We start from the raw sequence: 86,775 nt of genomic DNA on the forward strand, positions 1-86,775 counted from the left end.
CCCATTAATCGTCACTTCTGGAAGAATGCTGGATGTAGTACCCTGAGGCTCTCCGAAATAGAGATTCTTTCCTGTGATATTAGCAACGATTGTACCTGCATTGTACTCCTTCTCAAGAGGCTTCTCATATGAAATACTCTTAAGCGTGAATTTAACAGGTGCTCCAAGATGTGCCCCTGCCGCACTCTTCATTGCTCCACCGTCAGCACTCTCAATCGCTCCTACCGAAAGGCCGAACTCAGTAAACTTGTTATAGTCGTGATAGCTCTTATTCTTCAGCTTGACTATGAGCTTGTTGCCCTGCTTGATCAGCTGATCGTCCTTTGTCAGGTAAACTCTTTCGCTACCATCATATGACATCAAATATACATGTGACGCACCGCCCTCAGGGATGGTGAAATCGTCACTGCTGAGATTTGCCTCAATAGTATGAGCATCTTTCCAATTTGCATATCCATTGATGGATACCTCAAACTCAGGGGCGTTCTTATCCTTGAACAGGATTACATTGTTATATACTCCTACAGAATGCATGTCGAATGTAACTTTTTCGCCATCCTGCTTGCTTGGTACTTCGTGAAGCGTACCATTTTTATCAATGTAATACACCTTGCTTACAGTCTTACCCGCCGGAATTTTCGTTGTTACCTTGAAATCACCGGCAGCAATCTTAGAAAGCTCGTTTCTGTAGAGATTGATCGTATCAATGTCTACAACCTGATAATCCTTACCTTTGAGTTCAGGGATCTCTTTGTTGAGAATTCTGTCACGAAGGATATAGTTGCCTTTCATAAAATTCGTGCCTGTAATGCTTGTGTTGCCGGAAGTACTTGTAATAGTAGTGTCCTTGTTATGCGCATCACTCTTATCCTTGAGGAAAATATAGCTTACTGCGCTGCAAGAGAAATGCATGTATGCTGCCTTACCTCTCCCGTCTTCCGAGTGATCCTTGACAGTCAACGGGAACGGATCGAGTGTAAAATCATCGCTTACTGCAGTAACCGTATAATTCATATCCTCGATTAGTTTAGCATTAGCATATCCAAACTTGATAGGAACTTCCACTACATCAGTGTCGCTGGTAAATCTTATCTTGGTATTTCCAAAGTCGAAATCGTCGCTATCGTCCTTTTCATAAAATACCGGCAGGCTTACATCGACCCTCTTCGCATTCTCGGGGTCCGCCTCAGGAGTGCTTCTTTTGGTCATCAGGAAGGCATCGATTATCTGGCTTCCCTTACCCGCATAATATCTATCATTGATAGCCTTAGAACCGGTCGCATTCATGACTAGATATATATTGATTCCCTTGCCGTTAGGATTGTATGTGGTGTAATTTGCATCCTCTGCATAGAAGATATAATGATGACCCTTGAACAGCTCCACATCGGGCAGAACACCGTTCTTAGATGTCACCACACCTTGAAATTCCTGCAATGTGGCATCCCAATATCTGAATTTGATAGGTTCGGTTATAGGTTTTTTTGTGTCCTTATCTTGGACAGGCATGCCCTTCATCACTACCTTTTCGGTAGAATAAAGGAGATCACTATCCTTCTCTGTATACGCAGCAGCAGCTTTCGGCAAAGCAAATGCGCCGACGATTATAACAGCGAGGATTGTCGCCAAGACGGCTGAAGCCTTCCCGGATTTATAAATCCATCCCATTTGTTCCTCCTTGAAATAAATTTAACAATAGTAATAATACCCCTACATTTTTAGAGTACTGGGATATAATATCAAGGAAGTTCCTGCCGCACAGTAACTATATAAATATTTTATATGAGTATTTTAATATAATTTAATTCTATACGATGAAGCTTTACCCTGATGCATATAATTCCGTATCTATACGTTACTAATGGTTGCGGATGGTTATTTTCCACGAACGATCAGCTTGTCTGTCGAGAGACAAGATCTCAAGCTCGTGTTCATCACAATAGTCAGGAAGCGTGTTAAGGGCTTCCGGGCATGTAAAGCTTATGTCTATAACCTGTCCCGGTTCTGCATCCTTGAGTGCATCCTTTAAGGTGATCAGTGGAATCGGGCAATCCTGCCCTTTTACATCTCTTACAATCTTTTCCATGTTATTCTCCTCCTGTATGAAATTACATTTTCTTACCGCTTCTATCCGCATAAAAGATGTATGCAGCAAGCCATATTCCCATGGCTATGAAAATCAGTGCTATCCAAGCCTTGATTGAAAACTGTGCGGTTTTCACCAACCCGTTCCCAACTATACATCCGCCTGCAACAAGCGCACCGAAGGCCATCATTGAACTACCTATAACAGTCTTAATAATTTGCCTCTTGCCGGGCAATATCACATGAAATTCCCTGTCTTCCAGAGAAGTCAACAGAGATCCTACAACTATTCCAAGCACTAACATACTACCCAGACCAAAACTTTGGTCATAGATGTTTCATCCCCCGACAATCTGTTTAGGCTTTAATATCGCATAAGGATATGACAGTATCGGAGAAGTTATGGCAAAGCCTCCAATTCTGCCGAAGTGTTCACTCACAGGAAACGTTATCCCGAGCACAATTCCGGAAAATATAAACCAGATGTCTTTATTATGAACACCTGTGCCATAGCGTTTTTTCCTTTTCTTCTTGTTATGTCTCCACAGTGCTATATAGACGGGAATTATAACAAGTCCCGACAGAACGAGCCTGATGCGAGCATCAGCTATCAATTCTTTATCAAAAACTTCATATGTCTGGATAAACTTGCCTGCAAAGAAACGGCCTCTGCCGGCGGAAAAGAAATAGCCTACCAGCACAAATGTAGCCAGTGAAATTAGCCCTATGATTCTACCATCACCCGACTTGACAAGCGACATCGTGAGACAACCGCTGGACATAACAGCTCCGAATCCGAACATCATGCTGCCAACAGGTAAAGCTACCAGCGAAAAGCACGAAACATATCCATCCGCAACTAATCCGGTGAGCACAAATATGTTGTACAATATCGACTCCGTAAAAATCGTGGCAAATAAAAGCAGCAGATTATAATTTCTGCCCTCAAGATATATATCCCTTATAGTGCCCATGTAGCAGATTCTGCTCTTCTTGAGCACGAAGCCAAACGCTATTCCGATAAGCAATCCTAATATTAGCGCCATTATACCCCCATTTCCAACATAACCGGTGCGTCCATCAGAAAACATTCATCTCTACACCGTGTATGAAAATTTATTCATTGGCTATCACCTGTTTACTTAGAAATAAATTTTGTGTATATTGTAACATAATGCGATGAGCTTTTAAGCCAACTATGGTTTGCTTGCTTGCATCTATAGGTATTTCCTATATTTGCGCGCGTGTCATTCGGATTATCAATAGTACGGCTACGCATTTTTCTTCCGACCTCTGTGCCTGCATATGCAAAATCAACTGTTTATCTAATTGTAAAAAAATAAAAAGGACTGTATATTTATAATGAAATTGCTAAAACAAAGCAAAGAGAGCAATATATTTAATAAACTTACGGGAAAACGTAAGGAGGGACGTCGCACCGGCAAATCGTCATTTCCCATCCTATTGTGTGTTATGATTGCAATTGCGAGCACTCTTATCCAGTACTCTATACTTTCTACGGTGGGAGGTGTCGATAATAGTAGAGGCTTCAGTTTTCACAGGAGCACATCCTCTACCAATGCTAAAACTACCCCAAAGGGTCAAACTTCTAATAAGTCCGCAAAGAATAAATCCGAGGCATCAACAGAGACAGAGAGTGACCCTTCGGCAGCAGTTGCCAAAAGTCAGCAGAATGATAAGAATAGTAAAGCTGCAAAAGAAGAAGCCAAAAAGAATTCGGATAAGTCCGGCAAAACCTGGGTTCCTCCGGTTTATAAATACGTCACTCACCCTGCTGTAACACGCACTACCACGGTGTATTCATGCAAGGGTGGTACATACAGCTCAATGGAAGCGCTGCGCGATGCACAGAAAAGATATATCCGAAGCAATCACTTGCCCGGATGAGACGGCACGTTTTCAAACATTCAGGAGAGTGTTAAGACAGAAGTAGTGAAACCCGCTTGGACAGAGCAAGTATTAATAAAAGAAGGCTACTGGAAATAGCTAATTGACTGTACCGACCTTCAATTGTTAGACTGAGAATCTGACGATTGAAGGTCGGTACAGTTGCTTTAACTGGCGTTTTTTCGTCTTTTTTCTTTGTTTATATTATGTATATTATGTTAATTTCACATAATATCCTTACTGTCCAGAACTATCGTAAACGGACCGTCATTGAGCAAGCCTACCTTCATATCGGCACCGAACTCACCACGCTCAACTACTTGTACACGAGATTTGCACTTATCAATTATGTATTCGTATAACTGCTCTGCCTTGTCCGGTGCACCCGCTTCGATAAAGGACGGACGATTCCCCTTCTTGCAATTCGCATATAGGGTGAACTGCGATATGAGGAGCAGCTCGCCGCCTACGTCTGCCAACGAGAGGTTAGTCTTGCCGTTTTCATCCTCAAATATCCTGAGCTTGATCATTTTGTCGAGCATCCTATCGGCAATCACCTCGTCGTCACAATTGGAAACACCGATGAGCACCATGTAGCCCTTGCTGATCATCCCGATTGTATTTCCATCCACAGTTACCTCTGCGTGCTTGACCCTCTGAATAACAAATTTCATATCCTCTCCTCAATATCGTCTGTATGTCTGTATATTTGCAGGTCTGTAGGTTTGTACATCTGTGCGACCTCTTGTGCATCCATACTCTTGGCAGTTTCATCACTCATACGAAATATTCTGAATACACTTATCCACCATCGCCAAAGCTTGCTGCAGGTTCTATACAAAGCCTACTGCGGGTTTTTATCATTTCTTGATTTTTCTCGCATATTTGCATAGAATTATAGCATTATATTGAAAACTTCGACACAACATTTGGAGGTCATTATGAATCCTTTAAAAAATACAATCGCAATTAACAAAGTTTACAGAGGTTTCCGCAAATATCTTAAGAATGTGCCTGCAATTAGAGCCGCTCAATCTCGCGGCGACCACGCCGAGGCGCAGCGCATCATCAGGAAGGGTGAGGATTATTTCTGTGACCACACCGGCGCTTCACTGGGAATCAAGGTTGACGTTATCAATCCCGAGAACATCCCGAACAAAGGGCCTTACCTTGTAGTCGCTAACCATCAGAGCTATGCTGACATCTATGCTCTAATCGACGCATTTCGCTCGACGCAGATTGGATTTATCGCAAAATCCGAGACAAAAAAGCTCAAACCTCTCGCCGATGTCATACGTGGAACCGAGTCTGTATTTATTGACCGAGGCAATCCACGTGCTGCAATACAAACGCTCAAAGAAACTACTGAGCTGTTCAAAAACGGATATACGCTTGCGATTTTCCCGGAGGGTACGAGAAGCCATAGCAACGATATGGGGTACTTCAAACCGGGCAGCTTTAAATTTGCACAGAAAGCCAAGGTTCCAATCGTGCCGGTTTCGATTATCGATTCTTATAAAATCTTTGAGGAGCATAACACCTTCAACGCCGGAACAATCAAGGTGGTGATACATCCTACCGTTCATTTCGAGGCAATGAGCCGCGAGGAACAAAATGCTGCACACGAGCAGATTGAGGATCTGATCAGGACGGGAATTGCGAAGTACAGATAATAAATATCAAAAGAGCGGGAGGTGCGTACGAAAGTCCGTATCTCCCGCTCAGTTAAGAGGCAATTAATTATTCCCAATGTCCGTTCCTGACCAACACACTCGCAGCGTACACAGTTCTTTCGACAACGGTTCTGGTTATCACATGCGGAACCCCATATTTATGCTTATGAGCAAGGCTTCGGCCTGTGCGTCGCCCAGGAACCATCACTTGAAAAGGACTGCTTTTATTGCGAGAGGAACTTCTCTTGAGCCTGATTTTCTGTCAGGATTTTTCTTATCATGATGTTGTGGCTCAAAAATACTTTTGTCTCTCTCGTCTAGTTTTTTCTCTTTCTCAGAGCATTTACATACACAAATGCTACTGCCGCCATTACAAGCAAGAGCAATGAACCGAGTCCGGTTTCATCACCGGTCTTAACGGTCTTAACGGTCTTAACAGACTTAACACGTGTACCTGCCTTATTAGCAACCTTATCCTTTGCCGATTGTGGAGCCGTTCCGTTATTTGAAATACTTGCTGCAGCTATCATAAACTCCGACTCGCTTGATCCATTATCAAAGTTAACTTTGAGCTTGTGTCTTCCCGGCTTCAGTTTGCTCAGGAATTCTGCTTTGAGGCTAATTCTTACACTTCCTGCAGTCGCGGTGTAATCCTTCTTATCTACCGCTACACCGTCAACTTCAATACCCTTGAAGTGATTGAAGGTGTTCTTGTCGTTAGACTTGGCTTTAATAACGAACAGCATATCTCCGCTTCCCGCCTTCCATACCGGAGTAACGTCACCCAGTATATGATAATCAGAAGGTATCTCTTCTATATTATCGCCGTTCGGTTTCTTGCCATCAATTCTCACAAGATGGATATAGTCAAGTGTCAGTCTTCCGTTCAGATCCTCGACATCATAGCCTTCCCGCACAGGCTGATACACACCATTGCGGTCCTTTTTCATCGTGAACTCGATTTTATCTCTCATCTTGTAGGTGTCATTCTTATCAAGTACAAGCTCATACTTAACTCCACCCTCTACAACCAAATCGAGTCCTTCCCCTTTGCTTGGAGACTTCTTTATCTTGCCGTTATCCTTGCGAATAAGCTTAAATGGAAGTTCTCCCTTTGGCGCATACCCTTCGTTGGATAGAAGAAGTCCTACGGTACACGATGTATTCTCAATTGGCTTGGAGTCCTCGCCATTTTTCAACTTATGAAACACCAGCTTCGAAATAGGCTTCTCCGGAGCATCAAAGCCTTCGTCATAATCGTAGTAAAGCGGATAATCGTTCTGGTACCTGCCGTAGACTCCCATCAGATGCTTGCTTTTGTATGCACCGGTAAGTTCATAATCATTATAGAAAGGATTATTACGTGGCACATCCATGCCGATTTTGTATTGACGTTCAGCCTTGAGCTTGACACCGGATATCTTGCCGTCTTTTACATACAGCTTCTGTGTCCATTCAAACTCCGTCATATCAAACACGTCAATCTGAACTCCGTCAGGAAGAGGCTTACCATCCTCAGTCTCGACCTTGATATCCTTAACATTAACGACTTCTCCTTTGTTCACCTTCTCCTTAGGCCCAGGTGCCGGCTCGGATCCATTTCCTCCTGAACCTGAGTTATCGTCGTGACTGTTAAGCTTTTGAAGCCTAATAACTGAAATCGGTTTGTCCTCTTTCATAGTCTTTGTATGTCTGTCATACCATACGGCTCCCTTTCCTTCCGAAGGAATCGCCATAGGAATAGTATCGAGATTGGGATCAGCATCGATCAGCTTATAATCATTGAATTTTGGTTCATTCCACGAGATGCCGAGTCTATACTCCTTGCCGGTACGCATCGCTATCTTGATCTTGCCGTCTTTTACCTTATATTCCCGCTGGAGGCTAATCTCCGGATCATCGAGATCAAACAGGAATCCATCTTCTATAGGCTTGCCGTCTGTATCGACAACAGCAATAGTTGCTGCAGCCATCTCCGATGTAGATACTCGTTCCAATTTGTGATTTTTTGCAGCTTTTGCCCGAGCACCGACTGCTGTCCCTTTGCCATCTGCAATACCGTTGTTTTTAACAACATGTGCTGCAGCAGCCTTTTTTGTCGTAGCTGCTTCATCCCGATTTCCCGAATCGTCTGCCATAACCTGATATGGTAACATAGTCATTATTATGGCAAAGGATAGGAAAATACCGGATAACTTTGAAATAAGTGTGTGTTTTTTCATGTTATTCTTTCCTTAATCATCATGTAGGTAGTAACGATTGATGCATACAACGCTCATCTCAAGCTGTTCCCCAATCCAGCCCTTGGAATGCGACCAATGCATCGTGCTAATTGTATAATATCGTGCATATTCAAAGGATTGTATTTTTGAATACCTTTCTGTCTGTTATAAATTTAATTTATCGCACGATATATTGACAATTCCTTAATTTATCACCTTGCTTTTACCAACTCGTTTTGTCCTATAACCCCAACTACGCAAGTTTACGCATTTTGGTCTACCCGGCACTAATGTATTCATCATATATTTCTTTATCTACATGCTTCCGTATCTTCCGGCGAACTCCTTTGGAGCGTGCTTTTATCTCTTCACGAGTTTTATCATCTAACTCGATAACTTTTGTGCCACTCTTTTTGACGGTATTTATCTGCCTTTGGATGCGCTTATCTGCCTGCTTTCTGGCATAGATGGTAGCATTAGCGGATGCTTCATCCATAATCTTTTGATCCTTTGCAGATAGCGTATTATAGAAATCCTCATTCATAATAAGTGAAATCATGTGAGGTAGATGATTAGTTTCAACAATATATTTCTGTTGCTCGTAAAGCTTATTGGAGACGATGACCTCATAAGGATTCTCCTGTGCATCAATGGTATGCTGCTGAAGCCCGATATACACCTCGGCGAAACTCATAGGCAGCGGATTAGCACCTATAGATTCCCAGAAGTTCAGATGATAGCTATTTTCCATAGTGCGGATTTTCTGTCCCTTGAAGTCATCTATACTCTGAACCTTCCTGTTTGTGCTCATGACGCGGAACCCTTGGTCTGCTATGCCCAGGAAGTGATATCCACCCTTACTGTAAGTCGTATTTAGGAGCCTTCTGAACCTTGCTTTGTCTAAAATCGCTCTGTAATCATCCATAGAATCATAAATTTCCGGTAAATCGAACACCGCCAGATCAGGCATAAATGTCACCTGCGGGCCGGTATTCTGCACGATGAAAGGTATATCTCCATCTCGGCAGCTTTCGAGAAGATCTCTGTCTCCGCCGAGCGTTGAATTGGGATAAACTTGAATTTTTATACGGCCGTCGCTCAGTCTGTATACTTCAGAAGCAAATTTATCAGCATAAAGCTGGGTAACAGTATCCTCCGGACTTGCTGTAGCGAGTGGTAATGCATAACGCTGCTCCCCGCCGTCTTCTACGGCTTTGACAGCTTTTTTTGCTTTTGACTTGCTGTACCCGGAGTTGCCTGAACTGATAGAACAGCTTGAGAGGAAAAGCAAATGTATTGTTATGAGGATTAAGGTGATGGTCAGCATTTTTTTGTTTTTCATTCCGCATCTTCCTCGTATAATATTTCTTACCGACACATTTTCTTATGAAAAAGTGTCCTACAATAACTCGTTCAACCTTGGATATCCTATAGCAGCGCCAGCGAAAGCGCCGGGATAAATGTTATCAGCACAAGAGCCACGAGAAAATATCCAATCATAGGAAGAGCTTTTTTCGCGATATCCATGACTGAAACATCTGTTATGGAGGCGGCTACAAATAGATTGACTCCGATAGGAGGAGTGATAAAGCCTATGGCCAGGTTCACCACCATGATGACTCCGAATTGGATAGGATTCACGCCTATGTTCGTAGCTATAGGGAGCAGGATAGGTGTCAGGATCAGGATTGCCGGCGTTGTATCCATGACCATTCCTACGATGAGCAGGAATGCGTTTATAATGAACAGGATTATAATCTTGCTGTGAAAATTTGAGCTGATAAGCTCGCTGACTGTCTGAGGCACCTGCATCAGTGTTAGTACTCTCGAGAAAGCCGTAGAAGCGGCTAGGATGAAGAGTATCGGGGTGAAGGTACGAATGGCTTCCTTAAATATTTCTCCGAGATCCTTCAGATGAATACTCTTATATACCAGCAGGCTGATAATAAGGGCATAGAACACGGAGATGACGGCAGCCTCGGTAGGTGAAGCGACTCCCGAATATATACATCCCAGGATAATAACCGGACTCAGAATAGCGAAAAAGCTATCCTTAAGTACGGTTACGAGGCTTCTGTCATGTAGCTTTTGTACTTCCGTCTGAATCCTGAGCTTATCCTCACCATGCTTCCGGCAATAATAAAATGCATAGACCATCAGGAGGATGCCGATGAGCAGACCGGGTATGATACCGGCAATAAAAAGGTCACTGACTGATGCCCCGGATGCCATGCCGTACATGATAAAGGGAATACTTGGAGGGATAATAACTCCCAGGCCGCCTGCGACTGCCACGATGGCTGTCGTGAATTTGAGGTCGTAGCCAAGCTCTGTGAGGATAGGGATGGTCATACTACCTACAGCAGCTACCGTCGCCGGCGCAGAGCCTGAAATGGCTCCGTAGAACAGACAGGTAACAATGACTGCGCAAGGCATTCCGGCCGTGCGATTCCCGAGAAAGTAGGCGAAGACGTCAAAGAGCTTCTTGGAGATTCCACCCTTAGCCATGATGATTCCTGACAGGACGAACATAGGCACCGCCAAAAGAGGAAAGGAATCAAGCCCACCGAACATGGCACGCACCATATATTTCGCACCGACTGTAAATGACGGATCCGCCAGTGAGGGCAGTACTGATGTGATACCGAGAGCGATCCCCACCGGTATGGCGATGATGAGCAGTAGAACGAAGATGATGAAGAGGATACCTATCGACATTTATACTTCACCTCCCCGTTAGTGGAATCAAGGTGTTCTGCATTCGCCTCGATAACAGCATCTGTGCCGGAGCGCTCAGGATGTATAGGATCATAGACATTCTTGCCAATGGCAATTTTGAATTCGATAATCCAGCGCTGCACAATACGAAATGCCACAAAGATGAATGATACAAATGGTGCCGCTTGTATATAGTACATGGGGATTGAGCAGGCAGGAGATACCTGACCGCTCTCCACGGCAGACATCATGTATGAGAACGCAATAGGAATCATATATATGAAGAAAATTAACTCAAAGGTATGGTTCACAATCTTGAAGATTGCGTTGCCGCGTCTGGGAAAGATAGAAACGAACTGTTCAATCTTGATGGATAAACACTTCTTGCTGCAATAGCTGACGCTAAGAAATCCGCTCCATATGAACATGTAGCGGGTTAATTCCTCAGACCAGGATAACGACATACCGAAAACATATCGAGAGACTACTTGTATGCCCATGATCATTGTCATCCCTATGAGAAGTGCGATTAACAGCGATTCCTCCAAGCTTTCGTCGAGAAAATGAATCACTTTCTTCATAGCATTCTCCTTCCGATCAAAACGTTTACAGGATATGTAAATAAAAAGGGAAAGGCTGGGTTCTATAAGAACCCAACCTTAAGCACATTGTATAGCATTTATAACGCGTTGTGCAATAGTGTAAGTACGGTGCTGAGGTCGTTTACACCCATCTGTCCGGGAGCAGATGCCTTTTTCGCTGCTCCGAAGGTGAGCGCTGAGCCGAATACTTCACCGCAAAGTCTCGATATTACACCGGTTCCTGCCATCGACATGGTGATGATAGGGCGATCTGCGTATTCTCTATACATCTCCTCTGTAGCAGCGAGAAGTGTGAGAACATCTTTCTTGCTTGTCGGCATCACCGCAATCTTCGGAATATCTGCGTCCAAATCCTGCATTTTGCGGAGTCGTGAAACGATATCATCCTTATCCGGAGTCTTGTCGAAATCATGATTTGAAGCAACTACCCTGACCCCTGCCTTATGGGCACCGGTGATAATTTTCTTTACGATATCGTCTCCGGTGAACACCTCTACATCCACGAGATCGACGTAATCGGTCTCTGCAGCCTTGATGTTAAGCTCTGCGTAAGCATCCGCCTCAATAGCCTTTTCTCCCCCTTCTTTGGAGGTACGGAATGTCATGAGCAAGGGTAGGTCTCCGAGGGCTGCTCTCAGTTCCTTGAGCGTATCTTCAACCTTACCGAAATCGAACACGCTCTCGAACCAATCGACACGCCATTCGACCACATCTACAGGAAGGTTATCAAGACTCTTGGCCTCGGCGATGATATCTTCTTTTGTAATGCCGACAATAGGTACACAAATCTTCGGTATGCCGGAGCCGATTTCTACATTTCTTACTTTCACTGTCTTCATGTCTATACGTATAATCCAATCATCGAGGATGGTGATTGGATTTTTTTCCTTTCTCCCGGATTCTTCCGGGCATTCAATTACATCTCTGATATATTCCTATCAGGCACTGTGGCTCTGCATCTATATCACTACAGCTTTAACCGGTATGAAGAGCCTCAGACCACACCATTATTCCTGATTAACTTCCACCATCTTCGAATATCGCATGTTTACGAAGAGTCCGAGCAGTACCCCTACTGCCGTGAGTATTATGTTCATCATCATTACACCGGATGGGCTCATCTTTGCTGCGGCTGTCAGTAAAGTATAATTGCAGAGAGAAGACGCTATCATAACGAGTGCTGTAACAGTTCCCTTAATCTTAGGGAAGATCATGTTGCAAACGGATGTTGCGATCTGAAGCAGACCGCCGGCACCTGCCCAGCCGATAAGGAATGCCCCTACGGTGCAGAGAGTCTGGGATTTTACAAGGTATACCGCAATCATCGTCACCAGACAGATCACCGGATAAACGAAGATAAAACGAACGTCTCTAACCTTTTTAGTTAGAAGTGCAGTAACAATGAGTGCGAGGAAGGTTCCAAGCGAATAATATGTCTGCATCTTAGATGGATCTGCCCAACCTACAACGTCTTTGGCGAAGTTCTGTGCGCAGTTCAGCCATAGCTGAAATGTACCGGTAGTCGTAAATCCGATGAGAATCATTGCGATGGATTCAATTGAGAAGTGAGTGGCTTTAATGTTTTGCATAAGCCCTTCCTTCTTCTCTTTCTTAGCATCTGCATCAGGAAGAGGCAAGAAGAATATTAGTGCTGCAAGCACAATATAGCTGAGTCCTGCAACATAGAAAAGTGTGTTGTATGACTTCATACCGGCCGCCGTTGTAGTAACGGTTATTCCTAAAATAAATGGAATCAGCATCTGCGAGATAGATATGAAGAATTTGATTCCCATAGTAGCAACGCCCGGAGCCTTTGAGAATATTTCACTAACACCGGGATATATGCCTGTATCGAGGAATGAGTTGGCTATACCCCCGACAATAGCACAGATGTAGGCTATCTGATAACCTCCGTGTGAGCTTGCATTGAATGCTGCTGCCAGACCGATAAGATAGATAGCGTATGAAAGTCCACCGATGACGCAAGATACGCGTCTGCCCAGCTTATCGGATAACGGGCCTGCAAATGGCAGGGCTATAAGCCGCCCGAGTCCAAGTGCAGCCGAAATAGCTGTGATGGCCATAGCCTCGACTCCCCAGCTCGCAGCAAGTGCATCTTTGATAAGAGCCTGTCCCAAGATGGCAGCTCCTATACCGTGTAAAAAGTAGTTCAAGTACATGACTAATGCACTTGGCAAATATTTCTTGTTCATTTAAGTTCTCCTCACCACAAAGTGTAACTAAATAATTCTGTTCTTTTAATTTCATCACATTTCGTCACAAACGTAGAAACATAGCCTGCCTTTAGCTGTTAAATGTTTAACTAATATTTGTAAATAGTCTATCAATATTTTGAACTGCACTCCAATGCTAATTGATGGCACAATTAATGCACAAAAGGTATCAATGATATATAATCACTATAACACAATGACGTTAATCGAAAACAAATGCATCGGACAGAAGGTTATCGAGGTGTGGCTATGACATTGAATCAATTGCGCTATTTTTTGGCAGTAGCTGAGCATGAAAATTACAGAAGGGCGGCTGAGAAGCTTTATATTTCCCAGCCTTCACTCTCGCGCTCAATATCATCGCTCGAGGCCGAGCTGGGAGTTCTGTTGTTTGATAAGAGCGGCAGAGGAATAGAGCTCACTAAGGAAGGCAGACTGTTCCTCATACATGCAGAGAGAATTATTCGCGAATGTGACGTGGCCCTGAACCGCATGCAGGAAATCGCCAAGGGTGGCGGGCAGGTCGATATAGGTTACGTATATCCGTTGGCCAATCATTATATTCCCCATCTCGTTCGCTCCTTTCTTAAACAGGAAGAAAATGAAGGTATTTCCTTCAACTTTTACCAAGGACATACCCCTGCTATTATCGCTAAGCTAAAGATGGGAGAGCTTGATGTAGGCTTCGGTGGTCACATACCTGACGATGAGGATCTGGATTTTTATCCAATTATAAAGGAAGAGCTGGTTATTATTACACCTAAAGGTCATCCGCTCGACTCTCAAGATTCCATATCCATCAATGAATTAAACAACTACCCTCTCATCAGCTATGAACGTGGTGCATGGATGGGAAAGTATATGGTGCGCCTGTGCGCGAAGCTATCGCTTTCGCCGGATGTTGCATTCGAATGTCCTGATGAACACTCTATTCATGCCCTGGTTTCCGAGGGCTTCGGCATTGCATTGGTACCTAACATCGATGAGCTCGATGAAGGAAAAATTACTCTCCATAGAGTGAAGGATCTTGAGCTCTACCATCACACTTATATGATATGCATGAAGAATCATTTCTTAATGCCGGCCGCCAAACACTTCAAGGAATATGTCGAGGCCGGCTGCATCAAAGAAAAAGAGGAAGAATAATCTCTGAACCTGTAAGATGAAAGTGGACACGAAAAAGGAATAATCTCTATCCTTTTTCTTTTGATAAACATATATCAATTAATAGCTTGTACGTATCAGTTGTCGCACTAAATTGTAATTTTATTTAACAATCTTCTCATATAAAATAAATTTGTCACAAACATGAACCAGCCTATGAAAAATTCTATGGACAAAGAGAGGATTATTATGAAAAAGAAGTATCCGCACATTTTTGAGCCTATTACCGTCAAACGCACTACTATCAAGAATAGAATTGCTATGACCCCTATGGGTAGCAACTATGGAGAAGCAAGCGGAGAGATGAGCAATCGTCACATGAACTACTACAAGCTTCGCGCGAAGGGCGGCACAGGTCTTATCATCGTGGAAAACGCTAACGTGCAGTATCCTGTCGGTTCCAACGGAACCAGTCAGCTGCGAATTGACCACGACAGATTCATGCCTAGATTATATCAATTGGTCGAGAGTCTGCATAAGGAGGGCTCTACAGTTGCTATTCAGATCAACCACGCCGGAGCATCTGCGTCCTCTGCGAGAACAGGTGTACCTACAGTTTCATCTTCTAATATACCTACCAAAGACGGTGGTGAGACCCCGCGTCCGATGACTAAAGAAGAAATCCGGGAAACAGTAAAGAAGTACGGAGAGGCTGCCAAGCGAGCTCAAGCCATTGGTTTTGATGCTGTTGAGATTCACTGCGGCCATTCATATCTGATGTCTCAGTTTATCTCCCCTTATTACAATAAGAGAGATGATGAATTCGGCGGCTCGGTTGAGAATCGTATGAGATTTCCAAGAATGGTACTGGAGGAGGTTCGCAAACAGGTTGGCCCTTGGTTCCCTATCATCGTCAGGGTCTCCGCGGAGGAGCGAGTTCCCGGAGGAAACGAATTGAAGGATACTATCGAGTATCTTCAGTATCTGGATGAATTCGTAGATGTGTATGACGTGTCGGCAGCTCTCAACCCATCATTGCATTATCAGATTGATTCCAATTTCCTTCCTGACGGCTGGAAGCGTTATATGGCAAGAGCGGTTAAGGATGCATACAAGAAGCCTGTCATCAATGCCGGTAACTACAGGGATCCCGCTGTTGTCGAAGAGGTGCTTGCGAGCGGAGATGTGGATATCGTTGGCATCGGCCGCGGCCTCATCGCTGACCCTGAATGGGTGAAGAAGGTAGAGCACGATGAAACAGATATTCTTCGCAAATGTATCAGCTGTAATGTCGGTTGTGCAGGCAATCGTATCGGTATCAACCGTCCTATTCGCTGCACGGTGAATCCGGCAGTTCCTGAAGGTGATATATATAAACGATTGAGAGTGAACAAAAATTGCAATGTAGTCGTAATTGGTGGCGGTACAGCCGGTCTGGAAGCAGCATGTACTGCTGCAGAGGTAGGCTGCAATGTATTTCTGTTTGAGAAATCCGACAAGCTCGGCGGTCTCTCCGAGTTTATCTCTGATCTTCCCGGCAAAACGAGAATGAAGGACTTCCCAAGATATCTGAGGACTAGAGCTGAGAGATTGCCTAATCTATACACTTTCCTAAACACAGAAGCCAGCATAGAGGAGATTAATAAATTCCATCCGGATATCGTTGTAAATGCCACCGGTTCACATCCGGTAGTGCCACCGATTCCGGGACTGCGTGAAAACAGGGCGGCCGGAAATTTAGACGATATCTTCATCATGATCAATAATGTGAATGCCGGAAAATATCCTGAAGAGTTCTGCAGAGGTAAGAAGGTTCTTGTTATGGGAGGTGGAGCTGTAGGTCTCGATATTATAGAGTATTTCGCACCGCTTGGCGCAGACTGCACTATCGTCGATATGCTTCCTACTATTGGCGCTGTCGCTGATCCTATCACCAAGTGCTCGATTAAAGAGACCTTCGAGGTAAATCACGTAAAGCAATATGTAAACACCGCTATTCAGGAGGTAAAGGAGCATTCCATAGTGGTTAAGACACCTGAAGGCAATGTGGAGGAGCTTGAGTTTGACCTCGGCTTCAGTGCCCTTGGCTTAGCCGCATACAATCCTATTCTCGATGAGCTTCACAAGGAATATGATGATACCGACGTTGATGTTTATAATATCGGAGATTCGGTCCGTGCACGTCATATCATGGAAGGAACCATGGATGGGCGTGCCATCCTGAACGTGCTTGATAAGAGAGGTCTTCTGGATCTCAGTGAGATTGAACTTGCATAAAGAATCAGCATACATATATACAACAATTACCGTTAATAGTTAAGCCCTGCGGGGCAAGAAAGAGGTGCAGAAATGCCAAATATTACAGGTCATACAGAGCTGGTCGGTCTAATGGCTTATCCAATCCGTCATACACAGTCGCCGGTAACACACAATCTGGCATATGATAAGAATGGCGATGACGTTATTCAGCTCGCTTTTGAAGTAGATAACGATACACTTGAGCCGGCGGTAGAGAGTATTCGCGCTCTTAAAATGCTCGGCTCCAATATATCGATGCCCAACAAGACAGTTGTTCACAAGTATCTCGACGACGTTGATGAAGCAGCCGGACTGTGCGGTGCTATCAACACAGTTGTAAATACTCGCGATGAGAACGGCAATGTCACAGGAAAACTCAAGGGTTATAATACCGACGGCATGGGCTACTGGCAGGCAATCAAGGAAGAAGGAATTGATTTCAAAGGAATGAGGATGGTTCTCGTCGGCACAGGAGGCGCTGCTACAGCTATCGCGGTTCGTGGCGCCCTCGATGGCATCAAGGAATTACATGTCTTCAACATCAGAGATAAGTTCTATGAGAGAGGTGAGGAGATCGTAGAGCTGATCAACAAGGAAACGAAGTGCAAGGCATACATGTACGACCTCGCTGATAAAGGTAAGCTTAAGACAGAGATGCAGGCAGCAGATATTTTCTGTGATGCTACAGGCGTAGGAATGCACCCTCTTGAGGAACTGTCTAACATTCCGGATGGTTCATTCTTTAAAGAGGATCTCATCGTAACAGATACAGTTTATGCTCCACGCGAGACAGTCATGATGAAGCAGGCTAAAGAGTCCGGGGTGAAGAGAGTCTACAACGGTATGGGAATGATGCTCTTCCAAGCGCTGATTGCAATTAAGTTATATACCGGTAAGGATACAGATGTAGCCTATATGAAGGAGCAGCTGGGCATCTAGTATACTGTGAGCAGGCTGTGCAGACATTGTCCTGTACGAGACCGTTTTCAAGTTTTGTTCAAACTCACGAAAGCGAGCGGGGGGATTTTTCTGTAAATTAGCCTTCCGCGGTAGATAGTGAATGTAGCACTCCATTTGTAAGGAATATGCCTTTAGGACAAAAAGGGACAATTTACTTAAGCATGTCAAGAGAAGCCTTGTGAGCCGGCTTCTCTTGTTGCTTAATATCTCGATATGCCGGTGGCAACTTCTAGTCCCTTTATCCATTCGCCTGATCCTTCTCATGCACAATAATATCACCAGGAGAACATTCCAAGTAGTTACACATTTTATCAAGTGTCGTAAACCGAATTGCCCTTGCACGATTGTTTTTTAGTATTGAAATATTAGCTGGCGTTATATCTATTGCTTCTGACAGCTCGCGAATTGTCACATTGCGACTTGCCAGAACACTGTCTAAATTAATTTTTATTGACATTCTTTCTCTCTTCACAGCCTATACTGTTAACTTGTTATCTTCCTGTAATTCAATATAATTTACCAGAAGTTTTCCTACTGACATAAATGCAAAAGCACATAGGAGGAATACTATCATTAAAACTGATACTCTTACATTAAATACCTCAAATAATCTATCGCCTTTATTTGATAAAGCTCCGTGAATCAGTTCACACAAGAACTCAATCAGGAAGATATTGGCAATTAATCTGCAAGTTCTTGCTTCTTTTAATGTTATGCCATCCTTTATGTTTGGAAACATCCATAGTTTAACCAATACAACAACTATCCCCACTGTAATTACAATTCCGTACAGATATTCCAGAAACACTGCATAGTTAAGAAGTCCAGCTGTAAATATATCAACACTGCCTAGAGAAACTGCCAGAACTGTAGCTAATGTAAATCCTGTTAATATTATTCTTATAGTTTTGTATATTATATTATCTCTGTTCATTTTGGTGCTCCTTTCTTCTTGCGAATTTTACACGGTAAAATATCGAAATGCTTTTCCTCATACCATTACTTTATCTAAATATTACTTCAAAGCATATCGAAAAACAATATGTTTTGATTGTTAAATTGTTTTTTATTAATACATATTTGTAAAGCTTTACTTTTATCAGCTTACTTTGATAATCACGACACCCTCTTGTTCCCATTTTAGGCAAAGCGGAGAACGTCTTGCGGGTTATTTCTTCGCACTTATTATCCACATCCGATTACAAAAAAAGCAACCCTCATCATGCGGCTGCTCTTTTATCTTAATATTATGATGTTGGGATCAAAAGCATATTATCTGAGAAATCGCCTCCATATATTGTTCTTGGCGGTCGCTGATATTACACCATGGTACCGTAAGTTGTGATGTTACCCTTTTGACCCTTACATCATCTGCTTATTATTTAATATTCTTATTAACCTAACTCCTTAAACCAGTGTCATCTGCTCGCTATCTGCCTTCGCTTTCTTAAGCATAGGCTTCTTGGCCGCGTCTTCATCGAGAACCTTTGCGAAGGATACTATCTCATCGCCATCCTCGACCTTCATTATCTTGACACCCTGGGTTGTCCTTCCGGACTTAGATATCTCGTTAGCCCTGATTCTGATGATTACACCGTTTGAGTTGATGAGCATGATCTCATCATCATCGCTTACAAGCGTCGCCCCTACCAGCTCACCGGTCTTAGCAAACTTGGTCTTGTCATAAGTCGCAACACCCTTGCCGCCTCTAGTCTGAACTCTATATTCATCCAGATTCGTTCTCTTACCAAACCCTTTCTTGGTCATTACGAGCAGCTCGCGCTCTCCGGTACTGTCGAGCTCCATAGATACGACCTCGTCGCCGTCATCCAGGCTGATAGCTCTAACTCCGCCTGCACTTCTACCCATGCTTCTAACGTCGTCCTCAGGAAATGTAATAGATTTACCCTTCTTGGTAATAACGTATACACTCTCATCTCCACTTGACTGACTTACGGCTATCAGCTTGTCGTCGTCCTTAAGCGTAATAGCTATGAGACCTGTCTTGCGGTTGGTATCGAACTGAGACATTGGTGTCTTCTTGATAGTTCCGTTCTTGGTAACCATGATCAGATAATTATCATCTGCAAATTCCTTGACCGGTATAACCGCCGTTACCCGCTCTCCCTGGTCCAGGTTGAGGAAGTTGATAACCGGTGTACCCTTGGCAGTTCTGGATGCTTCAGGAATCTCATAAGCCTTTATCTTGTAGACCTTACCTAGGTCGGTGAAAAACATCAGGTAGTCGTGGGTCGAGGTGATGATGAGATCCTTTACAAAATCGGTGTCTCTGGTTGTCAGTCCCACGATACCCTTTCCGCCGCGGCGCTGTGCCTTGTACGTATTTTCAGGAACTCTCTTGATGTATCCGAGGTGTGTCAGTGTAACTGCTACATCCTCTTCATCGATAAGGTATTCCTCGTCTATTCCACCGTCGTCAGCGACAATCTTGGTTCTTCTGCCATCACCGTATTTATGCTTAATCTCGAGAAGCTCATCCTTTATTACCCCCATAAGCTTATGCTCATCAGCGAGGATTGACTTATAGTAAGCAATCTTTTCCATGAGCTCGTTGTGCTCGTTCTCAATCTTCTCGCGTTCCAACCCCTGCAGTCTGGCAAGTCTCATATCGAGGATAGCCTGCGCCTGAACCTCGCTTAGTCCAAACCTCACCATCAGCTTTTCCTTGGCATCGTTGTAGCTTGAACGAATTACCTTAATTACCTCGTCTATGTTATCCAAGGCGATAAGCAGACCCTCTAAAATATGTGCTCTTGCCTCTGCTTTAGCCAGATCGAACTTAGTTCTCCTTGTGATTACTATCCTCTGGTGTTTGAGGTACTCATCTATAATCTCAACCAGCTTGAGAATCTTAGGCTCCCCATTGACAAGGGCAAGCATAATCATGCTGTATGTCGCCTGCAGCTGCGTGTGTTTGTACAGCCTGTTGAGAATTACGTTAGGATTTACATCCTTCTTAAGCTCGATGACGATTCTCATGCCTTCACGGTTGGATTCGTCGCGTATTGCCGAGACACCTTCAACCTTTTTGTTTCTAACCAGGTCTGCCATGGACTCGATGAGTCTGGCCTTGTTGACCTGAAAAGGAATCTCAGTGATGACAATTCTCATCTTGCCGCGAGCTGTTTCCTCTATTTCACTCTTAGATCTGACCGTGATCTTTCCTGTTCCGGTCTCATAAGCCTCCTTGGCAGCCTCTCTTCCGAGAATCATGGCTCCGGTAGGAAAATCCGGTGCTTTAATAATCTTTATTAGCTCATCGTTAGTGCAATTCTCGTCGTCTATTCTCTTAATACAAGCGTCGATAGTGTCACTCAGGTTATGAGGCGGAACGGATGTCGCCATACCTACGGCAATACCGTTAGATCCATTTATCAGAAGGTTAGGCACTCTCGAAGGAAGTACAACCGGTTCCTTCTCCTCCCCGTCAAAGTTGTCCATGAAATCAACCGTATCCTTGTCGATATCACGAACCATCTGCAGTGAGAATGGGCTCATTCTCGCCTCTGTATAACGCATAGCAGCTGCGCCGTCTCCATCGACGGAACCGAAGTTGCCGTGTCCGTCAACCAATGGATACCTAGTTGAGAAATCCTGCGCCATCTTTACCATGGCGTCGTAGATTGAGCTGTCACCGTGCGGGTGATATTTACCCATTACCTCTCCGACAATACGTGCCGACTTCTTATGCGGCTTGTCAGGAGTAGTACCCAGGATACTCATTCCATATAGAATTCTTCTGTGCACAGGCTTGAGTCCGTCACGAACATCCGGGAGTGCACGACCGACGATAACGCTCATCGCGTAGTCGATATAAGAATTCTTCATCTCATCATATATTTCATGAGTGATGATTTTGCTATCTTCTAAAAGCGTACTCATTATCTCTCCTTAATGTCCATTAAATATCTAATGTAGCGTATCTTGCATTATCTTCAATGAACTTCTTTCTTGGTGGAACCTTATCTCCCATCAGCGTTGTAAATATCTCATCTGCTGCAGTTGCATCCTCAATCTTAATCTGTACGAGTGTTCTGTGGTTGTAGTCCATAGTAGTCTCCCACAGCTGATTAAAGTCCATCTCACCAAGACCTTTATATCTCTGAATCTCTATCTTAGTGCTCTTATTATGTGCCTTGAGTTCAGCCAGTAGCTTGTCCTGCTCAGCATCTGAATAAGTGTAATGAATCTCCTTCCCCTGCTTTACTCTGAATAGCGGTGGCTGCGCAGCATAAACATACCCCTTCTCGATCAGAGGAGTCATAAACCTATAGAAGAATGTCAGAAGAAGCGTTCTGATATGAGCGCCATCGACGTCGGCATCTGTCATGATGATAATCTTGTGATATCTGAGCTTGTCAATATCGAAGTTGCTGCCGACTCCGCATCCGAATGCAGTTATCATGTTCTTAATCTCGTCCGAGTTCAAAATTCTGTCTGCTCTCGCCTTCTCAACATTGATAATCTTACCTCTCAGCGGAAGTACTGCCTGGCGCTTACGATCTCTTCCTGACTTAGCGCTGCCGCCGGCGGAATCTCCCTCTACAAGGAAAATCTCGGAAAGTGCAGGATCCTTTTCCGAGCAGTCTGCAAGCTTCCCGGGAAGAGATGTTGTCTCGAGTACCGATGTCTTACGAGTAATCTCTCTGGCCTTTCTTGCAGCCTCTCTGGCACGTGCTGCTTTAAGACATTTATCGAGTATCAGCTTGGCTTCCTTAGGGTTTTCATCGAGGTAGAACGACAAATTCTCGTTCATGTTGCTCTCTACAAAACCTCTTACCTCGCTGTTGCCGAGCTTAGCCTTGGTCTGCCCTTCAAACTGTGGATTTGTAAGCTTAACGCTGACGATTGCTGTCAGACCCTCTCTTACATCCTCACCCTGCAGAGAATCATCGTTTTCCTTGAGAATCTTGCTTCTTCTAGCGTAATCGTTGACAGTTCTGGTAAGAGCTGCTCTAAATCCCATCAGATGGAAACCGCCCTCGATTGTATTTATGTTATTAGCATAAGAAAGTGTCAGCTCGCTGTACCTATCTGTGTACTGCATAGCGACTTCCACCTCGTATCCGTCCTTCTCATACTCAAAATAGAATATCTTGTTGTTGACAACACCCTTATTCTTATTGAGATATTGCACGAATTCGATAATTCCGCCCTCATAGTGGAAGCTTTCTCTCTTCTCCTTCCCCTCTCTCTTATCCTCAATAGAAATTCTCAATCCCTTATTGAGGAAAGCCATCTCACGCATACGACGCTGTAGGATGTCGTACTCGAATACAGTTCCATCAAAAATTTCCGGGTCCGGCCAGAATGTTGTCTTTGATCCTGTATCCTTAGAGGTTCCGATAACCTCCAGCTTAGTTACTGTCTTCCCTCGTTTGTACTCCTGCCTGTAGAGCTTGCCGTTACGCTTAACCTCTACAATCATGTGAGTTGAAAGAGCATTAACGACGGATGCACCTACTCCGTGCAAACCGCCGGAAACCTTATAACCTCCACTTCCGAATTTACCTCCGGCATGCAGCTGTGTGTGAATAACCTCAACAGCCGGAATCCCCAATTTGGGGTGAACGTCTACAGGCATTCCACGTCCATCATCGGTAACAGTTATCGAATTATCTTCATTTATCGTTACTGTAATGTGCTTACAATATCCGGCAAGTGATTCATCGACAGAGTTATCAACAATCTCGTATACGAGATGATGAAGTCCCGCAGGCCCTGTACTACCAATATACATACCAGGTCTTACTCTTACAGGCTCTAGTCCTTCAAGTACTGTGATCTGAGAGGCATCATACTTTTGTTGCTTTTTTTCCGCGCTCATATTGACCTTCCTTTTCATATTTCTAACCCATTTATTTTAGCATAGAGGCTCTAAAATATCAATAAAGGTAGTTTTACCCTTTTAATGAATAAAACTACCTTAAATCGCCTATATTTCGATATTTTTACAATTTATCGTCCTTTTATAACTATAAATTCCTTATTTTTATATAAGCGTCCCGTTTTTTACTTTAAAAATATTGCCGCCCTCCATACCCTGCAGGAGCTCCGAGTTCACCTCAGTTGTCGTAAGAAATAACTGGACATCCTCTATCTCATTTAACAGATAGCTCTGTCTCTCTCTATCGAGCTCTGACAATACATCGTCCAGCAGTAGTACAGCGTTTTCACCTAGAATCATCTCTGCAATCTGAATTTCAGCCAACTTGAGAGCCAAGGCAACTGTTCGCTGCTGCCCTTGAGATCCGAACTTCTTGGCATCTATGCCATTGATATAGAAATCAAGGTCGTCACGATGCGGACCAATACTGCAGTGACCATTATATATATCCTTTTCTCTTGAATTAATTATCTCATCTAATATGTTTTCAGCAGCGACCGACTCGACGTATTTGATTGATAGTGTCTCACGTTCCTTTGATATGTTGCTCTGTATCTTTGATGCCTTTTCAGACAGCATAGCTACAAACTCACGGCGACTCTTAATAATCTCACCACCGTACTGAGCCAGCTGCATATCATATATCTCAAGCATATCCATCATCTTGCCATCTGTACCCGGTGTTCTCAGCTGTTTGATCAGAGAATTTTTATGACGCAGCACTTCCTTATAATTGCGCAGCGCATCAAAATAGCTGGGTCTGAGCTGGCTTATCTCTTTGTCAATAAAATTTCTGCGCTTCTCGGGACTGTCCTTTATAATTCTCAGGTCATCCGGTGAAAAAACGACAACAACTAAATTGTTCAGCAGCTCCGCAGTCCTGTGAAGGAACTTATTATCCTTCTTAATCATCTTCTTGCCACTATTATTGATTGTTATGCTTATTTTCTTATCTATATCATCGCTAACCGCTTCAGCCGTGATATTGCAGCTATCCTCTCCAATTTTAATGAGATCAGTAGAATTGTTAGTACGAAAAGAACGCGCAAACGCGCAGAGATATATAGCCTCTATCAGGTTAGTCTTACCCTGCGCGTTCTCACCCATTATTATATTTCGTTTGCCATCGAACTCTGCCTTGAGCTCGACGTAATTTCTGAAATTTTTTAATTTTATACTATCTACTCTCATCCGAAATTATCCCATTATCAGTTAATTCTTACAGGAAGCACCAGATATAGATAGGTGTCTCCCTTGAGAGGTGTAATGATACAAGGCTTTACACTGTCGCTCATGTTGAGGATAATTTCCTCATCGTCGATAACCCTGAGCACGTCCATCATGTATTTGGAGTTAAATCCAATCTCAATATTTTCTCCATCCTTCATAATCTCGACCATCTCCTTGATACTGCTCTTCTCGGATAGAGATGTAATCTCAATCTGCTCATCCTCTATATTGAGTTTAATGAGGTTGTTGTTCTGCTCCGAAGCAATGATAGCAGCTCTATCGATACTCTTCATGAGCTCAATTCTGCTTGTTCTAATCTTAATTGTGGTTTCAGATTTGATAATCCTGCTGTAGTCTATGTAATTTCCGTTAAGAGTGTTGAGAATCACTCTGTTGTTATCGAACAGCATCACTACCTTATTATCCACAATTTCCATAAACAGCTGCTCGTCATTGTCATCATCGCTGATAATCTTGGATACCTCTCCGAGAAGCTTTGCCGGAACTACAATGCTCATCTTTTCATCTGTATCCACCTTAGCATTGTAAATAGCCATTCTAAATGTATCCACGGCTACCATACGCAGATTTCCGTCGCCAAGGTCGATGAGAATACCCGTAAGCACTCCGTTAAGCTCATCAGCACTGGCCGAAAACGATGTCTTGCGAATGAGGTTTTTGATATCTCTCTTGGAAAGGATAAGCTTCTTACCTTCCCCTATATTAAATCTTGGAAACTCATCAGCGGAGAAACAGTTAAATGTCGAAGAAGATTTACCGCTGTTGATCTTAATCTGATTCTTCTCGTGATTGTAGTCCATCAGAATCTCCTCTTCAGGGAGCTTGCTCACGATGTTGGCAAAATTCTTTTCTTCTATTACAAATGAAACATCGCCTTCGCTGTCAACAGGAATGTTTGACTCGATAGTCATATTAGTATCTGTAGCTGTTAGATACATCCTGTCATCTTTAGTTTCAATAAGTATTCCCTCTAATATAGGGGATGGTGTTCTTGTAGGAATCGAATGAGATACGTTATTGATTGCTCTGTTCAGTTCACTTCTGGTGCAGTATATTTTCATCGAAATTCCCTTTCTTTATATATTATATATTTAGTAATAATAGTAGGGGCTGTTGACAGTGTGGATAACTTTGTTTTTACTTATATTATCTCGCATTGCCATCAAAAATCATATTGATAACCCCTGATGATAAACGGTTCATAAAATATGGATAAATAAAAAGTGACTTTTTATTATTATAAATCGTTATAAATTATGCTTATTTAACTTCTTATTAATATCATCTATATCGCGTTTGATGAGCTCGTCTTCCTGATATAGATTCTGAATTTTGGTGCAGTTGCTCATAACCGTCGAGTGATCCCTGCCACCAAATATCTCACCAATCTTTGAGAACGACAGGTCTGTGCTCTCGCGACAGATGTACATAGCTACCTGCCTAGCCAGAGCAATTTCAGCAGTTCTGCGTTTAGAATCTATGTCTGAAACCTTGATATCATAGTGAGAAGCGACGGTAGACCTGATCCTCTCAGGAGCAATGGCCTTGTCGGTGTCTCTGTAGATGTCCTTGAGGACAATCTTGGCAAAATCAAGGTCTATCTTGTTGTTCATAATCTCAGAGAAGCTGATCATACGGTTCATTGCTCCTTCAAGCTCCCTTATATTATACTTTATCTTCTCTGCGATCAGGTTGCAAACCTCCTCAATATCTCTGTCGAGGGTTATGTCAGCGAGCTCTATCTTCTTCTTGAGTATTGCTACTCTCGTCTCAAAGTCAGCTGGCTGAACGTCTGCAGTTATTCCAAATCCGAATCTGGTTGTCAGCCTTTCATCGAGCTTCTGCAGGTTGCTCGGTGGCCTGTCACTGGATATTACAATCTGCTTGTTGTTCTCATACAGAGTATTAAATGTGTGGAAAAACTCCTCCTGTGTAGCTTCCTTGCCTTCCAGGAACTGAATATCATCTATCAGCAGGACATCAATCTTACGATACTTTTCCTTAAACTGGTTGGTATTCTGAGTATTGATAGCTTCTATCAGTTCATTCGTAAAGGTCTCGGACGATATGTATAGGACATTTGAAGAAGGATCGTTCTTGATAACGTGAATTCCTATAGCCTGCATCAGGTGGGTCTTACCTAGACCTGATCCACCGTAGAGAAACAGAGGGTTATACGCCTCTGCCGGAGATTCGGCAACCGCAAGGGAAGCAGCGTATGCGAATTTGTTGTTACCACCTACTACGAAGTTTTCAAAGTTATATCTAGGGTTAAAAAGCTTTGAATTATCCTTAAAAGGTGCTTTTTTTATCTTTCTCTTTTTCTCAATCTTGTTGCTTTTATACTCTTCCTTGGATTTTATAATAACCTGAAAATCATCACCGAGCAGCTTCAAGAATATATCTTCTATATTGATGATGTATTTTTCTCTCAAAAACTTGATGATGCTGATATCCTCAAGCTGTATATATATGATCTTATTATCTAAATCCAGTTTATACAGAGAAAGATCTGAAAAGAACATATCGAAGCTGAGTCTGCTTGTGGATTTCTTGATTTCCTCTATGAATGATTCCCATATCTTGTTAGTGTCCAATGTACCGCCTCCTAGGTGAATAAACATATTTTACACAAATCAATCCACAACGGCAATAATGCTGAAGTCTATAAAATGACTGTATTAGCACGATTCAAAAATAAAGTTATGCACATGTTGTGGATAACTTTGTTAATAAGTTGGAATGACCACAAAATATAGTGTGTCGTAAAATTTCAGAAAAAAATAAAATTTTTTTTAATGAAAGAGCAGTTGAGAAAAGGCGTTTTCATTGACTTTATTGAGGTTCAAAAGTATAATACCTTGATGTATGTGCCTTTGGAATTTAGAAGACACAACTATATTTAGATTATATCAAACATTGATATGGAAGGAGATAATGGCAATGAAAAGAACTTACCAGCCTAAGAAAAGGCAGAGACTTAAGGAGCACGGGTTCAGAAAGAGAATGGCAACTGCAAGTGGCAGAAAGGTTCTCAAGAGGAGAAGAGCAAGAGGAAGAAAGAAACTCACAGCTTAACAGCTGACAGAAAGTGATGTGATCATGCTCAGAAAGTCAACACTGAGGAAACAGCAAGATTTCAAGCTCGCCTATAATAAAGGTGAATCTAAGGTCTCGAGGTTCATGGTTGTTATCTATAGGAAGAACAATCTGCCGTATTCGCGGATTGCATATGTATCCAGTAAGAAGGTTGGCAACAGTGTTAAACGGAATAGATCAAGAAGGCTGATGAAGGAATCATATAGGCTGCTCAATCGTCGAATAAGAAACGGATATGATGTTGTTTTTATAGCTAGAAATTCTATCAATGGTCACAAGTGTGATGAAGTTAGAAGGTCAATGTACGGGGTTCTACGTGCGGCAAATCTTCTAGACAGCAAAGGGCTTTAAAAATGATAAAGCTTTTCAAAGAAATTATTAAACGAATATTGATAATTATCATAAGAGGATATCAGAAGTTTGTCTCACCTTTATTCCCGCCTACATGCAGGTTTTATCCTACATGCAGCACGTATTTTATACAGGCGCTGGAGAAGTACGGCCCTTTCAAGGGTACTTACCTGGGAATAAAGAGAATACTCAGATGTCATCCGGGCAATCCAGGTGGATATGATCCTCTAAGATAAGAAAGGACGGAATATGGGAATTATTGCGGTGCCTTTGGGTTACCTACTGACCTTTATATACAATCTGGTTGGTAACTATGGTATTTCACTGATAATACTGACGGTACTCGTTAAGCTGATCCTCTATCCTCTCTACTTCAAGCAGATTAAATCTACAGCTTCGATGTCTACGCTGCAGCCTAAGATGAAGGCTTTACAGGAGAAGTACAAGAACGATAAAGAGAAGCTCAATGAAGAGATGACTAAATTATACAGGGAAGAGAAATTCAACCCTATGGGTGGTTGCCTTCCGATGCTTATTCAGTTTCCTATCATCATGGGACTCTTCACTCTTCTTAGAAATCCAATGAAATATATAGCTGATGATAAGATGCTTTTTGCGGTTCACCAGTCATTTCTGTGGATTAAGGATCTTGGACAGCCGGACCTGTGGATTCTTCCGATTGCGGCGGCTATAGCGACGTATTTCTCGTTTGCTATGACTCAGCAGCTTACAGGTCAAAACGATATGATGGGTGGACAGGCTAAGTCCATGAACTTAGTTATGAAGTATTTCTTCCCGCTCAGTATCCTTTGGCTTGCCAGATCTTATCCGGCCGGACTTGCTATTTACTGGGCAGGTGGCCAGTTCCTTCAGATATTCTTGAATATCAGGATGAACAAGTACCGTGCTAAGCTTAAGGAAGAGCAGGAGCTTGAAGAAAAGAGAAAACGCGCAGAGAAGCAGCTTGAGAAGATGAAGAGAGCAAGGATGAAAGGATAATGATGAGAGCTTCAGAGAAATGGGGAGTTGATGTCGACACAGCCGTTGAGCTTGCGCTTCAGGAACTCAAACTCACCAGAGATGAAGTCAACGTTGAAATCCTCGAGGAGTCGAGCAAAGGATTCCTCGGAATAGGATCGAAACTTGCTAAAGTGAGAGTTACTCCCAAGAATGACGGTGCTGATAAGGCACATAAGGAAAAAGCAACTTTCGATGATATAGATAGAATACTCGCCGGTCTACCTGAGAACAACACAGTTGTTGTTCCTGATGAGATCAGGAAAGAGTATGACAAGTACGAAGAGGAAGAGCTTGAAGATGCTCGTGCCAGCGAGCATGCAAGGCGGGGAGAGAATAAGAAATTCTCCAAGCCTAAGAGGAGCAGAGAGAGAAGCAAGAGAGAGTACAAAAAGTACGAAGCAACTCTACTTCTTGATGTTGACAAGCTCACTTCGGTACAGGATCATCCGGTTGAGGCATTCCTACGAGAAATCACCAAAGAGATGGGCATTGACCTCGATTTCGAAGTTAAGGAAGGCAAGGATTTAATCTATGTAAATGTTTCCGGTAATGATACCGGAACTATCATAGGTAAGAGAGGACAGACCCTCGATGCTGTTCAGTATCTGGCTAGTCTCGTTGTCAACAAGGAGAACAGCGGATACACAAGAGTGGTAATGGATGCCGAGAATTACAGAGCTAAGAGAGAGCAGACTCTCGTTGCTCTTGCAAATAGGCTTGCCGGTAAGGTGGAGCGTTCCGAGAGAAAGATTACTCTTGAGCCTATGAACCCTTACGAGCGCAAGGTAATTCATTCGACACTTCAGAATCATCCCAGTGTAATAACCAGGAGTGAGGGGAAGGATCCTTATAGAAGAGTTATAATCGAGAAGAAATAAGAGCGGAGAGCCCATCATAGATGGGCTCTTTTCGTCAACTTTTCGTAAGGCAGGAGAATTTATGGCAGATACTTTTGCTGCGATTGCAACACCTTTGGGTGAGGGCGGAGTAGGTATAGTTCGCGTCAGCGGACCGGGTTCACTCAATATTATGAAAGTTGTGTTCAAGGAATGTCCGGATAAGGTTGAACCTCGTCACGTTTACTATGGTCACGCTTTGGATGCTTCGGGAAATGTCATCGACGAGATGATATGCATTTACATGCGCGCACCTCATACATTTACCGGCGAGGATGTTGTAGAATTTCAGGCTCACGGCAGCAATGTATCGTTGAGGCTCATAGTTATGAGTGCTATCTCAGCCGGTGCAAGAATTGCAGATCCCGGTGAATTTACCAAGCTTGCCTTTCTTAACGGCAAGCTCGATTTGTCGCAGGCTGAAGCTGTTATTGATCTTATAAAAGCAAGGAGTGAGAAGCCTCTCAGCATAGCATCCGATCAGCTTAACGGGAGTCTTGGACAGGAGATAGTTGCGATTAGAAATAACATCAAGGACGTCCTCGCTCAGATGGCTGTCAATATTGATTTTCCCGATGAGGATATAGAGCAGGTTAGCTGCGATGAGTTCATCACAGAGCTTAAGAGACAGAATGACCGCTTGCAATCACTGATTAAATCCTCTGAATTTGGCAAGATTGCCAGAGAAGGTATCAAGATTGCCCTCGTGGGGCGTACAAATGTCGGCAAATCATCCCTCCTGAATGGGCTTCTCGGCGAAAACAGGGCTATCGTTACCGATATACCCGGAACTACCAGAGATACCATTGAGGAGAGTTCTTCGATTGGCGGATATCCTATTGTTGTGGTCGATACTGCCGGTATCAGAGATACTGATGATGTGATAGAGCAGATTGGTATCGAGCGCTCCAAGAATGAAATAGAAGAAGCGGATCTGGTCGTGATGGTAGCAGATGGCAGCACAGAGTTGGCTGCTGAGGATTTCGAGATAGCTGAGCACGTAGCGAATAAGAAAGTGATGCTGGTTATCAACAAGGAAGATCTGGGGATGACTGCGGCTCAGTCCGATATTGATAAGCTGAAAAGCATTATTGGCTGCGATACTGGTGATATAGTTTATACTTCCGTGAAGACTGTCAAGGGTATCGGAAAAGTGCGTGATGCGATCGAGAGGAATTTGGCAAGAGGATTTATAAAGAGTGACGGAGGAAATATTGTCACCAATGAGAGGCATAAGGATGCGCTGGTGAGGGCAAAGGCAGCTCTCGTACATGGAATCGAGCTTTTGGAGATGAGGGAACCTCTTGAAGTTGCTGAGATTGAGGTGCATGACAGTTTTCAGATACTGGGCGAAATTATAGGTGAAACGGCGAGCGAGGAGATACTGGATACGGTGTTCTCGAAGTTCTGCCTGGGTAAATGATATGAATTTGAAGGACGCGAAAAATTCAAATAAACACAGTGTGATGGGAGAATACGATGTAATCGTTGTAGGTGCCGGTCATGCAGGATGTGAGGCGGGGTTAGCTGCTGCAAGGATGGGCTGCGAGACGCTGCTGCTCGCGATGAACCTCGAGTCTGTGGCTATGATGCCTTGTAATCCTTCGATTGGTGGCACCGGCAAGGGACATCTCGTATGCGAGATAGATGCTCTCGGCGGCGAGATGGGACTGAATATAGATAAGACATTTATTCAGAGCAAGATGCTCAACACTTCCAAGGGGCCTGCTGTTCATTCACTGCGCGCGCAGGCGGATAAGACCAAATATCATCTTGAGATGAAGAAAACCATTGAAAAGCAACCACGCCTTAAGCTAAAACAGGCGGAGGTCGTTGATCTGATCCTTGAAGACGGGGCGATTCATGGAATCGTAACACGGACAAATGCAATATACATGGGCAAGGCTGTCGTGATGTGCACGGGAACCTTCCTCGGCGGTAAGGTGTTTATCGGTGATAGCGCTTACAGCAGTGGTCCCGGCGGACTTGCGCCTTCTACTGTGCTTGCGGGTAAACTGCGCGAATACGGACTTCCTATGCGCAGATTCAAGACGGGAACGCCGGCTCGCATGCTCGCTTCGACTCTCGATTATGACAGGATGAAGCGCCAGGAAGGCGATGCGGAGATAATTCCTTTCTCGTTTATGAATGAGGGAAGGGAGATCGGTTCCAACCGGATAGAGTGCTGGCTCTCTTATACAAATGCGGAGACTCACAGGATAATTCTTGAAAATATAGGGCGTTCGGCGATGTACTCCGGTAATATCGTAGGTGTCGGGCCTAGATACTGCCCTTCGATTGAGGATAAGGTATCCAGATTTAAGGATAGGGAGAGACACCAGCTGTTCGTCGAACCGGAGGGGCTTGATACTGAAGAGATGTACATTCAGGGCATGTCATCAAGCTTGCCGGAGAATATACAGGAGGCTTTCTATCATACAATTCCCGGACTTGAACACGCCGAAATCGTTAGACCTGCATATGCGATCGAGTATGATTGCGTAGATCCTACCACATTAAAGCCAAGCCTTGAGAGCAAGCTGATCGAGGGCATGTTTTGTGCAGGTCAGTTTAACGGAAGCTCCGGTTACGAGGAGGCTGCTGCACAGGGGCTTGTAGCTGGAATGAACGCTGCTCGTAAGCTTCAGCAGAAGAATCCGATGATTCTTGGAAGAAACGAGGCTTATATTGGCGTTCTGATCGACGATTTGGTGACTAAAGGTACTATGGAACCTTATAGAATGATGACGTCCCGAGCGGAATTTAGGCTTATTTTGAGACAGGACAATGCGGATCGCCGTTTGACAGAGGTGGGATTCGAGTATGGACTTGTAACTGATGAGAGATATTCGAGATATTTAGCCAAGAAAAAAAACGTTGATGAAGAGATTGTTAGGCTGAAGGATAAGTATACTGAATTTAGTAAGCTTAATGAATTTTTAGCATCTGAAGGCAGCAATGAGGTGACAAATAATAATATTACGTTCTATGATCTGCTTAGGCGCCCGGAGATATCCTATGCTGCTCTGGAATCTATAGATGATGATACCAGACCTGAATTGAATAGAGCAGAGCGCTATGAGGTTGAGGTCAGAATTAAGTATGCGGGATACATAGATAAGCAGCTTGCTCAGGTTGAGAAGATGAAAAAGCTGGAGAGCAGAAGGCTTGTAGAAGATATTAATTACAACGAAATCAATGGACTTAGACTTGAAGCGAGACAGAAGCTGACAGATATCAGACCTATCAACATAGGACAAGCAAGTAGGATCAGCGGTGTATCCCCGGCAGATATTAATGTGCTCCTCATATATCTGGAAAAGAAAAGGCGAAGCAACGAAAGGCGCAAGGACTCATAGTATGAAGGATGTTATAATCTCCGAATTGAAGCAGAAATACGGCGAGGAGATGACTGCTAAGATGTTTGCCTATATGGGCAAAATCTTAGCAGCAAATGAGCATATAAATTTGACTGCGGTCAGAGAGGAGGACGAATTCCTTGAAAAGCATATTTTGGATTCGCTCACCTGTAATGATTGCGATGAATTCAAGGCTGCTGAGGTTGTTGTAGATATGGGAACCGGAGGAGGCTTTCCCGGGATTCCGCTTGCAATTACCAATCCGGATAAGAAGTTTGTTCTTGCTGATTCTCTAAATAAGAGACTCAAGATAATAGAGCAATTCGCTGCAGAGCTTTGCATAGATAATATTGAACTTTTGCACATCAGGGCGGAGGACATGGGTCAGAATCCTGCATACAGAGAGAAGGCGGATATCTGCGTGTCCAGAGCTGTCGCATCTCTGGATGTATTGTCGGAATTGTGTCTGCCTCTTGTCAGGAAGGGTGGATACTTTATCTCTTATAAAGGTGACGGTGCAGAGGACGAGTTTGATGTGGCTAAAAGGGCAATTTCTATATTAGGTGGTAAGCTCGATAGGATAGAGAAGCCTTCTTTAAAGAACGCATATATATCCGGACATTGCCTGTTGCTTGTGAAAAAGGTTGCTCATACACCTAAACGTTTTCCCAGGAAAGCGGGTGCGGCTAAAAAATCTCCTATTCGTTAGAAATAGAGAGGTGTGCAGTTGGGCTGATTGTGGTTGCTATTGAGAACCCGTTTGACTTCGTATTTGTTTCACGTGAAACATTTTTAGCAAACACTACATATTGTTTCACGTGAAACATCATTCAACAAATTCACTAAAAACTCATCAAATCTACGAAGTAAATAGAACAGAAGCCTAGATAGAAATACCGCAATATTATATAATAGGGGCAGTAAATTCTCAAAAAGGAGACCTATATGGGAAAGGCAATAGCAATATTTAATCAAAAGGGCGGAGTTGGTAAAACAACGACCAATATAAACCTGAGTGCCTGCCTCGCTGTCCAAGGCAAGAAGGTTCTAGTCATTGATATAGATCCGCAGGGAAATACGACTAGCGGAATAGGGATAAAGAAGAGAAAGCTGACCAGCACTTTATATGACGTATTGGTTAATAAGGACTATGATGTCCACAAGGCTATCCTCCAGACCAAGACAGCAAATCTCGACATCATTCCGGCAAGCGTCGATCTGGCAGGCGCTGAAATAGAGCTAGTTAATATTGAAGGACGAGAGAGACGGCTTAAGAAGGCAATAGAACAGGTAAGGAGCGAATACGACTATATATTCATAGATTGTCCACCCTCGCTCGGGCTGCTTACAATCAACTCGCTGACCGCTGTGGACAGCGTACTCATTCCGATTCAGTGCGAGTTCTATGCTCTGGAAGGAGTAAGTCAGCTGATGAGTACTGTCGATCTGGTTAAGAAGAATATGAATCCGGAGCTTCAGATAGAGGGTGTAATTCTCAGCATGTTCGATGGAAGAACCAACCTGGCAATTCAAGTAGTACAGGAGGTTAAGAAATATTTCGGCAAGTATGTATTCTCAACCGTAATACCCAGAAATGTCAGACTTGCTGAAGCTCCAAGCTATGGCATGCCGATTGTAAAGTATGATCCGTCATCGGCGGGGGCAAAAGCATACAACAAGTTTGCACAGGAGTTCCTGGAAAGAGAAAAGAGGAGACAGAAGGAAAATGGCTAAAAGAAAAGGTGGTCTAGGAAGAGGCCTCGACGCACTCTTCGCAGATGCAGCTCCTCTTTTCGAAGAAGACCTTGAAGAAGAGGGATCAGACATCGATGACATCAAGCTGATGGAAGCGATAGATGATGTTACGGGAGACAGAGGAAGATCGAGACTCGGACATGAAGCCGGCAAGATTGCTGTAAGCGAGGTCGCAGCAAGTAATATTTCAGATAAAGTCTCTAAGAAAAATAAAAACAAAACGCCCGCATCCTACGGGGGGAATGACCTGAAGGGTAGTGATAGAGTTAGATACGGCAGCAAATCCAAAGCAACTGATATAAATGGAAATATTATTAACCTCGAAGACCTTAAGTCTGACGACTACGAAGATCGTGTTCTGTATTTGGATATAAACGATATCAAGCCTAATAAGGATCAGCCAAGAAAGACCTTCAACGAAGACAGGCTAAAGGAGCTTGCCAATTCTATAAAGGAAAACGGCGTGATCCAGCCTTTGATCGTAAGAGCGACAGTAAACGGATATGAGCTTGTGGCCGGGGAGAGACGCTGGAGAGCTGCAAGGATTGCTGAACTCAAGAAGGTGCCTTGCATAATCAGGAACTTTGATGAAAAGCAGAACATGATAGTTGCAATCATCGAGAATATGCAGAGAGAGAACCTCGATGCTATCGAAGAGGCACAGGGTCTCAATGAGATGATTAAGAGGTTTGAATTCACTCAAGAGCAGGTGTCAAATGCGCTTGGTAAGAGCAGAGCATATATCGCAAATTCATTAAGATTGCTGAAGCTACCCGAAAAAATTCAGGACATGATTGTGAGTGGCAAAATTTCTGCAGCACACGGAAGGACAATTATCACAATTAAGGATGAGAAGAAGCAGCTGGAGGTGTGCGACAAAATTGTCAGAAGCGGTCTTTCTGTAAGAGCTACTGAGCGACTGGCGGAAAAGGTCAAAGACGATGCGAGACCGGAGCGCAAGAAAAGACGCAAACCTATAAACTCAGAAATTATCGCAGTAGAGGATGAATTACGAAAGCTGTTTGGAACTAAAGTCAACATAAGCGGAAAGGCGTCAACTGGAAAGATAGAGATTGAATATTACAGTCTGGACGAACTAAATAGGCTGATTGATATGCTAAGGGGTATCGAATAGCCGAAGTTAGGAGTATTGAATTTATGAACAACAACGCAGGAAGTATACCCGGCTCGGAATTTTTGGAGAGCCTGCCGGTACCGGCGTGTATGGTTAATAGAGAAGGAACAGTCGTATATGCAAACGCTCTGATTAAGAATGTTTTTGCATATGACGACATCATTGACGGAAATTTCTTTGCGCTAACCAGAACTAAGCTCGAGGAACTCGAGGCAGCAAAAGAAAGCGGCGAAGAGGTAAGAATTAAAAGAAACGAGCAGGTGTTTGTGCTCAGCGCCGGACGTAAGGAGAGAGATGACGGAATCATAACCGTGTATTTCGCCAATGTTACAGAGCGCGAGTCTTTGCGATCGAATTACCGCGAAGAACACATCTGTCAGATGTACGTAAGCATTGATAACTACGATGAGCTGATTTCAAACTCTCCGTCAGATAGCAAGATGACCGTTCCGGCCGAGGTTGATAAGCTGCTCAACAAGTGGGCGGAGTCAAATAATGCTGCAATCGAGAGCATCAGCGAGGATTCGTATCTGGCAACTCTATACAGAAGAGATGCGGATAACATTATCGAGAGCAGATTTTCGATCTTGGACGACATAAGAGCAATCCGGACTAAGGACGATTTTCCTGTCAGCCTGAGTATCGGTATGGGTATGGGAGTTAAGAGTCTGCAGGAGACAACGGAGCTTGCTGAGGCTGCGCTCGACCTCGCTATGGGTCGCGGCGGAGATCAGGCGGTGGTCAAGAACGGTGACAGGACACACTACTACGGCGGCAAGCTGCAGTCGATGGAGAAGAACAACAAGGGCAAGTCGAGAATTATAGCACATGCGCTTAAGCAGCTGGTGCGTGAGAGCTCTAATGTAATCGTCATGGGTCATCGCTGGCCGGATATGGACTGCTTCGGCTCTGCGATAGGTGCATACAAGATCGCAAAGTTCTTGGAAAAGGACGCTGCCATCGTAATCGAGGAGTACAACGAGGCGCTGCAGGCAATTTACAAGCAGGCCAAGGCGACTGAAAATTACGAGATCGTTGACCGCGAGAAGGCCATCGGGATGTGCGATAATAAGACTCTCGTCATCGTCGTTGATACACATAGGCCTGGGATGGTTGAATGCCCGGAGCTTCTCGATATGGCTGATAAAATTGTGGTTATCGATCACCACAGGCTGTCCGACGACTCGATTGAGAATCTGACGCTGTCATATGTGGAGTCATATGCTTCATCTGCGAGCGAGCTGATGACTGAGATTATCCAGTACACATCCAACAAGAAGATTGTCAATAAGTTTGAGGCGGAGGCGCTGCTGGCCGGAATCACGGTAGATACCAACAGATATTCAATCAAAACAGGCGTGAGGACTTTTGAGGCTTCTGCGTGGCTGAGGCGTGTAGGCGCTGATACGACAGAGGTTAAGCGTTTCTTCCAATCTGAAGTTACAGCCTTCCAGATGAGGGCGGAAGCTGTTGCCGGCGCTGAGTATATGGACGAAGGCGCTGCGTTGTCTATATCACAAGGCTATTCGACAGATGCGCAGATTATCAATGCGCAGGTCGCTGACGAGCTGCTGATGGTCAAGGGTGTGAAGGCATCATTTGCAGCAGGCAGAAATGACAAGGGCAAGACCGTGGTGAGCGCCAGGTCGCTGGGCGAAGTTAATGTCCAAGTTCTAATGGAGAGATTTAACGGCGGCGGTCATCTAAATTCGGCCGGCGCACAGGTTGACATGTCTCCGGAGGAGGTTATTGCCGAGCTCAAGGAGATGATCCCGGAGTACCTGGGCGCAGATAGCGACGAGTCGGAAAGCTCCGCACAGGATTAAACAGTCTTAAAAGTGTCGTTAATCTAAAAAAGAATTTACAAGAATAACAAGAACAATCAACGGATGGATACACATAAATCAGTAAAATAAAAAAGAATTTAACGGGCGAAAAGGAGGGCGTTATGCAGATTATTTTAAAGAAAGATGTTAAGGGAGCCGGAAAAGCCGGTGATGTCGTTAAGGTTAGTGACGGCTACGCCAGAAACCGCTTGATTCCGGGAGGATTTGCAGTTGAGGCTACTCCTTCCAACCTAGCCAGGATCAAGAGAGAGAAGGCTAACCACGAGGCGCAGATTGCTCTGGACAAGGCGGAGGCCAATCAAGTCAAGAAGGTTCTGGAGGACAAAACTATCCGGCTTAAGACACGAGTCGGAGAAGGCGGCAAGCTGTTCGGATCTGTAACTTCGATGGACATCGCAGATGCTATCAAGGAGCAGACCAGGCTGGATATAGACAAAAAGAAAATCGTGCTTAAGAAGCCAATCAAGGAGATTGGCGAACACGAGGTGGAGGTCAAGCTCTATACAGAGATTTCGGCGGATATCAAGGTAGCAGTTACCGAGGAATAGAATATGCCAAATGATATAAACAGTCAGACGTCGGAGGCCTTAGAGCCTCCGAAAGACATAGAAGCGGAGAAGGCGGTTCTCGGATCGATGATGCTCAGCGAGGACGCGGTGCAGGATGTCGTTGACATACTCAAGCCGGAAGACTTTTATCTCAAGGAGCATCAGGAGATATACAAGATGTTCATGAGTATGTTCCGCAAGAGCATCACAATCGACCTGATGACGACGAGGTCAGAGCTCAACAAGGTGCACCAGCTCGAGCTGGTCGGCGGTATCACCTACCTGAGCAGGCTGTCCGGCGATGCGATCAATCCTTCAAATGCAAAATTTTACGCAGTCACGGTTATCGACAAGTCGAAGTTGAGAAAGCTCATCAAGTCGGCCGATACCATGCGTAAGAACGCGTACGACGGCAGCATGGATACAGAGCAGATTCTGGACGAAGCTGAGAAGGAGATTTTCTCTATTGCGCAAGCTTCGCAACGCAAGAACTACTCGCCTATTCAGGAAATACTACAGAAGAACATAATCGAGATTAACGAGCTGGTCCAGAACGATGGGCAGCTGCCGGGAATAACCACCGGATTTAGAGATATAGACAAAATGCTGGGCGGCCTCAAGAAGACCGACCTTGTTGTGCTTGCTGCCAGGCCGGGGATGGGGAAAACCGCCTTTGCGCTCAACGTTGCCGAGAATGCAGCGATGGCAGGGCACTCGGTTCTCGTATTCAGCATGGAGATGTCTAAGGAGCAGCTCGGACAGAGGATGCTCGCTATGTCGGCTAGGGTAGATATGGAGCATATCAAGAACGGAACGATTGAAGACGACGAATGGTATAGCATCGACGAGGCACAGGAAAAATTTGAAGATGTCAATCTCAATATCGATGATACTGCGCAAATCTCGATTCTGGAGATGAAGAACAAGTGCCGCAGGCTCAAAGAGAAAAGCGGTTTGGACCTGGTCATCATCGACTATCTGCAGCTGATGTCCCTCGGCTACAGCGGCGACAACAGAACTAACGAGATCAGTGCGATTACCAGAAGTATAAAAATTCTCGCCAAGGAGCTTGATGTCTGTGTAATCCTGCTGTCGCAGCTGTCTCGCGCATCTGAACAGCGCAAGGATCACCGTCCGATGCTGTCCGACCTCAGAGAATCCGGATCCATCGAGCAGGACGCAGATATCGTAGTGTTCCTGAAGAGGGATGACTATTATCAAAACGATGATGAAGAGGCTGATACATTGTCAGGAAATAATTGCGAGGTTATCATCGCCAAGCACCGAAGCGGTCCGACAGGATCGGTCAGGCTGGCATGGATCGCAAGGTATACGAAGTTCGGAAACCTCGAACACACCGTATAAATTTACCACAAACAACATATTCAAGGAGTATCATGAACGACACGGAGTTTGTTAAAGAACATAATAAAGATGTCTACCTGTACAGCACGGAGATAGAGAATCTCATGATTAACGAGTTCTTTACCAGCGCCAACGGCGACTATGTGAAGGTGTATTTGCTCGGCTTGATGCGAGCGAAATACGGAATAGTAGAGGACAGAGGGAAGACCGCAAATGTTCTCGGCATTACTCCTGACGAGATCGACGCAGCGTGGGACTACTGGGAGAGCGTCGGGGTCATCAGACGAGAGTATATGCCGGATGACGACTCTTACAGGGTAGTTTTCCTCAGCCAAATCTCAAGGTTCTATGGTCACAAGAAGGCTTGCGGGGACGACAGCTCCGAAGAGCAGGACTTGAGAGTGGTCGATCTCGATCTCAAGCACCTATACGATGTATACGAGAGCGCAAGCGGCCGGAGCATTCCTTCCAATGAAGCTCGCAAGATTGCGGACACTGTCGGGATGCTTGGGGTCGCGCCGGAGGTGTACGCCTATGCGATTAAGTACAGCAGTGACAACGGACACACGGATATCCGTTATATCAACAAGGTGGCTATCAACTGGCACAATGAAGGCTGCAATACGGAGGCTGACGCAAAGGCCTTGCTCGAGAAGGATGCTAAGCGGCGGTTCATGTACGGGAGGATTTTCAAGGAGATAGGATTCAATCGTCAGTGGACATCCGGCGACTGCGAGCTGATGGATCGCTGGTTTGACGAGCTGAGCTTCGGATTGGATGAGGTGCTCGAAGCTGTCAAGCTGACGGCAGGTAAGCGCGAGCCGTCGCTGAGGTATGTCGATGCAGTTCTTGAAAATAAATATCGTGAAGCCGGCGGCATCGAACCGCGCTACAAGTCGAACGCACGGAATGGTTCGCAAGAAAGTAAGCTCGGAAATGCGGGAATGCAGAAGGGTGGAGCTGTCGGCAGTCAAGGCCGACAGACATCCGGCGGTGTCAATATCAGCAAACGAGTGCTTGAAGAGTATTATACTTATCTGCGAGACAAAGCAGTAAGAGAACAAAAGGAAAAGCAACAAAGACTCGAGACCGAGATGCCGATAATGCGGAAGTTTGCAAGCATAGAGTCGGAGATCAAGAAGACGCTGTTGACGGGACTCGGCAGCATGGGCAGGGATAAGAGAAGCGAACTGCTTCAAAAGCAGAAGGAGCTAATCGAACAGAAGAAGGAATTCCTTGCGGTTAACGGGTATCCGGAGGATTATTTAGAGGTTAAATATAAGTGTCCGATATGTAAGGACCACGGAATTACGGACGATGGAAGGCGCTGCTCTTGTGTACAGGAGAGAGCAGATGAGGCTTATAGATGGAACAAAAGCAGGCAAATAAAAGAAAAGTAAAACCAGATAACAAGGGAAAAGTTGCAAATATAGATAACATGCAGGGAGTTGAGCAAGCGGCAAAGACGAAAGCTCCCTCTAAGGCGAAAGCAAAGGCTGCTAAAAAGAAAGCGAAGAAGGAAGCAGCAAAAGCAGCCAAGAAAGCTAAGAGAAAAGCCAAGAAGCTGGCCAGGCAGTACAAGGCCGAAGCGCTGGACAGGAAGAAGCGCGAGGCTAGAGCAGCCAAGAAAGCAGCTAAGGCCGCAAAGGGGCCTTCGGCCTGGAACAAGCTGTGCCGCGGTATTGCGACTGCCGCAGCCGCGCCAATCAATCTGCACGACAGGGTACAGGATGCATCGGATAAGTTCTTTATTGGTTGCGGATACAGCTTGGCGACTGAGTATCACGATATGCGTGTCAGATACAAGGGTAGCGGCGGCAAGATAGTCAGCGGGCTGTTTACGCTTATAATCCTGGTGTGTGGTGTATTGCTTACCATGGAGCACTATACGATATATGAATATGCGTACAATGGGCGTGTTCTCGGATATGTCAAATCGGAGGATTCGGTTGTCAGCCTCCTCGACGTTGCGGGTGACCACATGTCGTCGAGCAATGGAGGCGCACGCATCAAGTTTGTGGCGGATAATAACGTGACATTTAGAAGAGTCTCGGCAGCAGAGAAGGATGTCGACGATCCGGATACGGTTATAAACAAGCTGACATATATGACAGACATCGAGGTGTCGGCGTATGGCATCTATCAGGATGACAAGCTGCTAACGGTCGTAGAGACCAAGGGTACGGCGAATTCGCTTGTTGACGAGGTTCTGGCTCATTACAAGCAACCTGATAAGGGTATGAGGATAGAGCAGCTCAAATTCGCAAAGCCGGTTGAGGTCAAGCAGCTCGATGTCATGCTCACAAGCGTGCAGAGCAAGAAGCAGGCAAAGGAGCAACTGCTCGACGGCGGAGATATCAAGCTGAGCCACATCATCAAGTCGGACGAGACAATTGGCAACGTTGCCAAAGCGTATGATGTAAACGTCAAGGACATGAGCGGTAAGACAGCGACGCAGGCAGTAGATAAGCTCAAATCCGGAGACCTTGTAAACATGAAGAAGAAGGTCAATCCGCTGGAGGTTAAGATTGTAGAGACAGGTAAAATGTCCGAAACTATTCCGTTTGAAACGGAGAATCAGGAAACTACCGATCTGTATAAGGGTGAGTCTCTCGTCGCACAGGAGGGTGTCGACGGCAGGCAGATCATCAGCGGAACCATCACCAAGATAAATGACAAGACGGTTAAGAGAAGTATCAAGACAAAGGAAGTCGTAGCTGAGCCTGTCAAGAGGATAGTCAAGGTGGGAACTAACGACAAGCCTAAGACTGCATCGAGCGGTTCATATGCAGTTCCAATCAAGAGTGCATATGTTATCAACAGCAACGGGCGCTTTGGAACGAGATGGGGAAGGAAGCACGAAGGACTCGACTTCTCCTGTCCAACAGGAACTCCGATCTACGCTGCTGACGGTGGAACTGTAATTAAGTCGGGTGTAAGCGGCGGATATGGAAACTGCGTGGTAATCAAGCATGACAACGGTCAGGAGACACTGTACGGACACTGCAGTAAGCTCAACGTAAGCGTTGGGGAGAAGGTATACAAGGGTCAGGTAATTGCAGCTGTAGGTAATACGGGTCGCAGTACGGGAGCTCACTTGCATTTCGAGATTCATGTTGGAGGACAAGCAGTAGATCCGTGGAACTACATATTCTAGAGAGATAAGGACGGCAGGTTCTAAGAAATGAGCAGGAGTAACAGAAGAGAAGTGAGGTCATCCGACGGGGTGGCCGGCGCTGCTCAGGAGGCTGGCTCAAGGGCCGGCTCTAAAAAGAATAAGAAGAATAAGAAGCGCAGATTGTCTGCGATGCTTTCCAAGCCTAAAAACAGACGTAATCTGATTATCTCGGCTGTGGTGTTGCTGTTGCTCGCGGCATCTGTCCGCAACATCATAAAGCTGGAGTTAGAGAACAGAAGACTGACGCTCAAGAACAGAGAGCTAAAGGAGACCAAGAAGGAGCTTCAGATAGAGCTTAAGAACGTCAACAGCAAGGAGTATATAGAAGAGCAGGCACGGAAACAGCTGCGGCTCGTGAATCCGGATGAAATTTTGTTTGTATTCCCAAATGATAAGGACAAGAGCAATGGTGAAAGCGGAGGCAAATAAAGCGGTGGATAAGCTGCATATACGAGAGGCGATAGTGGTAGAGGGGCGTGATGATGTCGATGCCGTATCAAAGGCATGTGATGCTCTCATAATTGCGACACATGGATTTGGCATAACCGGAGATACATGGGCTCTCATAGAGAAAGCATATGATGAGCTGGGGATAATCATTATGACTGATCCGGACTATTCAGGTGAGGAAATCAGGCGCAGGCTGACCGCAAAGTTCCCCAATGCTCTGCACGCGTATATGCCACGTTCCGAGGCAATTAGGGCCGGCGATATTGGCGTTGAAAATGCAGCGCCGGAAGCGATACGCATGGCTTTGAGCAAGGTACACGGTATAAGCGAGAGTTCCGGGAGGGCGGCTATAACCATGGCAGATTTGACAGAGCTCAAGCTGGTTGGATATGTGGGATCCTCGACACTTCGTGAGAGTGTGGGTGCGGAGCTCGGTATAGGCTGCGGAAACGGTAAGGCTTTTCTGCGCAAGCTGAATGGGTTTGGAATCTCTAGGGCCGACCTTGAGCAGGTCGTTACGCATCTGTAAAATTCGGATTCATAGCTGATAATTGTTCATAAGCGTGCACAGAAGCACATAAAATCAACGAGAGCATTAATACATATTAGTACATATCACAACAGAAAACGGTATAAAAAGTGGCAAATAAATCCAAGAACAGGGGAAGGTGCACGACAGGCGGCAGCCACAGCAGCAGCTCGAGATCTGCATCAGGTACAAGCTCAGCCGACCGAGTACCGCACGGCTTTAAACATGCGAAGAGCCTCGGTCAGAACTTCCTAAATGACCAAAATGTAATAGACGATATAGTAGCAGGCAGCCTGATAGATGAACAGACTTTGGTTATAGAAGTCGGACCGGGGGAAGGGGCGTTGACAAGCGAACTGGTTGAGGTTGCCGGCTATGTGATTGCAATAGAGCTTGACGACAGATTGATTCCAATACTGCGGACGAAGTTTGCGCTGCATGATAATTTTGAAGTCATTCACGGAGATATCCTCAAAGCGGATATCGAATCTATTGTGAATGACGCTATGCGGAAGCATGATTTGACGAGGACCCGAGTAGTCGGAAATCTACCGTATTACATAACTACGCCGATTATAATCAAGCTGATAGAATCAAAGGCGGAATTTGAAAGTCTCACGGTGATGATGCAGAAGGAGGTCGGGGACAGACTGCTGGCCGAGCCCGGAACCAAGCTCGCGGGAGCGATTACATATGCCGTTCATTACAGGTGCACAGTGGATAAGATATGCGATGTTTCACGCGAAGCATTTTATCCGGTGCCTAAAGTGGACTCGCTCGTCCTGCGACTCGATATGAGAGGAGCGCCGGCCGTTGACGTGGCAGACGAAGATAGATTTTTCCGTTGCATCAAGGCGGGGTTTTCAATGAGACGCAAGACCTTGCTCAACTCGCTGCAGGCAATCGATGATGTCAGTAGGGAGGATATCAGGATGGCACTCGGAAGGGTTAATATAGATCCATCGAGAAGGGCTGAAACGCTTACGATGGAAGAATTTGCGGAATTATCCAATTCCATCTGGGAGGAATAGCTAAGCATGAAATTTAAAAAGTTCTGTAAGGGCGTAATCGCCAGGATTAAGGGAGGTGCGGTCAGGGTTCACGATAGATACCGCAAGCGTTTCCCCAAAAAGGTGCCGAAGCTCAACGACGGAAAGCTACACGATAGGAGATATATCCTCAAGCTCGCTGTATGGGCTTTTGCAATGAACCTGTACATAGAAACCTTTGCACGCATCACGAGCGGCGTGTTCGACGGAATTCTATTCCTATTCCAGCACCCGATTATATTCTTATATAACTGCCTGATGATTTTTACGACGATGTGTCTGGCACTTATGTTCAGAAAACGCGGATTCGCATTCCTGATGATATGCATTTTCTGGGGCGTCCTCGGAACGGTAAACGGCGTAATACTGCTCAAGCGGATGACTCCGTTCACTCTCTACGATATGCAAAATACAAAGGACGGCTTCTCGCTGCTCTCTACGTATTACTCAAAGGCGCAGATTACTCTAGGGGTTGCGATTATTGGCGTTGCACTATTGATAGTTGCACTGTATTTCATTAACTGCTATAAATGGACCAACATCAATTACAAGAAGGAAATAGCAATTATAGCTGCGTCGTTTATGGTATTTGCAAGCAGTACGTTTGGTCTGATCGAATCTAAAGCGCTGAGCACATTCTTCGGAAACCTCAACTACGCATATAGAGATTACGGGTTTGCGTACTGTTTCCTCAACACATCTGTTAACAAGGGTATCAGAAAGCCTAGGAATTATTCCAAGAGTAAAATCGAGGAGATTCTCAAGAACAACACCAAGAACGGAACTAATACGACCTTGCCTCAGAAGAACGATGCTAAGAAATATCCTAACATCATCGTGCTGCAGCTGGAGTCCTTCTCATACGCGCAAGACTACAAGAATATCAAGGTGTCCAACGATCCGACACCGGTATTTACCAATCTGATGAAGAACTATTCCACAGGGTGGTTCAAGGTGCCGGCTTGCGGCGCGGGTACAGCCAACACTGAGTTCGAGGTGCTGACGGGTATCAGCTCGAGATTCTTTGGCCCCGGGGAGTACCCGTATAAGGGTAAGCTGCGGGAGCAGTCACTGCAGAGTCTTGCAAATGTCCTCAAAAGCCACGGCTACAGCACACATGCACTACACAACCATAGAGCGTTGTTCTATAACCGCAACGAGGTGTACTCATCGCTGGGGTTTGACAACTTTACTTCGCTGGAATATATGAACAACATCATCAAGACGCCAACCGGATGGGCCAAGGACGAGGTTATGACCAACGATATCATGGATATGATTACCAAGTCGGATACAAGGGATCTGCTTCACATTATTTCGGTACAGGGACACGGAGCTTATCCAACGGAGCAGGTATTCAAGGATCCTTACACGACGGTTAAGGCCAAGGACGAGGCGACCAAGTGGAAGTACGAATACTATGTAAACGAGATGCATGAGATGGATAAATTTACCGGAGATCTGCTCAACAGGATCAAGGAATCCGGAGAGCCCACTATCGTGCTTATCTATGGAGATCACATCCCGGCGCTGGATGTTAAGGAGGGAGATTATGGAACAGGTGACCTCTATCAGACCAGATATGTAATCTGGGATAACATCGGACTCAAGAAGCAGGATAAGGATATAACTTCATACGAGGTTGCGTCGGACATCCTCAAGAGAGCCGGACTAAGTCACCAGGGCGTAATTTTCGATTACGAGCAGACCGCGGACAGGAACTCAAAGGCGTATCTATCTAATCTCAAGACGCTTGCATACGATATGCTGTATGGTAAGAACTATGTATTTGGCGGCAAGAACCCATATGCGCGTTCTAACATGAAGATGGGATACAAGAAAATCAAGATTGACGGAATCACGTCAATTGGTAAGAACTACTACATCAAGGGACAGAATTTTACGGAGCACAGCACTGTCAGTCTCGACGGTAAGGTCCTCAAGACCGTGTACCTCAGCCCTACGCTGCTGGGACTCAAGGAAAAGGTCGACCCTAAGGATGTCAAGAAGCTACGTGTAAGCCAGATAGACACTAAGGATGAAACAATCCTTTCGACAATTGGCGGAAATGAAGAGCTGTAAGCTCAGGAGGAACAATGGAAAAAGAAACTATGCCTTCATCCACAGGTAGAAAACTAATTGCAAAGAGGCTTCCTCGCAAGAGTGAACCTACAACTGCGGAGGACCGCATAAAGGCGACTCAGGCAGAGTCGCTTCACGATGGTCAGCGCGCTAATGAAAACACAGCATCGGCAGCTACCACAGCCGCAGCAGAACCCGCAAAACCGGCAAGGAAGCGCGGCAGACCTCGCAAGAATCCGGTTGCGGCTCAGCCGGCGGCAGAGCCGCAGGAAACCAAGGCGGTTACCACACCGGCCGCAGCAGCAGCTACGACTGATACGGCGGCCGCTGCTACATCCGCGGTATCAGAAGCAGCTCAACAACTATACCGCCTGTAGCAGCTGCGACGACAGCTATTGCAGCCGCCGCAGAACCTGCAAACCCGGCAAGAAAGCGCGGCAGACCTCGCAAGAATCCGGTTGCGGCTCAGCCGGCGGCAGAGCCGCAGGAAACCAAGCCGGCTACCACATCGGCCGCCGCTGAACTTGTGAACAGTGCGGCAGCCGGCGATAGAGCCGATTCGACCGACAGATCTGACACCGGTAAGAGTCACACAGCCGAAGAAGGAGCTCACAAGGCTTATTATTCGCGTGTTTCACATCATGCGCATGTAACAAATGAGTCGCGTGGCGTCAATCATGCAGAAGCAGCTGACGAACAGGATGATAGCTACAAGAGAAATGAAGAAGACCGCCCGGAGGTAGAGGGAATCCTCGAGATAGCAGATGGCGGCTTTGGATTCCTCAGATTCAACAACTTTCTGACATCTGAAAAGGATATATACGTGTCTCAGATCCAGATTAGAAGGTTTGGCCTCAGAACGGGTGACAAGATTCGCTGCATCTCGAGGCATCCTAATCAGGGCGAGCGCTTCGGGGCACTGCTCTATGTCAAGGAGGTTAACGGGGAGCCACCGATTACGGCCAGGAGAAGGCCTCATTTTGACAGACTCACGCCTATCTTCCCTAACAAGAAAATCGTGCTGGAGGACTCAAGTATCAAGCTGGCGACCAGGGCGATGGATCTGGTTGCGCCTATCGGCAAGGGGCAGAGAGGCCTGATCGTCGCTCAGCCAAAAGCCGGCAAGACGGTACTGCTCAAGCAGATAGCTTCCAGCATCGAGAGCAAATATCCTGATATAGAGATGATAGTGCTGCTCGTGGACGAGAGACCTGAAGAGGTTACCGACATGAAGAGGGCACTCACTCGCTCGGAGGTAATATATTCGACCTTTGACGAGCTGCCGGCTCACCACGTCAAGGTTGCCGAAATGGTAATTCAGAGAGCTAAGCGCCTCGCCGAGGAGGGAAAGGATGTGGTTATACTGCTTGATAGCATCACCAGACTCGCTCGCGCATACAACATGGAGACGCCATCTTCCGGCAGGACGCTTTCCGGCGGACTTGATCCCGGAGCGCTACATGCTCCAAAGAAATTTTTCGGAGCTGCAAGGAATCTCGAGGAAGGCGGCAGCATAACAATCCTTGCGACAGCCCTGGTGGACACGGGTAGCAGGATGGACGATGTGATATATGAAGAATTCAAGGGTACGGGCAACATGGAGCTTCACCTCGACAGACAGCTGAGCGAGCGCAGAATATTCCCTGCGATCGACTTTGCGAAGTCCGGCACGAGGAAGGAAGAGCTGCTGCTCGACGATAACGAGTACTTGGTTATGAATATGATGCGCCGTGAGATGGCATCCGGAAATCCGGGTGAAGTCACGGAGAGGATGCTTGACAATCTCAGCCATACAAGGTGCAACAAGGACTTTGTAGACGTTATGCTCAAGGAGCTGAATTTCTAAAAATCCGGAGGGAGCGATGGACTACAGTAAGATTTTCATCAAGGATGCGAAGCCGACCAAGATCGGCGGACAAGCTGTAATGGAAGGCGTCATGATGCGCGGAGAAGATAAGCAGGCGCTGGCGGTGCGACTTCCAAACGGTGATATAAGGCTGGAAATTGAAGATATGAAAGGACCTTCTAAGGTGAGCAAGGTTCCTTTTGTCAGGGGTATCGTCAGCTTCTTCTCTTCGCTGGTCTACGGCATGAAGACACTGATGCGTTCGACAAGAATCCTCGAGGAAGCAATGCCTGAAGATGAAGGAGACTCGAGCAAGCTCGAGGAGTGGCTCGATCGTAAATTTGGCAACAGGACGGCATGGAATGTGATGCTCACTATATCAGTACTGATTTCGTTGCTTATCACAATCGCGGTGTTCGTAATATTCCCGACGTACAGCGTCAACGTGCTCAAGCACGTGACCAAGAACTCTATACTGCTCAACCTGGCAGAGGGAATCCTGAGGCTGCTGATATTCGTTCTCTACGTGCTGCTAATCTCGAAGATGAATGATGTCAGAAGGCTCTTCCGGTACCATGGTGCGGAGCACAAGACCATCCACTGCTATGAGAACGGGCTTGAGCTCACTCCTGAAAATGCAAAGGGCTTCTACACGCTGCATCCCCGCTGCGGTACGAGCTTTGTCATGTTCGTGCTCATCATCAGTTTGATACTTTTTTCCTTCCTAGGATGGCCTAATCTGGTGTGGAGAATTGCATCCAGGCTGCTGTTGATGCCGGTCATCGCGGGTATCAGCTACGAGCTGCTCAAGTGGGCGGGGCGCAGCGACAACGTGGTTATCAAGGTACTGAGCTGGCCCGGTTTGATGATGCAGAAGCTGACCACCGGAGAACCGGATGAAGACCAGCTGGAGGTAGCAATCGTTTCACTGCGAGCAGTGCTCGGCGAGCTGGAACCGGGGATTATAAGCGCTTCCGGAGATACAGCCGGCGCAGAGGCTCGTGATGCGGACGGTGAAGCTGAGGCGGAGGAATCGATATTTGATGCTCTCGATAACAAGAGATACGATGAAGACGTGGCGATGGTCAGAAACCTGGTAAGAGAAGGTCGCAAGAAGCTGCAGGTTGCAGGGGTAAGCAATCCTGACGGCGATGCGGATGACATATTTTGTTACGTAACCGGATTTACCCACAACGAAATAATAACGAGGAACACCGAGCTGCTATCCGAGTCGGATATGGCAGACTACAGGGAGCGGATTCTCGAGAGAGCTTCGGGGATGCCTCTACAGTACATTACAAGGGTGCAGGAATTCATGGGACTGCCGTTTCGTGTAAATGAGAATGTTTTAATACCTCGTCTCGACACGGAGGTGCTCGTGGATCAGGTACTTGGTATCATCGGCGGCATGGAGCTGGAGCATCCGGACGTGCTCGACATGTGCACGGGCAGTGGCGCTATCGGCGTTTCGATTGCGCATATGGTTCCGGATGCGTCTGTCAAGATGACAGATATCAGTGAGCAGGCCCTCGCCACAGCGATGAAAAATGCAGAGCTCAACGGAGTGCTGGAACGCAGCAGCTTCGCACTCGGCAATATGTTCTCGGCGCTAAGGTCTGATGAGCAATTTGACATAATCGTCAGCAATCCGCCGTATATCAAGTCGGATATAATCGAGACGCTCGCTCCTGAGGTTAAGGATCACGAGCCTCGCCTGGCGCTCGATGGCGGTGAGGATGGACTGGATGCATATAAGGTTATTGCAAATAACGCTGCCGCTCACCTTAAGGACGGCGGAGTGCTCGCCCTCGAGATAGGCTATGACCAAGGAGAGGCGGTTGTGTTCCTGCTCGAGAGGACACATTACTACAAGCCGGCGGCGATAATCAAGGATCTGGCAGGCAAGAACAGAGTGGTTGTTGCGGAAAAGCCGGGCATACCTTCATAGCAATCTGATAAATAGTCAAGAATGATTTTAAAACATGCTGCTATGAAAAGGTGTACTTAAAGGTACAACAAAAAGAACTTTGGAAGCACTTCAAAATTTGGAGGTTGATTGATGAACATTGCAGTAATATTTGGAGGAAAGTCCGATGAACACGAGGTATCGCGCAATTCAGCAGTGAACGTGATCGATGGACTCGGCTCTGACCGCTATGAAATTACACAGATCGGTATAACTAAAGAGGGCAGATGGTACCAAACCGAGGCCGCTACTGATGAAATCGCGAGCGGAGAATGGGAGAACAGAGCAGATAACAAACAGGTGTGCCTGCCGGCAGACCCTACAATTCACGGTATCCTCGTGTTCGATGATGAGGAAAGGGCGGTAGTTAAACACATAGACTGCATCATTCCTGTAATGCACGGTGATAACGGCGAGGACGGAACTATTCAGGGACTCTTCGAGCTGGCTGAAATTCCTTATGTCGGACCGGGAGTAAAGGCTTCTGCGAACTGTATGGACAAGTCGTTCACCAAGATTATCGTGGGAGAGATCGGCATCGACCAGGCGAGATACTGCGTGATTAAGAGAAAGGATTTTGCAGACGACCGTGAAGGCGAGATTATGAATGCTCTCAGTACGAATGACGGCAAGCTGCCTCTGTTCGTCAAACCATCCTCAGCAGGTTCATCGGTCGGTGCGTCCAAGGTCGAGAAGAAGTCGGAGCTGGAGACGGCTATTGAAAATGCGTTTAAGTATGACGACAAGGTGCTCGTCGAGGAGATGATTGTCGGTAGGGAGATGGAAGTAGCAGTGCTCGGCAACCACAATCCAAAGGCTTCATATGTAGGCGAGATTCTATCCGCAGGCGAGTTCTACGACTACGATGCCAAATACAACAATCCGGAGTCCAAGACCCGTGTGGTAGATGATATCCCGGTCGGCAAGCAGAAGGAAATCAGAAGCAAGGCCGTCGAGATATTTAAGGCGCTTGATTGCCGTGGGTTATCCAGAGTGGATTTCTTCTATACAGAGGAAGGCAGGGTTGTATTTAATGAGATCAACACACTGCCGGGCTTTACAAATATCAGCATGTATCCGCAGCTCTGGGAGGCGATGGGTATCGATCGACCAACGCTGCTTGACAGTCTGATCAAGCTGGCGATGGAGGAGCACAGCACTACTTCTTAACCATGTGGAGTCTCTCCGCCTTGCGAATATCGTTTTCGATAAATTCGGAAGCTGCGAAGGAGCTGTCGTACTCGAGGCCCGGAGGTAGCATTGGTGTGCAAGGCCTTGAGATGACTGCTCCGAGCTGCTTATGAGTCAGCTTGCGTCCGTATTCAGCCTGGTATTCCTGCTCGAGTATGCGAAGGATGTCCCGAGCATTCTCGAGGCAGGTAACCGAATACTTATAGACCTTCTCCATGTCGTCTTCGCCCACGAAGCTGAATGAAGTGTATGGCAGCATCAAATTGACGGTCTTAGACTCATTCGATTCAGCGACAAGGTCTATGCTGTCACCTCCAAAGAACGGATAGCTGTCATGCTCGTTTATCCAAATTGAGATGTTAGGTATGAAATACGCACTATCAACCGGAATACCGCTATTCTTCATGTCGTCAAGCGCTCTGCCCGTTAGCACACCGACGACGACCTTGCGGATGTCTATTCCCTCGTCTTTCATCAGAGGCGCTATTTGATTTAGCCGCTGTCCGCTGTGCAGCAAGTCATCCACCAATATTGCAGGTCTTGCAAATGACTTGATGGTCCTTATCTGATCCTGTAGCGGTGCATAGCCTCTGTACTCCCTGATGGTATATCCCGAAAGGTCGTCCTTGAAGTACTTATCTGTCCTTAGAGCCTTGGTTACAGTATTAGGGAAGGCTACGTCGGATAGAGCCTTGCCGTATGGCACTGACATATATGGACCACGCCTCTTCAGCGGATCGGGTTCTGTGGGTACGCCATTTTCAGCCGCAACCATATTTACAATGCGGCTGTACACAGTATCTGTGTTGAATGACAGAATCAGCTGACCGGGAAACAGCTGATTAAAGGTATTCAGCAGCTTGTCGTGCGCATCATCGAGAGCTTTGATAACTCTGGGGTTCTTGCTTAATGGTGTCTTGATGCAAGTCTCAACATCTCTGAACAGCACAATCGGAGACTTCATTTCTACTACGTAGATCGGTGCTTCACCGCCACCGGATATATCTATAAAGCCATGCCGTTTCAGAATATTTATAATGTCCTCGTCCATTCCCGCAGGATCTACAGGGTGATAGATTACGTATGTATAATCCCTGGCGAGGAGAGCGGTCAGTATCTCTGTGAGTAATATCTGTTTCCGGTTTGAGCTGCCGGAGGGCTCACTAGCGTAAAATGCGCCTATGACGGCGATTGAACCGAGAGCATTTTCTCTGACAGTTGCGGCAATTTTGTTGCTACCAAACTCTTCTATCAAGTCATGTGTACGCAGCTTGTGTGCGGCTGCGAAGGCGCACAGAGGCTGTTCTTCGCTGTTTACGCTTATAAACAGCGACTCGGTGTCGACATCCCCGAGATACTCCTGCAGGGCAGAGCACTCGTAGCCTGCCTGCGACAGTGCATTCTGAAGAGGCACTATAAATGATGCATCATGGTGCTCGTACTCACTGAATTCAATCTCTCGAGTCTGCAACACGTGCTTGTATGCGGGTTCGCGCTCATATAAATTCATATCGTAGATGTAGTTCTGAACTATCGGATCGAGCAGGGTTCCGATGTCTCGGCCGAGGTCGATGTTATCACGAATTCTGGTCGAACTGATATCCTCACAGTACGTCTTGAGCGTGAGCTTGATCACTTCGCCGGTGATTGGATAAAGAGTCTCACTGCTGTCGCTATGCGAATCATCTCGCGATTCTCTATCAAACACTATGTGTCCCAGCGAGTGAATCGAGTACTCGCTGGGCGCCGTCTTGTAGCACGACGCATTTTCAACTATGTCCGAACCCATAGCGATGTACAGCTCTTTGCCGGCAAAAAGCTCTCTCAATATCCGCAGGTCCTCGGGATTAGAGATATTGATAGGAATATCGTCAGGGAATATGCATAGGCCTTCTTCGTTGCTAATCGCCATGGCCAGTATGTTCTTACGGAGCATGTGAGGCAGAGTCTTCTTGGACCATGAGAATTCATCGAGTGCAAGGTAGACATCAAAGCCCATGTCCCTAATAGTTGTGGCAATTGCCTTGTGTCCCAGGCTGAAGGGGTCATAGGTGCCGGGGAAGAAGGCAATCTTGTTGCTTTCAGTAAATTCAAAATCACCCACATCTGCGATGTAACCGGCTATAAACCTGTATATGTTGTTGAGCACCGCCGCATTGTTGTAGAACTCGAGACCAAGGTCATCTCCAATAAGAGGAATCATTGCAGCTAATCGTTTGAAGCCGTGTACTGCTACCCAGTGCTTTGAGTCCATGCTCATCTTTCGGCTTCCCAATACGCGCAGTCCGAGCACACGCAGCGCCTCCTGCGATATAGAAGTCTTGTAATGGCTTATAAATTTGACAATCAGCCCGAGCAGCTTCTGTTTGTGTTCTTCCGTACTGCTGCTGTCCGGTGAGACATTGTCATAGTTTTCAAGCAGTACTGCCACAGTGTTGAGTGAGGCAGCTGCAGACTTGTCGTTACCTGTATTTAGCAAGGTTTCCAGCCCGGCAATCATCTCGTCCAGCTCTTCATCCGGCAAGTGCAGCATCAGCTGACCGAGGTAGCCGGGGATGAACTTGATGAACTGATAATCCCCGAGCTCAAGTCCGTTGAAGAGCTCGATGCACAGCTCGTTGAGCTGCTCACGCGGCATACTGTCGGCAAGCTCAACGAGTCTTCTGCCGGCACGCTTTCTGACTATAATCGTCTCGCTGACCTTGATAAGGTTGGCAAAATGCGTAGCGATATGCATCAGGCTGTCACCCCGCTTAGCGAGCTTGAACATATAATCAATGTTGGCGAGCTTTACTATCCAGGTTGTGCCGGCCTTGAGGTTGTCGAGGAACAGCGAGGCGAGAAGAGCCTCTGTCACATCGCTGTCTGCCTGTATGCCCATGACGTTGAGTCTCCTGGTTTCTACGTCTATGCCTGTATCCGGGAAGAATTTTTCTATCAATGCGAGCGCAAGCAGGTCGGCGCTAACGCTGTAGCTGCCGAGGATATCCTTGGTGAAGAACATCAGGTTCTCGAGGAAGCTCTCCGGCATCAGTTCCTTGTCGATGCCCAGGGCAGTACTGCAAAGTACAATGATTGTCTGTTCGTCGAGCTCCGCCACATGGTAGTGAGCCTCGAGCACATCAAAATATTTGCTGCGGCACGAAGGTCTGCAGTTCCTTACGACCTGGTTTACAAAATCAGGGGTTCCTTCTACAATACGTTTCCTGTGAAATTCTGCGTGATTGTGAGATGGCTTGAGCAGCTTATCCAGATAGAATGTGAACTGTGCAAGATTGGTGGTGTCGGTATCTCTTACAGGAACCGACTTAGGCAGCTCCTTCTTGTACTCCTCGCGAAATCGGGCTACAATCTGTCCCATTATCTGAGCAGCCTGCTCTCTGATGTCGCTCTCTCTGTTAAATAGCATGTCATACATGAATCGGAGTGTCATCGACTTCTGATCCTCTGTCATGTATGTCGAATACTCGCCCAGGATGTTGAGATACGTTCTGATATTATTCCACTGTGTCTCACTGCGAGCACGCTCAATCAGCTCGGAGAATTCTGACGGACTGTTAAATATCTTCATAAGTCTGATATTATGCTCGATAGCTCGGAACTTGAGCTGTGATGTAGCTTCCCTCCCATCGAGCAGGGCAAGCTCACGTTCTTTAGGCGCACACTTAAATCCGGGAGTCTCTGACCAATCCTCAGGAAGGGAAGTTGTGACTCCGTTCTCGCGCATGAAATCCTCAAAGTCGTGCAGCTTGTTATATACCTTCTCGTATCTGCGTTTCTTGGTTGTGTCCGCATTGTCGAGCTTGCTCGATATGACTTCAAAAGCTTCGTCAAGCGAATAGAAGCGGATCAGTTCCTCATTATCCTCGTTTCTCGTGCTCTTGACGCGGAAGTCCGCATAGATGAGCAGCAGAGATTCAACCGACAGGTTCTCGAGCTCCAGATCCCATGTTGAGTGATTAGCAGCGATATGCATAATCGTAGGCAGCCCAAATCTGGTCAGGCAATAATCTGTGTAGTAGTAATGCAGATACGGAACGCGGCGTTCCTCCTCCTTGCGGCAACCGTATTTGCCGATGTCGTGCGCAGCTGCGGCACCTGAAATGAGCCCGAGATCAACATCTATGCCTGCCTCGTGCAGCTGTCTGGCTGCATACATCGCAACGTAATGAACACCGCTGATGTGCCCGAGAGTGTTGAAAGGCGAGATATCGGCGCTGATACGCATAAATTCATATACGAACTCGCGCTTAACCAGTTTCTTGAGTCTCAGATACTCGTCTGTAAAAGCATTAGCTTCAATCTCCTCGTCGCTGAGCAGCTTCATATCGTATCGTGGGTCGAAAGACAGTACCTGTCGCTCGTACACGTATATGCCGCGCATAATCTGTAGCAGCATGTTCCTGCCGTCTGCGTATTTCTCAGGTTCAAGAGGGGCGTCCATGTGAGGAAAGAGCACATGCAGGAGATACAGCCTTGTGTGCTCCAGCCAGCCCTCGATTGGAACGTCCACGAGCTCCGGCGTATACCTCGAGCTGATGTCGAGGATAGTACGGGAGTGGTATCTGCCGTGTTTGCCGGAATGGTAAGCGAGCTCGTATACCATCTCGACGAAGTTTTCATCGCTCGTGCGTCTCGTCATCACGTCCTCATCAAAGCCGGCTGTCTCCAGAAAAGACGGATTGAGCAGAGCGCTCCTGATTGTAGTGACCATTAATTCTTGATTATTCATATCCGATACCATCTATTTACAGTTGCATTATCATCTTAGTCAATTATTCAATCTATAGGCACTGCGTCCTATAGATTCATGCCTAAGCACTGCCATTGTAAAGCCATATCTACAGCAGTGCGACTACAGTGTTACGTCGCGCGCCCCTGATATCGGAGCCTCGTTCGACAGGGATATAGCCTTGTCGATGACGGCCATGGCGGTGTCAAACTTGCTGAGCTTACCGAGCTCGGTCTCGTCCGACCTGGTGATGATTGTGACTGAGTTGGTATCTCCGCCAAATCCGGCTCCGTCCTCTTTGAGGTTGTTAGCGCATACCATGTCGAGTCCTTTTTGTTCCAGCTTGCTGCGTGAGTTCTCGAGCAGATTCTCCGTCTCCATGGAAAAGCCACAGATAATCTGATCGGGCCTTCTAATCTCTTTGATCTCTGCAAGTATGTCAGCAGTCCTCTTCAATTCTATAGACATGTCTCCGTCCTGCTTCTTGATCTTCTCGTCTGCAGCTTGAACGGGCGTGTAATCCGCTACTGCAGCTGCTTTGAAGATGTAGTCCGCATTAGGCGCGTATTTGAGCACCTCGCGCTCCATTTCGGCGGCTGCAGTAATCTCGACCGTATCGATGTATGGAATAGGCGGAAGTCCGGACCTGCCGGTCACAAGCGTAATCTGCGCGCCGCGGTAGGCGGCAGCCTTTGCTATTGCATATCCCATACGGCCGGTCGAATGATTGGTGATGTAGCGAACAGGATCGATAGCCTCCTGTGTAGCTCCTGCTGTGACGAGAACCTTTCGCCCCTTCAAATCCTTGTCGAAGGCCAGATCGAACAGTATCTCCTCGTGGATGACCTCCGGCTCGGGCAGCTTGCCGATGCCCTCGTCTCCACATGCGAGCTTGCCGCTGGAGGGCTCCAACACCCTGATTCCAACCTTGAGCAACCTCATCAGGTTGTCCTGAGTGATAGGGTTGAGGTACATGTTGGTGTTCATCGCCGGAACTACCAGCTTAGGGCAGGCGGCGGCCAGAAATGTCGTAGTCAGCATATCGTCAGCTATGCCATAAGAAGCCTTAGCGATGAAGTTTGCAGTTGCCGGAGCGACGACGAAATAGTCAGCGGCTTTTGCAATGGAGATGTGTGCGACATCAAACTTGAAATCCCTGTCAAATGTATCTGTCATGCATTTGTTGCCCGTAAGTGTCTCGAATACCAGCGGCGAGATGAACTCGGCAGCGTTCCGGGTCATGATTATGTGAACATCGGCATGATCCTTCTTGAGCGCGCTCACCAGAGAAGCAGCCTTGTATGCGGCGATTCCGCCGGTAACACCAACGACTACGCATTTATCCTTAAGCATGGGAGTACCTCCTCTTGTCTACATCTTGTGGTTAAATTATATAATATACTTTCATGTGCGATTTCTCAATCCGAAAAGGGTTAAAATCAGCATCAAAATGCCCGGGAATCAATACTTGTTGGACTTCCCTATTGCACAAGCTAATTTGCTTTGATATAATAGCAAGGCTATTGGAGCGATTGCATTGTTGCGCACGATAGACTTTTGAGAAAAGGAGAACTAGCATGAAGGAAGGAATCCATCCTGATTATAAGGAATGTAAAGTTACTTGCGCATGTGGTAATACCTTTACTACACTTTCAAATACTGACACTATGAGAGTTGACGTATGCTCCGAGTGCCACCCATTCTTCACAGGTCAGCAGAAGTTTGCTAACCGTGGTGGACGTGTAGAGAAGTTCAAGAACAAATACAACCTTTAGGGAAACAATATTCAGAGGACGCTGTTTGCAGCGTCCTCGTTTTAGAGCGTTTGGAACCACAGGCGGTGGCTTTCCCAACGCTTTTTTCATATCATAAGCAGAGGACGTAATTATGTTTGACAAGCTAGATTTTATACTTGAGAAATACGAGGAGCTATCCCGGAAGGTTTCTGATCCGGATGTCATTGCCAGGCAGAAGGAATGGCAGAGGCTGATGAAGGAGATGAGCGACCTCGAGCCAATCGTTAAGGAGTATACGGCTTACAAAAAAGCAAAGGAAGAGCTTGAAGAGGCAAAGGAAATTCTCGAGCTGGAGGACGACGAGGAGCTGCGTGAGATGGCTCGTGAGGAGCTTAAGTCCAACGAGGCTGCTATCGAGCAGTTTACCGAGAACCTCAAGATTCTGTTGCTGCCAAAGGATCCTAACGACGACAAGAACGTAATACTCGAGGTCAGAGCGGGTACCGGCGGTGACGAGGCAGCTTTATTTGGGAGCGACCTTCTCCGTATGTACCTCAGATATGCCGAGAGAATGCGCTGGAAGACAGAGCTCATCGAGAGCAACGAGACTGAAATCGGCGGAGTCAAGGAAGCTGTGCTGCTCATCAAGGGCAAGGGGGCATATTCCAGACTCAAGTACGAGAGCGGAGTTCACAGGGTACAGAGGGTTCCTGAAACGGAGTCGGGAGGCAGAGTTCATACCTCTGCAGCTTCAATCGCTGTGATGCCGGAGGTGGATGACGTCGAGGTCAATCTGGATCCTAACGATGTTCGCATAGACGTATACAGAGCGTCAGGAAATGGCGGACAGTGTGTCAATACGACAGATTCGGCGGTAAGGCTCACGCACATCCCGACAGGACTCGTAGTAACCTGTCAGGACGAGAAGTCGCAGATCAAGAACAAGGACAAGGCTTTCAAGGTACTGAAGGCTAGACTGTATGATCTGATGCAGCAGGAACAGAACGACAAAATCGCTGCAGAGAGGAAGTCGCAGATCGGTTCGGGAGACAGATCTGAGCGTATCAGAACCTACAACTTCCCGCAGAGCCGCATCACCGACCACCGCATCAACCTCACGCTGTATAAGCTGGACTCCTTCCTGGACGGGGATCTGGACGAGGTTATCGATGCGCTGATCACTGAGGATCAGGCTGAAAAGATGAGGGAATTCTAAGGCGGGGCATCCAATGAAGACACAGATTATTCTTCCGGACGAGGAAGGGATCGCCAAGGCAGGCCAAATCCTTCGTGATGGCGGTCTTGTGGCTTTTCCGACGGAGACGGTGTACGGGCTGGGTGCAAACGCTCTTGATCCCGTTGCGACCAGGCACATATATGAGGCTAAGGGCAGACCCGGCGACAATCCGATGATTGTCCATGTCTCCAACCTCGAGATGCTGAACGGAGTAGCTCGCGGTTTCACAGATTCGCAGAAGGATATCATGTGGAAGCTGTGGCCGGGAGCTATAACGTTCGTGCTGCACAAACATCCGGCAGTTCCGGATGTTACAACGGGCGGGCTGGATACGGTGGCAGTCAGATGGCCGGAGCGCAAGGAAGCGTCGGCAATTATTGAGGCAGCCGGGGTTCCGATCGCAGCGCCTAGTGCAAATCTATCGGGCAAGCCGAGTCCGACGACCTTTGAGGACGTTGCCGAGGATATGGACGGCCGTATTGATGCGATAGTTAAGGGTGAGCAGACTGTGATAGGCATAGAGTCTACAGTTCTGGATTTGACGTCTGATGTGCCCACTATACTCAGACCGGGCTTTATAACCAAGAGCAGGATTGAAGAGGTTGTGGGTGGCGAGGTAAAATACGATCCGTCACTGTTTCAGAAGCCCGATTCGGATGACTTTCATCCGAAGTCCCCGGGTATGAAATACAAGCATTATGCGCCAAAGGCGGATGTCAAGATAGTCGAGGGAGACAAGGCTGCTGTGCATGAGGCCATTGCTAAGCTGTCAGCGGAAGCAGTCGCAAGGGGTATCAAGACGGCAGTTCTGGACTATGAGGGCAAGGGCGATGAAGCTGCGGTCAGGTATTTTGCGAATCTCAGGCAGCTCGACAGAGATGGCGTAGATGTGATATACATCGCCTCATACGACTGGGATGAAGTCGGGTTTTCGGTAATGAACAGGATGGTTAAATCGGCAGGCTATGACATACTGGAAGTATAGAGCTCTGCCGGATTTGAAAATACCGGCGCAGCTATGTGTCATTATAGAGACGGTAATCCCGGAAATATGCGGTCAGTGCACAGTCAGTACACGAATGATGCACAAGTTGTCAGAGCATACAGCTGTCTGCAGGTGTATAATAAAGGGGAATATTTGAAAATAGCAGGAGGAAGATATGAAGGTTGCCATTGGATGTGATCATGCAGGATATCCGCTCAAGATGGCGGTTGAGGACAAACTGCTTAAGGATGGCTATGAGATTATTGATCTCGGCACGGATTCGACAGAGCCGGTGGACTATCCCGGCTACGGAAAGGCTGTAGGGGAGGCAGTTGCAAGAGGTCTGGCTGAAAGAGGCATTGTTATCTGCGGATCCGGAATCGGAATCTCGATCGCTGCCAACAAGGTTAAGGGCGTTAGATGTGCGCTCTGCACTTCTGTCGAGATGGCTGAGATGTCGAGGAGACATAACGATGCAAACGTACTGGCTATGGGCGCGAGGATGATCGAACAGGATCTGGCATTCAAGATTGTAGACAGGTGGTTTGAGACGGGATTTGAGGGCGGCAAGCACCTTCGCCGCATAAATATGCTGGACGACTAGCATATTCTGCACGTATTCGTATATACTAGTGAGTAAGTGAATTAACCAGGAGGATTACAATGGCTAACAGAGAAGGCAAGGTATATGTGTTTGACCACCCGCTAATTCAGCACAAGACCGCACTTATGAGAAATGTAAACACTAGCGTGAAGGAGTTCCGAGAGCTCGCAACTGAGGTTGCTATGCTGATGGGCTTTGAGGCGACGAGAAATCTCCCTCTCGAGGAGTTTGAGATCGAAACACCTATGTGCAAGACTAAGGTTAGAATGCTGGAGGGAGAGGACATCGCAATTGTGCCGATCCTGAGAGCCGGTCTGGGCTTTGTAGACGGTATGCTTGCGCTCGTTCCGAATGCAAAGGTTGGACACGTCGGTCTGTACCGCGACCCGGAGACTCATCTTCCTGTTGAATATTATTGCAAGCTGCCTACAGACATCGAGAAGAGAAAGATTTTCGCTGTCGATCCGATGCTTGCAACCGGCGGAAGCGCTATCGCCGCAATCGATTCTATCAAGAACAGAGGCGGACACGCCATCGCCTTCATGTGCCTGATAGCGGCACCGGAGGGGATAGATGCTCTACATAAGGCACATCCCGATGTAGACATCTATATTGCAGCTAAGGACGAGAGACTCAACGAAAATGCATATATTCTCCCGGGCCTGGGAGATGCAGGCGACAGACTGTACGGCACTAAGTGATCTCGGCAAGCTAATGACGTAAGGCCTGCGGCGAGAGCTGCAGGTTATTTAAGTAGAAGGGGGCTAAAATGATACAGATTCCAGACAATGTGAGTAAGCACACTAACGTATACGACGTGCTTGAAGAGAGAGGCCTTATCGAGCAGTGCACAGATCCTAAGGCTATGCGCGAACTGCTCGAAAGGGAGAAGATCAAGTTCTATGTCGGATTTGACCCAACCGCAGACTGTCTGCATGTTGGACACCTGATCCAGATTATCATTTTTGCATATATGCTCAAGTACGGACATACTCCGGTTGCTCTAGTTGGAGGCGGCACAGTTATGATTGGCGACCCTTCGGGCAGAACCGATCTGCGCCGCATGATGGACGTCGAGGAGATCGATGCAAATGGCAGAAAATTCAAAGACCTGTTTGACCGTTTCCTGCAATTCGACGACGAGTGGAAATACTTAGATAACGACGGCGTCAACAAGCCGGGTCATCAGAACAGGGAGCCTAAGCCGGGATTTGCCATCAGCACTAACAACGCACTGTGGCTCAGAAACCTTAACTACATCGAGTTCGTGCGTGAGATAGGATCGCTGTTTAACGTCAACGAGATGCTGAGAGCAGAGTGCTACAAGAGAAGAATCAAGGAGGGACTTACATTCCTTGAGTTCAACTACATGCTGATGCAGGGTTACGATTTCTATGTAATGGCTAGGGATTTCGGACTCAAGGCGCAGTTCGGCGGTAACGACCAGTGGTCCAATATCATCGCCGGTGTCAATATCGCCAAGAAGAGAGACAACCTCGATGTATATGGCATGACATTTTCACTTCTCACCAAGAGCGATGGCGAGAAGATGGGCAAGACCTCAAGCGGTGCGCTCTGGCTGGATGAGAATAGAGTTTCCGTATTCGATTTCTTCCAGTACTGGAGAAACGTTGCAGATGCAGATGTTAACAAGTGCCTGCGCATGCTGACATTCCTGCCAATGGACGAGGTTAACAGGCTGTCCTCGCTCGAGGGGGCGGAGATCAACAAGGCCAAGGAAATCCTGGCTTATGAGGTAACCAAGTTGGTTCACGGCGAAGATAAGGCGAAGAAGGCGCTCGAGGATGCTCGCGCGGTATTCGCAGCCGGCGGTACTAACGCAGTGACAATGCCAACTGAGGAGATGGATAAGTCCGGATTTGAAGGAGAAGGCTTCGGCCTCGCAAGTCTGCTCAAGGAACTGGGGCTCGCTCAGTCGAATGGCGATGCATTCAGAACAATCGAGCAGGGCGGTGTCAGGATCAACGGCGAGCAGGTTACAGACAGGAAGAGAAAAGTAACTCTCACGGATTTTGAGGGCGGCAAACTCACAATTCAGAAGGGCAAGAAGAAATTCGTTGCAGTAACGCTCAAGTAATGAGCAATTGACAGCATAAACGGGCGCGCAGCGATGCGCGCTCTATTTATTAAATCAAATCGCCACGCGGCAGCGTGACAGCTAGGAGAGACGACATGGTAGAACAGGTTAATCTTGAAGCGGTGAAGAAGGATGTTGTAGATGCATTTACGACAGGCTGCATGTGCTCCGAGTCGGTAGTTACAATAGCGAACAAGCACTGGGATCTCGGCATGAGCGATGACATAATGGCTATCGCAACCGGATTCCCATATGGATTTGGAAATGGCGGTAATGTGTGTGGAGCAGTGGCGGGAGCGACAATGGCTCTCGGCAAAGTCTTCGGACGTGTAATCCCCGGTGATCCGAGCTACGAGAAGTGCATCGCACTCGTGAGAGAACTCAACGACGAGGTGATAGCCGGCTTCGGCAGCGCACTGTGTCCGGAGCTGCTGGAGGGCTACGAGTTCAAGACTCAGGAGCGCAAGCAGCACTGTATCGAGATTGTGGTTGCAGTGATCGAAATCTTTGCACACATCATGGAGCGCGAATGCGGAGTGAAGGTCTGTTAGAGGTTGTGACCGATTGATAGGTAAAAACATGCAGCATCATTGACGGTGCGGAGTGGAGAGCTGTTGGAGGCTCGCGAGCAGAAGGTATCGGATGGCGGTAAAGGTGTGGCATGTGCGCTGTTAAATCGTAGATGATTATAGTAGATAAGATAATCGAAAAGCAGAGTATCAACAATTAAGGAGTACTATCAAGAGATCTGAACAGAAAACAGAAAGAGGTGGCAGATGGCTAACAAGAAGAATTCAAAATACGAGAAGCCGGGCGGCATGAAGAAGGGCAGAATTGGAGTCGGGATTTTCATCGTAGCGGCTGTAATTGCTGACACAGTGATGATTCGCGGATATATGAACGGTGGCAAGAGTGCAACTCTGGGGGCTATGATCATCCTCATGACGATAGTATATCTGACTGTTGCGGTAAGCCTTATCAGACTTATCATCAGGATGGAGAAGCAGATGGCTGCCGACGAGCAGGAGCAGACAGAGGCGGAGGAGCAGGCTCAAAAGGCAGGCAAGGGTGCAGCCTACAAGTCGCTTAAAAAGAAGTCCAGGAACAAGTGATCAGTTGCAGCAGGTTCAATAGACGTTTGAAGCAGCTTGATAAAAATTAATTGTCAATCTAACGTGGCACAATAAAAAGGTATAACAAAAGAGCGGGGATAATATCCTCGCTCTTCCTGTATGAATATTCTATGGATGGATCTTGTAATAACAGCAATTAACTTGAAATCACCCTTGCTGTACCTATATAATAGACCCTGGAACTCGATATGTAAAATTAATTAAAATGTGTTAATCAATAAAAAATTATAATAGCGAATTTCTGCTGGAGGGAATATGGAGAATCGTAATGTAGCTACCTTTATCAAGGTTGTAGAGATGAATAACTTTACGAGAGCGGCTGAAAGCCTCGGGTACTCGCAGGCAGCTGTAACGGCGCAGATCAAGCAGCTGGAGCATGAGCTGGGAGCGCCGCTTTTTGACAGAATAGGCAAGAGGATCAATCTCACCAGAGCAGGTGAGGCTTTCTTACCATATGCGTTCCGCCTGCTCAAAGCCGAGGATGAAGCGATAGCATGTATACGGGAGCAGGGCGATCTCAGCGGGACTCTCAGGATAGGCACAACATCCAGTCTCTCCATTGGAGCTTTGCCACAGGCCGCTATTGATTTTATCAAGGAGCATCCAAATGTAAATATCGTGATTCAGGTCTCGGACTTCACTAAGGATCTGCGCGAGAAGCTCATAGCCGGCACTATGGATCTCGTATGGGCGATGACCGAACCGCCTAATCCTCAGAATTTCCAGCGCATACTGGAGAAGGACGTTCCGATTGTATTTGTTGCGCACCCTGATCACCCGCTGGCGGGCAAGAAGGTGTCGCTGCGCAAGATCCTCGCCGAGCAGTTAATCGTTGCGGACAGGGAGGTCGGCTACACATACTATCTAAATAAATTTGCAAATGATATCGGGGTACAGCTTGAACCGGTACTTGAGATTGGTTCTGTGTCTGCAATCATCAATATACTTGAGGGGGGATATGGGGTATCTTATCTTCCGTATTTCGTAGTACAGCAGGCAATCGAGGATGGAAATTTGGCATTAATAGATGTTTCCTGCCCTAATCCGGAGCTTAAGAGCAATATTATATGTCATAAGGGTAAATGGATAGATCCGGTGATTAAGAATTTCATTGAATTTATAAATGAAAGAATATAAAAAGGGTGTATGCAAAAATATAACAAAGTCTATCAGACATGATTTTATATGTTCTGAACAACGAATGCCAGCTGCTATGTATTTTATTAATACATAGCACCATATATACATATATATGCTAAAATTTCCGTGTGCGTTATAAGTAATTAACAATTAAGAGAGGACGTTAGTGTTGATGAAGAAGACAGTTAAAAAAAATATTAGCTTAATATTGACTCTTATGATCGTATTAATGCTGCTCTTAAATACATCAATTGTATTTGCAGATGAAGATTTAAGCTCACTTCATCCGGTGCATTATTTTATGTATGGTGAGGACTGGCAGGGCCCTTTAGTTGATAAAAGTGCAGAAATCAAAAATGATAATTATTGGGTTGACTTAAAATATTCAAAAGTAGAAAACATTCCGGTAGCTGCAGGAGAACCTATAACATATTTTAAAACTCTTGTTCCTAAATATGTGTTGGAACCTAAAGATACTGCTGTTAATCAGCATGCAAAGGTTAGCACGATAATCAATTTTTGCTGTGCTCCTGAGTTTCTAAATACCGGCATTGTTCCAAAGTGGAGTGGATTAAACATTTTCCTTCACCCTTTGAAACCACAAGATAACCCGTATTTTCAGCAATTCTCCACGATTCCTGAAGATAGAACAAATCCACATAAGTTTAAACAAAGTGACATTTTAACTGCTGAAGAAACTAGTAAGCCATTAGAGAAATTACAAGTTTTAGCCGATATAAAGGCTAAAGGCAGCACCGATTCAAAGAAAGTGGACGAATATAAGAAAGGTGATCCAATTGACCTTGAGTTTTCTATGAATGCGTCTTGGTTCAAGCGTTATATGAATGGGTTCGCTTTGTTCTTAACTCAAACCGGCGGTATGTCAGATGAGGGAATTCAGAAGATTTACAATCAGTATGCAATGTCAGATGCACAAATCGTTTTTTCATTAGATATCCCAGACGGGGTAACTGTTAGTAACAATCCAACAGCTACAATTAGGGGATTAGATGGGTTTACAGCAAATGTTTCGAAGGAAGGAAATACTTTGCTTGTAAAATTACGTAAAAATGAAAAGGCTAAAGTTTGTAAATGGAAAGACTTGATTGAAAAGATTAATTCCATAGATACAAGTAACATTAATGTTAGTATTTCGGGATTAAAGGTTTCTAAAGACGCAAGTCAAGATTCGCAGGTAACTATAAGAGGTACGGTATCAGGAGTTTATGATTTTGCTACTTCTTATACAGAAAAATTTTATTTGCCTTCTCCCGAACATAATAATCATGAGGAGTTAGGTCCGGGACATGAGAATTGTGCGACCAGAAATTACTGGTCATTTGCAGCAATTCAAGATCCTAGTGGACTGGATAAGGCGGCAGACTCAAATAAGCCAAACCAAATATCTTATACTTTCAAGGTAAATAAACCGGCTGATAACACCGTAACTTTCAAGGACGGAAATGCTACACACGCAACCGTAAAGGTGGAAAACGGCAAATCAATTGATAACGATGCTTTAGCTAATCAATCGATGCCAAGTGACCCAACAAAGAGTGGTTATATTTTTAAGGAATGGAATACTCAAAATGATGGAAAAGGAACTAAATTTACAGGTTCAACCATTGTTAACGAGGATATGGTAGTATATGCTATTTACAGCAAGAACCCGACTCCAAACAAACCCGGCAAGTTACCAAATAATAGCAAGTTACCAAAGACGGGTGATAATATAAATATGCCGTTGTATGTTGCGGTATTAGTTATATCAGGAGTATTATTGTTTGCATTATATTTCAAAAGAAGAAAAGACAATTAGTGTATTAATGTAAAATATCAGGAGCTGTCGCATGAGTGACAGCTCCATTTTTAACTTGATACTAAGATTTTGTTGTTTTCAACAAGCAGGAATTCAACTTAACAATTCTTGTTTGAGACTTTCGCATATTTCCGCCATTTTCAACATATCCTCCTGCGGAACAAGTTCATAAAGGTCATATTCAAGTGGATTTTTCGAAAAGTCGGCAAGTATTTTATTCAAAAGCTCGTAGTCTTCAGATGTAGCAATAATCTTTACTATACGAGAAGATGTATCAAATGGTTCTAAATCGTGCAAATCAACACTGCCATTTACTTTGCATTCTAATAATATTGCTGCAAGATCAGTTATTATATCAATAGCGAAATGAAAATCAAGATAGATCCCCATTGAATTAGTAAATCCCAAAGGGGAAACAGTTCTTCTGAAGTTTTCACCTTGTTTATTAACTCCTAAAGATTGCAGTATATTGGAAAACTCTATCTCGTCGCTACTTTGATCTTCTAAAAAGGCGATAAGATTAAGACTATCGTCGCTATCTCCAATGTAGTTATTCCAATATTTGTTTTCAATATACATACTAAATTCCTCCGCAAATGTCAATTTGTCGATTAATCATTGTAATTATATCATCATGCAATATTTTGTCATACATCAATTTGATAGTAATTAGATATTATTACGCAAAATCTAAAAGGGCTATTTCCATAGAAATAACCCTTTAGTTATATGTTCGCTTATACTGTCTTAAAAGACTTTCTACTTCTCGATTTTGCCTGCCAGAATTGCCGCCCCATATGCACCGGCATATCTACCGTCAGGAAGCGGAGTGACCGTTCGACTCAACTTCTTAGAGAGAAGCTCTGCAAAATACTCATTGCCGCTTAGTCCGCCAGTGATTACGCATCTATCTGCGATAGCTTTCTTCTGACATAGTGTCACGACTTTGGTAGCAACACTGTCGATTACACCGGCTGCAATCTCTTCTTTCGGGCGACCTTCACCCATGTAGTTGATAACCTCAGATTCTGCGAAAACCGTGCATATCGAGCTAATCGGTATAGGATTTCCACGTTGTGCTTCATCAAACAGTTCTTCAATCGTAAGCCCGAGACGATTAGCCATAACCTCGATGAACTTGCCTGTTCCAGCGGCACATTTGTCATTCATCAGAAAGTCTACAGCCCTTCCGTCCTGAACTAAGATATACTTGGTATCCTGTCCACCGACATCGATGATAGAACAGTCTTCCTGCCCAGCCATCTCATAGCCACCGCGTCCGTGACATGTAATCTCGGTAATCACCTTGTCTGCATAGGCTACGGAAATTCTGCCGTAGCCAGTCGCAACAATCTTTGCACTCTCTAAATCCACACCGAGCTCTTCAAGGTTTTCCTTGATTATGCCAGCGGTAATTTTGCTGTTCCAGCCAGTCGGTAGAACCTCAAAGTGAGGCTTATTATCTTCGCCGATCACGCAGACCTTCGAAGCGGTCGATCCAATATCAATTCCAATTCTAGTCATTTAATAATCCTTTGTATTTTGTCTAATCACATCTAACTTGAGGTAGTGCATCGAGCCACATCAAACCATAGTAGGCCATATCAAGCAATAGTAGACTGTGACTAGCCGTATCGATGCCTACCGCTATTGAACTCGTTATCGAGTCCGTTAATGGATAAGTATCGGAGTTGCTGTTCTTCAGCGAGCTCCTTTATAAAAGATACATCATTTTCCTTGATCAGTATCGACACACCGCAGCAAACGCTTAACTCGCGCGGAGTCGGACTAATCTGGGCGTACCGTGAAGTAGCTTTTATAGCACGATACATTTCCATGGCATCCGTGTGATTGTCGAACAAAACATAATAGTGGAGCATTTTAGCCTAGCACCTCGATAAATGCCTCGATACGAGTCTTGAGCTGCTGCGCATCGCTGTCAGTGTAGTCTGTCTCGATTCCGAGCACAGGGATTCCAGCTTCCTTGAGCTTGTCCTCAAGTAGATAACCCTCGATGTCGTAAGTCTGGCAGAACTTTAGGTTAACGTCGATTACAGCATCTACGTCGTATTCCTTAGCAAGTCTGATTATATCATCAAAACGACCTGAGTTAGGAGTGAAGCAAGCGCAGTTGATCTTCATGTAACGGTCAGCAATATTTCCTACCATCTCATCAAGAGTTTTACCTGATTCATCTACAAAGTTTTCAAAGTAACGAGTTCCGGTACATGTCTCTTCACATACAACAGCTGCACCGGAAGTCTCGATTAGATTATGCATCTTCCAGTTAGGAATTGCCATAGGCGTTCCGGAAATCATGATACGCTTAGTTCCTGCAGGGAACACCGAAATGCCGTCAGCAACTCTCTTCTCGAGCTCGTCACATAGCTTGTTAACCATAGTTGTGAATCTCTCTGGATCGTCGTAGTAAGCAATCTGAGAGATAAGAAGGGTGTCAGTTCCGCTGATAGGAACGTTTTTGTTCTTGCGCAGGTCGTACAGTCTCTTGAGCGCGGCACGCTTAGCGTTGATCTTCCGGATATTCTCAGCGAGCTTCTCAGGAGTAATCTTGTTGCCTGTCTCCCGCTCAACCATCTCGAGCAGGTCATGACATTCGTCAGCCCATTTAGCGATGTCCTTGTCTCTCTTCATCTGTGGCAAATCCATGATATGCATAGGAACGTCCGTGCCGAGGATCTCGTATGCCTTCTTCTTGCCGTCACATGTATTCTCGCCGATGTAGATGTCAGCAAGCCTGTAGAATGGACATGTCCTGTCAAATCTCGCGCCGAGCATAGCCTTGATCAGCGGACATGTATTTGCCGGCAAATACTTCTCTCCACCGGGAACCCAGAACTGCGAGCCGGCGCAGAGTCCGGTTGCTATTCCGTTGCCCGCAAAGATAATTTCATCAGGAACGTATGTGCAGAAGGTTCCAAATACCTTGCCGCCCTGCTTCCTGAATTCGACGAGCTCAGCCGGACGAATTCCGTGAACATCAGCAAGAACCATGTCGAAGTAATCCATGCTTTCAGGTCTGTTTTCCTGAGAAAGGAACACATCTCCAATAGCTCCGGGGAGAACGCTACATAGCACATCGTGGTTCTCAACATCCATGCCGAGATCTTCCCACATTTTACGATAATCAGCCATTTTTTACCTCCATAAATAAGTTAAAATATACTGATAAAATTATATCAGTGACGGTCGAACAACTGGTATTGAATCAATATATAAGAGCTTGAAACATATAGAAATTATAAATACTTATCTGTTCTCCGGTATGCTGTGTGAAGGAGGTTGGCTTAGGACCAGCGGGATAGTGCGACGGAGTGAATGCGGTAATAGCAAGTGGAACCGTCGTAATTAAAATCGGGGATTTGACGCGAGCTTTTGAAGCTACAATTAAGATTAAGTATGATTGAGAGCGAGAGAGTAGGATGCGAAAATCTGACAGCAGAAGAAATCTTTGTAGCAAAGAAGCTACGAGGGAATATTTTTTCAGAAAAGGTGTTGACAATGCAATTAGATGTGATAAAATTGAATTGTTCAAAATAGAAGCTGAAATTTGTTATTTACATAAGAGATATTCACAGGAGGATTTGAGATGGCTAACATTTATGATTTCAAAGTAGCAAGACCTGACGGCAGCGAGCTGAACCTGGCTGACAACAAGGGAAAGGTAATGGTAATCGTTAATACGGCAACCGGCTGCGGATTCACTCCACAGTATGAGCCGCTGGAGAGCATGTACAGGGAGCTTCACGATTCCGGACTGGAAATCGTTGATATTCCTTGCAATCAGTTCGGTGGACAGGCTCCGGGCTCCGATGAGGAGATCCACGAGTTCTGCACACTTCATTACAACACAACCTTCCCTCAGATGAAGAAGTCGGATGTAAACGGTGAGAATGAACTTCCGCTGTACACCTTCCTCAAGAGCCGGAAGGGCTTTGAGGGCTTCGGCGAGTTCCCTGATAAGGAGAAGTTCGAGGAATTTGTGGCAATGGGGGATCCTGACTTCAGAAACAACGCTAACATCAAGTGGAACTTCACCAAGTTCGTTGTAGATAGAGATGGAAACGTTGTTGCAAGATTCGAGCCGACGGCTGATATGGGAGAGGTTGTAGCTTTCGTAAAGAGCCTTATCTAATCTATAGTCAAACATGCAATAAATAGTATAAGTAAACAAGCAGACTTAATAATGGGTTGAAAGAAAAGCAGGGTGTGTAACTATGTATGGGGCTAAGGAAGGCGCCTACCGAGTCAATCGGTGGGCGCCTTTTGAGGTGGTGGTGCGCCCGGCGAGTGCACGTTCTAACGGGTGAAAGTCTCGAATCCGCCCGGTGGCGGGAAGGATACAGCCGAAGGCAAGGGTTTGGTAAAGAATCATAGACAAAAACAATATAACGCGATTATTCAGTCTAAAAAATATATAGTAAAACAATTATTCGGTTGAAAAAACGTGCAATTAATTGATTATTCGGTCGATAAAATATATAATAATTTTGTCGGAGGTGTGTTATGAAACGAGAGATTATGGCAGAGCTTGTTCAATGGAAAGAAAAACAAAATAGAAAACCATTGATAATAACAGGTGTGAGGCAATGCGGGAAAACATATATTATTAAAGAATTTGCAAAAAATGAATTTATAGAACACATGTATTTCAATTTTGATGGAAATACCGGACTACAATCAGTATTTGACTATGACTTTGATATAAAGAGAATTATCAGAGAACTTGAAATCGTGAATACAAGCGGAAAGATAACGCCCGGAGAAACTTTGCTGATATTTGATGAAATCCAGGCATGCCCGAGGGCGATTTCGTCTTTAAAATACTTTTGTGAAAATATGCCGGAACTTCACTTAGTTGCAGCAGGTTCCCTCCTTGGTATTGCACTAAAGCACGAGGGGATTTCTTTCCCCGTTGGTAAGGTTGATCGTTTAGAGATGTTCCCAATGAGCTTTTCCGAATTTGTTACAGCAGATGGTGGAGAAAGCTTGATTAAAGGATTGCACAGTATGCCATTGGAAAGGGAACTTCCTGCTCTATATACTATTCCTTTAGAGAGACACTTGAAAAACTATTACATAGTTGGAGGAATGCCTGAAGCGGTAAGTGCTTGGAGCGAAACACATAATTATCAAGAAGCAGAAATGATTCAAGATAGAATTTTGAGGGATTATCCCGATGATTTTGGCAAATATGCTTCATACACCGAGGCAAATCGAACGAAACAAATATGGGATTCTATACCCACGCAGATTGCAAAAGAGAACAATAAATTTGTTTTTTCCCATGTAAAAAAGGGTGCAAGAGCGAAAGATCTTGAGGATTCGCTGCAGTGGTTGGTAAATTCAGGATTAGTGTATCGCTTGCATTTAGTGAACAATCCGCAGCTACCGCTTTCCGGTATGGCAGATGCAACATATTTTAAATTATATATGTCTGACGTGGGTTTGCTACGGAGAAAATCGAATCTTAATTATAGGACTGTATTGGACGGGGATTCAAATTTCATACATTTCAAAGGTGCAATAACAGAGAATTATGTGATGACACAACTAGTTTCAATGGGAATGAAATGCTATTTTTGGAGAACAAAGGCTGATGCTGAAGTTGATTTTCTAACTGATTATGAAGGACTTTTAGTTCCAATTGAAGTAAAATCTGCGGAAAATACAAAAGCAAAAAGCTTAAATTTATTTTGCAGTAGATTTAAACCGGAGATAGCATTCAAGACATCGTTAAAGAATATAGGCGATACCTATGTTGATAGAACTCATCAGTGGAGTATTCCTCTATATAGCCTATTTAGAATAAAGGAATATATATTTAATGAAAAAGGTTGGGACAGTTAAATATATTTGGTAGATATTCTATAAGGTAATGTAAAGAGCAGTTCCGCAGAATGGTTTTGAGGAGGTTTTAGCATAATGATAAAAAATCGTTTGCCACATATCACGGCAAACGATTTTCAACTTATGTATTTATTTGTACGACTCTATCTCGTGTCGTTGCCTCGTATAAATATGGAGAAGTATGAGCTAACGCACTTGCTGAAGCTTATTCCGAGATAATTGGGCAGCTGATATTATCTGGCTGCTTCTGCTATCGCTTCCACAAAGGTTGGATGCGGGTGGATTGTGGAAGATATGTCTTCGAGTGTCAGCTTGTTGGAAATTACCAGCGCCAATTCGCCTACCAGATCGGTAGCGCGGCCGCACATGAGCTGTGCGCCGAGCAATATATGGCTGTCGGCATCGGCTATCAGCTTGATGTAGCCGCGGCCGAGGTCTTCGATGACGGTCTTGCCGTTGGCTCCCATAGCGTATTTCTTGGTTATCACGGCAAGCCCCTGTGACTTGGCCTCGTCCGCGGAGATGCCGACCGACGCAATCTCCGGCATCGAGTAGATGCAGGTTGGGACTGTGTCCATGCGGATTGGCGGCTCTGCTCCGTTCATGTGGGCGACGGCATTGCGACCCTCGGCCGTCGCTGTGTGAGCCAGCTCGATGCCGCCGATTGCGTCTCCGATGCCATATATGCTCGGGCTCGCCGACCGATAGTGCTCATCTACGGCGAGTCGGCCGCGCTCGCCTGCAAGATGCTGCAGCTCGTCAGACAGCAGGCCGGGTACATCTGAACGCCTGCCTACAGCCATCAGAACAGCATCTGCAGGCACCGATTTTTCTTCATCCTTATCAGTGTAGACAACCGCAAGTCTTCCTTTCGCCTGCTCAATCCTGACAACAGGGCATTTGGTCAGAACCTCAACTCCATCCTTTTGCAGGCTCATCTTCAGACTGCGGGCCAATTCCTTATCAACAGTAGGGATCAAGCGGTCCATGGCTTCTACAATAGTCACATGAGAACCGAAGCCATGATATACATTGGCAAATTCAACGCCGATAACGCCGCCGCCGATGATTACAAAATCATCGAAGGGCGTACCGCCCTGCTCGAGGAGCTCAGTCGAGTCCATTACGCCCTCGAGCTCGGCGCCGCTGATAGGCGGGATAAACGGACTGCCGCCAGTGGCGATAAGGATGAATTTGGAGGAAACCTCCTTTGATTCACCGGTCTTCGCATCTGTATAGGACACAGTATGCTCATCCCTGACCAGCGCGAGGCCATGTATGAGCTCGATCTTAGCCTTGGCCAGCCCCGCCTCTATGCCCTCGCGTAGGACATCAAGCACTTCGTCCTTGCGTGCTCGAACAGCGTCGAGGTCTACCTCAACGGCAGACGCGCGAATGCCTATGCGGTCGCCCTCTCTCTCTTCCTTCGCAAGCTCGGACGAGCGCATGATGGTTTTGGTAGGCACACAGCCTCTGTTGAGGCAGGTGCCGCCGACCTTATCCTTCTCAATTACAGCGACCTTCATACCGTACTTAACAGCTTCAAAGGCGGCCTCGTATCCACCGGGGCCGGCTCCGATGACAACCAGATCATAATTGTATTCAGTCATGTATTCCTCTTTTCATATTCATATTTATCAGCAGATATACCGTGCGCGGGCGATTATGAGCCGCGCTCGGCTTCACGTTTACCGATCAGCATCAGTAACCGATGCTTGCAGCAATCGATTCGCCACACTCAGGTTCGCAATTACGGACTACATAATTCCGTCAGCAATCAGGTCAGTAATATCGCTGCAGATCTGATATTCTTTAGATGCGGGTGCATAAGGCAGCATGCCCTCCACGAGCGTGGACATCGCTGCCTTGTTGTATTTGCAGCCGAGCAGCTTGTCTCTCAGCTCATCAAAAACCGCAGTTTCAAGCGAGTCTGAATACAGACCGCAATCCTTGATAAACCCGCCTTCGACCTGCAGCTCAATGTCAATTCCTCCCCAATCGAGTCTCTCGGTAATAGATGTAGTAAACGGAATTTTGCGCCCATACCTCCAGTCCTCGGAGGAGTATTTATCCACTAGAGCCTTGAGCTCCGTATTCGAGTCAGGAGACGGGGTATCGAATCGCTCCGGAGTGCCGGCATACACCTTGGCAAATGCCTCATAGAGTGCATCCTTAAGCTCTTTGAGCGTTATATCCGGCTTGTGATCGATCAGGTTGGTAACTCTGGAGCGTACTGACTTTACGCCCTTGGATTTGAGCTTGGCAGCAGACACGTTGAGATATTCTCCCAGCGGTGCCGGATCCACGTCAAACATAATCGTGCCGTGATGGTAGCAGTAGCCGTGGCTACGGTAGTATGCGTGTCCGGAGAACTTCATTCCGTCGATAGTGAGGTCGTTGCGACCTGTTTTTTCAGCATTTATACCCAGGATGCGAACAGCCTCGAGTATGACCTCTGTCTGCTTAGGTATGTTGTATTCGTCCTCCCTGGCGATAAATGTGAAATTCAGGTTGCCGAGGTCGTGATAGACTGCGCCGCCGCCGGAGATCCGTCTGGCGAGCTTGCAGCCGCCTGCCTTCATCGATTCGACTCTGCACTCGCGCCAAGGGTTCTGGTTCTTGCCGATAACGACCGTGTTGGCGTTCTGCCACAGGTACATGGTGACCTCGCCCTCCGTCGCACGGAAGGTCATGTATTCCTCGGTCGCGAGATTGATAAACGGGTTGGTGCAATCTGTTTCGGTATATCTTAGATTCATGTAGATGTAGCTCCTTGCTATAGTGTTAAGTTAAATCAAGCCCGGACAGACAGTCGCACTTACGCGTACTCTAAGATCTGTCAGGGCTTATGTCTCTTCTCTCACGCCCTGCGTGAACGTGCAAAGGCGCGAAGCTGTTTGAATTTATTTGAATTCGAACTTTAGAACCGGCTCTCTAGCTGCTTTAACCTCGTCTAATCTGCGGATAGGGGTTGTGACAGGTGATGCCGATACCGACTCAGGCGAGCTGATGATCGAATCGTAGATCTGTCTAAATGCCGCAATCGCCTCGTCGAGGGTCTCACGCGACTCCGTTTCGGTAGGCTCAACCATGAGAGCCTCGCTTACGATGAGTGGGAAGTACATCGTAGGTGGGTGAATTCCGAAGTCGAGGAGTGCCTTTGCCACGTCAAGTGCGGATACATTGTTCTCCTTGTGGAATTTCTCGAGGCTCATTACAAACTCGTGCATACAGGTGCGGTCGTAAGCCATCGGATACAGATCCTTGAGCTTCTCCATCATGTAGTTGGCGTTGAGCACAGCGTTGCGGGCCAGCTCAGGCACGCCGTCGCCACCGATGTATGTCAGGTATACGAGCGCTCGCAGGCTGATCAGGAAGTTGCCGTAGAAGCCGGTAACGTTTCCGATGCTCTTCTCGGCGCGAACGTATTTGCCATCCTTGACTGTGAGTCCCGGCAGGAACTGGCCGAGGAAATCCTTGCATCCGCATGGACCGCTTCCCGGTCCGCCACCGCCGTGAGGAGTCGAGAAGGTCTTGTGCAGGTTGAGGTGGATTACGTCAAACCCGATGTCTCCCGGGCGCACAAGTCCGATTACAGCGTTGAGGTTAGCGCCGTCGTAGTAGCAGAGACCGCCGGCCTCGTGGACGAGTCTGGTGATCTCAAATATATTTTCGTCGAATACTCCGACAGTGTTAGGATTGGTGAGCATCAGACCTGCGGTCTTGTCGCCGATCTTAGACCTGAAGTCATCCATATCAATGCTGCCGTGGTCATCGGACTTGACAACAACAACCTTGAAGCCTGCCATCGCAGCACTGGCAGGGTTGGTCCCATGAGCTGAGTCAGGAATCAGGATTTCATTCTTGTCGAACAGTCCCTTGTCATGCAGGTATGCCTTGATGAGGAGCAGTCCTGTAAATTCGCCCTGCGAACCGGCTGCCGGCTGGAATGTCATGTGATCCATACCGGTGATCTCGCACAGGTATGATTCAAGCGTATCCATGACCTCGGTGCAACCCTTGACTGTGTCTACAGGCTGTAGAGGGTGAATGTCTATAAAACCCTTGAGCGAAGCCACCGCATCGTCAAGCTTCGGGTTGTGCTTCATAGTGCAGGAGCCGAGCGGATAGAATCCGTCGTTAACTCCGTGAGCCTCCTTGGCAAGAGCCGTGTAGTGGCGTCCCATCTCGCTCTCAGACACCTCAGGGAGATGTGGCGCACTGCCTCTCATAGGTACGTCAGGCAGAGAGATATCTACATCGCAGGCAGGGAATATGTCCTGACCTCTGCCGGGAACACTTCTTTCAAATATAAGTTTCATTATCTGCTCACCCCCTTGACGATTTCGATAACTTCATCCATCTGCTCTTTGGTGTTGAGCTCGGTAGCGCACCAGAGTATCTCGGTATCCGAGAGCTTCAGTCCGCCGAGTATACCCTTGTCAGAGAGAGCTTTTAGAACAGCATCTGCGTCAACACAAACTGTCACGAATTCGTGGAAGAATGGCCTGTCATACTTGAGCGCAAGGCCTGCACCGGTGAGACCTGCTGCCAGATAATGCGCCTTAGATGAGCATAGCGTCGCAACCTGTTTGATGCCGGCAGGTCCGACTGCGGTCATGTACACGCCGGCCTTGAGCGCACAGAGAGCCTGGTTGGAGCAAACGTTGCTGCTGGCCTTCTCTCTGCGGATGTGCTGTTCTCTAGCCTGGAGAGTCAGCACAAATCCACGTTCGCCTCGGGAATCAACTGTCTCGCCGACGAGTCGGCCCACAATCTTGCGTGTGTTCTTGGCAGTTGTAGCGAGTATTCCCAGGTACGGCCCGCCGTAAGCCAGACCAAGCCCGAGAGGCTGTCCCTCGCCGCAAACTACGTCTGCGCCGATTTCACCGGGAGTCTTGAGCACTCCCAGCGCGATTGGATTAACGCTCATGATGAGCTGAGCGCCGGCTTCATGAACGATTTCAGCGATCACGTCAGCATCTTCAACTATGCCGTAGTAGTTAGGGTACTGCATCAGGAAGCACGCAGCCGCTTTGTCTTCTGCTAGTGCGGCTTTCAGAGCGTCGGTGTCGGTAGCTCCCCCTTCCTTGCAGGCAGGTACAACCTTAACACCGGTCTCTCTTCCAAATGAGTATGTCTTGATGACCTCGAGAACTCTCTTGTCCACAGTATCTGACACGTAGATGGTGCTGCGCTTGCGGTCCTTGGTCATAGCGCATGCTTCGGCAGCTGCGGAAGCCCCGTCATACAGCGAAGCATTTGACACATCCATGCCGGTCAGCTCGCATATCATCGTCTGATACTCGAATATGGACTGAAGTATGCCCTGGCTGATTTCAGCCTGGTAAGGAGTATATGCGGTGATGAATTCCTCCTTGCTGACTACAGCGTTGACTGCGGCAGGAATATAGTGGTTATAAGCACCGGCACCGCGGAAAATAGTATCGTACACTACGTTTTTGCCAGCCATCTGTTCCATGAGTCGAGCCGTCTCAAGCTCGGATTTGCCGGCAGGTATGTTCAGCTCGCCCTTGATTCTGGCGTCGGCAGGAATGTCCTTGAACAGGTCGTCCCAATCCTTGTAGCCGATGTCAGACAGCATGCGGAGCTGCTCGTCTTTTGTGTTAGGAATAAAGGTACCCAAATTGAACCTCCTTATGTGAAAGGGTGAAAGCCTACGCTTTATGCCTCTTCTGACTCTACGAACTCGTCGTATTCGTCGGAGGAGAGAAGCTCCTCTGTCTCGGTTACGTCCTTAACCTTGATGAGCCAAGCACCGTATGGATCCTCGTTGATCGATTCAGGTGCGTCAAAAAGCTCCTCGTTGATCTCAGCTACGATTCCGGTAACCGGGGACAGCACATCGGAAACGGCCTTTACCGACTCGATGTCTCCAAATGCATCGCCGACTGTAACCTCGTCATCGACCTCAGGAAGATTGATGAACACTATATCTCCGAGGCTGTGCTGAGCATAATCGGAAATACCGATAACATATAGGTCTCCTTCTTCCATAACCCACTCATGGGATTTTGAATACTTTAAATCTGCCATTTTTAATCTCCTTTGTATATGTTGTTTATCTATAAAGTGTTTATTTTGATATGTACAGATGGCTGTCCTTTCGCAAATACAACCAAATACGACTCCGTTTTTGCAATTACAGCTTCGTTCCTGTAAATTCGGGTTCGGTTCTCGATCTGTACCGACGCGTCGGAAGTGTGTCTCCCTATGCGATTATTTTTCCCTCTTATAGAAAGGAAGCTTTACCATCTCCGCATCAACCATGCGACTACGAACGTCTACCTGAACTGCTGCTCCGATCTCGCGCTTGTCGGAATTCACGATAGCCATCCCGTATGAGCCGCCGAGGTAAGGAAGGAACGTACCGGATGTGATGTATCCGATCTTCTCGCCGTCCCTGTATACATCGCACTCTTCTCTGATGATGCCGCGACCGGTCACCTTGATGCCGACTCTTCTCACCTTGAGTGGCGTAGCTGCTTCAATAGCGGCCTTACCGATGAAGTCCGGCTTGTCCATCTTGATAGCGAAGCCCAATCCGGCAACCTTAGGAGAGATATCCTCATTCATGTCGTGCCCGTAGAGCGGCATAGCAGCCTCCATGCGCAGTGTATCGCGAGCTCCGAGTCCGCATGGGAGCAGCCCGTCGTCTTTGCCGGCCTCGATTAGTATCTCCCAGATATCTGCAGCCTTATCCGCTGCCATGTATATCTCGAAGCCGTCCTCACCGGTGTAACCGGTTCTTGATAAAATGCATGGGATGCCTTTGATCTCCGCGTCGAAGTTAGCCGTGTAATATCCGGCAGGGATGAGCGCCGGATCTGCAACCTTAGCCAATATCGCCTCGGCCTTTGGTCCCTGCAGCGCCAGCTGTCCCCAGTCTTCGGATGCGTTGACCAGCTCGACTCCGTCAATCCTGTGGTCGACCATCCAGGCGAAATCCGAGTCTCTGTTTCCGGCGTTTACGACTACAAAATAATCGTTCTCGCCACGCTTATATACGATTAAGTCATCGACTGTACCGCCGTGCTCGTTGCACATAGGGCTGTATCTAGCCTGATCAACCTTGAGATCTGTGAAATCGTTAGTCAGAATATAGTTGAGAAAATCGACAGCCTTAGGACCGCTGACGATAATCTCGCCCATGTGGGACACGTCGAACAGGCCGCATGCTGTACGAACAGCCATGTGCTCCTGTTTGATACCGGATTCATACTGCACAGGGAGCGCAAAGCCTCCGAACGATACAATCTTGCCACCGTATTTGACGTGTGTGTCATAGAGGGGTGTTTTCTTATCCATCAAGAGTACCTCCTTGGGTGTAAGTGAAAATGCGTTTTGATTAAATGCATCGAATACACTCAAAATATAGCATAGCAAAACACCACAATCAATGAACAAAAGCATGACAGCAATAGTTTATTTTGTGTCATGCTTTTGCATAGTGATTTGTTAAATATATAGCTTATGCATGAAGTAGATAAGCGGATTTACATCGTAGAGATAGCCGGCGATATAAGAGTTGTTGAGCTGTTCGTTGAGAGCATGGATCTGTTCCGGGGTGAACAGCGTTGCAAGCGGGAACATGAGTGCCAATAGCAGAAATATGAGAATCGCGCCCTTGATAGCCCCGAACAACAGCCCCACACTTGAGTCGACAGTTCCAAGCAGATTCTTGTGCTTCCTGCCACTCAATATCCTGCGTCGGAGCAGAACAGAGATAAACCACACCAACCCGACTATAATCGAAAACGAGATAATCGTGATAGATAGGTTTGTAAAACGATTAACAGTCGTGGTTATGCCGTCGATACCGAAGTCTTCAAACTTGGTGCGCAGCACTTTCGGGATGAATTTGAGCAAATCGATATCCTGCCCGTTGAACTTCTTGGTGAGCTTGAGCTTCATGATGTCGTCAATAGGCAACGCAAAGAGCAGCGACCTGAGACGATCTGTGTTCAGGATGCCGATGATGACTCCGCCGGAGATGGCCGCAAGCCTGACAAGCGAGTCGAGGAAGCCCTGCGATTTGCCGCGCAGTGCACATATTAAGAAGATAACCACAATAATTATATCTAATACCATATATAAATTATCTATCATATGCGAGATATTATCAATAGACATTGTCAACTGATCTATGAAAACCGAGACAGGCTATCCCTGAGGGTACATCTATGAAGTACATTATGATGATTTCTCTCCCGGTGAGATATTAGTAGCACTTTAGGGGTACATAGAATCGTCTGTGAAGTGCATTATGATGATCTCCTCCATGAGACATTAGGAACACCCTGTTAATACACAGAATATGTAGTTTGCTCGAATTAAGAGCGCGTCGACTATCGTTTATTTGACACACGGGAGTGCTATAATACTCACAACCGATATTATTAATTTTAGGCACGCATCGTGTTTGGGAGGATATCATGACACAAGCAGCAGAGAGAATTGCTCAGCTGAGACAGATTATGGCTGAGAGAGGAATCGATGCATACGTTATCCCTATGGCCGACTTTCATCAGAGCGAGTATGTCGGAGAGCACTTCAAGGCTATCCGTTTCGTAACCGGATTTACAGGCTCATACGCAACAGTTGCAGTCACCGGGGATCGGGCAGGACTGTGGACTGATGGCAGATACTTTACACAGGTTATGACAGAGTGTGCCGGCAGCGGCGTCGAGCTGATGAAGATGTTCGTCGATGACACACCCGGAACCGTCGAATGGGTTGCTCAGCAGGTGCCGGACGGCGGTAAGGTCGCCTTTGACGGAAGAGTTCTGTCCATGGGGGACGGACAGGCCTATGAAGAGGCTCTTAGAGGCAAGGCTGTCGAGATCGACTATGAGCAGGCGCTAATTTCAGAAATTTGGAAGGACAGGCCGGGGCTTTCCGAGGAGTCGGCTTGGTATCTCGAGGAGAAGTACAGCGGTGAGAGCACTGCCGGCAAGCTTAATAGAGTTCGCGAGGAGATGAAGAAGGCAGGTGCTAATGTTCATCTAATCGCATCTCTGGATGATGTAGCTTGGCTACTGAATATGCGCGGCAACGACATCGATTTCTTTCCGCTGGTTCTCTCGTATGTAATCGTAAGAGAGGACAGCGCAGACCTCTATGTGGATGAGAAGAAGCTCAACGGTGAGCTCCGCAAGATGCTGGCAGGGAACAATGTAAATGTTCATCCGTACAACGAGATCTACGAGGATGCCAAGAAGATCGACGCAAGCTCAGTTGCGCTTATCGACCCTATGAAGATGAACTACGCTCTGTACAGGAACCTTCCATGCAAGGTTGTAGAGGGTGCTAACCCTACAATTCTCATGAAGGCTATCAAGAACGATGTCGAGATCAAGAACATCAAAAACGCAGAGCTCAAGGACAGCGTGGCTCTCACAAAGTTCATTTACTGGGTTAAGACCAACTACGACAAGATGAAGATTACAGAGCTCAGCGCTTCCGAGAAGCTGACAGAACTCCGCAGCGAACAGGATGGCTACATAAGAGATTCATTTGAGCCGCTTCATGCATTCGGCGCACACGCAGCGATGATGCACTATTCGCCTACACCGGAGTCAGACGTTGTGCTCGAAGGCGGACAGATGCTTCTCAGCGATACTGGCGGCGGATATCTTGAGGGTTCGACAGATATCACCAGAACCACAATCCTCGGATCCATCAGCAAGCAGATGAAGAGATATTACACAGCAGTATACAGATCGATGCAACACCTGTCAGCTGCCAACTTCCTGTACGGTAACCACGGCTGGTCGCTCGATGTCCTCGCCAGACAGCCGATCTGGGAGATGAACCTGGACTTCCAGTGCGGTACAGGACACGGCTTCGGTTACCTCGGCAGTATTCACGAGCCGCCAACAGGATTTCGCTGGTACATCGTGCCATCCAAGAATGAGCACCACCGGTTTGAGGCGGGCATGGTGGTTACCGACGAACCGGGAATCTACGAAGAGGGCGAGTTCGGAATCCGTATCGAGAATAATCTGCTCACAGTAGAGGGTGAGAAGAACAAGTACGGACAGTTCATGCACTTCGAGACCCTCAACTTCGTACCGATCGACCTCGACGGTATCGATCCGGAGGAGCTCAACAGGGCGGAGAAGGAGTGGCTCAACAGCTACCACAGAGAGTGCTACGAGAAGCTTGCTCCTTACATGAATGAGGCAGAGCTCGCTTGGCTCAATGAGTACACAAGAGCAATTTAGTTTCTTGCAAATCTGTTTCCTCTACCGCCTTCCGTGCCGAGACTCGACAGGACCTCAGCTGTCGGAGCTTATAGGATGGCGGCAGGCAGTTTCGCAAAAGTTGATTGTTCTTGCTGATCGATAGGGCAAAGAGGGGCGACAGGACAAAAGTAGTTGATAAATTCGCTGTGGTCGTTGAAAATTTGGAGTAATAAGACAAAAAGAGTCGGTAGAAATCGCGGCAGTCGTTGAAATTTCAATGGTTGCCGCGTCTGTATATTTTTGGAAGAAGCTATAGGCCGGACAAAATGTACCGGTGAGATCATCTGTGCTCCCTTACATTTTGTCCTGCCCCACCCTTTTTGTCCTATAGCCCGGATATTTTGACAAACTATTTTTTTCTCGAGAATTCCCCATAAACAAACACCTATGGTAGCGATAGGGAAAAATTTATAGCGTAAAATTGTGATTCATACTTAATTAAAAGCAGTATTAGTAATAAGCATTGAAAATTGTAATCATAATAAATCTATCTCTCTGATTCATTGATATTTACCCCCTCTCACTATCAGTTGAATCGTTTGTAGTACTTCTCGTTAAACCGCTTCTGCATGTTGATTAGCGGTTTGCGATTGACGTTGGCTTCTACGAGGAACCCGAAGTTCTTATAAACCTCCTTGTATAACGCTTCCTGACCACCTTCAATCTTCTCGGACGCCATGTTCGCTGTATTGGGATCATAAATTCCTTTTAAGAAAAAATCATCTCCCCATATATAATACTTATTGTCCGTTCTGAAATACATATATTGCACTCCATTGTCATCATAAGTAGCAGAAATCGCTGGGATATTTCCATTTACCCTATTATTTTCGTTATACACTTTCGCTAGCCCATCATAATCGTACTTTATTCCTTTTTTATCTGGTGTATAGATAGCCTTGATATTTTCTAACGCCATTGCCATTTCAGGATGTGTCCCCTCCTTATGCGGCATGTTGTGTGCATAATACACCGAGTATTTCCTGAGGTTGTAACTAGGGTTAAAATTCGTATATACAAACACAACTGATGCTATAGCTATTATTGCTATTAATAATTTTTTCATCTTATCGGTGTCTCCCTCTTTTAAATATATGTTTTATTGTTCGCTTTAATTTTGAAGTTGCTTTTTTAGCCTTGGCTCGTATTTTGCTATTGGTTTTTCGGAAGGTCTTGACTACACTCTTAAGCTTCTTCTTTAATTTTACATGTACCTTTGCTATTGATTTTTTAACTTTTGGAAAAACCTTTCTTACAGTTCTTCTAACCGATTTCATCACGCGTCTACCGGTTTTGCCAATCGCAGCTATACTCTTGTTCATAGATCTAGCTACAAAAGCTTTAGCCTTTAGTATTCTGTCGATTCCTTGCTTTTTAATAAATTTAGCACAAGGGACAATCCCTTGGTAGAAGACTTTTTTGCATATATTCCAGCCACTTTAACCAGTGTACTAGCTATAATTCTAGGTGATGACTTCAAAATAATGAATTCGGTAAATGGCAACGTTCCCATGCTCTTAATAAAAGCTTTCCAACCCTTCCTAAATTCATTTTTTAAAGCGCCAATAAGGCCTATACCCATTAATGCGACTCCACCAAAAGATAAACTCGCCCAAAAGTTATGTAGGAAGTGTTGTTCGTCTGTTGACACTCCTGGCCCCGCTTGCGCTTGTAGTGCTTCCTTAAACATTTCCTCTCTTTTATGCTTTAAATCATCTTGATTATAATATCCTATAATTGTATCACTATATAATCTGCCCTTGTGCGGTATCTATGTCAGAAGATGTAAAGCTGAGCACTACGGATTGCTCGTTCGTAGTGCCGTGTTCCACTATTCTGTAGTTTATAGAAATATTGTTAGCGTTATTATACAGAACCGATATAGGGTTGCCGATGGCATTAGGGAAGAACTGCTCTCCTGAGAATCCGATACCTCTAATACTCCCATGACTGTTTAAGCCGGAATTTGCTTCCCAATCATCTTTATCTGAAGCTTCAATCTCCCAGATTAAGTCAAGGTCTATTCCCGATTTTGTTTTTCCTACATAAGTTATTCTACCCGATGTTCCGGTATCTGTACTGAACATTTTGACAGGGCTACCGGGTCTTTCGGAACCAAAATCAGAGCTGCCGTTAAGATGCCCAATTTCAGTTCCTGATATGAGTTCTACTTCCGTTTTATCTGTCCAGCGAAGCCCTTCCTCTGTTAGGAAATTATCATCGGTAAGATTCTCTCCCACCAAATCTATTTTAATTTTCTTGAAATAGTCAGCCCCGCGGGCACCTTCATCGTAGCTGCCGGATACCCGCACATCGCTAATGCTCGGAGTATTATCACCGGATGGGAAAGACTCTTCAGATAATACTCCCGTCCCTGTGCTGATATCTCCGATGTCCGCATAGTCCGCAGTCATTGCAATTGGACTAAGATTGAATAGAATAATACAAATTAAAATCAGTAATAGAAGAACTTCTTTTTATCATTACACACAGCTCCTAACGTAAACCACACTCTAATATATTTAC

General features: G+C 46.1%; 74 protein-coding genes and 1 pseudogene (1 of these 75 cut by a window edge). 41 read left to right on the top strand and 34 right to left on the bottom strand.

The features are described 5' to 3' along the window. From HMPREF1152_RS01770 to HMPREF1152_RS09805, 3 genes and pseudogenes are all read right to left on the bottom strand, one after another. Positions 1 to 1,668, bottom strand: the 5' portion of a protein-coding gene (locus HMPREF1152_RS01770; protein WP_009643352.1) for an InlB B-repeat-containing protein. 1,341 nt of this gene lie to the left of the window's left edge; only the first 1,668 of its 3,009 coding nucleotides appear in the window; the start codon lies at positions 1,666 to 1,668; the stop codon falls past the left edge of the window. Between the two features lie 190 nt (positions 1,669 to 1,858). Continuing rightward, on the bottom strand, positions 1,859 to 2,086 hold the full coding sequence (locus HMPREF1152_RS01775) for a sulfurtransferase TusA family protein (protein ID WP_009643507.1): 228 nt from the start codon (positions 2,084 to 2,086) through the stop codon (positions 1,859 to 1,861). Between the two features lie 22 nt (positions 2,087 to 2,108). Next, positions 2,109 to 3,176: pseudogene (locus tag HMPREF1152_RS09805) on the bottom strand (YeeE/YedE family protein). 382 nt (positions 3,177 to 3,558) lie between these two features. Between HMPREF1152_RS09805 and HMPREF1152_RS01790 the strand changes: the two are divergent. Continuing rightward, positions 3,559 to 3,993 carry a hypothetical protein gene (locus HMPREF1152_RS01790; RefSeq protein ID WP_198004065.1) on the top strand — a complete coding sequence of 145 codons (435 nt, stop codon included), beginning with the start codon at positions 3,559 to 3,561 and terminating at the stop codon, positions 3,991 to 3,993. A gap of 224 nt (positions 3,994 to 4,217) precedes the next feature. Here HMPREF1152_RS01790 and dtd read toward each other — a convergent pair whose 3' ends face one another. Continuing rightward, positions 4,218 to 4,667 (bottom strand): D-aminoacyl-tRNA deacylase, encoded by a 450-nt coding sequence (gene dtd, locus HMPREF1152_RS01795; protein ID WP_009643433.1) that lies wholly within the window; start codon positions 4,665 to 4,667, stop codon positions 4,218 to 4,220. Positions 4,668 to 4,934: 267 nt separating this feature from the next. Between dtd and HMPREF1152_RS01800 the strand changes: the two genes are divergently transcribed. After that, positions 4,935 to 5,666: a lysophospholipid acyltransferase family protein gene (locus tag HMPREF1152_RS01800; RefSeq protein WP_009643502.1), complete on the top strand. Its 732-nt coding sequence runs from the start codon at positions 4,935 to 4,937 to the stop codon at positions 5,664 to 5,666. 317 nt (positions 5,667 to 5,983) lie between these two features. On the opposite strand, the gene HMPREF1152_RS01805 is transcribed toward HMPREF1152_RS01800, so the two are convergent. The 6 genes from HMPREF1152_RS01805 to HMPREF1152_RS01830 all read right to left on the bottom strand — a co-directional run bounded on the left by HMPREF1152_RS01805 (position 5,984) and on the right by HMPREF1152_RS01830 (position 13,421). Further along, complete coding sequence (locus HMPREF1152_RS01805) at positions 5,984 to 7,888, bottom strand: hypothetical protein (protein WP_009643351.1); 1,905 nt, start codon at positions 7,886 to 7,888, stop codon at positions 5,984 to 5,986. A 277-nt stretch (positions 7,889 to 8,165) separates the two neighbouring features. Then, positions 8,166 to 9,230 carry a TRAP transporter substrate-binding protein gene (locus tag HMPREF1152_RS01810; RefSeq protein WP_009643338.1) on the bottom strand — a complete coding sequence of 355 codons (1,065 nt, stop codon included), beginning with the start codon at positions 9,228 to 9,230 and terminating at the stop codon, positions 8,166 to 8,168. A gap of 86 nt (positions 9,231 to 9,316) precedes the next feature. Continuing rightward, positions 9,317 to 10,606, bottom strand: a complete 1,290-nt coding sequence (locus HMPREF1152_RS01815; RefSeq protein WP_009643431.1) for a TRAP transporter large permease — start codon at positions 10,604 to 10,606, stop codon at positions 9,317 to 9,319. Continuing rightward, the gene (locus HMPREF1152_RS01820) at positions 10,597 to 11,187 is read right to left on the bottom strand and encodes a TRAP transporter small permease (protein ID WP_009643406.1); all 591 of its coding nucleotides are present in this window, start codon (positions 11,185 to 11,187) and stop codon (positions 10,597 to 10,599) included. Before HMPREF1152_RS01820 ends, HMPREF1152_RS01815 begins: the two co-directional genes overlap by 10 nt. A gap of 98 nt (positions 11,188 to 11,285) precedes the next feature. Further along, complete coding sequence (aroD, locus tag HMPREF1152_RS01825; protein ID WP_009643504.1) at positions 11,286 to 12,047, bottom strand: type I 3-dehydroquinate dehydratase; 762 nt, start codon at positions 12,045 to 12,047, stop codon at positions 11,286 to 11,288. A gap of 168 nt (positions 12,048 to 12,215) precedes the next feature. Then, positions 12,216 to 13,421, bottom strand: a complete 1,206-nt coding sequence (locus HMPREF1152_RS01830; RefSeq protein WP_009643371.1) for an MFS transporter — start codon at positions 13,419 to 13,421, stop codon at positions 12,216 to 12,218. A 237-nt stretch (positions 13,422 to 13,658) separates the two neighbouring features. On the opposite strand from HMPREF1152_RS01830, the gene HMPREF1152_RS01835 reads away from it, so the two are divergent. The 3 genes from HMPREF1152_RS01835 (at position 13,659) to HMPREF1152_RS01845 (ending at position 17,783) form a co-directional block, all read left to right on the top strand. After that, positions 13,659 to 14,588 carry a LysR family transcriptional regulator gene (locus HMPREF1152_RS01835; protein WP_156791933.1) on the top strand — a complete coding sequence of 310 codons (930 nt, stop codon included), beginning with the start codon at positions 13,659 to 13,661 and terminating at the stop codon, positions 14,586 to 14,588. A 207-nt stretch (positions 14,589 to 14,795) separates the two neighbouring features. Then, entirely contained in the window at positions 14,796 to 16,823 is a 2,028-nt protein-coding gene (locus HMPREF1152_RS01840) for an oxidoreductase (RefSeq protein ID WP_009643426.1), read from the top strand. A gap of 72 nt (positions 16,824 to 16,895) precedes the next feature. Beyond that, positions 16,896 to 17,783, top strand: a complete 888-nt coding sequence (locus HMPREF1152_RS01845) for a shikimate 5-dehydrogenase (RefSeq protein WP_009643476.1) — start codon at positions 16,896 to 16,898, stop codon at positions 17,781 to 17,783. Between the two features lie 259 nt (positions 17,784 to 18,042). Here HMPREF1152_RS01845 and HMPREF1152_RS01850 read toward each other — a convergent pair whose 3' ends face one another. From HMPREF1152_RS01850 to dnaA, 7 genes are all read right to left on the bottom strand, one after another. Beyond that, positions 18,043 to 18,276, bottom strand: coding sequence for a helix-turn-helix domain-containing protein (locus tag HMPREF1152_RS01850; RefSeq protein ID WP_330368068.1), 234 nt, complete (start codon positions 18,274 to 18,276; stop codon positions 18,043 to 18,045). Between the two features lie 3 nt (positions 18,277 to 18,279). Then, entirely contained in the window at positions 18,280 to 18,738 is a 459-nt protein-coding gene (locus HMPREF1152_RS01855) for a hypothetical protein (protein ID WP_009643449.1), read from the bottom strand. Between the two features lie 473 nt (positions 18,739 to 19,211). After that, positions 19,212 to 21,707, bottom strand: a complete 2,496-nt coding sequence (gene gyrA, locus HMPREF1152_RS01860; protein WP_009643446.1) for a DNA gyrase subunit A — start codon at positions 21,705 to 21,707, stop codon at positions 19,212 to 19,214. A gap of 19 nt (positions 21,708 to 21,726) precedes the next feature. Next, positions 21,727 to 23,652 (bottom strand): DNA topoisomerase (ATP-hydrolyzing) subunit B, encoded by a 1,926-nt coding sequence (gene gyrB, locus HMPREF1152_RS01865; protein ID WP_036380481.1) that lies wholly within the window; start codon positions 23,650 to 23,652, stop codon positions 21,727 to 21,729. A gap of 165 nt (positions 23,653 to 23,817) precedes the next feature. After that, positions 23,818 to 24,903 (bottom strand): DNA replication/repair protein RecF, encoded by a 1,086-nt coding sequence (gene recF / locus HMPREF1152_RS01870; RefSeq protein WP_009643393.1) that lies wholly within the window; start codon positions 24,901 to 24,903, stop codon positions 23,818 to 23,820. A 17-nt stretch (positions 24,904 to 24,920) separates the two neighbouring features. After that, on the bottom strand, positions 24,921 to 26,024 hold the full coding sequence (gene dnaN / locus HMPREF1152_RS01875) for a DNA polymerase III subunit beta (protein ID WP_009643495.1): 1,104 nt from the start codon (positions 26,022 to 26,024) through the stop codon (positions 24,921 to 24,923). A 186-nt stretch (positions 26,025 to 26,210) separates the two neighbouring features. Further along, positions 26,211 to 27,560 carry a chromosomal replication initiator protein DnaA gene (dnaA, locus tag HMPREF1152_RS01880; RefSeq protein ID WP_009643401.1) on the bottom strand — a complete coding sequence of 450 codons (1,350 nt, stop codon included), beginning with the start codon at positions 27,558 to 27,560 and terminating at the stop codon, positions 26,211 to 26,213. Between the two features lie 346 nt (positions 27,561 to 27,906). Here dnaA and rpmH point away from each other — a divergent pair, with 346 nt between their 5' ends. The 23 genes from rpmH (at position 27,907) to HMPREF1152_RS01995 (ending at position 52,608) form a co-directional block, all read left to right on the top strand. Beyond that, the gene (rpmH, locus tag HMPREF1152_RS01885) at positions 27,907 to 28,041 is read left to right on the top strand and encodes a 50S ribosomal protein L34 (RefSeq protein WP_009643474.1); all 135 of its coding nucleotides are present in this window, start codon (positions 27,907 to 27,909) and stop codon (positions 28,039 to 28,041) included. Between the two features lie 24 nt (positions 28,042 to 28,065). Continuing rightward, the gene (gene rnpA, locus HMPREF1152_RS01890; RefSeq protein ID WP_009643515.1) at positions 28,066 to 28,413 is read left to right on the top strand and encodes a ribonuclease P protein component; all 348 of its coding nucleotides are present in this window, start codon (positions 28,066 to 28,068) and stop codon (positions 28,411 to 28,413) included. A 2-nt stretch (positions 28,414 to 28,415) separates the two neighbouring features. Continuing rightward, positions 28,416 to 28,649: a membrane protein insertion efficiency factor YidD gene (gene yidD, locus HMPREF1152_RS01895; protein ID WP_009643418.1), complete on the top strand. Its 234-nt coding sequence runs from the start codon at positions 28,416 to 28,418 to the stop codon at positions 28,647 to 28,649. 13 nt (positions 28,650 to 28,662) lie between these two features. Next, a complete protein-coding gene (locus HMPREF1152_RS01900) occupies positions 28,663 to 29,412 on the top strand; it encodes a YidC/Oxa1 family membrane protein insertase (protein WP_009643447.1) in 750 nt (249 codons plus the stop codon). Continuing rightward, the gene (gene jag, locus HMPREF1152_RS01905) at positions 29,412 to 30,311 is read left to right on the top strand and encodes an RNA-binding cell elongation regulator Jag/EloR (protein ID WP_009643443.1); all 900 of its coding nucleotides are present in this window, start codon (positions 29,412 to 29,414) and stop codon (positions 30,309 to 30,311) included. Before HMPREF1152_RS01900 ends, jag begins: the two co-directional genes overlap by 1 nt. Before the next feature lie 61 nt (positions 30,312 to 30,372). Continuing rightward, positions 30,373 to 31,752: a tRNA uridine-5-carboxymethylaminomethyl(34) synthesis GTPase MnmE gene (gene mnmE / locus HMPREF1152_RS01910; protein ID WP_009643480.1), complete on the top strand. Its 1,380-nt coding sequence runs from the start codon at positions 30,373 to 30,375 to the stop codon at positions 31,750 to 31,752. 1 nt (position 31,753) lies between these two features. Beyond that, on the top strand, positions 31,754 to 33,688 hold the full coding sequence (gene mnmG / locus HMPREF1152_RS01915; RefSeq protein ID WP_304411930.1) for a tRNA uridine-5-carboxymethylaminomethyl(34) synthesis enzyme MnmG: 1,935 nt from the start codon (positions 31,754 to 31,756) through the stop codon (positions 33,686 to 33,688). 1 nt (position 33,689) lies between these two features. Next, on the top strand, positions 33,690 to 34,397 hold the full coding sequence (gene rsmG, locus HMPREF1152_RS01920) for a 16S rRNA (guanine(527)-N(7))-methyltransferase RsmG (RefSeq protein WP_009643497.1): 708 nt from the start codon (positions 33,690 to 33,692) through the stop codon (positions 34,395 to 34,397). Between the two features lie 236 nt (positions 34,398 to 34,633). Continuing rightward, a complete protein-coding gene (locus HMPREF1152_RS01925) occupies positions 34,634 to 35,422 on the top strand; it encodes a ParA family protein (RefSeq protein ID WP_009643344.1) in 789 nt (262 codons plus the stop codon). Continuing rightward, a complete protein-coding gene (locus HMPREF1152_RS01930; protein ID WP_009643466.1) occupies positions 35,415 to 36,578 on the top strand; it encodes a ParB/RepB/Spo0J family partition protein in 1,164 nt (387 codons plus the stop codon). The genes HMPREF1152_RS01925 and HMPREF1152_RS01930 overlap by 8 nt, the downstream gene beginning before the upstream one ends. A gap of 23 nt (positions 36,579 to 36,601) precedes the next feature. Beyond that, the gene (locus HMPREF1152_RS01935; protein WP_009643394.1) at positions 36,602 to 38,404 is read left to right on the top strand and encodes a DHH family phosphoesterase; all 1,803 of its coding nucleotides are present in this window, start codon (positions 36,602 to 36,604) and stop codon (positions 38,402 to 38,404) included. A gap of 122 nt (positions 38,405 to 38,526) precedes the next feature. Further along, complete coding sequence (rplI, locus tag HMPREF1152_RS01940) at positions 38,527 to 38,973, top strand: 50S ribosomal protein L9 (RefSeq protein WP_009643372.1); 447 nt, start codon at positions 38,527 to 38,529, stop codon at positions 38,971 to 38,973. A 3-nt stretch (positions 38,974 to 38,976) separates the two neighbouring features. Continuing rightward, entirely contained in the window at positions 38,977 to 40,338 is a 1,362-nt protein-coding gene (gene dnaB, locus HMPREF1152_RS01945) for a replicative DNA helicase (protein WP_009643391.1), read from the top strand. Positions 40,339 to 40,370: 32 nt separating this feature from the next. Next, a complete protein-coding gene (locus HMPREF1152_RS01950; RefSeq protein WP_009643505.1) occupies positions 40,371 to 41,738 on the top strand; it encodes a DnaD domain protein in 1,368 nt (455 codons plus the stop codon). Beyond that, the gene (locus tag HMPREF1152_RS08890; RefSeq protein ID WP_009643510.1) at positions 41,705 to 43,495 is read left to right on the top strand and encodes a M23 family metallopeptidase; all 1,791 of its coding nucleotides are present in this window, start codon (positions 41,705 to 41,707) and stop codon (positions 43,493 to 43,495) included. Before HMPREF1152_RS01950 ends, HMPREF1152_RS08890 begins: the two co-directional genes overlap by 34 nt. Before the next feature lie 27 nt (positions 43,496 to 43,522). Beyond that, positions 43,523 to 43,945, top strand: coding sequence for an FtsB family cell division protein (locus tag HMPREF1152_RS01960; protein WP_036380496.1), 423 nt, complete (start codon positions 43,523 to 43,525; stop codon positions 43,943 to 43,945). Then, positions 43,905 to 44,495, top strand: a complete 591-nt coding sequence (gene rnmV / locus HMPREF1152_RS01965; protein WP_242822261.1) for a ribonuclease M5 — start codon at positions 43,905 to 43,907, stop codon at positions 44,493 to 44,495. The genes HMPREF1152_RS01960 and rnmV overlap by 41 nt, the downstream gene beginning before the upstream one ends. A gap of 110 nt (positions 44,496 to 44,605) precedes the next feature. Next, positions 44,606 to 45,526 (top strand): 16S rRNA (adenine(1518)-N(6)/adenine(1519)-N(6))-dimethyltransferase RsmA, encoded by a 921-nt coding sequence (gene rsmA / locus HMPREF1152_RS01970; RefSeq protein ID WP_009643488.1) that lies wholly within the window; start codon positions 44,606 to 44,608, stop codon positions 45,524 to 45,526. 6 nt (positions 45,527 to 45,532) lie between these two features. Next, a complete protein-coding gene (locus HMPREF1152_RS01975; RefSeq protein WP_009643340.1) occupies positions 45,533 to 47,626 on the top strand; it encodes an LTA synthase family protein in 2,094 nt (697 codons plus the stop codon). A gap of 14 nt (positions 47,627 to 47,640) precedes the next feature. Continuing rightward, positions 47,641 to 48,003 (top strand): hypothetical protein, encoded by a 363-nt coding sequence (locus HMPREF1152_RS01980; protein ID WP_009643445.1) that lies wholly within the window; start codon positions 47,641 to 47,643, stop codon positions 48,001 to 48,003. Positions 48,004 to 48,152: 149 nt separating this feature from the next. After that, on the top strand, positions 48,153 to 49,472 hold the full coding sequence (gene rho, locus HMPREF1152_RS01985; protein ID WP_009643473.1) for a transcription termination factor Rho: 1,320 nt from the start codon (positions 48,153 to 48,155) through the stop codon (positions 49,470 to 49,472). 16 nt (positions 49,473 to 49,488) lie between these two features. Then, on the top strand, positions 49,489 to 51,420 hold the full coding sequence (gene prmC, locus HMPREF1152_RS08895) for a peptide chain release factor N(5)-glutamine methyltransferase (protein WP_009643403.1): 1,932 nt from the start codon (positions 49,489 to 49,491) through the stop codon (positions 51,418 to 51,420). Positions 51,421 to 51,531: 111 nt separating this feature from the next. Continuing rightward, positions 51,532 to 52,608, top strand: coding sequence for a D-alanine--D-alanine ligase family protein (locus HMPREF1152_RS01995; RefSeq protein WP_009643399.1), 1,077 nt, complete (start codon positions 51,532 to 51,534; stop codon positions 52,606 to 52,608). Here the strand turns inward: HMPREF1152_RS01995 and HMPREF1152_RS02000 are convergent. Further along, on the bottom strand, positions 52,598 to 57,361 hold the full coding sequence (locus tag HMPREF1152_RS02000; RefSeq protein WP_039883362.1) for a nicotinate-nicotinamide nucleotide adenylyltransferase: 4,764 nt from the start codon (positions 57,359 to 57,361) through the stop codon (positions 52,598 to 52,600). The two genes, HMPREF1152_RS01995 and HMPREF1152_RS02000, sit on opposite strands and share 11 nt — an antisense overlap. Before the next feature lie 123 nt (positions 57,362 to 57,484). Then, complete coding sequence (coaBC, locus tag HMPREF1152_RS02005) at positions 57,485 to 58,714, bottom strand: bifunctional phosphopantothenoylcysteine decarboxylase/phosphopantothenate--cysteine ligase CoaBC (protein ID WP_009643458.1); 1,230 nt, start codon at positions 58,712 to 58,714, stop codon at positions 57,485 to 57,487. A gap of 224 nt (positions 58,715 to 58,938) precedes the next feature. Between coaBC and rpmE the strand changes: the two genes are divergently transcribed. The 10 genes from rpmE (at position 58,939) to HMPREF1152_RS09810 (ending at position 68,113) form a co-directional block, all read left to right on the top strand. Continuing rightward, the gene (rpmE, locus tag HMPREF1152_RS02015) at positions 58,939 to 59,136 is read left to right on the top strand and encodes a 50S ribosomal protein L31 (RefSeq protein WP_009643356.1); all 198 of its coding nucleotides are present in this window, start codon (positions 58,939 to 58,941) and stop codon (positions 59,134 to 59,136) included. A 112-nt stretch (positions 59,137 to 59,248) separates the two neighbouring features. Continuing rightward, entirely contained in the window at positions 59,249 to 60,313 is a 1,065-nt protein-coding gene (prfA, locus tag HMPREF1152_RS02020) for a peptide chain release factor 1 (protein WP_009643421.1), read from the top strand. Positions 60,314 to 60,326: 13 nt separating this feature from the next. Beyond that, positions 60,327 to 61,319 (top strand): L-threonylcarbamoyladenylate synthase, encoded by a 993-nt coding sequence (locus HMPREF1152_RS02025; protein ID WP_009643363.1) that lies wholly within the window; start codon positions 60,327 to 60,329, stop codon positions 61,317 to 61,319. A 175-nt stretch (positions 61,320 to 61,494) separates the two neighbouring features. Further along, complete coding sequence (rpiB, locus tag HMPREF1152_RS02030) at positions 61,495 to 61,923, top strand: ribose 5-phosphate isomerase B (RefSeq protein ID WP_009643346.1); 429 nt, start codon at positions 61,495 to 61,497, stop codon at positions 61,921 to 61,923. 59 nt (positions 61,924 to 61,982) lie between these two features. Then, positions 61,983 to 62,624, top strand: coding sequence for a uracil phosphoribosyltransferase (gene upp, locus HMPREF1152_RS02035; protein WP_009643423.1), 642 nt, complete (start codon positions 61,983 to 61,985; stop codon positions 62,622 to 62,624). 68 nt (positions 62,625 to 62,692) lie between these two features. Beyond that, a complete protein-coding gene (gene tyrS, locus HMPREF1152_RS02040) occupies positions 62,693 to 64,021 on the top strand; it encodes a tyrosine--tRNA ligase (RefSeq protein ID WP_009643405.1) in 1,329 nt (442 codons plus the stop codon). A gap of 95 nt (positions 64,022 to 64,116) precedes the next feature. Then, entirely contained in the window at positions 64,117 to 64,572 is a 456-nt protein-coding gene (locus tag HMPREF1152_RS02045) for a C-GCAxxG-C-C family protein (protein ID WP_009643435.1), read from the top strand. 225 nt (positions 64,573 to 64,797) lie between these two features. After that, positions 64,798 to 65,133 (top strand): hypothetical protein, encoded by a 336-nt coding sequence (locus HMPREF1152_RS02050; protein WP_009643425.1) that lies wholly within the window; start codon positions 64,798 to 64,800, stop codon positions 65,131 to 65,133. Between the two features lie 276 nt (positions 65,134 to 65,409). Further along, a complete protein-coding gene (locus HMPREF1152_RS02055) occupies positions 65,410 to 66,291 on the top strand; it encodes a LysR family transcriptional regulator (RefSeq protein WP_009643441.1) in 882 nt (293 codons plus the stop codon). A 175-nt stretch (positions 66,292 to 66,466) separates the two neighbouring features. Then, positions 66,467 to 68,113 carry an InlB B-repeat-containing protein gene (locus tag HMPREF1152_RS09810; protein WP_009643428.1) on the top strand — a complete coding sequence of 549 codons (1,647 nt, stop codon included), beginning with the start codon at positions 66,467 to 66,469 and terminating at the stop codon, positions 68,111 to 68,113. 93 nt (positions 68,114 to 68,206) lie between these two features. Here the strand turns inward: HMPREF1152_RS09810 and HMPREF1152_RS02065 are convergent, their stop codons facing one another. The 4 genes from HMPREF1152_RS02065 to HMPREF1152_RS02080 form a co-directional block, all read right to left on the bottom strand. After that, a complete protein-coding gene (locus HMPREF1152_RS02065) occupies positions 68,207 to 68,692 on the bottom strand; it encodes an imm68 putative immunity domain-containing protein (RefSeq protein WP_009643379.1) in 486 nt (161 codons plus the stop codon). 180 nt (positions 68,693 to 68,872) lie between these two features. Beyond that, complete coding sequence (locus HMPREF1152_RS02070; protein WP_009643465.1) at positions 68,873 to 69,637, bottom strand: acyl-CoA dehydratase activase; 765 nt, start codon at positions 69,635 to 69,637, stop codon at positions 68,873 to 68,875. A gap of 101 nt (positions 69,638 to 69,738) precedes the next feature. After that, positions 69,739 to 69,993, bottom strand: a complete 255-nt coding sequence (locus HMPREF1152_RS02075; protein ID WP_039883333.1) for a DUF3343 domain-containing protein — start codon at positions 69,991 to 69,993, stop codon at positions 69,739 to 69,741. 1 nt (position 69,994) lies between these two features. Then, positions 69,995 to 71,266, bottom strand: a complete 1,272-nt coding sequence (locus HMPREF1152_RS02080; protein WP_009643444.1) for a double-cubane-cluster-containing anaerobic reductase — start codon at positions 71,264 to 71,266, stop codon at positions 69,995 to 69,997. Positions 71,267 to 71,720: 454 nt separating this feature from the next. On the opposite strand from HMPREF1152_RS02080, the gene HMPREF1152_RS02085 reads away from it, so the two are divergent. Together HMPREF1152_RS02085 and HMPREF1152_RS02090 are read left to right on the top strand one after the other, a co-directional pair. Further along, on the top strand, positions 71,721 to 72,266 hold the full coding sequence (locus HMPREF1152_RS02085) for a glutathione peroxidase (protein ID WP_009643487.1): 546 nt from the start codon (positions 71,721 to 71,723) through the stop codon (positions 72,264 to 72,266). 371 nt (positions 72,267 to 72,637) lie between these two features. Continuing rightward, positions 72,638 to 73,981, top strand: a complete 1,344-nt coding sequence (locus tag HMPREF1152_RS02090; RefSeq protein ID WP_009643451.1) for an ATP-binding protein — start codon at positions 72,638 to 72,640, stop codon at positions 73,979 to 73,981. A gap of 233 nt (positions 73,982 to 74,214) precedes the next feature. Here the strand turns inward: HMPREF1152_RS02090 and lpdA are convergent, their stop codons facing one another. The 7 genes from lpdA to HMPREF1152_RS02125 all read right to left on the bottom strand — a co-directional run bounded on the left by lpdA (position 74,215) and on the right by HMPREF1152_RS02125 (position 82,111). Then, positions 74,215 to 75,591, bottom strand: coding sequence for a dihydrolipoyl dehydrogenase (gene lpdA, locus HMPREF1152_RS02095; protein ID WP_009643378.1), 1,377 nt, complete (start codon positions 75,589 to 75,591; stop codon positions 74,215 to 74,217). Positions 75,592 to 75,738: 147 nt separating this feature from the next. Next, positions 75,739 to 76,740, bottom strand: a complete 1,002-nt coding sequence (locus HMPREF1152_RS02100; RefSeq protein ID WP_009643503.1) for a lipoate--protein ligase — start codon at positions 76,738 to 76,740, stop codon at positions 75,739 to 75,741. A gap of 144 nt (positions 76,741 to 76,884) precedes the next feature. After that, positions 76,885 to 78,303: an aminomethyl-transferring glycine dehydrogenase subunit GcvPB gene (gcvPB, locus tag HMPREF1152_RS02105; RefSeq protein WP_009643422.1), complete on the bottom strand. Its 1,419-nt coding sequence runs from the start codon at positions 78,301 to 78,303 to the stop codon at positions 76,885 to 76,887. After that, entirely contained in the window at positions 78,303 to 79,628 is a 1,326-nt protein-coding gene (gene gcvPA, locus HMPREF1152_RS02110; RefSeq protein ID WP_009643373.1) for an aminomethyl-transferring glycine dehydrogenase subunit GcvPA, read from the bottom strand. The genes gcvPB and gcvPA overlap by 1 nt, the downstream gene beginning before the upstream one ends. A gap of 38 nt (positions 79,629 to 79,666) precedes the next feature. Beyond that, complete coding sequence (gene gcvH / locus HMPREF1152_RS02115; protein WP_009643439.1) at positions 79,667 to 80,038, bottom strand: glycine cleavage system protein GcvH; 372 nt, start codon at positions 80,036 to 80,038, stop codon at positions 79,667 to 79,669. Between the two features lie 183 nt (positions 80,039 to 80,221). Next, the gene (gene gcvT / locus HMPREF1152_RS02120) at positions 80,222 to 81,310 is read right to left on the bottom strand and encodes a glycine cleavage system aminomethyltransferase GcvT (protein WP_009643514.1); all 1,089 of its coding nucleotides are present in this window, start codon (positions 81,308 to 81,310) and stop codon (positions 80,222 to 80,224) included. A 150-nt stretch (positions 81,311 to 81,460) separates the two neighbouring features. Continuing rightward, complete coding sequence (locus tag HMPREF1152_RS02125; RefSeq protein WP_207634898.1) at positions 81,461 to 82,111, bottom strand: CvpA family protein; 651 nt, start codon at positions 82,109 to 82,111, stop codon at positions 81,461 to 81,463. Positions 82,112 to 82,437: 326 nt separating this feature from the next. Here HMPREF1152_RS02125 and HMPREF1152_RS02130 point away from each other — a divergent pair, with 326 nt between their 5' ends. Then, entirely contained in the window at positions 82,438 to 84,228 is a 1,791-nt protein-coding gene (locus HMPREF1152_RS02130) for an aminopeptidase P family N-terminal domain-containing protein (RefSeq protein ID WP_009643407.1), read from the top strand. 547 nt (positions 84,229 to 84,775) lie between these two features. Here HMPREF1152_RS02130 and HMPREF1152_RS02135 read toward each other — a convergent pair. From HMPREF1152_RS02135 to HMPREF1152_RS02150, 4 genes are read right to left on the bottom strand one after another with little or no spacing between them, the layout of a single operon-like run. Then, positions 84,776 to 85,315, bottom strand: coding sequence for a hypothetical protein (locus tag HMPREF1152_RS02135; RefSeq protein WP_009643368.1), 540 nt, complete (start codon positions 85,313 to 85,315; stop codon positions 84,776 to 84,778). A 1-nt stretch (position 85,316) separates the two neighbouring features. After that, positions 85,317 to 85,571, bottom strand: a complete 255-nt coding sequence (locus tag HMPREF1152_RS09685; protein WP_009643477.1) for a hypothetical protein — start codon at positions 85,569 to 85,571, stop codon at positions 85,317 to 85,319. A gap of 26 nt (positions 85,572 to 85,597) precedes the next feature. Further along, entirely contained in the window at positions 85,598 to 85,939 is a 342-nt protein-coding gene (locus tag HMPREF1152_RS02145) for a hypothetical protein (RefSeq protein WP_036380538.1), read from the bottom strand. 55 nt (positions 85,940 to 85,994) lie between these two features. Then, a complete protein-coding gene (locus tag HMPREF1152_RS02150) occupies positions 85,995 to 86,663 on the bottom strand; it encodes a hypothetical protein (RefSeq protein WP_009643482.1) in 669 nt (222 codons plus the stop codon). Positions 86,664 to 86,775 lie beyond the last annotated feature (112 nt).

This window comes from Mogibacterium sp. CM50 (genome assembly GCF_000293155.1).
In the GTDB taxonomy this organism is placed as follows: Bacteria; Bacillota; Clostridia; order Peptostreptococcales; family Anaerovoracaceae; genus Mogibacterium; species Mogibacterium timidum.

Excerpts from the sequence above, each read along its gene's own strand:
- HMPREF1152_RS01775 (WP_009643507.1), bottom strand. The coding sequence starts at position 2,086 with ATGGAAAAGATTGTAAGAGATGTAAAAGGGCAGGATTGCCCGATTCCA.
- HMPREF1152_RS01790 (WP_198004065.1), top strand. The coding sequence starts at position 3,559 with ATGATTGCAATTGCGAGCACTCTTATCCAGTACTCTATACTTTCTACG.
- dtd (WP_009643433.1), bottom strand. The coding sequence starts at position 4,667 with ATGAAATTTGTTATTCAGAGGGTCAAGCACGCAGAGGTAACTGTGGAT.
- HMPREF1152_RS01800 (WP_009643502.1), top strand. The coding sequence starts at position 4,935 with ATGAATCCTTTAAAAAATACAATCGCAATTAACAAAGTTTACAGAGGT.
- HMPREF1152_RS01805 (WP_009643351.1), bottom strand. The coding sequence starts at position 7,888 with ATGAAAAAACACACACTTATTTCAAAGTTATCCGGTATTTTCCTATCC.
- HMPREF1152_RS01810 (WP_009643338.1), bottom strand. The coding sequence starts at position 9,230 with ATGAAAAACAAAAAAATGCTGACCATCACCTTAATCCTCATAACAATA.
- HMPREF1152_RS01815 (WP_009643431.1), bottom strand. The coding sequence starts at position 10,606 with ATGTCGATAGGTATCCTCTTCATCATCTTCGTTCTACTGCTCATCATC.
- HMPREF1152_RS01820 (WP_009643406.1), bottom strand. The coding sequence starts at position 11,187 with ATGAAGAAAGTGATTCATTTTCTCGACGAAAGCTTGGAGGAATCGCTG.
- aroD (WP_009643504.1), bottom strand. The coding sequence starts at position 12,047 with ATGAAGACAGTGAAAGTAAGAAATGTAGAAATCGGCTCCGGCATACCG.
- HMPREF1152_RS01830 (WP_009643371.1), bottom strand. The coding sequence starts at position 13,421 with ATGAACAAGAAATATTTGCCAAGTGCATTAGTCATGTACTTGAACTAC.
- HMPREF1152_RS01835 (WP_156791933.1), top strand. The coding sequence starts at position 13,659 with ATGCATCGGACAGAAGGTTATCGAGGTGTGGCTATGACATTGAATCAA.
- HMPREF1152_RS01840 (WP_009643426.1), top strand. The coding sequence starts at position 14,796 with ATGAAAAAGAAGTATCCGCACATTTTTGAGCCTATTACCGTCAAACGC.
- HMPREF1152_RS01845 (WP_009643476.1), top strand. The coding sequence starts at position 16,896 with ATGCCAAATATTACAGGTCATACAGAGCTGGTCGGTCTAATGGCTTAT.
- HMPREF1152_RS01855 (WP_009643449.1), bottom strand. The coding sequence starts at position 18,738 with ATGAACAGAGATAATATAATATACAAAACTATAAGAATAATATTAACA.
- gyrA (WP_009643446.1), bottom strand. The coding sequence starts at position 21,707 with ATGAGTACGCTTTTAGAAGATAGCAAAATCATCACTCATGAAATATAT.
- gyrB (WP_036380481.1), bottom strand. The coding sequence starts at position 23,652 with ATGAGCGCGGAAAAAAAGCAACAAAAGTATGATGCCTCTCAGATCACA.
- recF (WP_009643393.1), bottom strand. The coding sequence starts at position 24,903 with ATGAGAGTAGATAGTATAAAATTAAAAAATTTCAGAAATTACGTCGAG.
- dnaN (WP_009643495.1), bottom strand. The coding sequence starts at position 26,024 with ATGAAAATATACTGCACCAGAAGTGAACTGAACAGAGCAATCAATAAC.
- rpmH (WP_009643474.1), top strand. The coding sequence starts at position 27,907 with ATGAAAAGAACTTACCAGCCTAAGAAAAGGCAGAGACTTAAGGAGCAC.
- rnpA (WP_009643515.1), top strand. The coding sequence starts at position 28,066 with ATGCTCAGAAAGTCAACACTGAGGAAACAGCAAGATTTCAAGCTCGCC.
- yidD (WP_009643418.1), top strand. The coding sequence starts at position 28,416 with ATGATAAAGCTTTTCAAAGAAATTATTAAACGAATATTGATAATTATC.
- HMPREF1152_RS01900 (WP_009643447.1), top strand. The coding sequence starts at position 28,663 with ATGGGAATTATTGCGGTGCCTTTGGGTTACCTACTGACCTTTATATAC.
- jag (WP_009643443.1), top strand. The coding sequence starts at position 29,412 with ATGATGAGAGCTTCAGAGAAATGGGGAGTTGATGTCGACACAGCCGTT.
- mnmE (WP_009643480.1), top strand. The coding sequence starts at position 30,373 with ATGGCAGATACTTTTGCTGCGATTGCAACACCTTTGGGTGAGGGCGGA.
- mnmG (WP_304411930.1), top strand. The coding sequence starts at position 31,754 with ATGAATTTGAAGGACGCGAAAAATTCAAATAAACACAGTGTGATGGGA.
- rsmG (WP_009643497.1), top strand. The coding sequence starts at position 33,690 with ATGAAGGATGTTATAATCTCCGAATTGAAGCAGAAATACGGCGAGGAG.
- HMPREF1152_RS01925 (WP_009643344.1), top strand. The coding sequence starts at position 34,634 with ATGGGAAAGGCAATAGCAATATTTAATCAAAAGGGCGGAGTTGGTAAA.
- HMPREF1152_RS01930 (WP_009643466.1), top strand. The coding sequence starts at position 35,415 with ATGGCTAAAAGAAAAGGTGGTCTAGGAAGAGGCCTCGACGCACTCTTC.
- HMPREF1152_RS01935 (WP_009643394.1), top strand. The coding sequence starts at position 36,602 with ATGAACAACAACGCAGGAAGTATACCCGGCTCGGAATTTTTGGAGAGC.
- rplI (WP_009643372.1), top strand. The coding sequence starts at position 38,527 with ATGCAGATTATTTTAAAGAAAGATGTTAAGGGAGCCGGAAAAGCCGGT.
- dnaB (WP_009643391.1), top strand. The coding sequence starts at position 38,977 with ATGCCAAATGATATAAACAGTCAGACGTCGGAGGCCTTAGAGCCTCCG.
- HMPREF1152_RS01950 (WP_009643505.1), top strand. The coding sequence starts at position 40,371 with ATGAACGACACGGAGTTTGTTAAAGAACATAATAAAGATGTCTACCTG.
- HMPREF1152_RS08890 (WP_009643510.1), top strand. The coding sequence starts at position 41,705 with ATGGAACAAAAGCAGGCAAATAAAAGAAAAGTAAAACCAGATAACAAG.
- HMPREF1152_RS01960 (WP_036380496.1), top strand. The coding sequence starts at position 43,523 with ATGAGCAGGAGTAACAGAAGAGAAGTGAGGTCATCCGACGGGGTGGCC.
- rnmV (WP_242822261.1), top strand. The coding sequence starts at position 43,905 with ATGATAAGGACAAGAGCAATGGTGAAAGCGGAGGCAAATAAAGCGGTG.
- HMPREF1152_RS01975 (WP_009643340.1), top strand. The coding sequence starts at position 45,533 with ATGAAATTTAAAAAGTTCTGTAAGGGCGTAATCGCCAGGATTAAGGGA.
- HMPREF1152_RS01980 (WP_009643445.1), top strand. The coding sequence starts at position 47,641 with ATGGAAAAAGAAACTATGCCTTCATCCACAGGTAGAAAACTAATTGCA.
- prmC (WP_009643403.1), top strand. The coding sequence starts at position 49,489 with ATGGACTACAGTAAGATTTTCATCAAGGATGCGAAGCCGACCAAGATC.
- HMPREF1152_RS01995 (WP_009643399.1), top strand. The coding sequence starts at position 51,532 with ATGAACATTGCAGTAATATTTGGAGGAAAGTCCGATGAACACGAGGTA.
- HMPREF1152_RS02000 (WP_039883362.1), bottom strand. The coding sequence starts at position 57,361 with ATGAATAATCAAGAATTAATGGTCACTACAATCAGGAGCGCTCTGCTC.
- coaBC (WP_009643458.1), bottom strand. The coding sequence starts at position 58,714 with ATGCTTAAGGATAAATGCGTAGTCGTTGGTGTTACCGGCGGAATCGCC.
- rpmE (WP_009643356.1), top strand. The coding sequence starts at position 58,939 with ATGAAGGAAGGAATCCATCCTGATTATAAGGAATGTAAAGTTACTTGC.
- prfA (WP_009643421.1), top strand. The coding sequence starts at position 59,249 with ATGTTTGACAAGCTAGATTTTATACTTGAGAAATACGAGGAGCTATCC.
- HMPREF1152_RS02025 (WP_009643363.1), top strand. The coding sequence starts at position 60,327 with ATGAAGACACAGATTATTCTTCCGGACGAGGAAGGGATCGCCAAGGCA.
- rpiB (WP_009643346.1), top strand. The coding sequence starts at position 61,495 with ATGAAGGTTGCCATTGGATGTGATCATGCAGGATATCCGCTCAAGATG.
- upp (WP_009643423.1), top strand. The coding sequence starts at position 61,983 with ATGGCTAACAGAGAAGGCAAGGTATATGTGTTTGACCACCCGCTAATT.
- tyrS (WP_009643405.1), top strand. The coding sequence starts at position 62,693 with ATGATACAGATTCCAGACAATGTGAGTAAGCACACTAACGTATACGAC.
- HMPREF1152_RS02045 (WP_009643435.1), top strand. The coding sequence starts at position 64,117 with ATGGTAGAACAGGTTAATCTTGAAGCGGTGAAGAAGGATGTTGTAGAT.
- HMPREF1152_RS02050 (WP_009643425.1), top strand. The coding sequence starts at position 64,798 with ATGGCTAACAAGAAGAATTCAAAATACGAGAAGCCGGGCGGCATGAAG.
- HMPREF1152_RS02055 (WP_009643441.1), top strand. The coding sequence starts at position 65,410 with ATGGAGAATCGTAATGTAGCTACCTTTATCAAGGTTGTAGAGATGAAT.
- HMPREF1152_RS09810 (WP_009643428.1), top strand. The coding sequence starts at position 66,467 with ATGAAGAAGACAGTTAAAAAAAATATTAGCTTAATATTGACTCTTATG.
- HMPREF1152_RS02065 (WP_009643379.1), bottom strand. The coding sequence starts at position 68,692 with ATGTATATTGAAAACAAATATTGGAATAACTACATTGGAGATAGCGAC.
- HMPREF1152_RS02070 (WP_009643465.1), bottom strand. The coding sequence starts at position 69,637 with ATGACTAGAATTGGAATTGATATTGGATCGACCGCTTCGAAGGTCTGC.
- HMPREF1152_RS02075 (WP_039883333.1), bottom strand. The coding sequence starts at position 69,993 with ATGCTCCACTATTATGTTTTGTTCGACAATCACACGGATGCCATGGAA.
- HMPREF1152_RS02080 (WP_009643444.1), bottom strand. The coding sequence starts at position 71,266 with ATGGCTGATTATCGTAAAATGTGGGAAGATCTCGGCATGGATGTTGAG.
- HMPREF1152_RS02085 (WP_009643487.1), top strand. The coding sequence starts at position 71,721 with ATGGCTAACATTTATGATTTCAAAGTAGCAAGACCTGACGGCAGCGAG.
- HMPREF1152_RS02090 (WP_009643451.1), top strand. The coding sequence starts at position 72,638 with ATGAAACGAGAGATTATGGCAGAGCTTGTTCAATGGAAAGAAAAACAA.
- lpdA (WP_009643378.1), bottom strand. The coding sequence starts at position 75,591 with ATGACTGAATACAATTATGATCTGGTTGTCATCGGAGCCGGCCCCGGT.
- HMPREF1152_RS02100 (WP_009643503.1), bottom strand. The coding sequence starts at position 76,740 with ATGAATCTAAGATATACCGAAACAGATTGCACCAACCCGTTTATCAAT.
- gcvPB (WP_009643422.1), bottom strand. The coding sequence starts at position 78,303 with ATGAAACTTATATTTGAAAGAAGTGTTCCCGGCAGAGGTCAGGACATA.
- gcvH (WP_009643439.1), bottom strand. The coding sequence starts at position 80,038 with ATGGCAGATTTAAAGTATTCAAAATCCCATGAGTGGGTTATGGAAGAA.
- gcvT (WP_009643514.1), bottom strand. The coding sequence starts at position 81,310 with ATGGATAAGAAAACACCCCTCTATGACACACACGTCAAATACGGTGGC.
- HMPREF1152_RS02125 (WP_207634898.1), bottom strand. The coding sequence starts at position 82,111 with ATGATAGATAATTTATATATGGTATTAGATATAATTATTGTGGTTATC.
- HMPREF1152_RS02130 (WP_009643407.1), top strand. The coding sequence starts at position 82,438 with ATGACACAAGCAGCAGAGAGAATTGCTCAGCTGAGACAGATTATGGCT.
- HMPREF1152_RS02135 (WP_009643368.1), bottom strand. The coding sequence starts at position 85,315 with ATGAAAAAATTATTAATAGCAATAATAGCTATAGCATCAGTTGTGTTT.
- HMPREF1152_RS09685 (WP_009643477.1), bottom strand. The coding sequence starts at position 85,571 with ATGAACAAGAGTATAGCTGCGATTGGCAAAACCGGTAGACGCGTGATG.
- HMPREF1152_RS02145 (WP_036380538.1), bottom strand. The coding sequence starts at position 85,939 with ATGTTTAAGGAAGCACTACAAGCGCAAGCGGGGCCAGGAGTGTCAACA.
- HMPREF1152_RS02150 (WP_009643482.1), bottom strand. The coding sequence starts at position 86,663 with ATGACTGCGGACTATGCGGACATCGGAGATATCAGCACAGGGACGGGA.